The organism is Oceanisphaera psychrotolerans (genome assembly GCF_001870485.1).
Classification (GTDB): Bacteria; Pseudomonadota; Gammaproteobacteria; order Enterobacterales; family Aeromonadaceae; genus Oceanimonas; species Oceanimonas psychrotolerans.
The window spans coordinates 57112-172454 of the sequence record NZ_MDKE01000011.1; the positions used below are offsets into that span (position 1 = coordinate 57112).

Here is a 115343-nt window from a genome sequence, read left to right on the forward strand (position 1 = left end):
TGTCCGGCAATACCAATGCGCCCTCGATCATGATCGGCGAAAAATGCGCCGACATGATCAAGGCCGACCAGGGACATGGCTGAACGGGGGAATAGCGACCGTCACAGACAAAACCGGGGCCGCTATGCGGCCCCGGATGAAGAACAGGAAGAGGTGATTAATAGCTGCTCTGCACATCACGAGCGGCATCTTCCACCGCCTCGCCCCCCTGCTGAATATCCTTGCCGGCACCGGCAAGGGTATTGCAGCCAGCCAGACCGGCAGCCAGTCCCATCGCCATCAACATGGCCAGTAATCTCTTCGTCATCTTTGCTTTCCTCTTGCCGAGCCAATAACCATTCAGAGTATAGACTCAACAGGGTAAAAAATGACTCCCCCCGGTCTGGTTACTGCCCCGGCCAGATCCGACATGCTCACTGATTGATATTCAATGCCGCCGATATTTTTTTCATTATCGTTTGCCGATTAAAGGGCTTGAGTACAAAACTGCTGGCCCCCAGATTGATGCATTCCAGAATGACGTCTCTTTTGTTTTTACCGCTGATAATGATAATGGGTATGTTTTTGGTCCAGGAATTTGCCTTGATGAAGCGGGTGGTTTCAATGCCGCTGATACCCGGCATCATGATATCCATCAGGATCAGATCCGGCGTGGTTCGCTGCAGCAGGTTGATGGCTTCTTCGCCACTGACCGCAAAATCGACATCATAATCATCGGACCTCAGCAAGGCGAGCAGCAGGTTGCGCTGAAACGCATCGTCTTCCACCACCAGTATATGGTGCCTGGACCTGGGGGAGCGTTGAGACAACTGGTAGGACGATCGAGCATTATCAGATGAAAACCGGTCAAACTCACTGGCAACGCTTCTTATGCTTTCCATTCCCTTCCTGATCCTGTCGAGGCGGTAAACCGGCGCATTTTCTCTGTCATCCGGTTCGGCGTCATTATTAAACCAGGAGCCGGTGTCCGGCTCTTTTTTATGCTCGAAGTCTCCCATCGCCAGCCTGATGTTTTCCTCTACATGTTCAACCACATCATTAACCCTGACCGCAAAGGTTTGGCTGCCCTCCACCTGCCGGACAAAGAGTGCTTCAAACTCCGCCAGTGTTTTGTCCTGTCCGGAAGAAAACTGCATTTTCTCCCTGAGTTGATAGGTTTCATTGATCTCTGTTATCGCCTGATGCACAGACATCAACAACCGGAAAGGATCGTAAGACAAGGGCCAGAACACGATATAGTTATCAAACTTTCTGACGCGGCAGAGTTCGTAGGCCTGTTTGGCCTCGAACTTGTTGCATAACAGCAGACACTTGTATGGTTTCGAATGCAGCGTGCCGCTGCGCAGACAAAGCGTTCCGTAGACATCTTCTGCTTGTTCAATATTGCTGTAGGCCAGCAGGATCACACTGGCGTCGGACCGATCAAACTCTTCAACCACCCTGTCGGCAGCGGTGGGCACCACGAGCTGGCTGAACTCCACCGCCAGCATCTGACGGACAACCTCGGCCGTGCTATGGCTGTTGCTGGCAATAAAAACAACATCCTTGTTAATGACTGGCATGGCGTTTTCCGCTCCTTGAACTAAAGCCTTCCCTAGACACTCGCTTTCCACCCTGACAGCCATGCAGCAATATCATCGGCCGGTATGGGCCGGGAAATAAAATAACCCTGTGCCACGTCGCAGCCGGTACTTTTTAAAAACGCCCAGTCCTCACGGGTCTCCACCCCTTCGGCCACCACCGTCATGCCGTACTCCCGGGCCAGGGCGAGGCAGGCATGATAGAAAGTGGCTTTCGAGCGGCTGTCGGTAATGCCATGGATAAAGGATCTGTCTATCTTCAGCTCGCCGAATGGATAATCGCTCAACTTGCTCAAGTTCGAATAGGCCGTCCCGAAGTCGTCTATCGCCAGCTCGAATCCCTTCAATTTCAGCCGGGTCAGTATTTCGAGTGGCTGACGCCGGTCATCCAGCACCCGGCTTTCGGTGATTTCAAACACAAAATCCCCGGGTGACATGCCCTTGCTGTAGATCAACGGATACAGGCTGTCCATGAAGCCAAGCGAGGCGAGGCTGAGCATGGAGATGTTGATGGCGACCGTGAACGGATCGCCGGCCCCACGCCAGAGCCGGGCATCATCGAGGGCATTCTCCAGCACCAGCCGGGTTAACTCGTTGATATAGCCATAGTGTTCAACCAGGTGGATAAATTGATCGGGAAAGATGATGCCATGCTCGGGGTGCCGCCAGCGAACCAGCGCCTCGACGCCCTTGACCTCACCATCCGACAAGGAGACCTTGGGCTGGTAGTAATTGATGAACTCTCTGTTTTCGACGGCAGACAGGATGTCTTCCATCGTAAACGGATGTTTTTTTGGAGGTGGCTTCGGCTCATTAATTTCGAGTCTGCCGAGCATTAACGACAGCTGGGTCGAGCAAACCGGCTTTTCGAGGTGACCGAGCACATTGATATCATAGGAGCGGGACAGCTCTTCCGATGCACGGAGAATCCGCTTGCTCTGGCCGCTGACCAGGGCAAGCGCGCCCCCGTAACCAAAGTCCCCCAGCCGCCGGATCAGTTCAAGACCATCCATTTCCGGCATGTTCAAGTCCATGAGAATCAGATCCGGGTTCTGCTCCCGGGACAGGATTCGTTCCAGAGATCGCCGGGCACTTTCACAGGTATCAACCCGGTAATCGCCCTGTTGCCTGACCATGTGAGCCATCAATTTCAACGAAAACAGATCGTCATCAACGATCAATACCTTAATGTCATCATTCTTATTCATAACATCCCGTGCAATTATTATTTTATTGTTCTTTCAATAAAGTCGATGACGCGTTCGGCTTCAACTTCAAGCGCCCGCAGCAAGTCCGGCGTCATGGCCGACCGGCTGCCATGACAGGCCAACTCCACCTCGTCACAGCAATCTCCCAATACCATGGCCCCCACCGAGCGCGAAGAGGACTTCAGGGTATGGGCCATGTCACCCAGCCGTTTGATGTCTTGCTCCTGCCAGGCATCCGCCATCGATACCACATTGACCTTGAGGCTCTGCAGATAATCGGTCAGCAATTCATGGAAGATGGACTCGTCATCTCCGACCAGCGCTTTCAGTCTGCCGAGATCTACCGCCTCTCCCGTTGCCGAATCGGCTGCAGTCGCCGCCAGGGGCGCTGACGCGTCCTGCGGCTCCGGCAACCACCGTTCAAGCATGGATTTTAATTTTTCCAGCTCCATCGGCTTGCTCAGGTAGTCATTCATCCCCCGTTCGAGGCAACGGGCAATTTCCTCCTTGAAGGCGTTGGCACTCAAGGCCACGATGGGCATGGGAGAGGCGCCGTTCTCGTCTTCTTCTTCCCTGATCAGCCGGGTCAGCTGGTAACCGTCCATCACCGGCATGCTGAGATCGGTAATCAGCAGATCGTATGATTTTTTTCGCCATAGCCCGAGGGCCTCAACGCCGTTGTCGGCAATATCGGCGTTGTAACCCAACAACAGAAGCTGCTGGCGGATCACCTTCTGATTCACCAGGTTATCTTCGGCCACCAGGATCCGGGCCTCGTCGTCGACGGGTAACCGCTTGTTGTCCGAGCGGGATATTTTCTCTGTCGCATAGCGCCGCTCCGGCAACTGCACATATCCGGCGGCACCGGCCACGGCGTCGATAAAGGCGGCCCGCTTGAGCACATTGGCATCCATCATGACGTGATCGTCCGCCACCTGGCGGGCATGCCTGCGGGCGCCCCGCTCCAGAGTCACGAAGCGAACCTGCTGTTCTGACCATGACACCGCCGCCGCCCGCAGCTGTTCGATGGAAAACTGCTGCCGGGTGGCATCATAAATCCAGATGCACGGACCGGGTGGATACTGCTCGCTCATACGGGCGGCCGCCTCGATATCCGCCGCATACTGTACCCGGGCATGCTCGTGCTCAAGATAACAGAGCAGATCCTCGGCAATGCCGGCATTGCCGCCGATCACCAGGCAGGACAACCCATCGAGCACGGTGTTGCCGACCGTCGTTTCCGGGGCGGTCGAGTCCAGCTCGAACGGCAGCGATACCGTAAAGCGGGTGCCGGCTCCCGGCTCGCTTTGCAGGCTGATATCGCCCCCCAGCAGCTGCACCAGGTGATGGGTAATGGCCAGGCCCAGACCGGTGCCACCGAAACGCCGGGTGGTGGTGGAATCGGCCTGGGTAAAGGCATCGAACAAGGTCGATTGCGCCGCCATCTCGATGCCGATACCGTTATCGGCCACGTCGAACCGTACTGTGATGGACGACACCCCATCGGCGGACAGGGTGGCTCTGACCGACACCTTGCCCGGCTGCATGATGCTGGAAAACTTGATGGCATTACCCACCAGATTAATCAGTACCTGACGAATGCGCAGGCTGTCACCCAGCACCCGGCCGGGCAGCGCCGGATCGACGAACAGGGTCAGCTCGACCCCCTGCCCCCTCGCCTGCTGGTCAAGCATCTGGCAGGTCTGCTCCACCACGGCGGGGATCGACAGCGGCTGTGTTTCCAGATCCAGTTTTCCCGACTCTATCTTCGAGAACTCCAGAATCGCGTTGATCAGGTCAGTCAGGGAAATGGCCGAGTAATGGATCAATTCCAGCATGTCGTGCTGACTGCGGCTGAGCTCGGTCCGGGCCAGCACATCGAGCATGCCCACCACCCCGTTCAGGGGGGTGCGAATTTCATGACTCATGGTCGCCAGAAAATAGGACTTCGACTGGTTGGCCTGCTCGGCAGCCAGCCTGGCCTGCTGTAGCTCTTTGGTGCGTTCGGCAACCCGGTACTCGAGCTGCTCGGTCAGCAGCTGCAGCTCCCAGGTCCGGCTCTCAACCTGCCTCTCCAGCGACTGGTTCAGCGCCATCAGCTGAGCCTTGCTGTCGTGCAACTCGATTTCCATCAGCTTTTCCTGATGAATATCGACATGCACCCCCGAGATGATCATGGGGTTGCCGGCGGCGTCATATTGCACGACTTTGCCGCGCGAGCGGATCCAGTGCCAGTCGCCATCGGCGGACCACAGCCGGAACTCGGCCAGAAAGTAATCGCTCTGCCGGTGCATATACCGCTCAAGCAGCTGTTGCACCCTGGGTTGGTCTTCCGGATGCAGCAGCCGGAAAAACTCTTCGTAATCAGTAAACCGTTCGTTGTCATAGCCCAGCATGCCGCCATAGTAGCCCTTTACCACCTGCTGGTGGGTAACGAGGTTACAGTCCCAGTAGCCCAGCTCGCTGCCTTCAATCACCCGGTTCAGTAATTCCCGGTTGTTCTCCAGTTTTTCTTCGGCCGTCTTGCGCTCGGTGATATCGACCGCCGAGACGATCAGCTTGTCGACCGTCGAGTCGTTACCGACGATCGGAATGATATTGAGATCGAGTGCAACAGGTTCACCATTTTGCCGGCGCAACTGCACATCCCGCCGCACCCTTTTTCCCTGCAGTGCGGCTTTAAAGTCCTCGGACAATGCCTGTTGTTCGTGCGGCAGCTCGTCAAACCAGGGGCTCTGGGTAAAATGCCGCCCTGTCAGTTTGGCGGCAGAGTGGCCATAGACATCGAGCAGCGCCTTGTTCACCATGACGATGTATCCGCCGCGATCCAGCTCGATGATGTAGCTCGCCATGTTGTTCAGTATATCGGCGAACTCCTGCTTGGTTTTTTTCAGCGCCTGGGTCCGGCGCCTGACCCGCTGGGCAATACGCATGTTGTGGCCGGCGGTGATGATCACATAGGCCGTCAGCAGCAACATCAGCACCACGGCGGCGACAATAAACACCTTCATGATGAAGGATTGTGCCGGCTGCCAGGGATAGGTCGCCCAGCTGGCAATCTTGAACTCTTTGTCGGCCAGAAACTCCGGATGATTGCGCCACTCAGGCTCTTGCTGCAACTGGGTGGGCAGACGGGTATCCATCAGGATGATCGGCGGCACAGTCCCGTCGATATCTTCCAGGGTGACACAGAAGTTAATGCCGAGGCGATCGATTCTCTGCGTCAGCCCGGCCAGTAAATCACGAAAATAAATCACCCCCACCACAAAGCCGGTAAAGGCCCGCTCTCTTGCCGCCTCATTCGCGCCTGCCGGATCGAAGCCGGGGCGGTATACCGGCAACAGATAGCGCCAGTCATCGGGCCGGTCCGGATGTTTCTCGTAAAATGCATTGCGTTCGAGCAACACGGCGCGACCACTCCTGATGGCCGCGTTCAACTGGTCCCGATTTTCGCTGCCCAAATCGTACCCGGATGCAACAACATGCTGGTTGCGAAAGGAGATAAACAGAAAGGGGTAATAATCGGCTCGCTCGCCGGCCGGTATCAGCTTGCCCCGACCATCGTTTTCGGTGATGGCGAAAGCGATCAGCCCGAGACGTTCCGCTTCCGCTTCAAAGTCGTCCCGTTGCTCGTACAGCACCCGCGGAACCCAGGCCAGGCCTTCGACGCCCTGCGCTTGCAACGAATGTTGGGCAAAGCGCCTGAACTCCACCAGATCGACCTTTTCGCTGCTGTTGATGAAGGCGGCGGTGCCGTTGGCCACCTTGCTCATGGCAAACAGCCCCCGTTCAAATTGCTCGTGCAGCAGTTCGCTGTCCGAGGCAAATCGCTGCCGAAACTCCAGCTGCTCGGTCTTGCCCAGGGTATGAAAGGTGATGACCACCAGCGCGATCAACAACAGCGGCAGCAACTGCAGCTTTCTGGCATGACTCTTGAGCCCGCCATGCTGCCGATAGGCCAGCGGCAGCATGATGGGCGTGACCATCAACACCCCCAGACACTCGGACATCCACCAGCTCAGCCAGTTGCCGGCCAGAAATTCAACCGGTACATCTCGCCAGACATACATGCTGCCGATGCCGATGGTGGCCGTCAGGGTACAGGCGAGCGGGGCCGCCAGACACAGCGCCCGCAGCACCCGCCCTTCGGCGATGCTCCCCGGTTTGTCCGTCGCCAGCAGCGCCATGGCCCTGGCCCCGACCACGGCGGTGAGCACGACACCCACGCCGGTGAGCGCGGCTATCGCCAGGGTGGCGTTGTCCAGGGTATGACCGACGACGACGACTTTATGAAACAGAGCCGCCGCGAACGCCGCCAACCACACCACGAGCCCGTAGCGCAGCCCCCACATCAGCAGGCAGAACAGTGCCAGCCCGGTGGCCGGCCAGATGGGTGCCACGAAAAGGGGGGGCACCGCCAGCCACATGCCAAACTCGGCCAGCAGAAAATAGCCGATAAACAACAGACCGGCTCGTTGATAACATAACATCTGCGCTATACCACGATTTCAGGTTTCTGATTGCAGGCCGAGTCGAGGTGGCCCGCCGCTTAATTCTGTTCGGCTACCCACCATTGGCATCAGAAACAAAAAGGCAATGAGAATTCTTTATTGGAATGGCTAACCTGTAGAAAATACCATCATCCTTACTTATCAACCAGACAAGAATCCGCCTATTTATTCAGATAATACGACTTTCCATACCAGCTCTCGCTTTGTCGTACTGGCCATGAAATTGTCATTCCAGTCGGGTATTATGGCGAAAGAATTCTCATTTTCGACTTATTTTTATGCTGCAGGTATTCTGGCAATTCTTCAAACTCGGCTGGCTCAGCTTCGGCGGCCCCGCCGCTCATATCGGTTATTTTCAGCGTCATTTCGTGCAAAGGCTCGGCTGGATCCCGCAGGACCGCTTCGCCGCTACCCTGGCTCTGTGCCAGTTTCTGCCCGGCCCCGCCTCCAGCCAGCTCGGCTTTGCCATCGGCTACCAGCGCGCGGGCCTCGGCGGCGCCCTGGCCGCCTTTGTCGGCTTTACCCTGCCCTCTTTTGGACTGATGTTCGGCCTGGCGCTGGCCGGGCACCACTATGCCAGCCAGCCGGCGGCGCTGGCCATGGTGAGCGGGCTCAAGCTGTTCGCCCTGGTGGTGGTGGCCGATGCGGTGCTGACCATGGCCGGCCAGTTCTGCCGCCAGCGGCTGACCCTCACCATCGCCGTGCTCACCGCCGCCCTGCTGTGGCTGCAACCGGGGCTGGCCGCCCAGTTTGTCGCCCTGCTGGCGGCGGCGCTGCTCGGCGCCCTGTTGCTGCAAAAAACCGGCGGCGAGCCCGGCCAGCAGCTCTCGCCCAGCTGGCCCTTTCTGTTGCTGTTTGCCGGTTTGCTGCTGGTGCTGCCGCTGCTGTCGCTCACCGGCACCGCGGCGATATTCGCCGACTTCTATCAGGCCGGCAGCCTGGTATTCGGTGGCGGTCACGTGGTGCTGCCGCTGCTGCAGGAATTGCTGGCAGATAGTCTGCCTCAGGACGTCTTTCTCACCGGCTATGCGGCGGCCCAGGCCATGCCCGGCCCCATGTTTACCCTGGCGAGCTTTCTCGGTGCCGAACTGTGGCCGGCGACGCCGCTGCTGGGGGCGCTGGTGGCCACCTTCGGGGTCTTTCTGCCCGGCTTTTTGCTGGTGCTGGCCCTGCAGCACAGCTGGCAGGCACTGGCGGCCCGGCCGAAGATGACCGGCGCAATCACCGGCATCAACGCCGCCGTGGTGGGCCTGCTGCTGGCGGCCCTGTATCAGCCGGTGTTCGTCAGCAGCGTGACCGGCGCCCCGGCGCTGGCCGCCGCCGCCCTCGGCCTGCTGGCTCTGCGCGCCTTCAAGTGCCCGCTGCTGGTACTGATCCCCGCCTTTATGCTGCTGGGATTCTGGTTGTAACGCCCCCGGGCAAAGGTGCCGAACCGCCCGAATCTCACCGGGCGGTTCGGCACCGATCAGATAACGGCAACCCGCTTCCCCCGGACAGGAAACCGGATTTTCCTGCGCCAGTCCCTTTCCAGCTCACTGGTTAAAAAATGATTGACAACAGACAATACTCGGATAAAAATCAATCGTGTAACCGATTACAAGGACAGTAAACACACAATTTGTGCAACAAAAGGACTGGAGAACGCTATGGAGTGGTACATAGGATATACGGTGGTCTATTTCCTGATCATGTTTGCGATCGGCGGATATTACTTCTTCAAGGTAAAAACCTCGGATGCCTACCTCATTGCCGGCTGGAACATGGGGTACTGGAAAATAACGGGCACCCTGATCAGCACCTGGTGCGGGGCCGCGGCGTTCATTGGCTGGGTCGGCATGGGCTTTACCAAGGGCATATCGGGCTATTTCATGTTTGCCCTGCCCGGCATTCTGGTGAGCCTGCTGCTGGTCATCTTCTTCAGCAAGCCGCTGCGCAGGCTGAAGCTGTTCACCCTGGCCGATCTGTTCGGCAAGCGATTCGGCAGGAAAGCCGGCGTGGTGCCCTCGGTATTTTCGGCATTCGTCTACTCCGTGCCCGCCACCGCCCTGCAGATTGTCGGCATGAGCACGGTCTTCAATGTGATTTTCGGCATCGACCTGGATACCGGTCTCATACTGTCGTTCGCCCTGATCCTGGGCTTCACCATTCTCGGCGGCCTGGAGGCCACCATCGTCACCGATGCGCTGCAAAGTGTCATTGTCATTGCCGGCATCATCATCCTGGCCCTGTGCTCGGTCACCTATGCCGGAGGTCTGGAAAACGCGCTGTTCAACACCCCCACCGAATTTCTGACACCGATTCCAGACGGCAGGGCCCTGGAGGTAGTCACCTTTGCGCTGACCGTGGCCCCCTTCTACCTGGTATGGCAATCAACCTGGCAGCGGATCTTCGCCTCCAAGACAGAAGAGGTGGCCATCAAGGCCGGGGTCACCGGCTTCGGGCTGGTCATGCTGATCTCCTTCCTGCCCTACTGCATCGGGGTGCTGGCCAGGCAGTTCGTCCCCCTGGATACGCCAGCAGATCTGGTGTTTTCCTTCGTGGCCATGGAACTGCTTCATCCGGCTATCGGCGGCATCGTCATTATCGGCCTGCTCTCGGCCTTAATGACCGGTGCCGACTCCTTCATACTGCAAGGCAGCTCCAACCTGTCCCACGATCTGTACTGTGGCCTTGTCAACAAGCAGGCCACCGAAGCACAGAAGATGAAATCCGCCAGAGTAAGCGTGGTGATTATCTCTATTCTATCGCTGGGTGTGTCGTTCATGATGACCGATATCATCTCCATGTATCAGTGGGCCCTGAGGGTATCGGCCACTACGCTGATATTCCCGTTCCTGGCCGCCATGTTCTGGCAGAGGGTCACCGCCAGCGGCTGCATTGCCAGCATGATTGGCGCCATGAGCATCACCGTACTGTGGCCGCTGTTTGATACCGGTATCGATGCCGCCTACCCCGGCTTCCTGGTTTCCCTGTCGACACTGTGGCTCGTCAGCAAGCTGACCTCCCATAGTCATAATGAACAGGCCAAGGCGTTTTACTGGAATGGCATGAACCAGGCCGCGCCGCAAACCAGTGCACAGACAACCGGTAAAGCAGCGACCGGTTATCCCCTTGCCGCAAAGCAATAACTCTGGCTCAGGGTGCGGCCCCGCCTGCGGGGCAGCGCCGTTAACGACGGAAAACCCAAGATGACATTCAAGGTCACCAGCCCTTATACCGGAACCTCGTCCTGGCAGAAAGGCAACATTCATGTGCATACCAAGGCCAATCCGGACAAGCCGGGCAGCAAGATAGATTATGAATTCGGTGGCGACTGTGATGACGTTATCAAGCGATCCCTGAGTGCGCCGTTCAATTTCGATTTTATCTGCACCTCCATCCATCCGTACATTGACTCTATCGATACCTTCAGCCAGCCGATGGCGCACGAGGAGCTTGTGGTGATTCCCGGCCGGGAAATACAGAACAACAACATATATTATGGCGATTACAATGGGGGCTACTTCAAGGACGAGAAGGCAAAATACATACACGCCCTGACCATGGGCAGAGAGAACGGGGTATCCCTCTGCTGTCATCCCTGCTTCTTCGGAACCACCCGGCCGCGTGAAGGCGGCGAATGGCAGAACATCCTTGAAAGTCTGCTGTCCCCCTGCGACCGGCTGAAAGAACTCAACCTGGTCGGCATAGAGGTTTACAACGGCCTGTCGATGCTGGAGGAAGATCAGGGCAGCAAGCCTTACTACCCCCATTACAGTGAACCCTGCTGGGATGACCTGCTCACCCGGGGCTACCAATGCCTGGGGTTTGCCGGCAATGATGAGTTTTATCGCGCGCATTACATCTATGAAAACTACGCCCCCCTGGGCTATATCCAGGTAGCCGGCGACAAGAATGAAGCCAGCATACTGAGCAACATTCGGGCCGGTCACTTCTATGCCAGCACGGGGGTTGAGCTGACAACCCATCCGCTTCTGGTAAGCGAAACGGACGAGGGATACGACTTTCACCTGTCCTCCCCGGACCAGGTCATCTGGAAAGCCATCGTGTTCGAACAGCAGGGGGATGGCTACGCCTTGCGAAGCTACACCTCGGACATTGCCAGTGAGTGGACCTTCACCCAGACAAACAAATGGAAATATATCCGCTTTCAGGCCAGCTCCCCCCGGGACGATAAAAAAAGGGCCTGGTTACAGCCCGTCTATGGTCCCGACTGGGTGGATCACGGTTGCTGATATGGTTACCGGCAATGGAGGCTCAGCGAGCGTCGGTGCTGTCTTGCCGCAGATCGGCAACGCTGTCCCTGATCACCAGCTCGGCATCAAGCAGGCAGGACATCATGGGGGTGCCATGCTCCAGGTGATCGATCACGCATTCCGCGATTTTTCTGCCCATCTCGGTCACGGGCAGATCGACCGTGGTCAGGGCCGGATTGGTAAACTCGGAAATCTCCAGGTTATCAAACCCGACAACAGACATGTCCCGGGGGACAGTAATGCCCTTTTTTTCCATGGCCAGCAACGCGCCTATGGCAATCACATCACTCAAGCAAAGCAGGGCCGTGGCCCCGGAAAAGGCCGTTCCCTCACTACCTTCAAGCTGCCGGCACACATAATCATGGGCCGAGCGGGTGTCCAGGCCAAGTATCTGTAACGGCGGCTGGTAACCGTGAGCGAAATGCTGTTGCAGCTCATCCCTCACCCCCTTTAATCTCAGCTTGGTACGATCATTGCCCTCCAGTGGCCCGCTCAACAGCAGAATGTTCCTGTGCCCATGGCTTACCAGGTAACGGGCCACCTTGCGACCGAGGGCATAGTTGTCATAACCAATGGTCGGGTCTGCCACCCTGTCGTCGTAGACACTACTGAACACATAGGAAATATCGGATTTGCGCAGATATTCCAGTAACTCGGCATCATGGTTCAGGCCAGGCAAGATCAGGGCGTCGACCCCGATATTGACCAGCTCCCTGATCTTCAGGCTTTCGGGAATCGCTCCCTTCCTGGTGGTTGAGACCACCAGGTTGTAGTTTTTTTCGGCCAGTGACGACTCCAGCGCATCAAGAAACTTGGCATGCACCAGGTTCTCCAGCGTCGGCACGACAATACCAATCGAGCGGGTATTGCTGGTCGACAGCGCCCGGGCCGAACTGTTGGGAATAAAGTTGAGCTGCTCTGCGGCCAGCCTGACTTTTTCTGCCGTCTCGGGCGACACCTTGTCCGGCGTGTTCAGGACCCGGGACACGGTGGCCACCGACACCCCCGCCAGGCTGGCGACCTGCCGGACACCGGCCCGCTTCTGTTTACTCATATGAAAACATCCGTTACTGCCGCTGAGGGGAGGATCCCCGGGCTCCGGCTAACTGACTGGTTTTGCGAGAAATAACGCCGGGAGCCGACGGTCATGGTCCCGAGTTTATCGATCGATACCCGCCGCTTCAATGCTTTCAAAATCTCCCCCCTCTCCCGGCGTCAGGCTTTCTGCTCCACCCCGCGTCCCCTGAAGCGCTTCAACCGCAGGGCGTTGCCCACCACAAAGACACTGGACATGGCCATGGCGCCGGCGGCCAGCATGGGCGACAGCAAAATGCCGAATTGCGGATACAACACCCCCGCCGCCAGCGGGATCAGACAGACGTTGTAGGCGAAAGCCAGAACAGGTTCTGGCGGATGTTGCGCAGCGTGGCCTGGCTGATGGCCAGGGCGTCGGGCACCGCCCGCAGGTCACCGCTCATCAGCACCACCTCCGCCGATTCGATGGCGACATCGGTACCGGTACCGATGGCCAGACCCACATCCGCCTCGGCCAGCGCCGGCGCATCGTTGATGCCATCGCCGACGAAGGCAACGGCACCATAGCGCTCTCGCAAGTGCTTTAATGCCGCCACCTTGCCGTCCGGCATCACCTCGGCTTCCACCTCGTCGATCCCCAGTTGGCGGGCGATGGCGTTGGCGGTATGGCGATTGTCGCCGGTGATCATCGCCACCTTCAGGCCCAACTCGTGCAGTGCCTCGATTGCCGCCGGAGTCCCCTCCTTGATGGGATCGGCCACCGCAATGATCGCCGCCAGCCGGCCGTCGATGGCCGCATAAAGCGGGCTCTTGCCCTCATCGGCCAGCTTTTTCGCCGGCTCTGCCAGGGCATCCAGTTCATGGCCCAGCTGTGTCATATAGCGGTCGGCGCCGACGTCAAGCTGCCGGCCCTCAACGGTGGCGCTGACGCCCAGGCCCGACAATGCCTTGAAGTCCTCCGGTTCAAACAGGCCCAGCTTTCGCTCCGTCGCGGCCGCCACTATGGCCTCGGCGATGGGATGCTCCGAATGCTGCTCTACCGAGGCCACCAGCGCCAGCACCTCGTCTTCATCGAGGCCAGAAACCACCTGCAAATCGGTCAGCTCCGGCCGGCCCCTGGTCAGGGTGCCGGTCTTGTCCAGTGCTATCACCTTCACCTCACGCAGGCTCTGCAGGGCCTGTCCCTTGCGAAACAGCACCCCCAGCTCGGCGGCCCGGCCGGTGCCGACCATGATGGAGGTGGGCGTGGCCAGCCCCATGGCGCAGGGGCAGGCGATGATCAGCACCGCCACGCCGTTGATCAGCGCGAAGCTCAGCGCCGGACTGGGCCCCAGCCACAACCAGACCCCAAAGGTCAGCGCCGCCACCGTCATCACCACCGGCACGAACACCGCCGTCACCTTGTCGACCAGCGCCTGAATCGGCAGCTTGGCGCCCTGGGCCTGCTCCACCATGCGAATGATCTGGGCCAGCAGGGTATCGCCCCCCACCTTGGTCGTCTTGAAGGTCAGGGCACCGTTCTTGTTGATGGTGCCGCCGACCACCTCGTCACCCGCGGTCTTTTTCACCGGCACCGGCTCGCCGGTGAGCATGGACTCGTCCACCCAGGAGCGGCCGTCCTGCACTCTGCCGTCCACCGGTATCCGTTCGCCGGGCCGCACCAGCACCTCATCCCCCACCCGCACCTGGGCCAGCGGCAGCTCTTGGGTGTCGCCATTGCGTTTCACCCGGGCCTTGGTCACCTGCAGGCTCAGCAACCGCCGAATGGCCTCGCCGGTGCGGCCCTTGGCTCTGGCCTCCAGATAACGGCCGAGCAGGATCAGGGTGACGATCACCGCCGCCGCCTCGTAATACACCTGCCGGGTGCCTTCCGGCAGCAGAAAACCGGCGAAGGTGGCCACCACCGAAAAACCCCAGGCCGACAGGCTGCCCAGCGCCACCAGCGAGTTCATGTCCGGCGCCGCCCGCCACAGGGCCGGCAGGCCATGCCGGAGGAAGCGCAGACCGGGACCAAACAGCACCAGGGTGGTGAGCACGAACTGGATGCCCCAGTTCAGCGGCTGCCCCAGCGTTTCCTGAATCCATTGATGCATGCCCGGCACGAAATGCGCGCCCATTTCCAGCATGAAGACCGGGGCCGTGAGCAACGCCGCCAGCCACAAGGATCGCTTGAGCCCTTGCTGCTCTCGCTCCCGGCGGGCGTTGTCGTCCTCCCGCTCGGCAGACAGCGGCGCCGCCTCGTAACCGGCGTTCGCCACCGCGGCCATCAGCTGCTGTTCGTCCAGGTTGCCGGCCAGCGCCTCGACCCGTGCGGTTTCCGCCGCCAGGTTGACGCTGGCGACCAGACCCCGGGCAACTGTTGCAGGGCTTTTTCCACCCGCCCCACACAGGAGGCGCAACTCATGCCGATGATCGACAGCTCGAACTGTTCGCTGCGGGTCTGGTAACCCGCCTGCTGCACCGCCTCAGTCACGGCGCCAAGCGAGGCGTCATCCGCCAGCATCAGCTCGGCTTTTTCACTGTTCAGATTGACCGAGGCCTGTCGCACGCCGGGCACCTTGAGCAGCGCCTGCTCTACCCGTCGTACGCAGGAAGCACAGCTCATGCCCGAGATCGGCAGTTGCAGGCGCCGGCCGGCATTATCGCCGGTGGTGTCGCCGGTGATAGTGGAAGGACGTGAGTCGGTGGTGTTCGGTGAGGTCATGTGGTGGCTCCCCTGTTCGGTCTGATGGATACACCATAAGGCTTACCACCATGGCAAGGTCAAGCCTGCCCGGGTGGTCGGTCATACCCATCGCATTAAATATTCGATTTTTTTGACGGCCATGCCCATCTCGGACAAAGGGTCTACTCCGCCGACTCGCCGTAAATCCATCCTTGGAGGCTCAGCCGCACCATCCGTGGTGCGGATGGTCGGCTGAGCAGATCCCTTTGCCCTCCTTGATGCTGCAGAGTCACCTGCTGGCACTGCCTGCTGGCCACTCGGAGCTCAGGATGAGGCAACAGAGACGACCTCCCGCGACCGTGAAATGCCACGGATGGCATTTCCGAGCCCTCAGGGATGAGTGTATGGCGTGTCGTGGGAGGTGGCTGTGTTGCCTCTGAATTCGGACTTGAGAAAAATCAGATCTATATTCAGATTGGTATCAGATTATTTTCCGGGCTCGTCCGACGCCGACGCGGGAGAAGACAGTTGTTCGAGAATGGCGCAGGATGCCCCCTCGTCGCCCGGACAGGCGGTGATCATTTGCTGCAGCGTGGCCTGCATGGCCGCCAGCTCGCGCATCTTGTGTTCCACCTCCTGCAGGTGCTGTTGCGCCACCCGCTTTACCGCCCGGCTGGGCCGCTGCGGGTCCTGCCACAGGCTGAGCAGTTCCTCGATCTGACGGATCGAAAAGCCCAGCAGCCGTGCCTGACGAATGAACCTGAGCTGCTCTATGTTGCGCTCGTCATACTGCCGGTAACCGGCGGCGGTGCGCCCCACCGGCGGCAGCAGTTTGATCTGTTCGTAGTGGCGGATCATCTTGGCCGACACCCCGGCCCGTTTTGCCGCTTCGCCGATGTTCATCCGCAAACCTCCTGCCTGGGGGGCTGTTTTCTGGCCTTGCGACAGCCGTGACACTCCACCGCGATGGCGTCGATATGCCCCTTTGCCTGCTCGTAATACCACTTCTGATCCCGGGCCTTCCAGATTTCCCGCTTGCCGCAGACCCGGCAGATGAAGGGCTGGTCGATATAGTAATCCGGCAAGGCGCCGTAGGTATTGATATGGGCCAGCCGGGCATGATCGGCGGGTACCGCAGAGGGGTGCTGTTGCTGCTGTAACGGATGCAACTGCTGCACCCGCTCGGCTTCTCGCAGTGCCTTGGCGCTGGGGTTGCGCCCCTTGTCCGCGCTTCTGCTCATGATGGCGCTCCCGTCAGGCCCGGGGCCGGCCCGGGCCATGGCGACTTACGCCGGCTGGTAGCCGGCCTCGGTCAGGGCCTCGGCCAGCTGTTCGCGGGTACAGCTGCTCTCTACCTTGATGATGTGATTCAGCAGGTCGAATTCCAGCTCGCACTCGGGGTCCAGCTCGATCAGGGTCTGGTTGATCACGCCAACGCAGTGGCCGCAGGTCATCTCGGGCAGGGTAAAACTGATCATCGTGGTGTCCTCTTTGGGCTTTGTCATGGTGCCCAGTATCATGCTTACCACCATGGCAAGGTCAAGTTTTTTCAGCCCCCTTTGCCGTCATTGCAAAATTCGGATTACCGTCCATGGCAATCACGACGGCATCACAATAACGGTGGTCCATCCCCTCGGCCCCGTCAGAAAAAACAATATGGCGACCTGAATACATGGGGCTCAATTCAACCGAGAACCAGCTCCCGAGCTTCTTCTGATGCAAGGAAAAAAGGCCTTGCCATGACTGCAAGCAGTCACCGGCAAGGCCTGGCTGAACATCAGCGACAAACAAGATTAACCCGTTATTCCACTACCTCATGTGCGGCTTTCATTTTTCTGCGCAGCAGCGGGCCAATCACCACGGGTGCCAACAAGCCGATGACGGCGACACTCCAGATGGTGATGGTGATGCCACTGTTCCACAGGATGCCGACATCGCCACCGGACAGGATCATCGCGTTGCGCAGGTTAACCTCCATGGTGGGGCCCAGCAGAGTACCCAGCACAATCGGTACCAGCGGAATGTCCAGTTTGCGCAGCACATAGCCCAACACGCCGAATCCAATCATCATGTACAACTCGGTGGTCGAGTTGCTGATGGAATAGATCCCCACCACCGCCACCATGGTCACCATCGGCATCAGGTATCTGGACGGCACCGACAGTATCTTCACAAACACGCCAATCATGGGAATGTTCATGAACAACAGCAGTATGTTGCCGAACAACAGGGCTGCGATTACCCCCCAGACCACGTCTGCGTTCTGCTGGAACATCATTGGGCCCGGCTGGATATTGAGGGTAACCAGCATCGCAAGCAGCACGGCCGTGGTTCCACTACCGGGTACGCCCAGGGTCAGCATGGGCACAAGAGCACCGTTGGCTGCGGCGTTATTACCGGCCTCGGGCGCCGCCACTCCGCGCGCATCTCCTTCACCGAAGCAACCCTTCTTGCCCAGCATCTTCTTCTCGAGGGTGTAGCTGATAAAGCTACCCAGCGAGGCACCGGCACCGGGCAACACCCCGGCAATAAAGCCGAGCAGGCTGCCTCGCAGCGAGGTTGGCAGCACGTTGAGGATATCCCTGGCGGTGAGCTTGAGCTTTTCCACCTTTATCATCGCCTGTCCTTCCCGGGCATGGGACTCAATAAAGATGAACAGCTCCGACACCGCAAACAGGCCAACGATGATGACAATGAAGTCGATGCCCTCATAAAGATGAAGGTTGCCGTAGGTAAAACGCTCCACCCCGGTATTCATGTCGACGCCGATGGTCGACAACATCAATCCCAGGGCGGTCGCCAGCACCGTTTTCATCGGATTTTTGCCGGTAATGCCGCCCAGGGTGGCGAACGCCAGAATAAAGAGCGCGAAGTACTCCGCCGGACCGAAATGCAGGGCAAACCTGGCCAGCAACGGTGCCATGATGATCAAACCGATCACCGCCAGAAAACTGCCGATAAAGGAGGCAATGGCCGACAAGGCCAGTGCCTCGGCCGCCTTGCCCTTTCGGGCCATGGGGTAGCCATCCAGACAGGTCATCATGGCCGGTTCGTCGCCGGGAATATTCAGCAGTATGGAGGAAATCCGGCCGCCATACATGGTGCCCGCATAAACAGAGGTGAGCATGATCAGCGCGCTGTCTGCCCCCAGCCCCAGCGAGAAGCACAGCGGCATCAGTATGGCGATACCGTTGGCCGGCCCCAGGCCCGGCAGACAGCCGATCAGGGTACCCAGAAAGGCACCGATCATCGCATACATGATATTTTCCGGTGTCAGGGCCACCGCAAAGCCCTGCATCAACAACTGCAAGATATCCATCAGTTCATTCCCCACAAGGTGCCGCCAGGGAGGGCCAGATCCAGGCCATAGGTAAACAGTGCGAACATGAACACACTGCTGCTAAAACCGACCATGGCCGCCGGTTTGGGTTTGGCGCTCATGCGCCAGGCCAGCAGGCTTACCGCCAGACCTGCGGACAGGATAAAGCCAACCCATTCAAGGATGAGAACAAAGCCAATCAGCACACCGAGAATAATGGCCAGCTCTCCCAGGGTTTTAAGGGGGGGCCAGGATTCATCGGGATCGGGCTTCACCATCAGGTAGATGCTGGAAATAGCCAGCAACACAGCCAGCAGCGTTGGAAAAGCGGAGGGGCCAATGGCCCCGCCGCCGCCGAACGCCGGTTGAAACTCCTGGGCTCCAAGGCCGTAGAACACGGCCAAGATCAAGCCCACCAGTCCCAGGACGCGATCATTAATCATTACTTGATAATCCCCAGCTCTTGTGAAATCTGGCGCACTTCAGCGATCTGTGCGTTGACGTAATCGGTAAATTCGCCACCGACCTTGTGGAAAGGGATCAGGCCGTTCTGTTGCATGACCTTCTTCCATTCAGGTGTTTCATAAAGGTTGCTGAACGTCTGTTGCCACCAGTTGTACTGCTCATCACTGATGCCCGGCGCCACATAGACACCCCGGAAGTTCAACCAGGTCACGTCAACGCCCTGCTCCTTGGCGGTGGGTACATCAGCCAGCTTACCCTCCAGACGCTCATCCGCCAGCACCGCCAGGATACGAAGATCGCCTGAGTCGAAAAAGCCCATGGCTTCGGACACGTCGCCGGTAAAGACATCGGTATGGCCACCCACCACCTGCACCAGAGCATCACCACCGTTGTTGAACGACAGGTAACGCAGATCTTTGATGTTGCTGACGCCGCCCCGCTTGGCGGTCAGCAGCACTCGCAGGTTGTCGTCTCCGCCCAGCGGGCTGGCACCGGCGAAGGTCACGCTGCCCGCATCCTGCTTGATGGCGTCGAGCACATCATTCAGCGACTGGTAAGGTGAGTCCTTACGTACCGCGATAACACCCGGCTCGGCGCCCATGGCCGCCGCCCATTTCACCATGGAGGAATCCATGCCCGGGTAGGCATTCTGTGCCAGGCGGGTCACTGTGCCGGTACTGGAGGCAACGAACACGCCGGCATCGCCCTTGCGCTTGGACACGGTATGGGCAAACCCGACGCCATGGCCACCACCGGGCATGTTACTGACCTGAATGTTGCCCTTCACGACGCCCTGTTCGTTCAGCGCCTTGCCGATGCTGCGGCAGATAAAATCCAGGCCGCCGCCGGGACCGGCGGGAGCGATACACTCAACCCGCTTGGGAGCTTCGTTCGCCATCACCTGACTAGTGGAAAGCAGACAGGCTGCCGCGGCTATCATTTTCAGACTGTTTACACGCATAGGTTGGTCCTTCCTTGTTACACACGGTTTATTTCACGGGATAGTGGTCAAGCACAGTATCGGATAAACCACCAACAAACTGCACTTTAACAACTTAAAGTGCAATTTAATCATAATTTAACTTAATGTCAACATTGTGATTGCACTTTTGAATCTTAAAATACGATATTGAACATTGTTCATGCTTCGGCCCGGCAGTCGGTGTACCACCACCCTTGCGCCGATGCCAGATGGAGCAGCCCCTGCCTCCACAGCATGAGCTGACTGCGTCTTTGGCCATGGGGGCAGTCATGTCACTGCCGTCAGCGCCTCACTCGTCAGCTCCCTCGGGATCACCACCACGCCATTTTCGTCCGCCACCAGGTAATCGCCGGGATGACAGCGTACGCCCTGAATGTCGATGGCCAGCTCCGTCAGCCCCAGCCCACGCCGAGTCGAGCCCATGGGTACCACCCCCAGGGCCCGCATCCCCAGATCCATTTGTGCCAGGGGCTCGGCATCGCGGATATAGCCGTAGATGACGACCCCCTCCCAGCCATTTCGAATGGCGGTGGCCGCGCTCATGTCGCCAAACACAGCGCAGCGCTCGCTGCCACCGGCGTCCACCACCAGCACCTTCCCCTGCCCTGGAATGACGATCAGCTCCTTGATACGGGAGCTGTCCTCAAAGCATTTCACCGTCACCACCTCGCCGGCAAAGCGCGGTCGGCCACCCAGATCCCGCAGCAAGGGGGTAAGGACGCCAATTCTTTCGCCCAGCAGATCGCATAAGTCCGTTGTGTTCATGCTTGTGTCCTTTTTTACTCATCGATAGGGTCAGCTACGGGTGACGGCGATGACCTTGCGCACCATATAAGGCAGGATGCCTTCCTGGCTCAGGTAACACAGCTCCTGGCGGGAGTCGATCCTCAGCCTCAGCCTGACCCGCTCGAAGCGGCCATCGGCCCGGTCAATTTCAAGATCCACCGCATTACAGCCTACAGCCAGTGCATCCAGGCCTCCGAACGACAACCGTTCGTCCCCCTTCAACCCCAGCCGCGAGGCATCGATGCCGGGCTCGAACTCGATGGGGAACACGCCCATGCCGATCAGGTTGCTGCGGTGGATACGCTCGAAACTTTGCGCCACCACCGCCTTTACCCCCAGGGTAGCCTGCGCCTTGGCGGCCCAGTCGCGGCTGGAACCGGCACCGTAGTTGAAGCCGGCGAACACCACCAGAGGCACCGCCTCGGTCGCGTAGCTCAGCGCCGCCTCGTACACCGGCAGCAGCCGTCCGTCTGCCGCCCGGGCCCAGCCCCCCTCGCCAGGCGACGCCTGAAGCAGCCGGTTCCGCACCGCCCGGTTGACGAAGGCTCCGCGCATCATCACCTCGTGGTTACTGCGGCGGGTGGAATACTGGTTAAGGTCCCGTGACGATTCGCCCTGCGCCAGCAGCCAGCGGCCGGCCTGGCTGTCGGCCGGAATGGCACTTGCCGGAGATATATGATCGGTGGTGACATTGTCGCCCAGCACCAGCAGGGCACGGGCGTTGTCGATGGCCAGGCTGACCCTGGGTGCAGGGTCGATGGCCTGGGTATAAATGGGACGACGCAGGTAGGTTGAGCCGGGATCCCAGGGAAAGCGAACACTCCCCTCGGCTGACAGCGCTCGCCAGTGATGGGTGCCGTCCCACAGGGTGGCGTTGCGCCGGGCGAACTGCTCCGGGTGCAGGCTGGCGGCCACCTGTTGCTGGATCTCCTCCTCACCCGGCATCAGCTCGTGCAGGTAGACCTCCCGCCCCTCGCCGTCCACACCCAGGGGATCACTGGTCAGGTCACTGTCGATGGTGCCGGTAATGGCATAGGCCACCACCAGCGCAGGTGAGGCCAGATAGCCCGCCTGGACCCTGGGGTTGACCCGGCCTTCGAAATTACGGTTGCCTGACAGCACCACCACCGTCCTGAGTCCCCGATCTACCAGTTTGTCCAGACGAGGCTCCAGAGAGCCTGAATTGCCGATGCAGGTCATGCAGCCGAAACCGGCCAGAGAGAAGCCGAGGGCGGCAAAGTCCGCCAGAAGCCCGGCCTGCTCCAGATAATCCGCCACCACCCGGGAGCCCGGCGACAGCGAGGTCTTGACCCAGGGCTTGGGCCGCAGGCCGCGGCGGCGGGCGTTGCGGGCCAGCAGACCGGCCTGGATCATCAGCGCCGGGTTGGCAGTATTGGTGCAACTGGTGATGGCGGCGATGGAGATGGCGCCGTGCCCCAGCGTCTCGCCGAAGGCCGGCTCGCCAAAGCGGGCGTCCGGATCCAGGGTGCCAGCGATCACCCCCTCGCCCAGGCCCAGCACCTCACGCCGAAAGGAGCTGCCGGCCTCGGCCAGGGGCTGCCACTGGTGGGGGTGATGCGGGCCGGCTACCGCCGGGGTGATGTCCGCCAGATCCAGCTCGATCAGCTCGGCGAACTCAGGCTGTGGCAGCTCATCCCGCCGCCACAGTCCCTGAGCCTCGAAGTAGGCACGGATCTGCGCGCGCAGTTCTGGGCTTCGGCCGGTCAGCTCCATGTATGCCATGGTGACGTCGTCGAATGGGAAGAATACCACGGTGGCGCCGTATTCCGGCGCCATGTTGGACAGAGTGCCGCGCGCGGCCCAGCCCAGCTCCGACAGGCCCGGGCCGCAGAATTCGACAAACTTGCCCACTACTCCTTTGCGGCGCAGCAGCTCGGTGATCTTGAGTGCTAGATCGGTGGCAGTAACCCCCGGGCGCAGCCGGTTGTGCAGGCGGATGCCGATCACCTCGGGAAAGCGAATCGGCACCGGCTCGCCCAGCATGGCGGCCTGCCCTTCCAGCCCGCCCACGCCCCAGCCGAGGATGCCGATGGCATTGATCATCGGTGTATGGCTGTCGGTGGCTACCATGTTGTCGGGGTGCAGCAGCGGCGTACCGTCTTCGGTTCGGCTTTCCCACACCACAGTACCGAGGGATTCCATGTTCACCTGGTGAATGATGCCCGTGCCCGGCGGCACCACCCTGAAGTTATCCAGGCTCTGCTGGGCCCACTTGATGAAGCGGTAGCGCTCGCCGTTGCGCCGGTAGTCGATGTCCAGGTTGCGCTCCACCGCCGCATCCTCTGCATAGTGCTCGACGATGACCGAGTGATCGATGGTCAGCACCGCCGGTATCATGGGGTTCAAGGCTGCGGGATCGCCGCCCAGCTCCGCCACCCGATCGCGCATGCCGGCGAAGTCGGCCAGTGCCGGCAGGCAGGTGGTATCGTGGAACATCAGGCGATTGGGGTAGAACGGCACTTCGCCGGCGGCCCCCTGCCCCTGGGCGCAGGCGAGCACCTCATCCAGAAACTCCGGGGAGCAACGCGCCACATTTTCGAGCAGGATACGCAGGGAATATGGCAGACGGCACAACGCCGCCGGCTCGATCAGCTTGTGCAAATCCACGTAGGCGTAGCGCCGGCCGTCAATCTGCAGCTCACTGAGATGCTCAGGGCTCGGGTTTGTCAACATCATGGCAGTACCCTAGCGTTTGGCGAAACGGCGTTGCAGATCGGCCACCTGCTCAGACTTCAGGGTTCTGAATTTGTGCTGGAACAGCAGCAGAAACAGCTGGGCCGTGGCTTCCAGCTCCTCGGTCGCATCCACCGCAGCATGCAGATCCGAGCCGGCCACGACGGGGCCGTGGTGGGCCAGCAGCATGGCATGGTGCTGGCTGGAGAAGCGCCGTACCGCCTCGGCCAGTGCAGGATCTCCGGGCGCGTAGTAAGGGACCAGTGGTAGCTTGCCTACCCTCATGGCGTAGTAAGCGGTGATGGCCGGCAGCACATCCTCCGGGTCCAGATCGTCCAGCACCGACACCGCGACAGAGTGGGTCGAGTGCAGGTGCACCACGGCGCCACTGACCGGACGCTCCTGATACATGGCGAGGTGCAACATGGCCTCCTTGGACGGCAGATCGCCGCTGATATGGCGTCCCTGCCAGTCGAGCTTCGACAACCGGGCCGGATCCAGCCGGCCCAGAGACGAGCCCGTCGGCGTCAGCAGCCAGCCATCCTCCAGCCGGACGCTGATGTTTCCCGTGCCACCGTGAGTCAGTCCACGGTCGTACATTGATTTGCCTAACAGGACGATTTCTTCCCGCTGTTTGTTTTCGTTCATTCCTGCATCCCCAACGCTTTCTCAAAAAAGTCGACCGCCCCAAAATTGCCGGATTTCAACGCCAGCCACATGGGCCTGTCGTCCAGAGACCGGGTCCAGGGAACCCCGGGATCGATGAGGGTTCCGATCCGTAAGGCGCGCACGTCCAGCGCCTTGACCACGGCGCCGGAAGTTTCACCGCCGGCCAGTACCAGCTTGCTCACGCCCATTTCCCTCAAACCTACCGCGATGCGGGACAGCGCCTGCTCGACCAAGGCTCCGGCCCGTGTCGCCCCCAACTGTTCCTGGGCTGCCTTGACCTGTTCCGGCCGAGCGCTGCCGTATATCAATACCGGCCCGTGGGCGACGAGGGGCGCGGCCCAGGCCAGCGCCTCCGCAACCAGATCCCGTCCTTCGGCCAGTTGCAGGGGATCCAGCTGAAAGCTGGGCCTGTGCCGCTGCCAGTGTTCCACCTGGGCATTGGTCGCCAGCGAACAGCTGCCGGACAATACCGCCGACAGCCCCTCAACCCCGGGTAGCACACCGGCCTGCCGGTCCTCTTCCAGCAGGCCTGCGCGGCGAAAATTCTCCGCCAGGCCCAATGCGACACCCGAGCCGCCGGTGATCAGCCGGTGCCCGGCGGCGGCCTCGCCGATGGCCCGCAGATGCTGGTCGTCCAGGGCGTCGACAATGGCGTAACCGTGCCCCGTCTGTTCGAGCTTGTCGAAGGCGGAGCGGATGGCCGCTGCCCCACGGGAAACGGTGGGCCAGGGCACCAGCCCCACCGGCCTGGCGGTCTGTTGCTGAAGTACCCGGACCAGGTTGGCGTCGGTCATCGGCGTCAGGGGGTGGTGGCGCATGCCGGATTCATTCAGCAACACATCGCCGACAAAGAGGTATCCCTGATATACAGTCCGCTGGTTGGCAGGAAAGGCCGGACAGGCCAGGGCAAAGCGGCTATTCAATGATGCCAGCAGGGCATCCGCCACCGGGCCGATGTTGCCCTGGTCGGTGGAATCAAAGGTGGAGCAGTACTTGAAGAAAAACTGCCGGCATCCCGCGGCCTTGAGCCAGTCCAGAGCGGCCAGCGAACCATCTATCGCTTCGTCGACGGGCTGGGTACGGGTCTTCAGGGCAATGACAATGGCATCAATATCGGCGGGCACCGGCTCACGCGGCACGCCGATAACCTGTAGCGTGCGCATGCCGCTGGCGACCAGGGTGCTGGCCAGATCCGTTCCGCCGGTGAAATCGTCAGCAATGCAACCGAGCAAAGGTTTATTCACCGTATTCTCCTTTAATGGACGGGCCGGCCTGAAGCCGGGCCCGTCACGGGGTTCAATCCATGAGCAGAGCTCGTCAGCCGTTGATGACCTCGGCCACCGCCTCGCCGAAGGCGCGGCAACCCAATCGGCCGCCAAGATCGGCGGTACGGCGAGCAGGATCTTCCAGCACCTTGTCTACCGCCTGCTCCATAACCCGGGCCGCTTCCGACAAGGCCGGCTTGCCGTGGTGCTCGCCCATCCAGTCCAGCAGCATGGCCACCGACAATATCATCGACACCGGATTGGCCTTGTCCTGATCGGCTATATCCGGGGCCGAGCCATGCTGTGCCTGGGCACAGCAGTGTGTGTCGCTGGCCATGATGGAGCCGGCCAGGCCCAGGCTGCCGGACAGCTCGCTGGCCAGGTCACTGATGATGTCGCCATAGAAGTTGGTGGCCACCAGCACGTCGAAACGCTCGGGGTTGCGTACCAGGTGCGCGGTGGAGGCATCAACCAACAGATCGTCAAGCGCCACCTCAGGAAACTCTCTGGCCACGTTGCGCACGCACTCGAGGAAGAGGCCGTCCGTCATGTGGAAACTGTTGGACTTGTGGATGGCAGTAACCTTCTTGTTGCGCTTCATGGCCAGCTCGAACGCCCGGCGGGCGATGCGATCGCTGCAATGGCGGGTGATCTTGCGGGTAGACAGCGCCATATCGGGACTCGGCATCACCTCACCCCAGCCCCGGGTCATGTTGCGATCCGGGTAAAAGCCCTCGGTGGCCTCGCGCATGATCACCAGATCCATGCGCTTGCCTTCCTTCATGTTTGAGGCCAGGAAAGGGCGGGTACGGGCCGGGCGTACGTTGGCGTAGAGATCCAGCCCGATACGGAAGCCCGCCGACACATTGCGTCCACCTTTTTCCGGAGCAGGGTAGTCCGCATGGGACTGGGTACCGAGGATGATGCCGTCGTAGGTCTTGGCTTTTTCCAGTACCTCGTCGCGCAGTGTTGTGCCATGTAGTTCAAGGCTCTTGAAGCCCACATCGTCGTAATCGAACTGCAGGCCCAGGCTGAATTTGCCGTTCACTGCCTGCAGCACAGACATGGACGACTGAACAATCTCGGGACCGATACCATCACAGGGAAGAACCAGAATTCGCATCACACTCTCCTAATTTTTGTTTGTCTCTCAGGCTTTCCATAGCGGAGTCGAACGCAGTGGTGTCAAGCCCCGCGAATGACCCGTGTGACCATGGGATATCTGCCTTATTGAACGTAAAAATGAAATGCTCATCACTCAAAGGGGGTATACAGCCCGCTCATTGCCATGAACATATTGCATTTTATTGCATACAAAACCAATATGTGCAACTCTTTTAACAGTTCGTTCAACCTGAATAACCCGGGAGAGAAAATGACATTCAACACCACAGACCTCTGTGATGAGCATGGCGATCTGGCACGCGTAGTGGTTCAACCCCTTGTCGACTTCGGTGCCAGGGCCCACTGCAGCGGCCCCGCCGTCACGGTAAAGTGCTTCGAGGACAATTCGCACATCAAGACGCTGAGCATGCAGTCGGGCGAAGGCCGAGTGTTGGTGGTTGACGGAGGCGGTAGTCATCGCTGCGCCCTGCTGGGGGACATGATCGCCGAAGATCTGCTGAAAAACGGCTGGGCAGGCGTGATCATCAACGGATGCATTCGTGACAAGGCAGCACTCGCCCAGCTGGACATCGCCATCAAGGCGCTGGGCACGTCACCGCGCAAGTCGGTCAAGCGTGAGGAAGGTCAGGTTGGTCTGACCGTGAACATCGGTGGCCAGCTTATCGCCAACGGCGATCGGATCTACGCCGACGAAGACGGGGTTGTCGTTATCGATACCCTCACCAGCCAATAATCTCAAGGAGCACTAACGGTGACAGCACCCCGAATTTTTCTGATCCACGCCACCCCGGTCGCCGTGGATCCCATCAACCAGGCCTTCGCCCGTCTCTGGCCAGAGGCGGAGCTGGCCAACCTGCTGGAAGACTCCTTGTCTCGGGATCTGGCCGCCGAAGGCCGGCTGAGCGAGTCTCTCAGCGAGCGCTTTTTGGCCCTGGCCCGCTACGCCCAGGATGCCGGTGCAGCCGGCATATTGTTCACCTGTTCGGCCTTTGGCGAGGCCATAGAACAATGCCAGCAGCGCCTGACCATACCGGTACTCAAGCCCAACCATGCCATGATCGAGGAGGCCGTGGCCCGGACCCGGCGTATTGCCATCCTGGCAAGCTTCGAACCCGCCATCGACTCAATGACCGACGAGTTCCACAGCCATGCCGCCGCCGTTGGCAAGCCGCTGGAGCTGAGCGCCTTTGTTTGCCCCGAGGCCCTGCAGGCGCTGCATGCGGGGGACACCCAGCGGCACGATGACCTGCTGGCAGAAATGGCGGCCCACATCGAAGGCGTCGACATTATCTGTTTCGCCCAGTTTTCCATGGTGTCTGCGTTACCGGCCGTTCGCGCCGCGACCTCCCTGCCCGTGCTCGCTACTACAGACAGCGCCGTGATGGGGATGTACCAGGCCGTTACCGCATACAAGGGATAGCGCCATGCTCAACTTCAACGCCCATCTCGGCTTTCAATTCAACGATATGCCTTTTCTCGCACGCTTCAAGGCCGCGGCTGAGGCCGGCTACCGCGCCGTGGAGTTTCCCTCTCCCTATGAACAGGATGTGGGCGAGCTGGCGGAGCAGCTCGCCCGCCATGAGCTGCAACTGGTACAGTTCGCTACCCCCTTGGGTGACAGCAAAGGACTGGCTGCCCTGACCGGACACAAAGAAGCCTTTCGCGCCGGTCTGTACGACGCCCTGCACTACGCTCGTCACCTGGGTTGCCGGAGTCTGCACCTGATGTCCGGCTGTGAGGGACCGAATGACCCTACCGACGCCTACCACTACCTGGACAATATCCGATATGCCGTGGAGTTTTTTGCCGATCAGGGCATCCAGAGTCTGATCGAGGTGATCGGCGAAAACTCAGCCCCCGGCTATTTCATGAACCGGTTCGAACGAGCCGAGTGGCTGTTTGACGCCATCGACTCGCCCAACCTGGCGCTGATCTTCGACAGCTACCACGCCAGCAACTCTGGCAGCGATCTTCTCGCCCTGCTGGAGGCCTGGTGTCCACACCTGGGCCATGTACAGGTAGCAGATGCCCCGGGCCGGCACGAGCCGGGCACCGGCAGCCTGGACTTTCCCGCTCTGTTCGACCTGCTGCAACGGCGCGGCTACGCGGGCTGGATTGGCTGCGAATACCACCCGCTCGACGGCACGAATGCGGGGTTGGACTGGCTCGTCCCCTACGCCACGAGATGTTGATGATCTGGTTACTGGGCCGCCCCCCTCAAACCGCTACTGCATGGGCCACATGCTGCATTGCCTCTCCCCGCAAGAAGCAGGAACGGCATGGTACTAGGCTCATCGGCCAGCTGGGTGAGCCGGATACTGGGCCTGATGCCGGGCAAGCTGGTGTTTGGCCCCATTTTTGGCAATAATGACGGGCCGCGAAAATGGCCACAATCAAGCAGCACTGTTGAGGGGGCTATCCATAAACCCCTTCACCCCTTCACTCAACGCCAAGTAACCGGACTATGAGCTCAAGCACCCTAGTACAGCGCATCGTCGCCACCCTGAAACAGAGAATCCTGCTCGGCGAGCTGGGCATCGGCAGCCACCTCAGCGGACAAAAGGTGGCCGATGACTTCAAGGTATCTCGCTCCCCCGCCCGCGAGGCATTGATGGTACTGGCCGATCAGGGCTACCTGGAACAGTTGCCCAACCGGGGCTTTTTCGTCATCGATCCTCCCGCCGAACCTCAGGAAGACAGAGACAGGGTCATCTCCCTCGAAGAACCGGAGGAGTACTACCGACTGGCGGAAGACTGGCTCAATGACGCCATTCCCGAAGAGGTCACCGAGCAGTTCTTGCGGCAGCGCTACAACCTGACCAAGGTGCAGGTAATCGACATCCTGAACCTGGCGTCTCGGGTCGGCTGGGCAGAACAGAAGCCCGGGTATGGCTGGCGCTTCCTGAACGTCGCCAAAACGCCGGAAACCCTTGAGCAGATCTACAAGGTACGCTCATTGATCGAGCCCGGCGCCCTGCTGGAGCAGAGCTACCAGCACGATCTGGAAAAGTTACGAAAATTAAAGAAGGACCAGCAGGAACTGCTCGATGGCGGCATCGAAACTCTGCCCGCCGACGTGCTGCTGAAGACGGGGGTGCACTTTCACGAGGAGTTCATCAAGTTGTCCGGCAATCCCATCTATCACATGATTCTGGTGCAGCTCAACAAGATGCGCCGGCTGCTGGAATACCGGGCCATGGTCAACCGCCAGCGGATGTACCGGCAGTGCGAAGAGCACATACAGATGATCACTTTGGTGGAACAGGGTGACAACCTGGAAGCGGCCCACCTGATGCGCCGCCACCTTAGCGGCTCCTTTGCCGAAAAATCGCCGATCCTGCAACTGCGCGAAGAATATCTGGCGGAAATCGCCGAAAAGGGAAAATAACGCTCAACGCGACCCGATGACACCGGCGTCATCGGGTCGCGGCATGCTCACTTGCCAGCAACGCCCCCCTACAAACCACCGGCCAATATTGTGGTTAGTATCATAACAACCGAAAATTGAACTTATTTACACAAAAATACCCCCCCTGATTGCACTTAATAAATACAGAAGTGCTAAATACCGTTACCACATACCTCTACATGTAACCATTGAAGGGTGACGGTCATCAACGTGGCCATTCATCGCTTGCGCGCCACAATCATACCAATCTGCATAAAGAACAAAGAGCACTGCTCAGCCGACCATCCGCACCACAAATGGTGCGGAAGAGCCCCCAAGGATGGGTTCACGGCGAATCGGCAGAGCAGACCCTTGGTCCGAGAGGGCATGACCGTCAAACAGATCGAATGTTTAATGCGATGGGTATCAAAGACGGAATCGATGTCGGATTCGAGCCCATACAGATCCGTATCGTCAGGAGCATGGGCTACCCCCAGCTTGCTCCGGAATAAGCCATAAAAAAGGCGGGCCTCCAGGCCCGCCAAATATTGATGACATCGACGCTTCAGTAGCTTAAATCAAATCTGCCAGTACTTGCTCCAGCAGATCCAGGCCTTCACCAACCACTTCCAGCGGCGAGGTCAGGGGCGGCAGGAAGCGGATCACGTTGCCACGTACCCCACAAGACAACAGGATCACTCCCTTCTCGATCCCCTTGGCCACCACCGCCTTGGTCAGCTCGGCATTGGGTTGATCCACATCCCCATTGTGGACCAGCTCCATCGCCACCATGGCGCCCAGGTTGCGCACCTGGCCGATATGGTGAGGATACTTGGCCTGCAGCTCGCTCAGGCGCTTGTTCATCAGTTCACCGATGGCCAGCGCCTTGTCGCACAGCTGCTCTTCCTCGATGATGTTCAGTACTTCCAGACCGGCGGCACAGGCCAGCGGGAAGGCGGCGTAGGTACCGCCCAGGCCACCCGGGTTGGCGGCGTCCATGATGTCGGCCTTGCCCACCACCGCAGACAGCGGGAAGCCACCGGCGATGCCTTTGGCCATGGTCATCAGATCCGGCTCAATGCCGGCGTATTCGGTGGCAAACAGCTTGCCGGTACGGGCGAAACCGGTCTGGATTTCGTCACAGATCAGGACGATGCCGTGCTGGTCACAGATGGCACGCAGCTGCTGCATGAAGGCCGGCGGTGCCTGATAAAAACCACCCTCACCCTGTACCGGCTCGATGATCAGCGCCGCGACCCGGCCCGGTTCGATATCGCAATGGAACAGCTCGTCCAGCGCCTTCAGTGACTGCTCGGCGGTCACACCGTGATACTCGTTCGGGAAAGGCAGGTGATAGATTTCGCTCGGGAAAGGACCGAAACCGGCCTTGTAGGGCGCTACCTTGCCGGTCAGGCCCATGGCCATGTTGGTACGACCGTGGAAACCGCCGTTGAAGGCGATGACGCCGCTGCGCTTGGTGTGGGCGCGGGCAATCTTGACCGCGTTTTCCACCGCTTCGGCACCGGTGGTTACGAACATGGCTTTCTTGCGGGTATCACCCGGCGCCAGCTCGACCAGTTTCTCGGCCAGGGCCACGATGCTCTCGTAAGGCGTCACCATGGCGCAGGTGTGGCTGAAGCGGCTCAGCTGCTCGGCCACGGCGGCCTGAATGCGCGGATGGCTGTGGCCGGTGTTGACCACGGCGATACCGGCGGCGAAGTCGATGAAACGGCGGCCTTCCACGTCCCAGATTTCACTGTTCTTGGCATGATCGACATAAACGGCGGCCATGTTGCCCATGCCGCGGGCGAAGACGGCATCTTTACGTTGTTGCAGTTCCTGATTCTTGCTCATTGTCTTGTCTCCTGAAAAACTTGCTCAGCGGATGCCGCCCATGCACAGATATTTGGTTTCCATGTAATCTTCCAGCCCCTGAGAGGAGCCTTCCCGGCCCAGGCCGGATTCCTTTACGCCACCGAAGGGGGCAATTTCGTTGGACAGAATGCCCTCGTTGATGCCAACCATGCCGTATTCCAGTGCCTCGGCCACTTTCCAGATGCGGCTGTGGCTCTCGGTAAAGAAATAGGCGGCCAGACCATAGGGCGTGTCGTTGGCGATAGCGATGGCTTCGGCGTCATCCTTGAAACGAATGACCGGCGCCACCGGGCCGAAAATTTCCTGCCGGGCAATCTCCATCTGCTGGGTCACACCGGTCAGAATGGTCGGGGCAAAGAACAGCTCGCCCGCCGGGTGACGCTGGCCACCGGTGACCAGGCTGGCGCCCTCGCTCTGGGCCTTGTCCACCATGCCGGCAATCTTGTCGATGGCCGCCTGGTTGATCACCGGGCCCAGGGTGGAACTGTCATCCAGACCGTTGCCGACCACCAGCTGTTCGACCGCTTGCTTGAAACGGGCGACGAAGGCATCGTGAATACCGTCCTGCACCAGAATGCGGTTGGCGCACACGCAGGTCTGGCCCGCATTGCGGAACTTGGAGATCACGGCGCCGGCCACGGCGGCATCCAGATCCGCATCGTCGAACACGATGAAGGGCGCGTTGCCGCCCAGCTCCAGGCTGAGCTTCTTCACGGTGTCGGCACTCTGACCATAGAGCAGCTTGCCAACCCGGGTAGAGCCGGTGAACGACAGCTTGCGTACCCGGCTGTCGTCGGTCAGCACCTTGCCCACGGCGGCGGCCTGGCTGGAGGTGATCATGTTGATCACGCCGGCGGGAATACCGGCCTGCTCGGCCAGCGCCATCAGCGCCAGGGCGGAAAACGGCGTTTCTTCCGACGGCTTGAGCACCACGGTGCAACCGGCAGCCAGCGCCGGGGCAACCTTGCGGGTGATCATCGCATTGGGGAAGTTCCAGGGGGTAATGGCCGCCACCACGCCGATGGGCTGCTGAATGCTCAGCGCCCGCTTGTCGGCGGTGGGGGCGGCAAACACCTTGCCGTAGGCCCGTTTGCCTTCTTCGGCATACCATTCGACATAGGAGGCACCGTACAGCACCTCACCACGGGTTTCGAACAGCGGCTTGCCCTGTTCCAGGGTCATCAGCCGGGCCAGATCTTCCTTGTGCTCGATGATAAGATCAAACCAGCAGCGCAGCAGACGGGCCCGCTCCTTGGGTGCCACGGCAGACCAGTTGGCCAGGGCCTTGCTGGCCGCATCGATGGCAGCCCGGGTTTCGTTAATGCCCATGTCGGGCACCTGGCCCAGTTGCTCGCCGGTCGCCGGGTTATAAACGGCAATGGTGGCGCCGCTGTCGGCCTGACACCATTCACCGGCAATATGACCGGCATCCTTCACCAGCTTGCTGTTGACTGAATTCATGCTCATAAGAAACTGTGCCTCTCGAAACTGTGCTCGGTGTTGATTCCATGCAGGCCCCTGAAGATGGGCCGACCACCGGCCACTGGACCGGCACCGCCATCACCAAAACCGCCTGAACACGCCGGTTATCGTGACGGCCCCTGCGCCGGCATTGGCCATATTTTGATTGCATGGTAGCCTTGCGTTTAAAGTCGCATAAATGATCACGTATCAACATTCACATTGAAGAGTTTCAAACTATGAGTCAGGCAAGCCGCCCCGTACTGGGCCAAATCGGTGATTATGAAATACGTCTGCTGAAGCTGTTCAAGACGGTCGTCGAATGCGGCGGCTTTTCGGCGGCCGAAACCGAACTCAACATCAGTCGCTCCACTATCAGTGTGCACATGGCCAACCTGGAAAACCGGCTCAAGCTCAAGCTCTGCCGCCGGGGGCGTTCGGGCTTTTCCCTCACCGACGACGGCATGGTGATCTACGAGTCTGCCAAGCGACTGTTTTCCCGGCTGGAAGAGTTTCGCTACACCGTCAACGAGCTGCACGAGCAACTCACCGGCGAGCTGAAAATCGTCTCCAGCGACAACATCTGGCTGGAAGACGAATTTCCCATGACCGATGTGTTCGCGGCACTGGGCAAACAGGCACCCGACGTCAATGTCAGCGTGGATGTCGCTCACATGGGTGAAATAGAACGACGGGTGCTGAATGAAGATGCGGATATCGGCTTTATTCACTACCACCGGGATCTGGAAGGGCTGGAGTACCATCACCTTTACAAGGTGCGTTGCTTTTTATACTGCAGCGATCGTCACCCGCTGTTTACCCTTGAAGACGACCAGGAAATAGAACGACGACTGGGAGAAAGCAAGCTGATCCATCCCGGTATCTACACCAATCCCGAGTCCAGTGCCCAGCTGGCCGACATGCGCCTGGCGGGCCGGGCCTATCATTACGAGCCCAGGGCGGCCTTGATCCTGTCCGGCCAGTACATCGGCTTTCTGCCGGAAAGCGTCGCCCGCCGCTGGGTCGAGAGTGGTCGGCTCAAGGCCCTGCTGCCAGAACAGAAGAATCATGATCTCGGTATTTCCGCCATCACTCGCCTGCACGGCCGCCAGAGCCGATTGAAATCGCTGTTTCTGCAGCTACTGCTCGACCACCTGAAGGTCGAGCCCTGAAGCCGGCCCCCAACTAGTTCTGCCGCGTGACTCGCCTCAGATGACAGCAAACCAATCTGCTTCATTTACGCACCATAATGGTGCTTACTGCTGCTCATCGCGTACTTTACCGTGGTTTGTTTGACTGGGCTCAAACCAAACATGAATGATTATGTATTTAACCCCTTTTGAGGCTGGCGCAGACTTACGCCACCCAAGAGGGTAACCGACACAAAATACCGACTTTGAGCCCGACTCAAGGCAGATGGAATGTGACAACACAAGGGACTACAACATGACTCGTATCTGGAGCTCCGCTCGTACCAAAATCGCCGCCTCCCTGATTGCCGTTGCCGGCATGGGCGCCACCATGGAAGCCATGGCCGCCGATGTGACCTGGCGCTTTACCAATCTCTACTCCCGCGGCACCGCCTTCGGTGATGTCTATCAGTCCTTTGCCGACAAGATAGAAGCCGACTCCAACGGCCGCATGAAAATCAACATGCTCTACGCCGGTGAAGGTGTCGATACCAACGGTATCATCGGCGCCACCAAGTCCGGTCTACTCGACATGGCCGCCCCCTTCCAGCCCATGCACGCCGGTGAAATTCCCTTTGGCGTGGTTGAAGTCGGCCTGCCCGGCACCAGCGGCACCCTGGAAGAACTGAATGCCCAGTTCTATGAAAAAGGCTGGTCCGAAGTACTGACCGAAGCCTATGACCGCCACGGCCTGGTGTGGCTGGATCCCTACTTCCAGCCTGGCGTCTACGTCATCACCAAGACCAAAATCGAGTCCATCGAAGACTTCAAGGGCCTGAAAATTCGCGCTCCGGGTGCCTACGGCCGCTTCTTCCGCGAGCTGGGCGCCTCTCCGGTCAACCTGGCCTGGGGCGAAGTCTATACCAGCCTGGCGACCGGCGTGATCGACGGTACCATCGGCTCCAACCTGATCGACCACCGCGACGGCAACTTCGCCGAAGTGGCCAAGTTCATGTACCCGCTGCCGGTATCCAGCGCCCAGGCCCTGCCCGTGCTGGTGAACAAGAACGCCTGGAACAAGCTGCCGGATGACCTGAAGCAGATCGTGCGTGATGCCGCCAAGTGGCACGCCAAGGAACAGGCAGAGAAATCCGCCCTGTGGGAACAGGAAGCCGTAGCCGACATGGAAAAAATCGGCATGGTCTGGAGCCCCGAGGCGTCCGACGCCGACAAGGCCCAGTGGCAGCAGGCGGCCGAAGCCGTGTGGGCCCACTACGGCAAAACCGACAAATACAGCTCTCGTCTCGTAGAACTGATGAAGTAACCCCTTTCCGATGATATAGCCCCGCTACGGCGGGGCTGCTGTTTTCATGCCATGGATGCATAATGAAAAAACTACTTTGTTTATGGTGCAAAGGGACTGGACTGCTGGTTTCGACCGTCGGTAATACCATCGCCCTGGCCCTTCCCCTGCTGGCGGCAACCCTTGCCTTTGAAGTGTTTTCCCGTTACGTACTCAACAGCCCGACCATGTGGGCCTACGACGTATCTTTGTTTCTGTTCGGTTATATCGGCGCCCTGTGCGGTGCCAGTGGCCAGCTGAAAAAAGCGCATATCAACGTCGATATCCTCTACCTGTCGGTATCCCAGCGCACCAAGAACATCTTCGATCTGGTGTCCAATACCCTGGGCGGATTCTTTTTAATCATAGTGGCGAGTAAAAGCTGGGAAAAGGCGCTGGAAGCCATCGATTTCGGTTATACCCGCCAGTCCGAATGGGGCCCCTCCATCGGCCATTTCTGGGTGATGGTTACCGCCGCCGCCCTGCTGTTTTTACTGCAATTGTCCAGTGACATGCTGAAAGACATCTGGCAATTGATCACCGGTGAGCCCCTGCTGTCTGAGGACGAAGAATAATGAGTATCGAGTTATTGACCGGCCTGCTGTTGCTGGGCGTACTGATTTCCTTTGCGCTGGGTGCCCAGGTGGGCCTGGCGCTGGGTGGCGTGGCCATGCTGATTGGCTATGCCACCTGGGGCGAAGGTATTTTCAACATAGTGCCGACGACCATAGAGAGCACCCTGTTCAGCTTCGTGCTGCTGGCGATCCCGCTCTATATCTACATGGGCCAGCTGCTGACCCGCTCCGGCATCGGCGATGCCATGTTCAAGGCCAGCCAGCTGGTGATCGGCCGCATTCGCGGCTCGCTGGCCATCAGTGTCATCGGCGTTTGCTCCATGATCGGCGCCATGGTCGGCATTATCGGCGCCGGCATCATGACCTCCGGCAGCATCGCCCTGCGCCCGATGCTGGAACGCGGCTACGACAAGAAGCTGGCGCTCGGTGTCATCATGGCCGGCGGTGGCCTGGGCATCCTGATCCCGCCCAGCATCCCGATGATACTGTTCAGCTCCACCACCCAGACCTCGGTTGGCAAGATGTTCGTTGCCGCCCTGGTGCCGGCGCTGATCTCCATCACCGTGATGGTGCTCTATGTGGTGATTTCCTGCAAACTGAACCCCAGCCGGGCGCCGTGGGCCATGCGCTGGACGTGCCCAAAAATGCCCGCGAGCGCTTCATTACCCTGCGCGACGGCTTCATGGCGCTGGGCCTGATCGTGCTGGTACTCGGCAGCATCATCACCGGTATTGCCACCCCCACCGAATCAGGGGCCATCGGCGTGGTCGGCGCCCTGTTGCTGGCCATCATGTACAAACGCTTCAAGCTCAAGATGATGAAGCGCTCCGGTATCGAAACCGCTCTGCTGGTCAGCGTGGCCATCTGGATAGTGCTCGGCGCCTCGGTGTTCAGCAACTTTCATCTGCTGATGGGGGTGCAGGGCATGGTGGCCGATTTTGCCGCCGGCCTGGATCTGCCGCCCATCATGATCATCCTGATGATGCAGGTGATCATGCTGCTGCTCGGCTTTATCATCGATGAAATGATCATCGTGCTGATCTGTGCGCCGCTGTTCACGCCTATCGCCATCGGCCTGGGCTACGATCCCATCTGGTTCGGTATCCTGATGATCCTGAACATCGAGATCGCGGTGCAGACCCCACCCTACGGCTTCGCCCTGTTCTATCTCAAGGGCATTGCCCCTCCCGGGGTGACCATGATGGATATCTACAAGTCGGTCTTGCCCTTCGTCATGCTCAAGCTGGGCGTACTGGTGCTCTGCATGCTGGTGCCGGAACTCGTCACCTGGCTGCCTAACAAACTGATGGGATAACGCACTTATGTTCAAGCAAATACTGTTACCGCTGGATTTCGAGCATCAGGAGCTCTACCCACAGGTAGTGGCGTCGGCCCTGAAACTGTGTCACCCGCAGGGACAGATTCACCTGTTGTACGTCAATTCGGCCCGCGTCCACCATGCCGCCGCGCCACTGTATTCCAGTGAGCTGATCGGCAACCTGGACAAGGTGGTCGAACAGCAGCTCGGCGACTTCATGCAGGCCCATATTCCGGCGCAGCATCAGGGACGAATCAAAATCAAGCACGGGGTGGTGTACGACACCATCCTCGCCCAGGCCAGAAAGCATGACATCGAGCTTATCGTGATGCCGGCTTCGCGCCCGGGTGCCAAGACCTATCTGCTTGGTTCCAATGCCTCCAAGGTGGTCCGTCACGCCGACTGTGCCGTGCTGGTGATCCGCTAGCGCCGGCCCGGCCAGAGCCGGGCGGGCGGGCACAGCGGGAAAGAGGGCGGCGCATGCTGCCCTTGAAGGGCCGCTAGCGGGCGTTGTTTTCGGCGGTGAGCCGCTTGCCGTCCAGCGCTTCCAGAATGGAGCAATGCTCGGCGCTTTCCAGGCCGCCACAGCAGGCGTCGGACAGCTGTTGCAGGGAGTCACGAAACCGCTCCAGTTCGGCAATCCGCTCTTCCACATCCGCGATCTTGGTATCGGCCACCGCCTTCACCTCGCGACAGCTCACCTGGCAGCTGCTGACCCTGAGCGACAGTAATTCTTCCACTTCTTTCAGGGAAAAGCCCACCCGCTTGCAGCGCAGAATGAAATGCAGCCGCCGCTTGTCTTCCTCGCTGTACAGTCGGTATCCCGCCGGTGAGCGCAGGCTGGGCGTGAGCAGACCCTCTTTTTCATAAAAACGCAGGGTATCGGCCTTTACCCCGAAGTGTTTGGCCAGTTCACCAATCCGAAACATGCGTTACTCCCCTGAAAATGGGCCCCGAAAACCGGGTTTTGTTACACGTGAAATCTCTTGACACCAAAGCAAATAGTCAAACAAGCAGCCACAAAATGCAGTAGAATATGCCGCCCCGTTCTGGCGTACCAGGCGGTTTGGTAAAGTCGACAGCCTTGTCGCTTTTACCAAACCCCCCGATTGATCGTTAAAGGAACGAGAACCCATGGAAACTGCTCGACCCATTCGCCGTGCTCTGCTGAGTGTGTCCGACAAACACGGCATCGTCGCCTTCGCTCAGGGCCTGCATGCCCGCGGCGTGGAACTGTTGTCCACCGGTGGCACCGCCCGCCTGCTGGCCGAACAGGGCCTGCCCGTTACCGAAGTGTCCGATTATACCGGCTTCCCGGAAATGATGGACGGCCGGGTCAAGACCCTGCACCCCAAGGTACACGGCGGTATTCTTGGCCGTCGCGGTCAGGACGATGCCATCATGGCCGAGCATGCCATCCAGCCCATCGATATGGTGGTGGTTAACCTCTACCCGTTCGCCAATACCGTTGCCAACGCCGATTGCACCCTCGAGGATGCCATCGAAAACATCGACATCGGTGGTCCCACCATGGTACGCGCCGCCGCCAAGAACCACAACGACGTGGCCATCGTGGTCAATGCCGGCGATTACGACCGCCTGCTGGCCGAGATGGATGCCGGCAACAACAGCCTGACCCAGGCCACCCGCTTCAGCCTGGCCATTGCCGCCTTCGAGCACACCGCCCAGTACGACGGCATGATTGCCAACTACTTCGGCACCATGGTCCCGGCCTACCATGAAGCCAGCGAAGACTCCGTCTTCCCGCGGACCATCAACTACCAGTTCACCAAAAAGCAGGATCTGCGCTACGGCGAAAACAGCCACCAGAGCGCCGCTTTCTACGTGGAAAACGATATCGACGAAGCGTCCGTTTCCACCGCCGTGCAGCTGCAGGGCAAGGAACTGTCGTTCAACAACATCGCCGACACCGACGCCGCTCTCGAGTGCGTGAAGGAATTCGACGCCCCGGCCTGTGTGATCGTCAAGCACGCCAACCCCTGCGGTGTGGCCCTGGGTGAAGATCTGCTGCAAGCCTACGATCGCGCCTACCAGACCGACCCGACTTCCGCCTTCGGCGGCATCATCGCCTTTAACCGCGAGCTGGACGAAGCCACCGCCCGCGCCATTATCGAGCGCCAGTTCGTGGAAGTGATCATCGCGCCCAGCATCTCCAACGCCGCCAAGGCCGCCGTGGCCGACAAGAAAAACGTACGCCTGCTGGAATGCGGTCAGTGGACCGAGAAGACCAAGGGCCGTGACATCAAGCGGGTCAACGGCGGCATCCTGGTGCAGGACCGCGATCAGGGCATGATCGGTCTGGACGATATCAAGGTCGTCAGCAAGCGCCAGCCCTCCGAGGAAGAACTGCAGGACCTGCTGTTCTGCTGGAAAGTGGCCAAGTACGTCAAGTCCAACGCCATCGTCTACGCCAAGGGCGGTCAGACCATCGGCGTCGGCGCCGGCCAGATGAGCCGCGTCTACTCCGCCAAGATTGCCGGCATCAAGGCCGCCGACGAAGGCCTGCAGGTGGAAGGTTCGGTGATGGCATCCGACGCCTTCTTCCCGTTCCGTGACGGCATCGACGCCGCCGCCGCCGCCGGCATCAGCTGCGTGATCCAGCCCGGTGGTTCCATGCGTGACGAAGAAATCATTCAGGCCGCCGACGAGCATGGCATGACCATGATCTTCACCGGCATGCGTCACTTCCGCCACTGATAGGAATCTACGAGCGGTGTTGCCGAACGCTGGGTAATATCGGGACAGGGGGAATCTCACGCCGACACGCCGTGAACCCATCCATGGGGGCTCGGAAATGCCATCCATGGCATTTCACAGTCGGCTTAGAGATTTCCCCCTGTCCCTCTCTAACCGGCCGAGTTGCACTTTAAAGACTCGTAGCTTCCTTCGTTTGCTTTGATAATTTAGAGGAACAGACCATGAAGGTATTGGTAATCGGCGGTGGCGGTCGTGAACACGCCCTGGCCTGGAAAGCCGCCCAGTCTCCCAACGTCAGCCAGGTATTCGTGGCTCCCGGCAACGCCGGCACCGAGCTCGAACCCAGCCTGACCAACGTGGCCATCTCTGCCACCGACATTCAGGACCTGCTGGCTTTCGCCAAAAAAGAGCAGGTAGCGCTCACCATCGTCGGCCCCGAAGCCCCGCTGGTGGCCGGTGTGGTCGACGCCTTCGAAGCCGAAGGCATGACCATCTTCGGCCCGAGTGCGGCCGCCGCCCAGCTGGAGGGCTCCAAGGCCTTCACCAAGGATTTTCTGGCTCGCCACAAGATCCCCAGCGCCGACTATCAGAACTTCACCCAGGTGGAACCGGCGCTGGAATACCTGCGTGAAAAAGGTGCTCCCATCGTGGTCAAGGCCGACGGTCTGGCTGCCGGCAAGGGCGTAATCGTGGCCATGACGCTGGCAGAAGCCGAAGCCGCGGTACGCGACATGCTGGCCGGTAACGCCTTCGGTGACGCCGGCAGCCGGGTGGTGATCGAGGAGTTCCTCGACGGCGAAGAAGCCTCTTTCATCGTCATGGTGGACGGCGAGCATGTGCTGCCGATGGCCACCAGCCAGGATCACAAGCGCGTCGGTGACGGCGACACCGGCCCCAACACCGGCGGCATGGGCGCCTACAGCCCGGCCCCCGTGGTGACGCAGGAAATCCATGATCGCATCATGGAACAGGTGATCATGCCGACCGTACGCGGCATGGCGGAAGAAGGCCATGTCTACAAGGGCTTCCTCTACGCCGGCCTGATGATCGATGCCGCGGGCCAGCCTAAGGTAATCGAATTCAACTGCCGCTTCGGCGATCCGGAAACCCAGCCGATCATGCTGCGTCTGCAGTCCGATCTGGTGGAACTGTGTCTGGCCGGCTGCAAGGGTGAGCTGGACAAGGTCACCGCCGACTTCGATCCCCGCGCCTCCGTCGGCGTGGTACTGGCCGCCGGTGGCTATCCCGGTCACTATCGTCAGGGCGATGTCATTACCGGCATTCCCGCCGGCACCGACACCGCCAAGGTGTTCCACGCCGGCACCAAGTTCAAGGACGGCGAACTGGTGACTTCCGGCGGTCGGGTACTGTGCGCCACCGCCCTGGGCAACACCGTGACCGAGGCACAGGCCAACGCCTACGCCGCCGCGCGCCAGATCAAGTGGGAAGGCGTGTTCAGCCGCAGCGACATCGCCTACCGCGCCATCGCCCGCGAACAGCAGCAATAAGCGCCATTCGCCTGCAAACCAGAGCGGCCCTTTCGGGCCGCTTTTTTTATCACCATTCCCTGAGCCGCTGGCAGACCCTCTGAAACCCCACCCCAACAGCTGATCGCATAAAAACCGCCTACTATCTAATCAGGTGCCGTCGACGATCTGGTGCAGGCATCTACCCAGAAGCCTCCATTTACCCAGACCCCCATTGAGGAGAGTAGCGGATGTTCAACAAAGTATTGCTCGGTTTCCCCCTGATCTTCAGCCTGCAGGCGCTGGCGGCGCCGGTGCAGATGGCCGATAGCCCGGAGGGAGAAATACTGACTAACACCGTCGGCATGAGCCTGTATGTGTTTGATAAAGACAAGGCGGGTATCAGCAACTGTAACGGCACCTGCGCGGATAACTGGCCACCGCTGGCCGCCACCAGCGATGACGAAACCGATGGCGACTACGGCATCGTGATCCGGGCCGATGGCAGTTTGCAATGGAGCTACAAGGATCAGCCGTTGTATCTGTGGAAAGAAGACAAGCTGCCAGGCGACATATCGGGCGATGGCAAGTTCGATGTCTGGCATCTGGCCAAGCCTTGAGAGCCATTGGCACTCTAATAAACGCGCAATGAAAAAGAGCCCTGACGGGCTCTTTGTTACAACTGTTGTCCCAGCCAGTCGGCAAAGCCCGGCAGGGCGCCGAGGTGGGGCAACAGGGTCAGGTTGACGTCGGGATACTGTTCCCGCTTCTGCACCAGCACCGAAGGCAGGTCCTTGACCACATGCTTGCCCTCGGCCAGAAAGTAAGGAAACAGCTTGATGTCACTGGCGCCGGCGGCCACCTGCTGATCGATAGCCTGCTCCAGGGTCGGTTCGGCCAGTTCCCAGAAACCATGCCCCATCAGCTCGAAGTTTCCCGCCATGCCCGTGGTCAGGCTCCGGGCAAAGGCCGCAATTTCTTCGTTGGCCTCGGCCCGGCGACTACCGTGAGCCACCAGAATAAATCCGTTCATACTACTCCTGCTTTACGCTGTACCCGCGGCGCCTGCGCCGCCAGCACGTCCACACAATAATCCCAACTGGCAATACGGTAATGCTGAATATCCTCATCGAGATGGGTACCCTGGCTCTGCTGGTGAAACCAGGTCAGAAAGCGCGAGGGAGTGATCAGCTGGATCTGACTGTCGAGATCGGTTTCATCGTCATCCATAAAATCCAGCACATCGGCCCCTTCCAGCACCCGGTAGCCAAACAGATGATCGAACACCAGCCGATAGATAACCCTCGGTGGCGTGTCGATATCGGTGGGCATCCCCATCGACAGCACCAGTTGGCCGTTCCATACATTCTGATGCAAATCGGTCAGCATCAGCCCCGTGGCCAGGCCGCGGGCACCAGCCCACCGCGTTGCCACCTGTCGAATCGCGTTCACTGCCATCATAGCCTCCCTGAGTCGGGAACAGACTGGGTTTGCTTATAAACAGACTGGGTTTGCTTATAACCTGTGTCAGTTATAACAACCTAAGGATCAAAGGAGCAAGTACAACAGAGGAAAAAAAACCCGGCGGGGCCGGGTTTGGAAGCGGTTACTTGATGGCGTCTTTCAACGCCTTGCCGGCCACGAAGGCTGGCACATTGGCCGCTGCAATTTCAATTTCCTTGCCGGTCTGAGGGTTACGACCGGTACGGGCGGCGCGGTGATTTACCTTGAAAGTACCGAAACCAACCAGCTGAACAGGGTCACCTTCTTTCAGACTTTGGGTGATACCGTTGAGTATTTCTTCCAGGGCTGCCTTGGCCTGAGCCTTGCTCAGATCTGCTTTGGCAGCAATTGCATCGACAAGCTGAGTCTTATTCATAGGGGATCCTTTCTCACTGGGCATTAAGCGGTTACCCACTGTATTCAAATTTCAGGCTCAAGCAAAGCCTTTGTCCTGAAGCCAAATATCAAGTGCCGTTGTTTTGTGCGGAAACTGCGGAAAACTTCACATAACCGCAAGGGAAAGTGCCTGTAGCCACGGGCCACCGACGAGACAGCATAGCCGACCACCATCAGGGTCGCCAGCATTGTCGGCGCCCCTGACGACAAAATAATGGGCGCCTCGCCGTGCGGTTCGGTGCGACGACGACAGACCGTCGATGTTTCGGCCCTGGTTTCCGTTCTGGTTCAGGATTCCAGGTCCTTGATCACCACGGTGGAGTCGCAACGCCCGAAACCGTCGGCCAGCAGCCGCTCATACACCTTGTGCACATGCTCGGTCAGCGGCAGGGTCAGCCCCTGCTGTTCGGCCTCATCCAGACAGATGCCCAGATCCTTGTGCATCCACTGGGCGGCAAAGCCGAAGTCGAACTTGCCTTCGGCCATGGTCTGGGCCCGGTTCTGCAATTGCCAGCTCTGGGCGGCACCACCCGCCAGCACCTCGACCAGAGTAGGAATGTCCAGCCCGGCCTTTTTGGCGATCATCAGGCCTTCGGCAATGCCCTGTACCGCGCCGATCACGCAGATCTGGTTCACCATCTTGCAGCGCTGGCCGGCACCGACCGGGCCCAGCCGGGTCACTTTTTTGCCGTAGGGCGCCAGTACCGGGGCCGACTCGGCCACGTCCGCCTCGCTGCCCCCCACCATCACCGTCAGGGCACCATTTTCGGCACCCAGCTGGCCACCGGACACCGGCGCATCGATGAAGCGCACCCCGGCGGCATTCGCCGCCACCGCCAGCTCTTCGGCCAGTTGTGCCGAGGTGGTGGTGTGATCCACCAAAAGAGCGCCCTTCTTCATCCCGGCCAGGGCACCGTCGTCGCCGTAGACCACGGCACGCACATCGTCGTCGTTGCCCACACACAACATCACCATGTCGGCGTCGTTGGCTGCCAGGGCCGGGGTGGCTGCGCTGGTGCCGCCATGACGGGACACCCAGTCGGCCGCCTTGTCCGCATTGCGGTTATAAACACAAACCTGATGGCCGGCCTGCTGCAAATGGCCGGCTATGGGAAAGCCCATCACCCCCAGTCCGATAAATGCCAGTTTCATTATCCTTGCTCCCTATTCGCTTGAGGCTGGTTCTCGATACCGATCGCGTTTTTTCGTATTATTTTGCATTATTTTTATCGCATTATTTGTACCAATAATCGAGACCAACTGCACCCCTATCCTCCAGACGTAAAAAAGGGAACGCCACGGCGTTCCCTTCTTGTCTTGCCGGACCCGGTTATCGTCAGAACGTCAGACCAGGTGACAATGTTGCCGGCATGCTGACCTTGTCATCTTCCACCGAGGCCACGGGATAGGCGCAGTAATCGGCGGCGTAGTAGGCACTGGCACGATGGTTGCCGCTTTCCCCGATGCCACCGAAGGGCGCCGCGCTGGAGGCGCCGGTGATCGGCTTGTTCCAGTTGACGATGCCGGCCCGGATGCGACGGTAGAAATAGTCCCAGTCATCGGCACTGTCGGACAGCAAACCGGCCGAGAGTCCGTAACGGGTGTTGTTGGCGATGGCCAGCGCCTCGGACAGCTCACCATAACGGATCACCTGCAGCAGCGGGCCGAAGTATTCTTCGTCTGGCAGTTCGGCAATGGCGGTCACGTCGATGATGCCCGGCGATACCAGACCGGTGCCGGCCTGCAGGGATTTAAGCATCAGTAACGACTTGCCACCCAGCGCCAGCAGATGTGCCTGGGCGGCCACCATCGACTTGGCTGCCTGCGCCGAGATCATCGAGCCCATGAAGGGCTGGGGGTCGGCGTCGTACTGGCCGACCTTGATGACCCTGGTCACTTCCAGCAGCCGTGCCAGAATACGATCGCCGGCTTCGCCTGTCGGCAGCAGCAAACGGCGGGAACAGGTGCAACGCTGACCGGAGGTAATGAAGGCAGACTGCACTATGGTGTGCACCGCCGCATCCACGTCTTCCACCTCGGTCACTACCAGCGGGTTGTTGCCGCCCATTTCCAGCGCCAGGATCTTGCCGGGCTGGCCGGAGAACTGGTTGTGCAGCAGGTTGCCGGTGCGCGACGAGCCGGTGAAGAAAAGGCCATCGATGCCCGGATGTGCCGCCAGCGCCTTGCCGGTCGTCACCTCTCCCTGCACCAGGTTCAGCACCCCGGCAGGCAGGCCGGCCTGTTCCCACAATCTGACCATTTCCTGGGCCACCATGGGGGTCAGCTCGGACGGCTTGAACACCACGGTATTGCCGGCGATCAGCGCCGGTACTATGTGGCCGTTAGGCAGATGGCCGGGGAAGTTGTAGGGACCGAACACCGCCACCACGCCATGAGGCTTGTGGCGGACGAAGGCGCGGGCACCGGGCATCGGGTTCTCTACGGTGCCGGTACGCTCGAAATAGGCCTTTTCGGAAATGCCGACCTTGCCGACCATGGCCGCCGCCTCGGTCAGGGTTTCCCACTGGGGCTTGCCGGTTTCCCGGGCGATAATGCGGGCCAGAGTGTCCTTGTGCTCGGTCAGCAGCTCGGCATAACGCTTGGCAATGGCCAGCCGTTCCTCAACCCGGGTGTCGGCCCAGGCTACCGCCGCTGCACGCGCCGCGCCAATGGCAGCGTCCACCTGCTCGGCACTTGCCGCCGCCCCGCGCCAGATTTCTTCATTTCTGGCCGGATCCAGTGATACGAAGACGTCGCCTTCCCCTGCCAGCCACTGGCCATTAATGTATTGAACTGCTTCTGAATATTGCACTGCTTCAGTCATCGCCTTACATCTCCACTAGCCGGACGCTATCGCCGTCTTCTACCTTGAGCAAGCGGGCGACCTCTTCGGTCATCACCGCCTGGGCTTTTTCTTCATTAACTGCCACATTGCCGATCAGGGCACGAAAGCCATCGAATCGGGTATTACTGATCAGGTGCTTGCCGGCGTCCACCGGCTCACCAATATGTACCTTGAGCTGACGGCTGTTACGCACGGTGCGGATCTGCTTGATATCGCATTCCACGCTGGGGCCGGCGTCAAAGATGTCGACATAACCACGCCAGGAAAACCCCTCTTCTTCCAGCAGGCGCAGCGCAGGCCGGGTCTTGTCGTGAGTCTTGCCGATCACGGCTCTCGCTTCTTTCGACAGCAGATTGACGTAGATCGGGTATTTTGGCATCAGATCGGCGATAAAGCCTTCTGGCCGATACCGGTCAGGTAATCCACCGTCGGGAAGTCCATGGAGAAAAAGTGCTCTTGCAACCAGCTCCAGAAAGGGCTGCTGCCACTGTCGTCGGACACGCCGCGCATTTCCGCCAGGATCCGGTTATCGAACAGCTCGGAAAACTCGGCCAGAAACAGGAAGCGGCACTTGGACAGCAACCGGCCATTCAGGCCTTTACGCGCCGACTCCCGCAAAAACAGGGTGCAGAGCTCGCTGACACCGGTGTAGTCGTTGGTCAGGGTCAGGGTCTCGACCACGTTGTAGATACCCAGTTTGGGTGAGCTATGTACCTGCTTGCCCAGTAAATAGGTATAGAAGGGAGAAGACAGGCCCACGGCTGCATCCAGGGCGGTGGTGCCCAGCACCTCGCCGGTATCGCTGTCTTCTGCCACAAAGAAATACAGGCACTCTCCCTTGCCTGCCGGTTTGCTGGCAAAAGAGGCAATGGAGTGATCAATCTTGTTTTGCAACAGTTCATCGTTAACCGGCAGCGAGGTAAAACCGTGCCCGGACTCAATGGCGATCTGCTTGAGGGTGGGGAAATCTCTCTGCTCGATGGGGCGAATCACCAACATGCAGAACTCCTTATTACAAAATTGGCGACCAGAGCGAGGCAACCCTGCCCCGCTCTGAATTCCTGTCGCCGGAATAATTTATCCGTTAACAACCCGGGCCACGGCGCGCTCGAAGCGAGCCAGACCTTCAGCCACTTCTTCCTTGGTGATGACCAGAGAAGGAGCGAAACGAACCACATTGGCACCGGCTACCAGTACCATCAGCTGCTCTTCCATCGAAGCCAGCAGGAAGTCACGGGCACGACCGTTGAATTTCTCGTTCAGCACACAGCCCAGCAACAACCCCTTGCCCCGAATTTGCTCGAAGCAGTGGTATTTGGCGTTGATGGCTTCCAGTCCTTCCCGGTACCAGGCTTCACGCTCTTTCACCCCGTTCAACACCGCATCGGTGTTGACGGTGTCGAACGCCGCCTCGGCCACCGCACAGGCCAGCGGGTTGCCGCCATAGGTTGAACCATGGGTACCCACCTTGAGCGAAGCGGCAATCTTGTCGGTAGTGAGCATGGCCCCGATGGGGAAACCGCCGCCCAGCGCCTTGGCACTGGTCAGAATATCGGGGGTCACGCCCAGATCCATGTAGGCATAGAGGCGCCGGTGCGGCCCACGCCGGTCTGTACTTCGTCGAATACCAGCAGCGCATTGTGCTGATCGCACAGCTCGCGCACGGCCTTCACAAAATCCGGCTCCGGACTGATGATGCCGCCTTCACCCTGCAGTGGCTCCATCACCACGGCACAGGTACGGTCGGACATCATGGCCTTGAGCGCGTCCAGATCGTTGTATTCCACATGGTCTACATCGGCCGGCTTGGGACCGAAACCGTCGGAATAGGCGGCCTGGCCACCGACGGTGACGGTAAAGAAGGTACGACCGTGAAAGCCCTGCTTAAAGGCGATGATCTGGGTCTTGTCCGCGCCAAAATGATCGATGGCATAACGACGGGCCAGCTTCAGCGCGGCTTCGTTGGCTTCGGCGCCAGAGTTACAGAAGTACACCTTGTCGGCGAAGGTGGCGTCGACCAGCTTCTTGGCCAGACGCAGCGCCGGCTCGTTGGTCAGAACGTTGCTCAGATGCCAGAGCTTTTCACCCTGTTCTTTCAGTGCGGAAACCAGAGCCGGATGGCAATGGCCCAGACAGTTGACCGCAATGCCGCCGGCAAAATCGATGTATTCGCGGTTCTGCTGATCCCATACCCGGGCGCCCTGACCCCGTACCGGGATCACCTCGGCGGGGGCATAGTTGGGGACCATGACCTGGTCGAATAATTCGCGGGTGACTGCCATATCAGACATGCTTTGCTCCTCCAGATACCGCAGCTTGCTCTGCGGCAAAAGTTAAATCCATGTAAATTCACAAGCATTATTGCAAACCATTGGTGACTTGTCTCTACAAAACGCGAACATATTAGTCATTTATTCGGTTAATAAGAAAAATATAGTCATTGATATTGCATAAGCTCGCACCAAGAACGTCAATCCCGGTGGTAAAGACCGACCGGAGATGCATAAAAGGGCATCCGAAAAAAAATTTCGAAGACTGCCCGGAACAGCGAAAAAAACCATTATTCCCGGGATTCAACACGCTGACGAACGAAAAACACTGATACCCCAGATAAGTAAAACTAATACCTGGGGTGACCAGTAGAATTTCTAATACGCCGGTCAGAGTATAAAAGGAAGGCTTAAATCAATTCGAGAAAGTTTTGCAGCAGGCGGTGGCCACCTTCGGTAAGAATGCTTTCGGGATGGAACTGCACGCTGTGCAAGGGCAGGGTTCGATGGCACATACCCATGATCTCGTCCCGTGCACCGTTGTCGAGTTCGGTCCAGGCGGTGAGTTCGAAACAATCCGGCAGGCTCTGTGCCTCGACCACCAGCGAATGATAGCGGGTCACGGTAAGCGGGTCCGGCAGCCCGGTAAACAGGCCCTGTCCGGTATGGCGAATGGCCGAGGTCTTGCCGTGCATCACCTGCCGTGCCCGCACCACCTGGCCACCGAAGGCCTGGGCGATGGCCTGATGACCGAGACAAACCCCGAGGATCGGCAACCGCCCGGCAAAATGGTTGATCGCCGCCAGCGAGATCCCCGCCTCATTGGGGGTGCAGGGGCCGGGGGAAATCACCAGCCCGGCCGGCTGTAACAGGTCGATCTCATCCAGGGTGATGTCATCGTTACGGCGCACCACCACCTCCTGCCCCAGCTCACCAAAATACTGCACCAGGTTGTAGGTAAAGGAGTCGTAGTTATCGATCATAAGTAGCATGTTTGGCTATCCACTTGATGTTATTGCTGATGAATTACTGGTTACTGTCTGGATACCCGCACCGATACTCCCGTTTTATTCCGATTCCCAGGCTCATGACCCGAACAGCTCATGCGGAGCCGCATTTTCGCATGTAACGCGTTGACGTTAAACCTTGGGACCGCTGCCCATGGCAAGCACGGTGTCGAGCATGGTTTCCCTGTGATCGGGCCGACACGGTATCGATGAGCGCGCCGGTGTATGGCAAGTCCCGAATTCACCTCGCCCGCTGAAATGACAATAAGCTCGCAAGCCTCCAAACGGTACTTTTACCTGCAGGTTCAAGCCCGGAGTCGCTGAACAACGCCCCCGGTATGGCACTGGCACCCCGACCGCAGTGCGTATAAACCGAGATTATACATAGCATTAAATATATAAAATTGACGCATAATTGAAATTAAATGAAGCTGGAGTTCAAGGGAATGCAAGCACGATATATTCAGGGATTTTGACATGATGTCACTCCAGAACCTCATACCATTGTTGACCACCACTCGACGACAATCTGAATCGCTCGATTTATTGGTCGCCGCAATAGCGTCTGCCGACGTCTGGCCAGAAATCCGCCACGAAGACCAGGCAGGGAAAGACACCGCTGGCATCGTGCATATCGCGATCAAAGCCAGTAAATCATCAAGGCCTTCCGCCCAGGCTATCTTCACCGGTAACAACATTCCGGCCATTCAAGAATGCGCATGGCCATCATTCTTTCCTCGCCATGACTTGAAATTCGGCAAACCATTTTTCTGACCAGAGGCACCTGAACTCCATCGACCCGAATAAGGGTAAAAAGAACGCTTAAACGGACGTAACGACGCCCGTCGGGCAACTGCGTCTGTGACCTCTGCAAACATAGCGATATCAAATAGACCCGAGCCCCGCTCCACACCGCGAAGGATTTTTAACCATGACCACAAAAGCCATGACCGCCGAGTTACTTAATATGTTGCTGCAGGTGGAAACCGCCACCCTTGGCCATGTGATTAGCGAGGGTTTTATGACCCCGGCGATGCAGTGCGCCACTTCCGAACAACGTTGCTGTGGCCCGGCACTGACCGTATCGCTGCCGGAGGATGACGGCTACAGCCTGCCGCTGGCACTGCAACAGGCCAGTCCCGGGGACGTACTGGTGATCGAGCGGCTGAACGATGCTCGCCACGCCTGCTGGGGGGCAGTAATGACCGAAGCCGCCCTGCAAGCCGGGATCAGCGCCGTCGTTCTGGACGGCTACATCACCGATATCGGTGCCATTCGCGCAGCCGGACTGCCGGTATGGTGTAAGGGCCGCTCCCCGCTCACCACCAAGTCAGGCAAAACCGGCGGCAACGTCAACCAGGCGGTGACCTGCGACGGGGTACGGGTAACGCCGGGCGATATCGTACTGGCCGATGAGAACGGCGTGATGATCCTGCCAGCCTGGCAGGCCGAAGCGCTGGCCCGCCAAGCCTTGGCGATCCAGGCGCAGGAGCCCTTGATTATCGAAAGAATACACAACGGCGAGTCTCTCGCCACGATTTACTACAGCCAACACTGAGTTGCCGGCAACCTGATCTCAGGGTGATCGCCACCTGTCGACCTACAAACGGAGTGTAAACATGAAACTGGAACGTTCGATTCTGTCTACAGTATTGGGAGCCACACTGGCTTGTTCATCCCTCTATGCCTTGCCCGCCTTGGCCGACAAGGCTAATGACACCCTTAATGTAGCTTTCGCCGCTGAGCCGGAAGCGCTGGATACCTACAAAATTGCGGGCCGCGAAGGGCTGATCCTGGCGCGGCATATCTACGACGGTCTGCTTTACAAGGATCTGGATAGCGGAGAATTCAAGCCTGCCCTGGCCGAGTCCTGGCAATTCATCGACCCGATGACCATCGAGTTCAAGCTGCGCCATGGTGTCAAGTTTCACAACGGCGCGGACTTCTCCGCCGATGACGTGGTCACCACCCTCAATACCGTCATCAAACCCGATTACGGTACCCGTTACCAGATTTCGGTTGACTGGATCGACCATGTGGAAAAGCTCGACGACTATAGCGTACGTATTCATATGGCCAAGCCCTTTGCCGGCGCCGTAGAGATGCTGGCCGATGCTCTGCCCATTTATCCCCACGCATATTTTGTCGAAAAAGGCTCGGCCGGCATGTCGGCGATGCCGGTTGGCACCGGCCCTTACCGACTGGTAGAACAAACACCCGGTGTGCGGTACGTACTGGAGCGCTTCGAGCAGCATTACTCTGACAGCCCCAAGGGTCAGCCGGCCATCAAGCACATCGTGGCCCGCACCATCCCGGAAATGAATACCCAGTACGCCGAGCTGATGTCCGGCAAACTGGACTGGATCTGGCGCATTCCGCCGGATCAGGCTGCGCAGCTGGAACGCCGGGTGAAGGTCGTCAATGCACCCATTATGCGCATCTCTTATGTGAACTTCGCCAGTTCGGCCAACAACAGCGCTTCCCCCATCAGCAACCCGCTGGTGCGCAAAGCCATTATTCATGCGGTCAACCGCGAGCAGATTGCCAGGGTATTTGGTGGTGAGGCCTCGGCCGTACTCAACTCTGCCTGCAACCCCGTCCAATTCGGTTGCGAACAGGACGTGGCCCGCTATGAATACGATCCCGAACAGGCCAGAGCCTTGCTGAAAGAGGCTGGATACCCCGAAGGCTTCGAGCTGGATATGACCTTTGCCGCCATGCCTCGCCCGGTGGCTGAAGTCATCGCCGCCGAGCTGGACAAGGTGGGGATCCGACTCAAACTGAACGAAAACCAGTACGCCGCGGCAGTGCAGAAATGGCGCGAAGGCTCGGTTCCTGCACTGTTCTCCAACTGGGGCAGCTACGGTATTGGCGATGTGGCGTTCATCCTGTCCAACTTCTTCGGTGGAGGCGAGGATGATCAGATTAACGATCCGGAAGTCGCCGCCCTGCTGCAAGCGGCCGATACCGCCAACGACCGTGAACTGCGCCAGTCCAACTACAGCCAGGCGCTGAAGAAGATCGCCGACGAAGCCTACTGGATGCCAATGTACAACTTCAATATCAACTACGGCTTGTCTGCCGATCTGAACTTTACCCCTCACCCCGACGAGTTTGCCCGCTGGTGGTTAGCCAGCTGGAAGTAAGGAAATAGGAGTGCGGTCGGCTGCGGCCGTACTCCCTGCGTCAGTCCAAAGTGAGTACATCCTATGTTGAGATTTCTACTGAGACGGCTGCTGGTCGCCCTGCTGGTCGCCCTGGCCGTTTCCTCCATCAGCTTTTCGCTGGCGTACCTGTCCGGCGATCCGGCCATTGCCATTGCCGGTGCCGGCGGCAGTGCCAAGGATGCCGCACTGATCCGCGAACTCTACGGTTTTGATCGTCCCATTGTTGTGCAATATGCCGACTGGATAGTACAGGCCCTGCAAGGCAATCTGGGAACCAGCTACTACTTCAGCATGCCGGTCAGCCAGATTATCGCCGAACGCATTCCGGTCACCCTACTGCTCGGCACCGCCTCCTTCATCGTGGCGATGCTGCTCGCTCTGCCGCTGGGAATTATCGCGGCCCTGAAACCCAATGGCCTGCTCGATCGCATTGCCCTGTTGATCGCCGTGTCCGGCCAGGCCATACCCAGTTTCTGGCTGGGGCTGATCCTGATTGTGGTGTTCGGTGTCTGGCTGGATCTGGTGCCCATTTCCGGCGCCGACAGCTGGACCGGCTTTATCCTGCCGGTCGTGGTGCTGAGTTACTATGCACTGCCGGCGCTGATGCGACTGATGCGCGCCAGCATGATCGACGTGCTTCAGGCCAATTATATCCGCACTGCCCGCTCCAAGGGGCTGGGCACAACGACGGTTATTCTGGGTCATGCGCTACGCAACGCCGTGCTGCCTCTGGTATCGGTCGCGGCGGTACAACTGGGGATATTGCTGTCCGGATCCATCGTGATTGAAAGCGTATTTGCCCTCAACGGCCTGGGACGGCTGGCCTGGGAATCCCTGCTGCGCAGTGATCTGGCTGTGGTCCAGGGCATCATCCTGATCCTGTCACTGGTCTATGTGCTGCTCACCACTCTGGCCGATCTGATCAATGCCTGGCTCGACCCACGAATTCGGGAGGCCTGATGATGACAACTCCGAAAATGCTTACTCTGAATACATCCGTTGACACCCCGTCACAACGCCGGCACTGGCTGACACGCTGGAAACAAAGCAGCATCCTGATCGGCGGCGGTATTCTGCTGTTGCTGGTACTGATCGCCCTGTTTGCACCCTTGCTGGCACCCTATGAGCCGACGCTGCAGAATCTGGAGCACCGTTTCTCCCTGCCGTTCTGGATGGAAGGGGCTGATCCGGCTCATCTGCTCGGTACCGATCATCTGGGACGCGACTATCTGTCACGGCTGATTTACGGCGCCCGGATTTCGCTGGGCATCGGTTGCAGCGTGGTGGTGGTGGCTGCGGTCATCGGTACCAGCCTGGGGCTGCTGGCCGGCTACTTCGGCGGCCGGGTGGATATGCTGATCAGTTTCCTGATCACCACCCGGTTATCACTGCCCATCGTACTGGTTGCGTTGGCGGCGGTAGCTCTCAAGGGGGCCTCGCTCACCACCCTGGTCACGGTGCTGAGTCTGCTGGTCTGGGATCAATTTGCCATTGTCGCCCGCACCGGCAGCCAGACAATTCGCGAACAGGAATATATCCGGGCGGCCCGGGCAACCGGCGCCTCGCACCTGCGCATCATGCTGCGTGAAATCCTGCCCAATCTGCGCAGCACCCTGATAGTGATCGCCACCCTGGAAATGGCCAATGTCATTCTATTGGAGTCGGCACTGTCATTTCTGGGCCTGGGTGTCCGCCCACCCACTCCCTCCTGGGGCCTGATGATTGCCGAGGGTCGCGACAGCATACTGTTTGATTCCTGGCTGATCGCCCTGCCCGGCGGCGCACTCTGCCTGCTGGTGCTGGCGGTCAATCTGTTTGGCGACGGTTTGAGAGATATTACCGGTAAGGAGGCTAAACGATGAAAACCGTGCTTGAGGTCGAGGAGCTGACCGTCGATATTCCCACCGAGCAGGGCGAGGTACACGCCGTGAAAGGGGTCAGCTTCAATCTGAACGAGGGAGAAACCCTCTGCCTGGTCGGCGAATCCGGCAGCGGCAAGTCGATGACCGCCCTGTCGATAATCGGGCTGCAAACGCCCAAGGCCAGGATTGGGGCCAAGCGGCTGACTTTGCTGGGCAAACCGTTGCATACCCTGTCTCAGCGCCAGCTCGATCAGATCCGCGGCAAGGACATCGCCATTATCTTTCAGGATCCGATGACGGCCCTGAACCCGACCCTGACCATTGAACGGCAAATGATCGAAGGCATGATGCGTCATGAAGGCGTCAACCGGCGTACCGCCCGGGAGCGGGCCATAGACCTGCTCAACAAGGTCGGCATCCCCCAAGCGGCGGAACGGCTGTACCAGTATCCCCACCAGTTTTCCGGGGGCCAGCGCCAGCGCATCATGATCGCCATGGCACTGATGGGTAAACCATCGCTGCTCATCGCCGACGAGCCTACCACCGCCCTCGATGTGACCATACAGGCACAAATCCTGGAACTGATCCGCTCGCTGAGCCAGCAGCTTAATTTTTCGCTGCTGATGATTACCCATGACTTCGGCGTGGTGTCGGCGATGGCCGACAAGGTCTGCGTCATGTATCAGGGTGAAATCGTTGAGTCGGGAACGGCCCGGGAAGTACTTGAACACCCCCGACATCCCTATACCCAGGGGCTGATTGCCTGCATTCCGGTCCCCGGCCGTACAGCACCGGGCTCCCGGCTGCCGGTGATTGAGCACCCCCTGTTATTGAAGGAGCAGCCATGATGTCCCGGCAAACCCCGGATCCGATACTCGACATCCGCCATGTCAGCCGTACCTACACGATTTCTGGCGGACTGCTGAAACCGGCCCGCCGCGTACGGGCACTGCAGGATGTTTCCATCCGCCTCGAACGCGGACAAACCCTCGGGCTGGTCGGTGAGTCCGGCTGCGGCAAAAGTACTCTGGCCAGCATCATGCTCGGCCTGAACCGGCCCGACAACGGCGAGGTGCTGATCAATGACCAGCCGGTGCTGTCCCTGGGCAGGCTTGAACGATCACGGTTGATACAGCCGGTTTTTCAGGATCCCTATTCCTCCCTGAATCCTTCGTTCAGCGTGTTTGATACCCTGATGCAGCCACTGTGCATTCACCATCTCCATGCCGGCGAGCGTGCTCAAAAGGTATTGAGCATGCTCGACAAGGTCGGCTTTCCCCGACGTCTGGCCAATGCCTATCCCGGTGAATTATCGGGCGGACAATGCCAGCGCGTCGCCATTGCCCGGGCCCTGATCCTGAATCCACCGCTGCTGATCTGCGATGAACCAACCAGTGCCCTCGACGTCTCTGTGCAGGCTCAGGTGATCAATCTGCTGCTGGAACTGAAGCAGGAGTTCCGGCTGTCGATGGTGTTTATCAGCCACAACCTTGCGGTGGTCGAGCACCTTGCCGACAAGGTGTGTGTGATGTATCAGGGGCAGGTCGTCGAGCAGGCCTCCCGCCAGGCACTGTTCGCCGCTCCCGGACATGAGTACACCCGAAAGCTATTGTCCGCCACCCTGCTGCCGGTATCCGGAGCCAGGGTGTAGTACCGAGTATTGTCATGATCGTGCCGGCCGCTGCATCGGGCCGGTCACTTCCCTCCGCCCGGCACTGGTTGCCGGGCGGGTATTTGGCGCGCCCGGTATCGCACCACGACCGAGGCCCGCCCCTCCCTCCTCCCTGGCAAAAAATGATATAACCCTTGGCAATGACAACAAAAACAGAGCGCCCGTAAACCAGGTCGTCTTTGCGGGACGGGCTCCGAACGGCCGCGTGACCCTGGCGGTATATTCGTCGGTTATTTGAAATACCCGGCATCATTCAGACCATTGAGGCCAAACAGCATGCGCCCCATACACGATACCCTCGACTGGAACCTGCTCCGCAGTTTCATGACCATAGTGCAGGAACGAAGCGTCAGCCGCGCTGCCGCACGCCTTCACCTGTCCCAGCCGGCGGTCAGCCTGGCGCTCAAACGCCTTGAAGAGCGTCTGGGTCAGAGCCTGATAGAGCGCGGCAGCCGCAGCTTCCGGGTGACCAAGGCAGGCGAGCTGGTCTATCGTGAGGCTGTGGAGATTTATGCCAATGTGGCCAGACTCAGTGTGGCCGTCAACGAGTCCCGTCCGGAGGTCGCCGGTAATATCCATCTGCTGGCGGTCAGCGGAATCCAGATCCCGTTTCTGGATCGGGTACTCAAGGACTTCCATCAACAGCACCCCTATATCACCTGCAACATCGATGTCATGTCCAGCATCGAGGTGCAGCAGGCCTTACTGCAGAAAAGCGGCACCGTCGGCATCTGCCTGATGAACCATGATGTGGACGGGCTTCAGTCCCAGGTGTTGGCTCGTCAGCTTTACCGTTTCTATTGCGGCCACACCCACAGGTTCTTCGGCAAGGACAACCTGAGCCTGGAAGAAATGCAGCACGAGCCGCTGGTATCATTCAGCAGCGCCCAGCTGGATGGCGTCTTGTCGGCACTGGCGGTATTTTGTGCCAATCACCACCTGTCGGGCGAGGTAATGGCCCAGTCAAGCAGCCTTGATGACATAAAAAGAATGGTCAGGGCGGGCTGGGGGATAGGCTGCCTGCCAGAACATACCGTCACCGCCGATGTGGAGCAGGGAAAGCTGTGGCCCCTTCCCCCTTATGACGGGGTCGCCGACATCGATATGCACCTGATCTGGCACCAGGATGCCCGCTTTGGTCTTGCCGAACAGACCTTTTTCGATTTTTTTCAGAATGCCCTGGCACGCGTTCCTCTGGAGAAACGCCTGGAGGAACAGAATGATATCCGTTGATTGACGGCTCCACTGCTCCCTTGCCCCTTCAGCCCTCCCGTTAGCTCTCCCCCACATTTCCCGCCGCACACCACCAGACACCGTCTTCCCGGTGGTCTGGCGGTGGCCGGCTCTATGCCTGTAACCCGAAACTGGCTCCGTCGCCTCGCTCATCCGGAAGCCATCAACCATAAACCAGATAAATACATGGTATTAAAAATGGCAAATTGTTTTATGTTTCGTAAATGTCAAAGATGAGTGTGCTGCTCATTGAAGAACAGCAGGACACTGATTCAACCAGACCTAGGTGACATGACATGGAAAAGAAACGTTTATCACTCTGCATCGGCGCAGCCTTATTAACTGCGGCCACCTCAACGCAAGCCCTGGATATCAAACTGGGCCATGTACTGCCCACCACCCACAGCTGGAACATCGCAGCAGAAGGGTTTGCCAAAGACGTTACTGAAGCAACCGAAGGTCGTGTCAACATCACGGTGTTCCCCAGTGGCCAGCTGGGAAATGAAAAAACCATGATTGAGGGCATGCAAATCGGTAGCGTACACGCCGCTGTCATTGGCTGTGGTTCCTTCCAGTCCATCGAACCCAGATTCGGCATCGCGGAACTGCCCTATTCCTGGGAACAACGAGAAGATGCCTATGCCGCCTATGATGGCGAGCTGGGCGATGCGCTCGAAGAGATGGCGATCCAGAAAAACCTGCGGATTATCTCATGGTGGGAAAACGGCTTCCGTCATGTCACCAACAATCGCGGCCCCATCACCAGCCCGCAAGACCTGAGCAACCTCAAGATCCGGGTCACCCCCGATAAAATGCGTCTGGACACCTTCTCGGCCCTGGGAGCCAGCCCCGCACCACTGGCCTTTGGCGAGCTCTATTCGGCCCTGCAGCAAGGGGTGTTTGATGCTCAGGAAAACCCGCTGTCCATCATCTATTCCTCGTCATTCAACGAAGTTCAGGACTATGTCTCCCTCACAGGACATGTCTGGGCCCCCGCCTGTCTGACCGTTACCAACTTCACCTGGAAGCAGATTTCTCCGGAAGATCAGCTGATCGTGCAGGAGATGGCGTCCCGCTGGAGAGATACGCAACGCGAAATGACCCGGCAGGACGATGAAGCACTTATCGGCAAACTGGAAGAGAAAGGCATGAAAGTCAACGATGTCGATCGTGCCCCTTTCCAGAATGCCGTCAGCGGCATCTGGCAGCAATATGCCTCCGTATTCGGGCAAGATCTGATGGACATTGTCGAGCGCTATCGTAGTGCCAAGTGAGGTCAACATGCTTACCAGACTAGCCTCAGCGATCAACGATGCCGGTCATTGCGGTAAGACCAGAATGCTGACCCGGATTGCCGCCGTGATCGGCTGCGTCTGTCACGGGTTGGCTGCCGCCGGCGTCGCCACGCTGGCGGCGCTGGTCAGCTATGTGGTCTTCATGCGCTGGGTGATCGGCCAGCCGCCTCACTGGGCTGAAGAACTACCGCAGCTGATCCTGCTCTGGTCCACGCTGCTGGGCGCCGTGGCCTGCTCTTATCACCGCTCGCATCTCAGTGCCGGCCTGTTACCTCTGGTTGTTCGATCGGCTCGATGGCTGAAGGTATTTACCCACATCGGCGACGTTCTGGTGCTGATCATGCTGCTGATGATCACCAAGGCGGGGTGGGCGCTGGCCATGCTGACCATGAGCCAGACCACCACGGCCCTGCAAATCCCGGCCGGGATCAGTTACCTCGCGGTACCCGTAGGCTGTGCCGCCATGGCACTGGTCCAATTCATCCACTTGTTTACTCGGGGAGACTCACAATGACGGCCGGCGCCTTAACCATGCTCGGGGTCTTCGGTCTGGGCATCCTGATCGATATTCCTATCGCCTTTGCCCTGCTGATCGCCGCAGTTGTTTACCTGACGGCCTTTGCGGCAGCTCCCATGCTGGTTTCTGCCCAACAATTCGCCGCGGGTATGGAAAGCTTCACCCTGCTCGCCATTCCCTTGTTCATCCTCGCCGCCCAGTTGATGAACAGCGCCGGGCTGACCCAGAAAATAGTACGGCTGTGCATGACTCTGGTGGGCGATATCCGGGGCGGACTGGCAGTGGTTGCCGTGCTGGCCTGCATGATGTTCGGCGCCCTTTCGGGCTCCGGCGTGGCCGACGTCATTGCCATCGGCAGCATGCTGCTGCCGGCCATGCAGCGTAGTGGCTATAAAAAGGGGTTCAGCTGTGCGCTGGTGGGCACCGCCAGTTCCATCGGCACCGTGATCCCGCCCAGTATCGTGATGATTGTCTACGGCACTACCTCCAATACCTCGGTCGGTAAGCTGTTCATGGGCGGTGTCATTCCCGGCCTGATGCTGACCTGTGCCCTGGTAGGGGTCGCCCTGTACGTCTCGCGCAAGAATGGCTGGGGCGGAGGCACGCCCAGCACCTCCCGCGAAAAGTTCCGCGCCTTCATCGACGCCCTGCCCGCACTGATGGTACCGGTACTGATCATCGGCGGTATCCGTTTCGGGGTCTTTACCCCGACCGAAGCGGCCGCCTCAGCCTGTCTTTATGCCCTGATCGTTGGCATGGGCCTGTATAAAAACCTGCGCCTGAACGACATCTTCGATTGCGTCAAGGCAACGGCGGAAACCAGTGCCGCCATTCTGGTGATCATCGGTGCTGCCGGTCTCTTTGCCTGGGGTCTGACCTATGAGCAGGTGCCTCAGGCGATAGCATCACTGATCGGTGAGCTGACCGACAGTCGCAACAGCGTGCTGCTGTTGCTGACGCTGGTGTTGCTGATACTCGGCTCTTTCATGGAGAGCATCGCCATCATCATCATCATCACCCCCATCGTCATGCCGCTGCTGAGCCAGTATGGCATCGATCCGGTTCACTTCGGGGTGCTGCTGACGGTCAACCTGGCCATCGGCGCCAATACGCCGCCGCTGGGTGTCGACCTGATGGCCGCCTGCCGAATTGGCGGGATCAGTGTGATGGAATCGCTGCGCCCCCTGGTGATGATGCTGGTTGCCATGATCTCGGTATTGATGCTGCTGACCTTCATTCCCGAGCTGGTGCTGTTTTTACCAAACCTGATGGACTCATAAGGGCTGATCATGAACAAGCACGTTATTACACCATTGATGGACAGGCAGCTCGAACTCATGGCACAGGCCGCTAGCTGGCTGTTTCTGCCCGGGCACCTGCCACAGCGGCTCGAACAGGCCCAGGCCTGTGGGGCTCACGCACTGGTGGTTGATCTGGAGGAGTTTACTCCCAAAGACCAACAGCGCCAGGCCTGCCAGGCCTTCTACGATTTTGCCGATGCCTGTCGGGCCCGGCATCGCCTGCCCATGGTGCGTATCAACCGGCTCGAAGACAGCGGCGCACACGAATTGAAGCTGTTAATGGCGGCACGCCCAGCCGCCGTGTTCCTGCCCCGGGTCGAACAACCGGCCCAGTTGCAGGCACTCGCCGCGTTGCTGGATGCCTGTGAGGCAGAACTCGACATGACGCCAGGCAGTACCGTCATCGTGCCCACCCTGGAAAGCAGGACCGGCCTCGAGCGTGCCGGCGAGTTGCTGGTTGTCAGCCCGCGCTTGCGCGCAGCACTGATCGGCACCGGCGACCTGGCCACCGACCTGCAATTGCCACCAGAGATGCCTTTTGAAACCCGCATCGAGACCATCAGGCCGTACCGAGAACGCTTTCTGGCCGACTGCCAGGCGGCGGGCGTGCAGGCCATCGACGGCCCCTGGTCTGCGCCACTGCCGTTTGAGCAAGACCAGAACTGGTCAGTGGCACTAGGGTTCAGGGCTCGCTGCGTGGTCAATACCGAACAATTACCGGCATTGCACCTCAGTCTGAATAACAAACAAAAAGATTCATCCGATTCTCATCATACTCCTGAGAGGAATAACCCATGAATAACGCGAAACGCCGTAACGGCGGTCAAATTCTGATCCAGCAGCTCCGCGACCTCGGCGCTCGTCGTATTTTTCTGGTTCCCGGCGAAAGCTATCTGCCCTGTATTGATGCTCTGAACGAACATCGTGATGCCATCGAACCCGTTGTCTGCCGCCAGGAAAGCGGGGCCGCCTACATGGCCGAAGCCTACGGCAAGATGACCGGCGACCCCGGCATCTGCTTCGTCACTCGGGGGCCCGGTGCCACCAATGCATCCATCGGCGTACATACCGCCTTTCAGGATTCGACCCCGATGATCCTGTTCATCGGCCAGGTCGGCAACGACTTCGTCGAGCGCGAGGCATTCCAGGAAATCGACTACCGTCGGATGTTCGGTCCCATGGCCAAGTGGGTGGCCCAGATTGACCGTACCGACCGCATCCCGGAGTATATCGCCCGCGCCTGGACCGTCGCCACCACCGGCCGCCCCGGTCCTGTGGTGCTGGCCCTGCCCGAAGATACCCTGTGGGGCGAAGCCGAAGTAGAACAGCTCAAGCCCGCACCACGCCGGCACAGCTACCCGGGTGCCGGTGACATGACCGAACTCGGTGAATGCCTGGCCGCTGCCAAGCGCCCCTTTCTGCTGGTGGGCGGTAGCGGCTGGACCGAATTATCCCAGAGCAGCATCACCGAGTTTGCCCGGCGCTTCAACCTGCCGGTCGGCGTTGCCTGGCGGCGACTGGAGTGCTTCGACCAGCGCCAGCCCCAGTTTGCCGGCCATGTGGGCTGGAGCATGCACTCAGCGCTGCGGCAGCAACTGGAGGAAGCGGACCTGATCATCGCCGTAGGTACCCGCATGGGCGAAGCCACCAGCGAAGGATACAGCTGGATCAGCTCGCCCCGCCCCAAGCAGAAGCTGGTGCATGTGTATGCCGATCCGGAAGAACTGGGCCGCGTCTACCAGGCCGATCTCGCCATTCACGCCGACGTCAACGGCTTCAGCGCCATGCTGGATCAGGTGCCCGATCTGGCAGACGACCCCGTCTGGTCGCCCCTGACCGCTCAGGCCAGAAACGCCTACCTGGCGTCGCTTGAGTGCCAGCCGTCACCCGGCCCGCTCAGCCTGGACCGGATTGCCCTGCATGTGGACCAGGTGCTGGGCGATCAGGGCTGTATTACTGTCGGTGCAGGCAACTATGCCCTGTACCCGCACCGTTACCGCCGCTACCCCGGGCTCGGCAGCTCGCTGACCCCCACCGTCGGGTCCATGGGCTACGGCCTGCCGGCGGCCATTTCGTTCAAGATGGAACATCCGGACCAGCCAGCGGTGTGCTTCGCCGGCGATGGCTGCTTCCAGATGAACATGCAGGAACTGGGCGTAGCGCTGCAATACCGGGTCGGTATTATCGTGCTGGTATTCAACAACGGCATGTACGGTACCATCCGCGCGCACCAGGAAAACGGCTTCCCCGGCCGCGAAATCGCCCTCTCCTTCACCAACCCCGAGTTCAGTGAAATGATCAGGTCCTACGGTGGTCACGGGGAAATCGTGGCGGAAGACAGCCAGTTTGCTGCCGCCTTCGACCGCGCCATGGCGTTCACCGCCAGTGAAAAGCTGCCGGCCCTGATTGAACTGCGTTACGACCCGGACGGTATCGCCCCCGGCACCCTGCTGAGCAAGCTCCGTGAAGATGCGCTGGCGCGCCAGCAAATCCCGGCCTGAGGAACTGAATCATGACAGCAACAATGAACAAACAATTACAGACCGAGACCCTTCGTGTTGACGGCGGCCGCTTGTGGGACTCGTTGATGGACCTGGCTCGCATCGGTGCGACCCCCAAGGGGGGCAACTGCCGCCTGGCACTGACGGAAGAAGACCGCCAGGGCCGAGACCTGGTGAGTGGCTGGTTGCGTGATGCGGGACTCGAGATCCGGGTTGACCAACTCGGCAATATCTTTGCCCGTCGTCCCGGCCGCAACAATACGTTGCCGCCGGTGGTGACCGGCAGTCATATCGATACCCAGCCGACCGGCGGTCGCTTCGACGGCAACTACGGCGTGCTGGCCGGCCTGGAAGTGATGCGAGTGCTGGACGAACAAAACATCACCACCGACGCACCGCTGGAAGTCGTCATCTGGACCAACGAGGAAGGCAGCCGCTTCGTCCCGGTGATGATGGGTTCCGGCGCCTTTGCCGGCATGTTCTCTACCGAGTCGGCGCTGGCCGCCCGGGATCACGATGGCATCAGCGTCGCCGACTCACTGGCCCGTATCGGCTACGACGGTGATATGCCGGTCGGCGGGCGCCAGCTCGGCGCCTACTTCGAGGCCCATATCGAGCAGGGCCCGGTATTGGAGCAGGAAGGGCTGCCCGTTGGCGTCGTGACCGGCTCACTCGGCCTCAGCTGGTTTGATGTGGTGGTCACCGGTCAGGAAGCCCATGCCGGCCCGACCCCGATGGAATATCGCCGGGACGCACTGCAGACCGCCTGTGCCCTGGTCGGCGACATCCTGACCCTCGCCCGGCCTCATGCGCCTCACGGTCGGGTCACCTGCGGTGAGTTCCGGGTGTTCCCCAACTCGCGCAACGTCATTCCCGGCCGAGTGAATTTCAGCGTCGACCTGCGCCATCTGGAGCCGGCAGTGCTGACTCAGATGGAGCAGCGTCTGCAGGAACTGTGCGAAAAACATGGCGGCCAAACCGGCATCGAAGTGCAGTTGATCGAGGTGCAACGCATTCCGCCGACCCCCTTTGCGCAGGAGCTGGTCGAGCGGGTACGGACCTGTACCCAGGCACTGGGTATTCCTCACCGAGACATGGTGACCGGTGCAGGCCATGACGCCGTCTATATCAGCCGTATCGCCCCCACCGCCATGATCTTCGTTCCCTGTGTTGATGGTATCAGCCACAACGAATGCGAAGACGCCAAGCCCGAGGATCTCGAGGCCGGCGCCAATGTGCTGCTGCACGCCATGCTGCACACGGCCGGCATCAGCCCCGTTACCGACACGCTGTAGGAGCGCTCAATGACCTTGCATGACCTCAAATACTGGGAACAGCTGGCTACCCGGCTGGATATTCCCACCGGCGCCTTTATCGACGGCGCCTACGTCACCGCCGAAGACGGTGCCACCTTCACCGCACGCAACCCGGCCACCGGTGAAGTATTGGCCGACGTCGCCGCCTGCGGCACTCAGGATATCGATCGGGCCGTCGCCGCCGCTCGCCGCAGTTTCAACTCCGGTTGCTGGTCCCGCCTGTCGCCCCGAGAGCGCAAAACAACCCTGTTGCGCTTTGCCGGGTTGATCGAGCAACACGCGGAAGAGCTGGCCCTGCTGCAGACCCTGGAAATGGGCAAGCCCATTGCCGACAGTCTGAGCTTCGATCTCGCGGAAACCGCACGCTGCGTGGCCTGGTACGCCGAAGCCATCGACAAGCATTATGATGAAATCGCACCGACCGCGGACAACGTTCATGCCACCCTGACCCATGAAGCCCTGGGCGTGGTGGCAGCCGTTACCCCATGGAATTTTCCGCTGATGATCAGCGCCTGGAAATTTGCCCCGGCGCTGGCGGTAGGCAACAGTGTCGTCCTCAAACCCGCCGAGCAATCCAGTCTCAGCGCCTTGCGGCTGGCGGCGCTGGCCAGTGAGGCGGGACTGCCCGACGGCGTATTCAATGTCACCCCGGGGCTCGGTGCCGTGGCCGGCCAGGCCCTGGGCCTGCATATGGATGTCGACTGTATTGCCTTCACCGGCTCCACCGCGACCGGCAAGCGCTTTATGCGCTACTCCGGAGATTCCAACCTCAAGCGGGTCTGGCTCGAATGTGGCGGCAAGTCCCCCCATATCGTGTTCGATGACTGCAAGGATCTGGAAGCCGCAGCCCGCGCCGCGGCGGCCGGCATCTTCACCAACCAGGGTGAGGTCTGTATCGCCGGTTCACGACTCTATGTGCAGGATTCCATCTATGACGAGTTCATGCCCCTGTTAACCGCAGCGGCAGCGAACATGCAGCCGGGCAACCCGCTGGATCCCGCCACCCGTATGGGCGCCATGGTCGATGCCAGCCAGTACCAGCGCGTACAGGACTACATCACCCTGGCCCGGAAAGAAGGCATGAAGCTGCTGACCGGTGAGAGTTCCGCATCGCCGGTCGCCGGCGGCTGGTTCCTGCCCCCGACCATACTGGAAGGCCAACATGACCAGACCCTGATGCGAGAGGAAGTGTTTGGCCCCGTGCTGGGGGTAACCCGTTTTACCAGCGAGCAGGAAGTGATCGCCATGGCCAATGACTCCGTTTATGGCCTGGGTGCCGGGTTATGGACCCGGGACCTCGGACGGGCACACCGGGTGTCGAAGCTGCTGCGGGCCGGGCTGGTCTGGGTCAATTGCTATGCCGATGGCGATATCAGTGTGCCGTTCGGCGGCGTCAAACAGTCGGGATTCGGTCGCGATAAATCGCTCCATGCCCTGAGCAAATATGCCGACCTCAAAACCACCTGGATGAACCTGGATTAGTCATCGGGGGAAACCCGGTATACCATCTCGTTACTACCCGAATCCGGCCTGGCCGGCCGGATTGTCGGGGCCAGCTTTAACCAACATGGATCGTGCTGTAATGTTCTCTGCTGCAGATACTTTAATTCTTTCAATCGTCGTGGTGGTCTGTGCCCTGTGTCTGATTGGCTTGTCCTACTACTTCTACCGCCATATCAAGACCTATGACGACTTCAATATGGCAGGCCGCGCCACCGGAACCTTTCCCCTGATCTGTACCCTGGTGGGAACGGCGGTCGGCGGCTCAACCCTGCTCGGCTTCATGTCAAAAGGATTCCAGCATGGCCTCGGCCAGATGTGGCTGCCCGGCGCCATTACCATTGCCGGTGTACTGCTGCTGTTCCTGGTGCGCCGTATCCGCGCCTATGGCGAACGCTTTAACATGGTCACCCTCGCCGACTTCATGGTGAACCGTTATGGTGACGGTGCCCGCCTGCCGACAGTGATCAGCATGGTCTGTGCCTATTCGGCCATCACCGGCATGCAGTTTGTCGCCATTGCCACCGTGCTCAATCTGATATTCGACCTCGATATAGCCCACGGCATCATCCTGACCTGGGTTGTGCTGACACTGAAAACCTATCTGGGCGGCCTGAAGGCGGTCATCTGGTCCGATGCGATTCTGGGCACCTTGCAAACGCTGGGTATTTTCCTGTTGCTGACCATCGTCTATCAGGTGTCGGGGGGCTGGGAAGGCATCGCCACCAGCGAAAAACTGATTGGTCAGGAAGATTTCCTCGACATCAACGGTATCGGCAGCGACGATCTGTTTATCTATCTGCTGACCATTGGCGGCTACCAGTTTGTGCGCCAGGATCTGTGGCAACGTTTCTGGGCCGCCAAAAGCGCCCAGGTAGCCTATACCAGTTACAGTGTGGCCGTGGCCTTCAACCTGCTGGTGGCGGGGGCGGCCGTGCTTATCGGTTGCTTCGCCTATCTGGGCATGAATCTGAGCGTCGCCAATCCCGATCTCACCTTCTATGCGGTACTGGAAGCCACCCTGCCCTTGCCCATGATTGCGCTGATGATAGTGGTATTGCTGGCGACCGTGGTCTCCTGTGCGGACTCGTTCTTCATTGCCGGTGCATCGTCCATTGCCAACGACATCATCAAGCCACGGTTAAAGGTATAGGACGACCGGAAGCTGCTGCGCATGAGCCGTTATTCGGTGGTGATCATGTCACTGATTTCCGCCGGACTGGCCTTGTATGCGCCCGAACTGGTTTCCATATGGATTCTTGGTAGTGCCATGCTGGTCTGCGGCGTGCTGGTCCCGGCCATCGCCGCCCTGCTGGGCAAGGAACTGAACCGCGGCGCCGGCATTCTGGCCATGTGGATAGGCCTGGGCTCAGCCGTTGGCTGGCAGTTGCTTGGCCAGCCGTTTGGCATACACCCCATCTTTGTCGGTCTGCCCATCGCGCTGCTGATGCTGCCCGTCATCCTTTCCCCACAGCGTGTGAAAGCGCGAGCCTGATCCTTCGTCTGGCGCCATTGCCCCTATTCAAAAGGGCAATGGCGCCTCTTTTTACAGCTCCAGCCTCGGCCCGATGTAATCCAGAAAGGCCGATATACGTGATGACAATGCGGTATTGCGATAGTACACCGCCTGTACCTGCTCGCGCGGGCTGGGAGTGAGGATTTCGGTGTTTAGAAGGCTGATCAGTCGCTGCTGGCTGAGATCGTCATGCACCATGAAACGGGACAACAGGGCGATGCCCTGCCCGGCCAGACAGAGCTGACGTATGGTTTCACCACTGCTGGAACCGATGGCCGGGCGGATCTCCACCGGCTCCACCAGAGGCCAGCGATTAAGGTGGGCCGCATCGGTAAAGCCGATGACGCTGTGATCCTGCAAGGCGGCAATGCTTTCCGGTATGCCGGCCTGCTCGAGGTATGCCGGACTGGCCACGATATGCAGCGGGCTCCGGCCCAGCAGGCGCGCATGCAGGTTGGAGTCTTCCAGCCGGCCTATCCTGATCGCCACATCGGTGCGCTTCTCGAGCAGATCGATGATGTTCTCGTTGGCAACCAGCTCCAGCTGTATCTGCGGGTAAGCCTGGCGAAAGCCACCGATGAGCGGCACCAGCTGATGCAGGATAAAGGGCGTGGCCGCATCGACCCGCAGCCGCCCGGCTGGAGCCCCTTTCAGCGCCCGGAGCTGCTCTTCCGCCTCGGCGAGCTGGTTCAAGCCTTCCCTTGCCTGTTCCACAAACAACCGGCCTTCCTCGGTCAGTTCCACCCGACGGGTGGTGCGGTTGAGCAAGGTGCAATCCAGCTCGGTTTCCAGCCTGGTCACCGCCCGCGAGACCCGGGCGACCTGGATATCCAGCACCCGGGCCGCCGCCGAAAAACCGCCGCTGTCGATAATGGCCAGCAGAATTTCGAGATCTTCGGTACGCGATACTATTGCCATAATTGAGATAATCTTTATTTGGTTGGCACTGTTTTTGTAAAAAGTATCAGCCGGTATACTGCGCCGCAACTACTGCCGAACCGTCGCGTAGGGATACACACCGGCGTGATCTCAGCCTCTGGCTGCCCCCGGCGCGTGCAGGGCGGCAAAGCCCTGACGGATATACCGGGCCAGTTCATTGGCGATCAGGGTGCCTCCCGAGTCAGGCATCCGCAGGTTGATATAATAGGGGGGCAACGCAGGCAACCCGATGTCGGCAGGAATCGTGTTCAGGTTCTCGGGCACCAAGGTCGACAGGTAGGGCGACACCGCCAAATCTGCCTCTATGGTGGCCAGGATAGATTCCAGATTACCCACATCGCAGGTCGTCAGCCAGTCGATTTCGGCCTTGCTCAGGGCATCGAGGGTCGCGGCCCTGAACGCACAGACTTCCGAACCCAATGACACCGGCAGCGGCGTCTTGTGGCAGGCTTCGCCATTCTGCGCCCCCATCCAGACCAGTTGATCCCTGAGCAGCAGCGCGTCTCCCCTGCCCGCCTGGCTCTCGGTGGTCAGGGTCAGATCAATCTCGCCATTTCTCAACGCGGCCAGCAAGGTTTCGGTCATGTCACAGACCAGAGTAAGACGGATCTTGGGGTGCTCCCGGCTGAAGCGCCGCATGATGGGCGGCATCATCGGCCGGATGATATCGGCAGGTACTCCCAGCCTGATTTCGCCGGCAAAGTCCGGCTTTCTCATCATCTGCCAGGTTTCATCATTGAGGGAAACAAGGCGATGAGCCCGTGCCAGCAAGCGCTCTCCCTCCGGGGTCAGACGGATGACCTTGTGGTTACGCTCAAACAGTTGCGCCGCAAACAGGGACTCCAGTCGCCGGATTTTCTGACTGACCGCGCCCTGGGTGAGATTCAGCGCATGGGCGGCCGAGGTCATGCCGCCGGTTTCGGCGACGGCCAGGAAGGCACGGATAAGGCTGATATCGATATCGCGACTCATGATTTTCCATTAGGCTTTGTAATTGTTGTCATAACAATTATTCGTTTTGATAATACATTTACGCTGGGTATAACAGCAACAGCTGAGGACAACACCACAAGGTTACCCGCACATGCTGATGCACACGACCACACTCTACCTGTCTACGGTCTTTATCTGGGGATCGACCTTTTTCGCAATCAGGTTACAACTGGGAGAGGTCGCGCCCGAGGTGTCGATTGCCTACCGGTTTGCACTGGCCGCGCTTATCCTGATGGTCTGGTGCCGGCTGATGAAACTGCCGATGCGATTCGGGACGAAACAGCACCTGTGGATGCTGGCGCAGGGGCTGACGCTGTTCGGATTCAACTATGTGCTGGTCTACTGGGCAACCGCAGACCTCACCAGCGGCCTGATTGCCGTGATCTTTTCCACCATTGTATTGATGAATATCGCCAATGGTGCCCTGTTCTTCGGTAAGCGCCCCGTGTCTTCGGTGCTGGCGGGGGCCCTCGTCGGGCTGCTTGGTATCGGCCTGGTCTTCCTGCCCGAGTTTGCCCATCTCGATGTGGACGGTGTCGCCCTGAAAGCCATGCTGCTGAGCCTGCTGGGTACCTTTATCGCCTCACTGGGCAACATGATCTCGGCCCGCAATCAACAGGCGAAGCTGCCCGTAGTGCAGACCAATGCCTATGGCATGGCATACGGGGCGGTGGCGCTCGGTGTGCTTGCCCTGGTGCAGGGTGCCTCCTTTACCTATGAGCCGACCTGGAGCTATACCGGCTCCTTGATCTACCTGGCGTTGTTTGGTTCCGTGTTTGCCTTCGGCAGCTTCCTGACTTTGCTGGGGCGCATCGGTGCCGAGAAAGCCGCCTATGCCATGGTGCTGTTTCCCATCGTCGCCCTGGGCATTTCCACCCTATTCGAAGGCTATCGGTGGACTCCCGAGGCCCTGCTGGGGGTCACCCTGGTGTTTTCCGGCAACGTGCTGATGGTGATGTCCCGCGCGCAACGGGATCGACTGAGTCAGTGGCTTCGCCCCACCCGCAGGAAAGCCCTGTAGCACCCACCTCTGCATCGTTTGACGGCAGCAATACCGGCCGTCCAGTTGTTGCTAGATATTGGCCTTCAACCAGGGCAGCAGCACCCGCTCCGCCTCTTGCCGTCGGGCCTCAGGGCAGAGAGGTAAAAGCCGCGGGGGTCATTGGTGAACTGCCGAAGCATGATCAAGGTGCCTTCCCGGATGCCCCGGGACACCAGGATACCGGGAGCCAGCGCCAGGCCCTGGCCGGCGCTGGCGGCATCGATGGCCAGACTGGTATGGCTAACGCGCAGCGTCGTCGCCCTGGCCTGGCCCGGCATACGCCGGGGCAGAGCCGCCCAGTGGTCATGCGCATCGCTGATCAGCGTATGGGCCGCCAGCTCGTCAGAGTCTATCTCTCCCCCATGCCCGGCCAGATAGTCCGGACTGCACACCAGACACAGGTTCAACCCGGTCAGCAGCTCCCAGTGAAGTCCGTTGCCGAAAGGTGGAACTCCCAGACGGACCGCAAAATCCACATCATCGGTCTGAAAATCGGCCAGCCGTTCACTGGCTTCCAGTTGGAGATCGAGGTGGGGATAGGCCTGACGGAAGTCGTGCAGCCGGGGCACCAGCCACTTGGCGGCGAAGGAAGGCGGCACGCTGAGGGTCAAACGGGTGCCCTCGGAGGAGAGCGCCCGGGTGGCCTCGTCGATCATCGACAGGGCCTGGCTGATGGTGGCGTGATAGTGCCGCCCCCGGGCGGTGAGCGCCAGCCCCCTCGGTTCGCGCACGAACAGGGCGACGCCGAGATCTTGCTCCAGTTGACGCACGCGCTGGGCCACGGCGCTTTGAGTCAGTGCCAGCTCCTCGGCGACGAGACGGAAATTCAGCCGTCTGGCTGCCACCTCGAACATGCGCAGCGATTCCAGTTTGGGTTTACGTGTCATGCTGAATAAGCCTGTAGATTTTCTACACCCTGGTGCCATGAGATAACGTTTTTACAATCTGGTCAACCCCTGCATGCTCGAGCAATAACGTCAGCCTGAACAAGCTCGGGAGTGGAATATGGATAAGCACGAGGTAGCCAGCGAATGATGAGCCTGATACAAAGAAATGCCGCCTACATGGCGTTCGTACTGCTCGGCGTGATCTGGGGCAGCAACTTCATCTTCATGAAATGGGCGGCCGACTGGATCTCCCCGTCTCAGGTGGCCCTGCTGCGGGTGCTGTTCGGATTCATCCCCATACTGCTGGTTGGCCTGTTCACCCGCTCCCTGAGCTGGTCTCACCTGCGTCATGCCCACCATTTTATGGTCATGGCCCTGCTGGCCACAGCCCTGTACTACTTCGCCTTCGCCAAGGGCACCGCCCTGCTGCTGTCGAGCCTGGCCGGAATGCTCAGTGGCGCCATTCCGCTGTTTACCTTTCTGGCGGCGCTGGCATTTCTGCGCAGCGAACCGGTGAATCGCCGCTCCATCGGAGGCACCCTGCTGGGCTTTGTGGGTGTATTGCTGATTGCCCGCCCCTGGCAGGGTGCCGTGGCAGACATCGATCCTGTTGGGGTACTCTATATGGTACTGGGCTCATTGAGTGTGGGGTTGTCGTTCGTCTACGCACGCAAGTTTGTCAGCCCGCTGCGGCTGCCGGCACTGGCGCTGGCGACCTACCAGACCGGCTTCGCGCTGCTGTTACTGCTGCTGGTCAGCGACCTCCAGGGCACCCAACGACTGTTCGCGCACCCCGGAGCCGCCCTGGCCATGGTGGTCGGGCTGGGACTGCTGGGCACCGGTATCGCCTACATTCTTTATTACTTCATCGTCGACCGGCTCGGTGCCATCGTGGCCTCGGGCGTCACCTACATACCGCCCGTGGTGGCCTTGCTGATTGGTGTGTTCCTCATTGGCGAACCGGTCACTCCCATCGATATGGTCGCCATGGTCACCATTCTGGCGGGGGTCGGCCTGCTGCAATCGGGCAGAAAAGCCTGACCGGGGTACCCCGCACGGCTGCTGTCCCCGTCATGCTTGCCTCATGTTAACCACAGTTGAACGCGCCTGACGGCAGAGGCTCGGGGCCGGTGGCCATCCCCGCACCGACTCAGCACTGGTTTTCGAGGAAAGCCTTCAGGGTCATCGGTGGATGGCCGGTGAAACGCTCGACTGTATCGCTCAGCACCTCGAACTCGCCGGCCGCGATGCCGCTGTAGCTGCTGACCCAGCCATCCAGCTCGAATTGCGGGGCCTTGAACCCGGCGCGTGAGGCGTAGGCCTCCGCCTGGGTTTCTTCCATATAGGTCACCTGCTGGCCGGAGATCTCAGACAACAGCGCGGCGGCCTCGGACATGGTCACCAGCTCCGGCCCCGTCACATCGAACCGCCCGGTGGGTCTGGTTGGATCGGTCAGCATGGCGACGGCGACATCGGCAACATCGGTGCGTGCGACCGGGGCAAAGCGGCCGTTGCCGGCCGGGCCGCGGATGGCACCATAGGTCACCAGACGCGGCACCATGTCGGCATAGAAGTTGTCACGCAGGGCGGCGAAAGGCAAACCTGCAGCCTCCATATATTGCTCGGTATGATAGTGGTCACGAGCGAAGGTAAAGATGGAGTCCGCGGCGCAATTCACAAAAGACGTGTAGACCACATACTGTACCCCCGCGGCAGCAAAGGCGTCGATGGCGGCCTTGTGCTGATCGAGCCGATCTGCCGCCTCGAAGCCGGAGACGAAGAACAGGATGTCGATGCCCTCGAGCGCCGCCATCATCGCCGCCTGGTCGACATAGCTGGCAACGGCCACCTCGGTATGGTTCAGCCTGGGTGCGCGAGTCGGGTCGCGCACGATCAGGCGGGTCGGTACGCCGCGCGCGTCGAGCTGGCGGGCGACTCGACCACCCAGCACACCCGTAGCGCCGGTGATGGCAATGCGTGGTTTAGCCATGGTATCTACTCCTGTCTTGCTGGGCATTTGAAGGCTCAGAACTTGCCGTTGTCATGAGCCATTTCTGCGGGGATGGGCGAAACCACATCCCAGTGTTCCACTATCTTGCCATCCTCGACCCGGAAAAGGTCGAAAAAACGCGGTGGATGTCTCACCCAGCGTGCCTTCGGACGCCGTAAAGATCAGACTCCCTTCGGCCACAACCAGGTGAAGCTCATCATAGGCCATGGTAATGCCCTGTTCCGCCATGGCCGCCAGTGCCGCGCCAAGGCCGTCCAGGCCGTCGGCAATGCCGCTGTTATGCTGCAGATAGGTCTCGGTCGAAATAAAATCGGTGATCCTGTCGACCTCGCCCCGCATCAGAATGGTCTCGACAAAACCGGTAACCAGTGCCTTGTTTTCCGCCGTTTTGTCGAGGTCTTCGGCCTCGGTCGGGCCGTCCAGCTGAGTCCGCCCTGAGGGATTCGGCCTGGTCAGAGGGGCAAGATTGTCCCAATGCTCGGCCAGCCGGCCGTTATCGATGCGAAAAACATCGAAGGCGATCAGGGTTTCACCGCCAAGGGCCTGAGCGTTCTCATACAGATTGTGGGCGACGACAAAGTCACCTTCGGAAATCAACCGCCGGGTAGTCAGCTTCAGGCCACTGTCCTTCAGCGCAGGCAAAAAGCCGATGAGTGGCGCGGCACCGGTGGGCACAGCCGGATTGTGCTGAATGTAGTCCTCAGCCAGTAGCTCGCTCGCCGAGGTGGCATCGAAATCGACAAACAACGCCTGCATGCCCCGGGATGCAATCGCCTTCGGGCTCTCATCGGCAAAAACCGCCGGGGTAGCAAAAGAGGCTGTAAGGATGGCGCCAAGGACCAGTGAAGCCAGTTTCATCGGTGTATCTCCGTTCATTCCAGTTAAACAACCTTCGAGCAGACCGAAGGCGCATGATGAAGTCATGTTATTGGTTGACTGTTTTGGGATAAATAACGAAAATTTATCTATATTGTATCTATATGAGTTACCAATAATTCAACATGGATCGGATAACGGCAATCCGCAGCTTTATTGAAGTCGCTCGCACTGGCAGCTTCACCAAGGCGGCAGGCCACCTGAACCTCAGCCGGCTACAGGTATCACGTCATGTGCAGGAGGTGGAAAGCTGGCTGGAACAGCGGCTGCTGCACAGGACAACACGCAGGGTAAGCCTGACCGACGCCGGCGCAGACGCCCTGGCGCGTTGCGATCAGATACTGCTGCAGATCTCCGAACTGGAAGCGAGGGCACAGGAGCGCTCCTGTTCACTGGTTGGCGTGATCAGAATTTCGTCTCCCATCGGGTTTGCCCAGCATCTGTTGCTCGAAGCGGTCGAGCTATTTACCACTCAACACCCCCGGGTACGGATTGAAATTGAAGCATCGGATCGCCTGTCCGAGCTGGTTGACGAGCGTCTGGATATTGCCCTGCGTTTCGTGAAGCAACCAGACGAAACCCTGATCGGCCGTCCGCTGATACAAATCGACTCGGTGGTATGTGCAACACCGGAATATCTGGGCCAGCACCCACCCATTCGGACGCCACAGGATCTCTCCGAACATAATTGCCTGGTGCACCTGGACCACGACCGCTGGACCTTCGTACATGACAACCGTGCCGAAACCGTCAGGGTAGATGGCACCATCAGGGCCAACGACATGAATATTATCCGTCTGGCGACGCTGCATCACCAGGGCGTATCAAGACTGCCCTGTGATCTGGCCAACCCCCTGCTGAAACAGGGGGTGCTGGTGCCACTGTTGGCGGAGTACCACCTGCCGGGCAATGCGCTCTGGGCGGTCTATCTGTCCCGTAGCTACCAGACGCCAGTAGTCCGCTCTTTCATCGATTTTCTGGCCGAGAAATGGCAGCCGGAATACTGTGATACCACGGCACCGCATCAGGACATCACCAACAACGGCGGGACAATATGACCGCAAGTCGCGGTACAGGTCCGCCGGTGACGAACTCTCTTCCCCCGGGAGCAGGCTTCGTCAGACGAGACCGGCCTTTCAGAATAGTCTCGTCTGGAGACAATGATTATATGGTTACTTGTCTGGCCGATCTGGTATAACCCGAATCGACCCGAATGCAGTATTTTTTATACATATTCCAGCTCATGAAACTGGCCAGAAAGTTCCCCGACATGGCCCCGAAAAACAGTCCGTTCAGGCCATACAGCTCGGAGCCAGCCCAGAGCAGAGGGAGATAGCACCCCAGCAGGCGTAATGCCGAAATAGCCAGTGCCAGCCTGGGCATGCCCATGGCGCTGCAAACGGACACCATGATCATGCAGACTCCCAGTGCGCCGTAGCTGACAGGCACGATCCACAGATATTCACCGAGAATAGCCGCCGTCATCTCGTCACTGGTCAACAGCCCACTCAGTGGTGCTGAAATGGAGGCGACAATGACGGCCAGCGTCAGCTGCCAGACAACCACAAACCCGACCGCTTTCCTGACCAGTTGCCGGACCTGCTCGATATCATTGCTGCCGCGCAGCCTGCCAATCATCGGGGGCATCGCCATGGTCAGCGACAAGGCAGCAATGATGGAAAGCAGTTCGATACGGCTACCCAGGCCCCAGGCGGCCACGGCATGCTCTCCATTCACCGCCACGATGACGGTCGCGACCATGGCTGAAACGGGAGGAATAAACTGACTCAGCATGGACGGCGCCATGAATGACATCAGGCATCTTAATCCTGCGACCATACCGGCGGTATTGTCCGGCCAGCCGATCAGACGCTTTCTCGGCATACTGGCGAAGATGATGATACACCCCACCCCAAAGGCACAGATGGTTGCCCAGGCCGCACCGGCCAGGCCCATATCGAGGACAAAAATAAACACCGGATCCAGCACCACATTGAGCAGGCTGGTCAGTACCATCACCATACCCGGCAGCCATGTTTCGCCATGAGCCCGAAAAAGGCTGTAGCCGAAATACAGCATGGCGCCCAGCCAGCAACTAACCAGCCAGGGTAACCAGTATTCACGTACCAGAGGATAGAGTTCCTCACTTGCGCCCAGGGTGAAAATGATGGACTGCTGAGCAGCCCAGATCAGCAGACAAAGCAGGGCAACAAGCACAAAACCGCTGGCAAGCACCAGGGTACCGAGTTGTCTGGCATAGCGGTTTCTTCCGGCCCCCAGGGCGGTGGAAATCACCGTCGTGGTGGCGATGCCCAAGCCGACCTGTATACCGATGATGAGCTGATACACCGGAATGGTGAAGCCGACCGCCGCCAGGGGCTGAGTGCCCAGCTGGCCGATGTAGGCACTGTCCACCAGCTGGCTGCTCATTAGTGCCAGCACGCCAATCAGCATTGGCCATGTCTTTCGGAATAACTGTCTGCCGAGAGACTCGCTATGTTGACTCATTGATTACCTATCGTACGGGTTCAGGGAACGTGATATCTGGTTCAGATTGTGGGTGAGAAGTGGCTGAATTCTTAAAGACCGCCGGCCCCCTCACTGGCCTTGCCGATCACCGGTGCCATCGACTGCCATTCATTAAAAATGCACCTGTTCAGGTGCATTTTGTGTTTCTGCTGGCTCGTTGCCGGCACCCGGCCGGTATCAGCCCCGAGCCTCGCGCAGCTCTCTCATTCGCTTCTCGAGACGGTCGATGCCATCGCTGTCACTCTGCAGGGTCATGCGGGCAGGATTTTGGCTGGACTGCAGCTCGGCAGCTTGTACGCCGCCGACGGCGAACAGGGACAGCAGGGCAATGGCGGGAAGAAATTTAGTAGTCATGGTCATTCTCTCTCAATGTTGTTAACAGTCATTGTTGCTACCCCGTCATGATATTCGGGGCTTCATCATTTTTTAATCAACAATACCTGACTAATACTGTCAGTTATTTTGAATGTTATTTCCGGGTCAGGCGTCTTGCAGTACCTGGACCGACAACTGCACCTCGTCGGCGCCGAAGGCGGTGATGAATGCCTGGAAATGGTCCGACTCAACGTGCGCCTGGTGGCCCGCCTGGTCGCGCCAGCCTTCAATCACCACGAAGTCGCCGCCGGTGTTGGCCACACCGCCGGCAGCCTCGGGATCAATCTCGTAGAAGTCGTACTGCAGGCAGCCCGCTTCGGCCCGGGTTGGCGGCACCAGTTGTTGCATCGCGGCCCTGACGTTGTCTTTGGCCTCTGGCGAGGCCTTCAGGGTCACGATCATGCGAATGGGGGATCCCATCTGTCTTCTCCTCAATGGTTGACGGCGGTCTTGCCGATGATATGGCCGCGCTCACTGCGGCGATGTGAAGCTTTATTGGGCCCCCGGCCTGGATGCCGGGAGCGAGGTGTCAGCGTCGGGCCGAAATCAGGCCCAGGTCACCAGCTGATCCAGCCCGCGGCGGGTCTTGGGGAACGCGGGCGCATCGGCACGGTAACCAAAGGCGACCATCACTGCCGGCTGATAGATGGCCGGATCAATACCGAAATGCTGCTCCAGCACCGCGCTGGTCTTGTCCATCTCGAACCCTTCGATCGGGCAGGAATCGATGCCCATGAAGGCGGCGGCGGTCATCATGTTGGCCAGCGCAATGTAGGCCTGGCGTGCAGACCAGTCGGCGATCTGACGGTCGCCTTCGATGCCGAAGTCCTGTTCCTGAAACTTCTGGTAGGCGCTGTTGATAAACGCAATCACCTCATCCGGAAGCTGCTTCACCTCTTTCATGTGCTTCTGCAGGTAGTCCGAATGATGGGTCATGGTGGCGCCGGTATGGGCGAGGAAAATGGCAAAATGACTGGCGGTACCCAGCTGGCCGGCGGTGCCGTTGAAGACGCCGTTGGCTCCCCAGGTGAAATCGCGGAACAGCTCGCGTTTTTCCGGGCTTTGCACGATCAGCAGCTGCCAGGCTCCATGCCGAACGAGCTCGGCGACAGGCGGGCCGACTCGAGGATGGTATTGAACTCGCCGTCATCTATCTTGCGATCGGGGTCGAAAACCTTGGTGGCGTGACGGAAATTGAAGGCCTGAAGGATCTGCTCCTGGATATCGGCAGTGGCGACAGCGGTGTCTGTTTGGTTGGTCATGGTGTGGGCTCCTCGTTTGATGGGCCACACCATACCAAGCTCCGTTTCCCGGAACTATCGGGCAAATACTAAAAACATTATTCCGTTTTTCAGGATAATGGTGATATTCGCACCGCTTGTGCCCGGTACAGAGCCAGGGCTTATTGGCGTTGCAGGCGGAGGGTACCGCTCTCGTCGAGCAGACTGCCGTCACGTTCTACCTTGGGGGCCATACCCTATTCAGCGGCCACCGAATCGCTGTAGCTGCATTTCCTGCAACCGGCTCAGGGTGCGCCGAAAGGGAAAGGCCAGCGCGCCTTGGGAATATAGTTCGTTCAGCGGTACCGCCGCTTCAAGATAAAGCGGTATCCCTCTGTCATAACACTCATCGACCAAGGCAATAAAACGGCGAACACCGTCGTCCTGACGCGACAGCACCGGTAGCTGGCGCTCCCCGGCCACCACCTGCTTGACGCCGTCCTCGGTGCCTCGGGCAATGGGGGCTTGCTGCGACGTGCCCGCCAGCATGGGCACTTCACTCAACAGAACATGACGGACGCCATCACACAGCTCGATAAAGTCCGGCGCCGCCAGAGGCTGCTCGCACAGGTCCTGATAACGGCACCAGAGCACATTCTGACTGCGTCGCATCACCCTTATCCGGCGATGTCCCAGCCGCAGCGGCTCGGCATGATCTTCCCCCGTCGACAGCCCGGCAAACACCGCCGCCAGCGCCTGCGGCTGGTTCACCCAATAGCGTTGCCGACATTGCCCCGGATGCAGCCGGTGATCCTCACCACCATCCACCCTCACCACCTGCATATGGCGATTCATCGCCGCCACAGCGGGCAGAAAACGTTCGCGATTAAAGCCTTCCGCATAGAGTGCGCCGGGCGGCTGGTTGGAAGTGGTGACCAGCACCAGCCCCTGACCGAACAACTGCTGCAACAGGCGGCCCAGCAGCATGGCATCGCCGATATCGCTGACAAACAGCTCGTCCAGGCACAGCACCCTGATCTCGGCGGACAGTTCCCGGGCCAGCAGAGCCAGCGGATCTTCCTGTCCGGTGAGCTGAAACAGCCGCTTGTGTACCCAGCGCATGAAGTGATGAAAGTGCAACCGCCGCGCCGGCACCGTCAGACTCTGATAGAAGTGGTCCATCAGCCAGGTCTTGCCCCGCCCCACCGGCCCCCACAGATAAACGCCCTCGACAGACGGCTCACCGGCGTGCAGGCACCGATAACAACGCTCCAGCCATTCGCAGGCCTGGCGCTGGGCAGCATCATCTTTAAAACCGGATTCAATCGCCTGCTGGTAAGCGGCATAAGGAGACGGGGGTGACATGAACTCGTCTATCAACAAGGGCGCATAGGATCATTAGGCCATGTACCACAGCGAAGTAACACCGCAGAACAGGCAATCTGTGATGATGAAAATAAAAAAGCCTGTCCGGCCAGAGGCGGACAGGCTTTTAATGACAGATAAATTCAGTTACGCCAGCGCTTTCACCAGCTCCAGCACGTCCAGTTCGATGCCGTCCAGCTCCGCATCCCAGTTGGGGCCGATGCGCACGCCGTCTTCGGACATGTCTTCCACCCAGATTTCGAGAAACTCGGCCAGGGTGATTTCGAAGGGTTCGTACTCTGCCCATTCGTCCACGCACTGTACCTTGGCTTCCTGCTCGGTAGACCACACCGGCATGACTTCGGTATCTTCGAACTCGGAAGAGTCACAAACAACCCACTCATCGCCGAAGCGCAGCCCCCACATCACCCGGTTGGCTTTTACTTCATCGAGAAAACGCTGGTAACTTTGCTGGTGGCTATCGCTCATGTTGTTCACCTTTGGGCTGATAATGGGGAAGTTACCCCTGATGGGGCGATACTGAACCAAATCCCCCCTAGACTCAATCAAAAACAGCACTAAAACAGTGTCATTCCCGGGCTCAGGGTTCACACTTGAAACAGGAGGTGGCGTATGAAATTACCAGCCAAAAACCGGGTTGCCAGCCTGGATGTCGATGCGCAATATACCTTTACCCCGACCTGTTCGGACGAGCTGCCGGTGCCCGACGGCGAAGCCATTGCCGAGGAGCTCAACCGCCAGGCGGCCTTTGCCGCCTACCGTCTCGGCTCCAAGGATGCCCACTCGCCACAGGCCCTGTGGGTCAGCAACGAGCAGCAGCCACCGTTCACCCCGATCGCCGGCGCCAACATGGATCTCCGCTGGCCCCGCCATGCGGTGCCCGGCACCAAAGGCTTCGAACTGCTGCAGGGCCTGCCCCACCCGGCCGACTATGACTTTTTCGTGTGGAAAGGGGTGGAGCCAGACATGCACCCCTACGGGGCCTGCTATCACGATCTGACCCAACGCCAGAGCACCGGCATCATCGAATACCTGCGCAGCCAGCAAGTCGGCACCGTGCTGGTCGGCGGCCTGTCCACCGACTACAGCGTACACCACACCGTGCTGCAATTGCTGGATGCCGGCTTCGAGGTGGTGGTCAATCGCTCCGCCACCCGCGGCGTGGCCGATGAAAGCAGCCGCCATGCCATAGCCGAGATGATACAGCGCGGTGCCCACTTCGTGCACGACAGTGCCCAGCTGGAGCAGAATGATGACTGAACCCCTGAGCCGGTGCGGGTGTTCAAGCCTGACCTGAGCGCGGTGCCATCGCCTCGCGCTGTAAAGTTATGGTTACAACCACTGTAAAGTCGGTGCCGGCATCGTCCTTCTCAATCATCGGCCATCTCTCTACATTAGAGACTGAGACTGATTGAGAGGTGGGAACGCCAGATGAACGCGACCCGATATGTGGCCCGCAAACCGGACTCGGACGGCATTATCCGTTACAGCGATGAAGAAAATGCCATATGGCAGACCCTGATCGAGCGCCAGCTGGCGTGCGTGAAAGGCCGGGCCTGTGACGAATACATGGCGGGGCTGACCCGGCTGACACTGCCACAGGACCGTATTCCCCAGCTCGGTGACATCAACCGGGTACTGGAACCCGCCACCGGCTGGCAGGTCGGTCGGGTACCGGCACTGATTTCCTTCGACCGCTTCTTCGAATTGCTGGCCAACCGGCGCTTTCCGGTGGCCACCTTTATTCGCAGCCGGGAAGAGCTCGACTACCTGCAGGAGCCGGATATCTTTCACGAGCTGTTCGGCCACTGTGCCCTGCTCACCAACCCGGCCTTCGCCCGCTTTACCCATACCTACGGCCAGCTTGGCCGCGACGCCAGCCCCAAAGATCGGGGGTTTCTGGCCCGGTTATACTGGTTTACCGTGGAGTTTGGTTTGCTCAACACCCCGCACGGGCGCCGTATCTACGGCGGCGGCATCCTGTCGTCACCGGGAGAGACCCGTCATGTGTTCGAGTCGGGCCAGCCCGAGTTTCGTCCCTTCGATATTCTGGATGTGCTGCGTACTCCCTATCGCATCGATATCATGCAACCCATCTATTATGTACTCGACTCCATCGACGATCTCTTTGCCATCGCCGAAATGGACATCATGGCCGCGGTGCAGAAAGCCCGCCGCCTGGGGCTCTTTGCCCCGACTTTCCCCGCCAAACAACAGGCCGGTTAAATGAATAAACATGATCGAACTGCCCAGCAACACCGAGAACCCTGAATGCATGAACGTGATCGAACTAGCCCAATAACACTGCAAGACCTGAAGGAGTGAACATGACCGAACTTGCCCAACAACACTGCGAGGCCTGCCGGGCCGATGCCCCCAGGGTCAGCGACGCCGAGCTGGCCGAGCTGATGAAGGTACTGCCGGACTGGACGCCGATGGCCCGGGACGGGGTACTGCAGCTGGAACGGGAATACACCTTCAGGAACTTCAAGCTGGCCTGGGCCTTCGCCGACAAGGTGGCCGAGCTGGCGGAAAGCGAGTTTCATCACCCCACCATCACCCTGGAATGGGGCAAGGTCACCGTCACCTGGTGGACCCACGCCATCCATGGCCTGCACCGCAACGACTTCATCATGGCGGCACGCACCGACTTGTTGCTGCACGAGTGACGAGGAGGCGTGAGGCGAGTGAGCTCGCTTCACGCCTTGCATGAGCGTCGCCGGGGCTTAAACCCCCAGCTTATCGCGCAGGCTGTAGTAAACCGCTCCCATGGCGCTGAACGGTACCTGGAAGCGACGCCCCCCCAGGAAGGGCAGATGAGGCAGCTTGGCGAAGGCGTCAAACCGCTCGGCCTGGCCCTTGAGCACTTCCGACAGCAGCCGACCCGCCAGATGCGTACAGGTCACCCCATGACCGCTGTAACCCTGCATGTAATAGACGTTGGGCTCCAGCCGCCCGAACTGGGGCAGGCGCGACAGGGTCAGCAGGAAATTGCCGCTCCAGCGGTAATCGATTTTCACGCCCTTCAGCTGCGGGAAGGTTTTCAGCAGCTTGGGCACCACCAGCCGCTCGATGTCATCCGGATCCCGGGCTCCATAGACCACACCACCGCCGTAAATCAGCCGACGATCGCCGGTGAGGCGGAAGTAATCCAGCAGATAGTTGCAGTCTTCCACACAGTAATTGTTGGGGATCAGCCGCGACGCCTGCGCCTCGCTCAGGGGTTCGGTGGTGATCACCTGGGTGCCGCAGGGCATGGCCTTGGCCGCCAGCCGGGGCTCCAGATTACCGAGGTAGGCATTACCCGCCATCACCACGAAATTGGCTTCCACCCGGCCCTTGTCGGTCACCACCGTCGCCGGATCCCCATGCTGGATGTCGGTGACCGCCGACTGCTCGAAGATACGCCCGCCGAGCTTGCGAATGGCTCGGCTTCGCCCAGCGCCAGATTGAGCGGATGAATATGGCCGCCTCGGTGGTCGAGCAGCGCGCCGACATAGGCCTCGGTCTCGACCTCCTGGCGGATCTGACCGGCATCGAGCTCCTCCAGCTGCTGGTGACCGTAACGTTCCCAGTCGGCCTTCTGCGCGCGCAGCTCAGCCAGCTGTCGCTTGTTGAGGGCGGCAAAGATACCGCCGGGACGATAGTCGCAGTCAATCTGGTACTGCTCGATGCGGCTGCGAATGATGTCGCCCCCCTCGAACATCATGCTGCCCAGCATGCGGGCGGTGTCCTGACCGTAGCGGGACTCGATCACCCCGATGTCCCGGCTGTAGGAATTGACGATTTGGCCCCCGTTGCGGCCGCTGGCGCCGAAACCGATGCGGCTGGCCTCCAGCAGCACCACGTCGAAGCCGGCTTCCACCAGAAACAGGGCGGTGGACAGCCCGGTATAGCCACCACCGACCACGCAGACATCGCAGCGGATATTGTCGTTCAGTTGCGGCCAGGGCGCATGCTCGTTGGCCGAGGCGGCGTAATAGCTGTTCACATGTTGCATCGTCGTCTCCTTAATCCAGCGCCAGCCAGGTGGTTTTGAGTTCGGTGAATTTTTCCAGCGCATGCAATGACTTGTCCCGGCCGTTGCCACTCTGCTTGACGCCGCCGAAGGGCACCGTCATGTCGCCGTCGTTGTAGTTGTTGATGAACACCGAGCCGGCCTTGAGCCTGCGCGCCAGCCGGTGGGCCCGGCGCAGATCCGAGGTCCAGACCCCGGCACCCAGGCCATACTGGCTGTCGTTGGCCAGACGCACCGCTTCTTCCTCGTCGGTAAAGCTGGTCACCGCCAGCACCGGGCCGAAAATTTCTTCCTTCGCCACCGTCATGTGCGGGTTCACCTGCTCCAGAACCGTCGGTCCCATGAAGTTGCCGCTCTGGTCGCGACCGTCGAGGGTCAGCACCGCCCCCTCCTCCAGCCCTTCGGTGATGTAACGGCATACGCTGCCGTGATGATCGTTGTCGATCAGGGTGCCCATGGTGGACTCCGGATCGAGCGGATCCATCGGCTTGAACGCCTCGGCGGCCTTCTTCAGTTCCGCCATGAAGGCATCCTTGATGCTCTCTTCCACCAGCAGCCGGGTACCGGCGATGCACACCTGCCCCTGGTTGTAGAAGATGCCGGCGGCGGATGCCTGGGCAGCCTTGACCAGATCCGGGCAGTCCGCGAACACCAGGTTGGCACTCTTGCCGCCGGCTTCGAGCCAGATGCGTTTCATGTTGGAGCGACCGGCGTATTCCATCAGCAGCCGCCCCACCCCGGTGGATCCGGTAAAGGTCAGGCAGTCCACATCCTGATGCAGTGCCAGTGCCTTTCCCGCCTCGTGTCCCAGGCCGGGCAGCACATTCAGCACCCCGTCGGGCAGGCCGGCTTCCCTGGCCAGGGCGGCGAGCCGAATGGCGGTGAGCGGCGATTTTTCGGAAGGCTTGAGGATAACCGAGTTACCCGCCGCCAGCGCCGGGCCCAGCTTCCAGCAAGCCAGCAACAGCGGGAAGTTCCAGGGCACGATGGCCGCCACCACGCCAATGGGCTCGCGGCTGATCAGCGCCAGGGCGCTGGCGTCGGTCGGTGCGATTTCGCCGTAGACCTTGTCCACCGCCTCCGCATACCAGCGAATGGCGCGGGCGGCACCGGGAATATCATCGCGCAGGCTGTGGCGAATCGGCTTGCCGGTGTCCAGGGTTTCGAGCAGCGCCAGCTCTTCCCGGTGTTGCTCCATCAGCTCGGCCAGACGCAGCAGCACCGCCTTGCGCCGGCTCGGCGCCGCCTCGGACCAGATACCGGACTCGAAGCTGCTGCGGGCCACCGCCACGGCGGCGTCCACATCCGCCTCCTGAGCACGGCTGACCTCGGCCAGCGACTGCTCGGTCGCCGGATTGATGCGGCTGAAGGTCTCTCCGCCCAGGGCGTCCCGATATTCTCCGGCAATAAACAACCGATGCTCTATGACCAACGCTTGTGCCTGTGCCTGCCAGTGTTCCTTGCTTCTGTATTCCATGTTGCTCTCCGTGTTCTGTTTACAGGTTGGCCGGGGTATGAGCGCTGATGATGCGGCACTCCCGGTCAGAGATATTGGTAAAGGTATGGGGCAGCCCGGTATCAATCACGTAGCTCTGCCCGGCCCGCAACGAATAACATTCTCCATCCACCGTCAGCTCGATTTCTCCCTCCAGCACGGTGCCGACCTCTTCGCCCTGATGCTTGAGGTTACCGCCGGTACTGGTGCCGGGGGCGTAGCTTTCAATCAAAAAGCCCAGCGCCCGCTTGCGGTTGCCGTTGTGCACCAGCTTGAATGACACCCCCTGGCTGCCGATTTCAAGCAGCTCTTCCGGGTTGATCACCACCTTGTTGCGTTTGGGAGGCACCGGCTCGGCAAAAAATTCCGACAGGGACAGCCCATACACTTTCAGCAGTTTCTGCAGGGTGCTGACCGCCGGGCTGACCTTGTTCTGCTCTATGGTGCTGATGGCGCTGTGAGTCAGGCCCGACAACTCGGCGACCTTGCGCTGGCTCAGCCCCTGCGTCTGCCGCAGCTGGGCCAGCCGTTGCCCCGGGGCCAGATCCGCGTCGAATGCCGCGCTCATATTTCACCCTGGCTGGCGCGATAGTGACGACAGGCCTGGATAAAACCGTCGAACAGGGCGCGCGACAGATGATTGTCGCGACTCTGCCATTCCGGGTGCCATTGCACTCCCAGTGCGAAAGGATGGTCGAGCAGGCTGATGGCTTCCACCAGACCGTCGGGCGCCGTGGCTTCGATCCGGGCGCCGTCACCCACCGCTCGGGTGCCCTGCATATGCAGCGAATTCACGCGCTGTACTTCGGTTCCGACCAGCCGGCTCAGCAGGCCACCCGCCTGCGGCACCAGGTTGTGGGCGGGAGCATACTGCTCGGCCAGGGTCAGGTTCTTGTCTTCCCGGTGCTCCTCGAACAGACCGGTTTCATGCAGCCGGCGATGCAGGCTGCCGCCGCTGGCCACCACCATTTCCTGAAAACCGCGACAGATACCCAGCAGCGGCAACTGGCGTGCTCGGGCCACCGCAATCAATTGCAGGCTGAGCCGATCCCGGCCCGGATCGGTATGAGGCTCCTCGCCGGTTTCCCCGTAATGATGGGGTTCCATGTTGCTGTAGCTGCCGGTCAGCAGCAGGCCGTCGCACAGATCCAGAGCCTGGGTCAGGCATTGCTCGTCCTCGACCAGTCCATGGGCCAGCGGAAACGGCAGCGCTCCCGCCTCCAGCAGCGCCTTGAGGTATTTTTCCTGCAAGGTCATCGCCGGATGAGGTCCCAGCTGCTGTCGGCACATGATGACGCCGACTACCGGTTTGTTAAAAATATCAACCATCCCATTTACCTCGCCCTGTGTTCTAAATTTTGAACATTCATCGTAAACAGACCGTTAAACGTCAAATATATGCCAAAAAGCTAGCACACGTTAATTTAATGCTCAATAATATTTAACACTTGCAAAAGAAATTAAACGAACATATGTTTTTGATGGTAAGTATTATTAACGGTCACATGGCGGTGCAATCATGCAAGCAGAAATATTGAAACCTTTGTCCCCGGTCCCGGCTTCCACGCCGAGCACCTTTGAACAGGAAGTGGCCGACTATCTGGCCCAGTATCCGGATACCCAGTATGTAGACGTGCTGCTCACCGATTTGAACGGCATCTTCCGCGGCAAGCGGCTGCCGGTGAGCGCCCTCGACAAGCTGGAGGCGGGCTGCTTCTTCCCCGGCTCGGTTTTTGCGATGGATTTTCGCGGCAATGTGGTGGAAGAAACCGGTGTTGGCCAGGACATCGGCGAGCCGGATCTGCCCTGCTTCCCCATTGATGACACCCTGGTCCCCTCGGCCAGCGATCCCCAGACCGTGGCCCAGCTGCTGCTGACCATGGAGACGGAAGACGAACAACCCTTCCCGCTCGAACCCCGCAACGTGCTGGCCCGGGTATGGGAGCAGGTCAAGGCCCGCGGCCTGACGCCGGTGGTGGCACTGGAGGTGGAGTTTTATCTGGTGGACAGGGAGCGGGACGAAGCCGGCCAGCTGCAACCGCCCTGCTCCCCCCTGACCCACAAGCGGGATACCTACAGCCAGGTCTATTCGGTGGACAACCTCAACAATTTCGCCGACATCCTGGCCGACATCGACAGCCTGGCGATACAGCAGGGACTGCCCGCCGACGGCGCCGTGGCCGAAGCGGCACCGGGCCAGTTCGAGATCAACCTCAATCATACCGACAATGTGCTGGCCGCCTGCGATCAGGCCCTGGCGCTGAAGCGGCTGATCAAGCTGGTGGCCGAACAGCATGAAATGGACGCCACCTTCATGGCCAAACCCTATGAGGAACACGCCGGCAGCGGCCTGCACGTTCATATCAGCGTGGTCGATGATGAAGGCAACAATCTCTTTGCCGATGCCAAGGGCGATGATTCACCGCTGCTGCACCGGGCACTGTCCGGCATGCTGCAACTGATGCCGGACAGCATCGCCCTGCTGGCTCCCAACATGAACTCCTTCCGCCGTTTTCAGCCGGGCATGTATGTGCCGACCCAGGCTTCCTGGGGGCATAACAACAGAACCGTCGCACTGCGCATTCCCTGCGGGGACGAAGACGCCCGCCGCATCGAATACCGGGTAGCCGGCGCCGACGCCAATCCCTATCTGGTGATGGCAACTATTCTTGCCGGCCTGCTGCACGGTCTGGATAACGAACTGCCGCTGCCCGAGCCGGTGGTGGGCAATGGTCTGGAGCAGGACGGGCTGCCTTTCCCGACCCGCCAGAGCGAGGCGCTGCAGGCACTGGCCGAGAGCGAGCCGCTCAAGCGTTATCTGGGCGAGGACTTTCTCGAGGTCTACCGCATCTGCAAATACGATGAACTGCTGGCGTTCGAACGCCAGATCTCCGATATCGAGCTGGAATGGATGCTGAAGAATGCCTGAACCGGCATTGGCACCGATTTCCGGCGTCGTGATCCTGTCTATCTGGAGCTGAATCACGACGCCGGGATACCGAGAGGCGGCCCGGGCCGCCCGAGGCAAACCATAGGGACATGACCGGCGCCACAGCCGGACCCTCGACCAAGGAAACTATCCATGCAACAAGACAATACTCTGGTACTCGAACCCACTGGCAAATGGCCGCCGCTGTGGCGCGGCCTGGCGGTGACCCTGATAGCGGCGCTCGGCTTCGCCTGGCTGGGCTTTACCGTTGATACCAGCAACGGTTACGGCGCCCTCAGCCTGTTGCCGGCGGCGCTGGTGATCACCATGGCGGTACTCACCCGCAAGACGGTGGAATCGCTGCTGGCGGGCAGCCTGCTGGGCCTGCTGCTGATCGACCCCACCGATCTGGTGACCCCGCTGGCGGATGTGACCCTGGCGGTGATGATGGATGAAACCATCGCCTGGCTGATCCTGGTGTGCGGCATCATGGGCGGGCTCATCAACCTGCTGGCCCGGGGTGGCGGCGTATTCAGCTTCGGCAACTTCATGACCCGTATCATCAAATCGCCCAGGGGCGCCATGCTCGGCACCGTGGGCCTGGGGCTGGTGGTCTTTATCGACGACTACCTCAACTCCCTCGCCGTCTCCTCTTCGATGAAGAAGATCACCGACACCTATAAAATCTCGCGGGAAAAGCTGGCCTATATCGTCGACTCCACCGCCGCCCCCATCTGTATTCTGGTGCCGGTATCCACCTGGGCGGTGTTCTTCGCCTCGCTGCTGGAAGACGCCGGAGCCACCGAAGGCGGCAAGGGCATGTCACTCTATATCGACAGTATTCCCTACATGCTTTATGGCTGGGCCGCCCTGCTGGTGGTGGCTCTGGTGGCGGCCAACCGCCTGCCCGATCTCGGCGCCATGAAAAAAGCCGAAGCCCGTGCCCGGGCCGGTCAGCCGGTACCCGATGGCTGGGAAGACCCCCAGGAGCAGGTTTCCGACAAGGCCGTTCCCGCCTGGCTGGGACTGCTGAATTTCCTGCTGCCGATGCTGGTACTGGTGTTCGCCAGCGTCTATTACGAGATTGACCTGCTCAAGGGCGTGCTGGTGGCGCTGGGCTTTACCATGCTGCTGTATTCGGTACAGCAACTGCTGTCGTTCAAGGATCAGGTAGACGCCACCCTCGATGGCTTCAAGGTGATGCTGTATCCGCTGGCCACCGTCTGCGCCGGCTTCATTCTGAAGGAAGTGAACGATCAGCTGGGCATGACCGGCTACATCATCGATACCGTCACCCCCATCCTCACCCCGGCGCTGCTGCCTGCGGTGGTGTTTCTGGTGATGGCCGTCGTGGTGTTCAGCACCGCCTCCAGCTGGGGCGTGTTCGTGATTTCGCTGCCGATAGTGGTGCCCCTGGCCCAGTCCATGGATGTGCCCATGCCGCTGGTGGTGGGTGCCCTGCTGTCGGCCTCGGCCTTCGGCAGCCACGCCTGCTTCTTCAGTGACTCGACGGTGCTGTCCGCTCAGGGCGCCGGCTGCGACACCATGGATCACGCCATGACCCAGCTGCCCTATGCGCTGATTGGTGGGGTACTGACCCTGGCCGCCCTGCTGGCCGCCGGCTTCTGGCTGGTGTAATCCGGTACCACCCTGCCTCAGGTTCCCACGCGCGGCGTGGGAACCTGCTCCGGTTATCCCTTCCGGCCCGTGTCACCGGCATTATGCTGCCGGTAATAATCGATAAAGACGTCCGGTTTCAGCGGCGGTGAATACCAGTATCCCTGCACCATCATGCAGCCCATCTCCCGCAACAACTCAATATGTTCGAGCCGCTCCACCCCTTCGGCCACCGTCACGCAGCCCAGATTACGGGCCATGTTGATCACCGTTTCCGCCAGTCGTCGATCCTGGCTGTCGGTGTCCATCTCGTTTACGAAGGCCCGGTCTATTTTCAGCACCGACACCGGCAGCGACTTGAGATAGGACAACGATGAATAACCGGTACCGAAGTCATCGATGGCGATATCGACCCCCTGCTCCGCCAGCAGGCTGAGCTGGGACAGCGCCAGTTCGACATTCTGCATCAGCCCCGATTCGGTCACTTCCACTTCCAGTGCGCCACGCGGCAACCGGCTTCGCTGCAGGCGCGTCACCAGCTTATCGGCAAAGCCGGGCTGCATCAGCTGCAGCGCCGCCACATTGACGGCCACCTTGAAGCCCGGTGTCACCTGTTCCCGCTCCAGCCATTGCTCGAGCTGGCCGATGGCGGTATCGATGACCCAGTCTCCCATACGCAGGATTTCACCACTGGCTTCCGCAACGGGAATAAAGTCCACCGGCGAGACGAAGCCAAGCTCGGGGTTGCTCCAGCGCAGCAACGCCTCGGCCCCAACCACCCGACCGCTGCCGAGATCCACCTTGGCTGATAGACCAGAAACAGTTCGTTGTTATCGATGGCCAGGCGCAGCGCCTGACGGTAGCGATTCTGCAACAGCAGCCGCTGCTCCAGCTCCGGCTGATAACATTGCCAGTGATTGTTTTCTGCCGGCAGCGCCATGGAAGCCAGTCTGATCAGGTGTTCGGCCGACTGATGAGGAAAACCGGTATGGCTGACGCCGACCCGGGCTCCCAGATGCAGCAGCAGTTGCTCGACCTCGAAAGTCCGGCTCACCAGTGCCACCAGCTCGGTCGCTCGCGGATCGAGGGTGACCTGCGCCGGATCGACCAGATCCAGCAACAGCCATTCATTGCTGCCCCAGACACCAGACACTCGTAGCTCATCGCCCAGCTGTTGCTGCAAGCGCTCGCCCAGCGCCCGGCTCAGGGCTTCGGCCACACCATAGCCATGCAGCCGGGCAATATCGTCCATGCCTTCCAGAGCAATAAAGTACACCACGGCCCCGGCCTGCTGCTGAACACGGTGCTGCAGTCGCTCCATCAGGCCACGACGATTGGGTCGTTCGGTAATGGGATCGGTCAGTGACAGACGGTGCAATTCGGCGGTGCGCTGCTCGACCAGCTCTTCCAGCAACTCGGCCCGGCTGCTGCGTTGACGCAGCAGAAAATGCAGTTCCAGCGTATTGTGAATGCGTTGCAGCACCTCAAACTGATCGAAGGGTTTGGGCAGAAAATCCCGCGCCCCCAGGCCAAGTGCCTTCAGGCGGGTATCGGCATCGGTCTGGGCGCTCAGTACGATCACCGGCGGCGCCAGGGTTCCCCACCGGGTTTTCAGCCGCTCCAGCACCTGATGACCGTCCAGATAGGGCATGCGAATATCGAGCAGCAGCAGGTCGGGCATCCGAGCCTGCAGCAGGGTATCGAGCCGGCGCGGATCGGTCTCGCCGCGCAGGCAATGATAGCCATGGTCTTCCAGCATGCTGAGCAGCAGCTCAATATTCACCGGGTTGTCGTCCAGCACCAGAATGTCGGCATCGGTATAGGTCAGGGCAATATCCGGCATCAGTGGGGCGATTCCTGCAGCGAGTCCAGCAGCGCCAGCAAGCGGGGAATATCGATCGGCTTGGTCAGGTAATCCCTGAACCCCGCCCGCATGGCATTCTTGATGTCTTCCGGCATGGCATTGGCCGACAGCGCCACCACCGGAATGGCGCAGGTCTGCGGGTGACGAGCGAGCAGGCGAACCGCATCGAACCCGCTCATGCCGGGCAGGTTGATATCCATCAGGATCAGATCCGGGGGCGTCGAACAGGCCATTTCAAAGGCCAGCTCCGCCGAATGAACACAGTCGAGGTGGATCCATTTTCGCTCCTCGAATACCTCCAGCATCAGCCGCTGGTTGGCGGGGTTGTCTTCGACATACAGCACCGAGCAGGGCTGGCCTTCAACCGGCTCGGGCCCGGCTTGCTCCGTCAATTCCTCTGCCGCCTTTCCCTTCAGGGAAGGAGCGGCCAGCGGCAGGCTGAACCAGAATTCACAGCCGTCTCCCGGGTGATTTTCCAGTCCGATGCTGCCGCCCATCTGCTCGACGATACTCTTGGTCAGGGCCAGCCCCACTCCGGTCCCTTCAATGGTTCCGTTTTCGGCCCCCAGCCGGTTGAAGGGCTGAAACAGTTGTTCCAGATACTGGGGATCGATACCGAAGCCGGTGTCGCGCACCAGCACCCGCAATGCATCGGGCTCACGGCGACACCCGATTTCCACCCGGCCCCGAGGCCGATTGTATTTGATGGCATTGGAAATCAGATTGATCAGCACCTGTTTCAGCCGGGTGTAGTCGGCAGACACCGCCGGGGCATCGGCCACCGAGCTCGTGATTTCAAGATCGAGGCCCTGTTGCTGGGCGATGGGAGCCAGGGTGTCACAGGCGTCGTCGATCACCTCTTTCAGCAGGATGGACTCGAGCGACATGTTGATCCGCCCGGCCTCGATCCGGGCCAGATCCAGCACCTCGTTGATCAGGTTGAGCAGATGAGTCCCGCTCTTGTAAATCTGTTCCACCTGCCGCTGCTGCCGCTCATTAAGCGGCGTCCGTCGGTTGCTCTGCAGCAGTTGGGCAAAGCCCATGATGGCATTGAGCGGCGTGCGCAGCTCGTGGCTCATGGACGACAAAAATTCGCTCTTGGCCCGGCTGGCCCGTTCGGCCTCGTCCCGAGCCTGACGCAGCTGCTCGGTAAACTGCTCGCGCTCGTTCAACTGTCGATACAGGTTGATCAACAGGGCACAGGTCGAGGTAAACGGCTCCAGCCAGGCCACCAGTTCGTCGTCATAGTCTTCCCGGCCATTGGCGATGGCATACATGCCGATAACGGTGCCATCGTCGAGAATGGGGACGCCAAGATAATTGTGCAGTGGCGGATGCCCGGGCGGAAAGCCACCGCGCCGCTCATCCTCGCCCATCCGATTGCTGAGCACGATGTTGCCCTGGGCAAAACACTGTCCCAGCATGCTGTCCGGGTTGGTCAGCAGCATGTTGCCTTCCTGCAAGCGATGCATCAGCTGACGCGACTCCTCGTTCCAGGACAAATCGCTGATGGCATGAATTTTCAGTGCCGGCTGGCCGTTGGTCGGCAGCACTTCGCCGATCAGCGAATAGTCACTGCCGGTCAGTTCACGCAGGGCTTCCTGCAGAAAAGGCCACAACCGGTTGCCGGACATCAAGGCAGAGTAATCGGTCAGCCCCCTGTGCAGCACGCTCAGCAACTGCTGCTGTTTTTCCAGCAGACTGGTGGCCTGCCACAACTCGCTGACGTTATGCGCCACACTCACCACGCCCCGGATCTGCCCCTCCGCATCCTTCAACGGCGACTTGGTCACATCGAATCGTACCTTGGGAGAGAGGGATAACAGCAGGCTTTCGGACTGCCCCGTCGCCATGACCCGCCGGTCGCATTCCCGCGCCTGCCGCATCAGTTCTTCGCCAAAGAAATGTTCGGCCCTGAGCTCCCTGACGTCCGCACCATGCGCCTGAATCACATCATGACTGGCCTGGTTCGCAATCAGGTATTCCCCTTCGAGACTCCGGGCAAAAATCGGGTCCCGACTGGCATCGATGATGGAACGCAGCAGGGCCCGCTCTTCCCGTTCGCGCTGTTCGGCCTGATGCATCTCGGTCAGGTCCGTCAGTATGCCGATAAACTCCATGCGTCCGGGATGATGCGGATCCATCACCTGCCCCACCGCCAGATGTACCGGCACCTGACGACCGTCCTTGTGTAGAGCCGCCACCTTGCGTCCCTTGCCGATGACCTTGGCCTCGCCACTGTCGATGTAATTTCGCAGGTAGTGATCGTGATGCACCGACCACTGTTCCGGCATCAGGCAACTGACGTTCTTCCCCAGCAACTCGTCCCGCCGGTACCCGAGCAGCGTGAGTGCATAATCGTTGATCTCCCGGATCAGACCGCCGCCGTCGATGCGGACGATGCCGGCGGCCGCGCCCTTGGTGATGGCTTCGTAGCGCGCCAGCCGGTGACTGCTGATCCTGTCCTGCTCGCTCAACAGTCGCTGCTGCTGCGTCATGCGCAACAACTCTGTGGCCTGTGACGCCAGCAACTTAAGCTGCCGCAGCTCGGCGGCAGAAAAGCAACGCGGCTGAGTATCGGCCACGCAAAAACTGCCCAGTATCTCCCCCGGCTCCAGGCTCAGCGGACAACCCGCATAGGCGCGGATCCCCGGCTCGCCGGTCACCAGGGGATTATCCGCAAACCTCGGATCCTGCAGGGCATCGTTCACCACCAGCAACTCATCGCTGACCATCATATGACCACAAAACGAGATATCTCGTCCGATTTCACAACGGCCGATGCCGATGCTGGCCTTGAACCACTGACGATCCTTATCGACCAGCGAGATCAGCGCCATCGGCACCCGTAGCAACTGCGCGGCCAGCTCAACCAGCTGGTCGAACGCCGGCTCCCGCGAGGTGTCGAGTAAATGCAGCTCTTGGAGCCGGGCCAGTCTTGCGACTTCATTTTCGGGGAACTGGGGACTAATCATAAAATTCCGGCAGTGTGGAGTCTGGGGGTACAAACCATTAAGGGTACTTCGGCGGTCATCACGGGGACTTTAACGTTTTCTCGTGCTCATGTGGAGCATGTCACCCGGTTTTCTCGTTTTCATGGCGACCTGGCCGCTTCCCACAAAAAAGGCTCCCGAAGGAGCCTCGCTGTCACATGCCGAGCGCCAGCTTGATGGCCATGCCCGCCAGGGTCACGGCCAGCACACCGGCCAGATAAAGAGCGGCAAACCACAGCCAGCCCTTATTGTTGCTTGCCATCATCAGTAGCCCTCTTCGAAGTCCTCGACCTTGCCGGAAAAAATGCGGTAGCCCCACAGGGTGTAGGCGCAGATCAAGGGCAGGAAAATGAAGATGCCCGGCAGCAGGAACCTGAGGCTGGAGTCCGGGGCACTGGCCTGCCACAGGGTCAGCTGATGCGGGATCAGGTAGGGAAACAGCCCCACCACCAGGCCGGCAAAACCGAGCACGAACAGGCCGACCGCCAGCCAGAAGGGGCGGGTCTCGTGGGGCTTGCCATCCAGATCCCGATACAGCAGCCAGCCGAACAGGCCGCTCAGCAACGGCAGCGGCAACAGCAGCAGGAAGTTGATACCGTCAAACCAGCGCACCCGTACCTCGGTGTTGGCGTACAGGGTCCACAGGCTCACCACCACCATGACCGCCATGATGATCAGCACCAGCTGGCGGCCCAGATGAGCGGCCCGCGCCATGATCTGCCCCCGGCTTTTCATCACCAGATAGCAGCAGGCCAGCAGGGCATAGGCCACCATCAACGCAAAACCGGTGAACACGCTGAAGGGGGTCAACCAGTCCAGCGCACCCTGCTCCCCTGCCTCCACGCCCTGTACCACGGCGCCGAGGATGGCGCCCTGACAGAAGGTGGCCACGGTGGAACCGAGAAAGAAGGAGGTGTCCCACCAGGGCTTGGAGCGGTGCGACTTGAAGCGGTACTCGAAGGCGACACCACGAAAGATAAGCCCGATCAGCATGATGATGATCGGCGTATACATGGTCGAGAGAATGCCCGCGTAAGCGGCGGGAAAGGCCGCAAACAACACCACGCCACCAAACACCAGCCAGGTTTCGTTGCCGTCCCACACGTGGGAGATGGAGCGCATCATGTGATCCCGCTCGTCTTCGCTCCTGAACCAGGGATAGAGGATGCCGAGGCCGAGGTCGAAACCGTCCAGCACCACGTACATCAGCACCGCAAAGCCCAGTAACAAGTAATAAAACAGCGCCAGATCCATGTTAATCCTCCACCACGTCGTGTTGCAGTTTCTTCACCCAGGCCAGGGCGTAACCGGGCGCATTGACGCCAATCATGTGCTGTTCCAGATGCACCATATCGGGCGGCCCCTTGCGAACCAGCTTGGCCATGAAATAGAGGTAGACACAAAACAGCAGGCTGTAGGTCAGCACGAACAGGGTCAGGGAAAACAGCACCCGTTCCGCCGGCAATGGCGTCACCACTTCCATGGTGCGTACCAGCCCGTGCACCAGCCAGGGCTGGCGACCGACTTCCGCCACATACCAGCCGGCCAGGGTCGAAATCACTCCCGAGGGGATCAGCAGCGTCATCAGCAGCAGGAAGGGTCGGCTTTCGAAACCGCCGCCACGGCGACGCAGCCACAGCCCCCACAGGGCGGCGCCGATCATCAGCACGCCCAGGCCGACCATCACCCGAAAGGAATAGAACACCAGCGGTACATAGGGACGCTCGTCGGCGGGCACCGATTTCAGCCCCTGCAGCTCGCCATCCAGCTCGTGGGTGAGGATCAACGAGGCCAGCTTGGGGATCCGGATCTCGAAATGGTTGGTCTCGGCCTCCATGTCGGGTACCGCAAACAGCAGCAGCGGGGCGCCGGCTTCTTTTTCGGGCCAGATGCCTTCCATCGCCGCCACCTTGATCGGCTGATGCTCCTTGACGTTGAGGCCGTGAAAGTCACCCACCACCGCCTGCAGCGGCGCCAGCACCAGTGCCGCCCACAACGCCATCGACAGCCCCTTGCGGGCAAAGGCAACATCGCGGTTTTTACGCAGATACCAGGCACTGACACCCCCGATCACGAAGGTGGCACTGAGCATGGCCGCCAGCAGCATGTGCACCAGGCGATAGGGCATGGAGGGATTGAAGACCACCTCCATCCAGCTGGCTACTTCGAAACGGCCGTCCACGATTTCATAACCGGCCGGGGTCTGCATCCAGGAATTGGCGGCAATAATCCAGAACGCCGAAATCCAGGTTCCCAGCGCCACCACGCAGGTGGCGAAATAGTGCAGCTTTTCCCCTACCCGCTGCCAGCCGAACAGCATGACACCGAGAAAACCGGCCTCCAGGAAGAAGGCGGTCAATACCTCATAGGCCAGCAAGGGCCCCAGCACGGCGCCGGTGATCTCGGAAAAACGAGAGAAATTGGTACCAAACTCGTACGACAGCACGATGCCGCTGACCACCCCCATGCCGAAGGTGATGGCGAAGGGCTTGATCCAGAATTTGGCCAGTTGAAAGTAAACCGGATTACGGGTTTTCAGCCAGAGTCCTTCCCAGATGGCGATGGCCGTCGCCAGGCCGATGGTGATGGCCGGAAAAATGATATGAAAACTGACCGTAAAGGCGAACTGGATTCGCGACAGTATGGCGGCATCTAATTCCATCTTGTCTCCTTAACGACGTTGAAAACGGTTAACGGCCGCAGGCAGGGTGGCCAGGATCAGAACGATGAAAACGGCGGAAAATTCCAGTGCCAGGGTGGTCATATCCATGATGAGTGCTCTCCTGTTGAGTGAAATACGATCTTGACTGAATCACAGCTGAGCACATACAAAGCACAAACCATGCCATAAACAAAATCACCTGCACCCGCCTTGTCCTGAATCAAAAAACGACCAAAACTTGCCCCGACTGACAACAGGGTTTACAGTCATTGCCCGCTAAAGTGTCAACGACGTTTACATACGGGAGCCTGTATGGCGCTGGATCTTGCTTTCGAACTGATGATGCTGCTCACCGGCGGCTGTGCCCTGCTGGTGTCGGCCTGGCTGTTCTGGCGTGCCCGCCGCCGGCGCAGCATGAAGGCGCTGGCCGGTTTCGGCATCATGATGGCGCTGTGGTGCAGCGGTCATGTGTCGGTGTTTTATGGCTGGGAACGGCTGGGCAAGATGCTGATCCTCGCCAACCCGCTGATGCCCACCTTCTTCCTCGATTTTGCCATCGGCTTCGTCAATCAGGGGGCGGGACACCGGCCCTGGCTGGACCACCTGGCCCGCCGACGCGGCCTGTTTTATCTGGCGGCATTGCTGGTGCTCGTGGTCAGCCTGGCCATGGGCGGCGGCGACATCATCGCCTTCGGTCCCTTCAGCCATTACTTTGTGTTCAGCGGCGCCGGCTGGTTCAACATCGCCTACACCATCGGCATCGGGGTGCTGGCCCACGCCCTCTTGCTGTGGGGCTGGCGAGTGCATCGTGGCAACCGACGCCGCTCCATCGCCGCCATGTTCGCCGCCGGCGCCTGGGGGCTCTGGCTGGCCACCAGCTTTATCTTCCCCTCCCTCGGCCTGTACTGGTATCCCTGGCCCATGCTGCTGCTGCCGAGTTATGTGGTGTTGCTGGTCTATGGCGTGGTGCGTTATCAGATGCTGGAGGTCAACGCCTGGGCCAACCGGGCGCTGCTGTGGATACTGATGACGGCACTGGTGATGGGGCTGATTGCCCTGCTCAGCTCCATGGCCGCCCAGTTCGGCATGCAGGCGCTGGCCAACGTGCCCAAGTGGCAGCTGTGGCTCTATTCCATGCTGCTGCTGATGCTGGCGCTGGTACTGTATCAGCCGGTCAGCAAGCTGGTGGAACGGCTGATTTATCCCGGCAGCCGGCTTAACGAACGGCTGCTGGACACCTGGCTCAACCGCCTGGCCGAGGCCAGGCACTGGAACGAACTGAGCGCGGCGGCAGAGCAACTACTGGTCCGCCAGATGGGCCAGCCGGTGCGGGTACTGCTGCTGTTGGATGGCGATCGTCCTTCCCATACCGAAGAGATCGAAGGCCCCTGCGTTCTCTGCCGCCATCAGCACCTGGGCTGGCAATCCCGGCTGCAGGGCTTTGAAGACGTTACCCCCGGGCTTCGACTGGCGGCAGAGGTGTTCGCTTCGCTGCTGACCACCCGCTGCAGCCTGCTGGAGCGTTCGCTGCAATTGGCGGAAGCCGAGCGCAAACGGCTGTCGGAGCAACATCTGGTGGAGCTGGGGGGGCTGTCGGCGGCCATGGCTCACGAGCTGCGCAACCCGCTCAATATCATTTCCATGGCCTCCGCCGGGCTGGAGCCCGAGCGCAAGGTCATGATCCAGACCCAGCTCAAGCGCGCCGACCGGCTGATCTCGGACATGCTCGCCTACTCGGGCAACATCGGTGTACAGCGCCAGTCCATACCGTTGAAGGCCATGCTGGAGAGCCTGCGGCCCCAGTTCGACTGGCAGCATACCCGCTTCGAGTGCGCGCTGCCCGAGCACACCCGGATCTGTGCCGATGCCTACCGGCTACAACAGGTACTGGTCAACCTGATCGACAATGCCCTCGCTTTCGTGCGCAACAGACCCGACGGGGTGATCCGCATCGAAAACGGCGCCCGGCCCGGTGTGGTGCTGGTGCACAATAACGGGCCCGAGGTGGCCCAGGACATGCTTGACCACCTGTTTCGCCCCTTCGTCGGCAAGCGCAGCGGCGGCAGCGGCCTGGGGCTGTCTATCGTACGCCGGATCATGGATGCCCACGGCGGCCGTATCCGTCACCGCAGCGACCTGGGCTGGCCGGTGACCTTCGAACTCTTTTTTCCCGAGGACAGCTCATGTTGAACCCACCCCGCATCCTGCTGATTGACGACGAGCCCGCCTTTCGCACCCTGAGCGCCCAGTGGCTGGAGGCCGAAGGCCACGAGGTCAGTACCGGCGCCAGCCTGGACGAGCTGAGCGAGAAACTGACCCACTTCGATGCAGACCTGATCCTGCTCGACCTGTCGCTGCCGCCCCACTTCGATCCGCAACACACCCTGGCGGCGCTGCCCCGTTTCATCGACCGGCCGGTGATCATCCTCACCGGTCACGGCGAGCGGGAACTGGCGCTGGAAGCCCTGCGCCAGGGCGCCTGGGACTTTCTGGCCAAACCCATCGATCCGGACATGCTGGCGGTGGTGGTCAAACGCGCCCTGACCAAACATCAGCTGGTGCGCGAACTCAACAGCCTCAAGCACCAACAAGGCAGCCAGCAGGGGCTCGAGACCCTGATTGGCGCCTCGCCGTCGATGAACAACATCCGCGCCCTGGTCAGCCGCATCGCCCCCACCGACGTGCGGGTGCTGGTCACCGGCCCGTCGGGCACCGGCAAGGAGGTGATCTCGAAGGCGGTGCACGCACTCAGCAGTCGTGCCGCCGGCCCCTTTATCTCGGTGCACTGCGGTGCCATTCCCGCCGAGCTGCTGGAAAGCGAGCTGTTCGGCCACACCAGGGGCGCCTTTACCGGCGCCGACAAGGCCCGCGACGGCCTGCTCAAGCTGGCCGATGGCGGCACCCTGTTTCTGGATGAAATCGGTGAAATGCCGCTGGCGATGCAGGTCAAGCTGTTGCGGGTGCTGCAGGAAGGCAGTTTCTACCCGGTGGGCGGCCGCAGCCTGGAAACCATCGACGTGCGGCTGGTGTCGGCCACCAACGCGGATCTGCCCGAAAAAGTAAAAACGGGGGAATTTCGGGAAGACCTGTACTACCGCATCAAGGGCGTGAACATCGAAACCCGCCCGCTGGACGAACGCCCCGAGGACATTCCGCTGCTGATCGGTCATTTTCTGGAGCTGCAGGCCCGGGGCGGCAGTCAGGCGCCCCTGCACCCGGATACCGCCGCCTTCCACTGGTTCATTCAACGCCGCTGGCCGGGTAATGTGCGCGAACTGAAAAGCGCCCTCGACAGCGTGGCCGCCATCGCCAGAAACGGCATCATCACCCTGGAAGACATCGCCCTGCTCTACCCGGATGCCCAGCCATCAACCGGCGATTCCCTCGCCCATCCCGGCGACAGCCTGGAAGCCCAGGTACGGGCGCTGGAAATTTCGCTGATAAGCCAGGCTCTGGCCAAATTCGACCACAACCGCACCCACGCCGCCCAGGCACTGGGCCTGTCGCGCCAGGGACTGCTGAAGAAGATAGAGCGGTATGGACTTTAAGCCCCCTTCGGGGAGCCGACGGTATCCCGACACCTGCCCGCTCGGAGAGGGGTTACGGCATGATGGATATTGCTGCTATATTGCACCATCCTCAGACTTTTGTGAGACCTACCAATGGCACTGGACACCTGGTTTATCTTTCTGGCGGCGATGATTGGCCTGTCGCTCACTCCCGGCCCCAACACCTTGCTGGCGCTGACCCACGGCGCCCTCTACGGTCGGCGCAGAACCCTGTTTACCGTGGCCGGCGGCGTCCTCGGCTTTACCATCGTCATCGCCCTGTCGCTGTTCGGCATCGGTGCCTTGCTGCAGGCTTCCGCCACCCTGTTTACCGCCCTGAAAGTCATCGGCGGGGCCTACCTGATCTGGCTCGGTATTCAGCTGTGGCGGGCGCCTGCCCCCAGTGCCGATCCTCATGAGCAGGGCAGCTATCGCAGCGGCGGCTCCCTGTTTCGTCAGGGCCTGCTGTCGGCCCTGACCAACCCCAAGGCGGTGCTGTTTTTCGCCGCCTTTCTGCCCCAGTTCATCGATCCGGAGCGCGAGCTGTTTCTCCAGTTTGTGATGATGGCGGCGACCTTCGCGCTGACCGAATTCGTGACCGAAGTCTTTATTGCCAGCTTCGCCCAGCGCACCCGTGCCTGGCTGGTCCGGAGCGGACGTCGCTTCAACCGCATTTGCGCCGGATTGTTCGTGCTGCTCGGCGGCTGGCTGCCGCTGGCGCGCTGAGTCCCGGCCCCCTATCCTGCCCATAAAAAAACCGACCGGCTCAACAGAACCGGTCGGTTTTTTTGCATCATGAAGCGGCGTTATTTCAGGTTGAAATAGAACACCACCAACAGGGCGATGGGTGAGATATAACGCACCACCGGGTACCAGATCCGGTGCCAGCCGCCCAGCTCGGCGGCCGAGTGCGCCGGCTTCATCTTCCAGCCCACGAAGATGGCGGTAAACAATGCGCCGAGCGGCATCATGATGTTGGCCGTCAGGTAGTCGTAGAGGTCGAACAGAGTCTTGCCTTCGAAGCGCGCGAACATGTCGAGTGGGGTAAAACCGGACCATTCGTTGAGCGACAGCACGGTGGTGATACCCACCAGCCAGGCCACCAGGCCGCCAGTCACCGCCGCCTTCACCCGGTTTACGCCTTTTTCGTTCAGGTAGCTGACCAGCGACTCCAGCATGGAGATGGACGAGGTCCAGGCAGCAAACAGCAGCAGCACGAAGAACAGGGTGGCGAAGAAACTGCCGCCGGGCATCTGGCCGAAGGCCACCGGCAGGGTCACGAAAATCAGCCCCGGGCCGCGCCCGGCTCCAGCCCATTGGCGAAGACGATGGGGAAGATCGCCAGTCCCGCCAGCAGCGCCACGCCGGTGTCCATGACCGCAACCACCACCGAGGTACGGGCGATGGACACGTCTTTTTTCAGGTAGGCGCCGTAGGCCATCATGGCACCGCTGGCCAGGCTCAGGGTAAAGAAGGCATGGCCCAGGGCCACCAGTACCGCCTCGGCGGTAAGCGCGGAGAAGTCGGGTTTGAACAGGAAGCCGACCGCCTCACCGAAATGACCCGAGGTCATGGCATAGCCGACCAGGATCAGCAGCAGCACAAACAGCGCCGGCATCAGTTTGGTCACCGCCCGCTCAAGGCCATGACGTACACCGCCGGCCGAAACCAGCACCGTCAGGCCCATGAAGACCGAATGCCACAGCAGCAGTTCACCCGGCGAGGCCAGTAGACCGCCGAACAGGGCGCCGGATTCTTCCGCCGCGATGCCGCTGAATTCACCGCTGACCGCCGACAAGATATAGGGCATGGTCCAGCCGGCGATGACGCTGTAAAAGGAGAGGATCAGGAACGCCGCCAGGGTCGCCATGATACCGATGCCGGCCCAGCTCCTGCTGCGCCTTTCGGAGGCCGCCACCGAGGTCATGGTGCCGATGGGGCTCTTGGCGCCGCGCCGCCCCAGCATCACTTCGGCCATCATCAGCGGCAGGCCGATCACGGCGATACAGGCCAGATACACCAGCACGAAGGCGCCACCGCCGTTTTCACCGGTAATATAGGGAAACTTCCAGATGTTCCCCAACCCAACTGCCGACCCCACCGCCGCCATGATAAAGGCGAAACGGCTGGACCACTGGGCCGGGTTGCCAGCCTGCTGATTGTTCTCCGCCACGGGTACTGCCACTCCTGTTACTGGACACAAAAAATGCCAGCCACGCCTCACAACAGGTGTAAAGATTAGCTGACAACATGTCCTGCTAGTCTGCCATTAATGACTAAGATAAAAAATGGTCAGAAGTGGAAAATTCAGTTTTATGATAACTCCATCACTCTCGGATACGGGGATCATTCCCGTTTCAACACCCCCCGACGGATCTGATCCTCTTCTATGGACTCGAAGAGCGCCTGAAAATTTCCCTCACCGAAGCCTTCATTGCCCTTGCGCTGGATAATTTCGAAGAAAATCGGCCCTATCACCGTATCGGTGAAGATCTGTAACAACAGGCCCTGTCCCTCGGTAGGGGCGCCGTCCATCAGAATGTGATTTTTCTGCAGGCGGGCCAGATCCTCTCCGTGCCCCGGCAGCCGGGCGTCGAGCTGCTCGTAATAGGTGTCGGGGGTGACCATGAAGCTCATGCCGCCGTCACGTAACATTTCCACCGTGCGGTAGATATCATCGGTGCCCAGGGCGATATGCTGGATCCCTTCCCCCTTGTATTGCTGCAGAAACTCCTCGATCTGGCTCTTCTCGTCGGCGGATTCATTGATCGGAATGCGAATCTTGCCGCAGGGGCTGGTCATGGCCCGGGAACGCAGCCCGGTAAGCTTGCCCTCGATGTCGAAGTAGCGGATTTCACGAAAGTTGAAGTGTTTTTCATAGAAACCGGCCCACTGATCCATATGCCCCATGGCCACATTGTGGGTGAGGTGGTCGATATAGGTCAGCCCCACGCCTTTGGGGTGCGGATCGACGCCTTCCATGGGCCTGAAGTCCACGTCGTAGATGCTCTGATCGCCATAGCGATCCACCAGATAGATAAGGGAGCCGCCGATGCCCTCGATAGCCGGGATCTGCAACTCCATGGGGCCGGCACCGGACTCCACCACAGTGGCGCCCTGGGCCGCCAGCTCTTTGATGGCGGCGGCCGCGTCTTTCACCCGAAAGGCCATGGCGTTGGCGCCGGGGCCGTGAAGGCGGGAAAATTCCGCCGCCCGGCTGTTGGGTTCGGCATTGAGAATGAAGTTGATATCGCCCTGGCGATACAGGGTCACGTCTTTGCTGCGATGGCGGGCGATGGCCACGAAGCCCAGCCGCTCGAACAGCTCTGCCAGCTGCCGGGGCTGGTGCGAGGCGTATTCCACAAACTCGAAGCCATCGGTACCCATGGGATTCTCCCAGATGGCCGGTGTGTCGGTATGAACGGCTTTAGATACCATGATGATTCTCCTTCACCGTGGTGGTGGCACTGCTGTGTGCTGCCATATGCAAAGGGCGGCATAGCCAGCGCGGTCGGCTCCCGCCCGTACTCTCATATTCTGAAGTCTAGTTGAGGGCCGGGTCGGGAGGCGCGGCGAATACCGGGAGAAAGAAGGAGAAAGGCCCATCGGCCGACTCGCTACGAATTGCCCCAGCGGCTGACACCCGGGTAGCCGCCTTCGAGCAGTTCCTTGATGAAGACCGAAGGGATTTGCCGGTCGGCCAGCAGAAACACCTGCTGTCGGGCGCGGGTCAGGCCAACGTAGAACAGCCGGCGCTCTTCCGCATGGGGAAAGGCTTCGGCGTCCGGCAGCAGCAATTCCAGCAGGGCGGCGCCGTTCTGCTCGGATGGAAAGCCATACTTGCCCCGACTCAACCCCAGCATGATCACATGATCCGCCTCCTTGCCCTTGGCCCCGTGCAGGGTCTGGCTCTCCAGCCTGAGCTCGGGAAAGCGCCGCCGCCAGCCGGTCAGCTGTGACTCGTCCGGCAGGCTGAAACGAAAACGGGCCAGCAGATACACGGACGCATCGGCCCGGTCGGCGGCAATCTGGCTCAGCAGGCGGGTCACCGCATCCATCTGGCTGTCGTTGTCGACCGGCAACACATGCACACAGGGCGAGTCGCTGCGATGATGGGTACCGAGCGTCTTCGGCAGTTGCGCCGGATTGCGGGTGACGAAGCGGCTGGCCACCTTTTCGATCTGATTGTTGAAACGGAAGGTCTTGTCGAGCCGGGTGATCCGGCTGGCACCGAAGTACTCGGCAAAGCGGGTAGTCAGCGACACATCGGCACCGCTGAAACGATAGATGGCCTGCCAGTCGTCGCCCACACAAAACAGCGACAGCCCGGGGGCCGCATCGCGCAGGGCTTGCAGCAAGGCGGCACGAGGGCTGGAGATATCCTGAAATTCATCCACCAGTATATGGCGCCAGGGCACCTCGAAGTGGCCCTTGCGCACCAGCTCGGTGGCCTGCTCGATCATGTCGTCGAAATCGATTTCGCCCTGTTCTGCCAGATGTTGCTGGTAACGGTCCAGCAACGGGCGCACCAGGCTTAACTGCTCGGCCAGCGCCGGCGACAGCTCGTCCGGCTCGGGTTCGCCATACAACTTGAGCGCCGCCACCAGCGGTGCCCACTCCCGCGCCAGCCGCCGGTAATCCGGTTGCGGCACGACCTGAAAACGATGCCGCCGCAACCAGTCATGCAATGTGGCCCCGTAGTCTTCGTCCTGCTGGCAGTCTTGCTCCAGCCAGCGGGCAAAGGTATTGATACGGGTGCTTTCCTGCTGCGCCAGGGGGCTGAGCGACGGGCTCTTGCCCGCTACCCGCGCCAGTATCATCAACCCCAGGGCATGGAAGGTGCTGGTCTTGACGGTGGCGGTATGAGGCTGGCGCGCCAGCCGCTCACTCATTTCCGCCGCCGCCTCGTTACCGAAGGCCAGCAACAGCAAATCGCTGGCCCGGGCCTGGTTTGATGCCAGCAAAAAGGCCGCCCGCGCCACCATCACGCTGGTTTTGCCGCAGCCGGCCCCGGCCAGCACCAGGTTATGATCTTCGTCCACCACGCAGGCCAGCCGCTGGGCCTCGGTCAACGGATGGGCTTCCAGTCCGTCAAATAAGGCGCCGTACTCGGCCAGCGCCTGCTCGCAGTAATCCTGACAGCATTGTTCGCGCCAGCGCTCATCCGCCGCCGTCAGGGTTGCCACCAGTTCGAAAGCGGCCCGTTCCCGGTCGGTCAGTGCAGCAGGCGGTGAATGCAGACCCCATTCAATCGACTCCTGCTGCAACAGCTGCTTCAGCCGTTGCCAGCGGGAATGGCGCAGATAGCCCTGCTCCAGCAACGTCAGGCAGGATCCGGCCAGCGGCACCACCCGTACGGCATGATGCCGAAACCAGCCCAGGGTGATGGCTTCGCACAGCGGCTCGGCCACCGCTTTGGGCAACCAGCCCAGCTCGATATCACCCTGGGTGCAGGGCAGGTGCAGCCGATAGAGCCGCCTCCCCTGCGCCAACAGCGGTGGCGCCTTCAGCTCATGCCAGCCCAGGGCATGGCGTTCTCGTTTGAGGTGCAGTACCAGGCCCTCACCGGTCGGCTCGGTGGCCAGAAAGGGATGATTGAACCAGGGGGCCAGCCAGTGCGCCCGGAAGATCTGCATGTGCCACCTCAGGAAAGGGTATTGATCAGCTCGCCCAGTATCATGTGCGTGCGCACGGTTTTGATATGGGGGGTCTGTTCGATGATATGGCGGATGGCGTCCAGCCGCTCCATGGAGACGGCCTCCACATAAACCAGCATGTCGGTTTCGCCGCTGATGGTGTAACAGAGCTTCACCTCGGGCACGGCGCGCAACGCCTCGGCATATTGTTCGCACTGGCGAACATGATAGCAGAGGGCGAAATAGGCGCGCACCAGGGGCTGCGGGTTGCCGAGCCGGGCATGGTAGCCGCGGATCACGCCGCGCTCTTCCAGGCTCTTGATGCGTTCGGATACCGCCGAGCGGGACAGGTTGACCTCACGGGCAATACTGGCCACCGCCAGGCGGGCGTTTTCCGTCAGTAAGGACACGATTTTTTGATCGAACTTATCCACCCCTGCCTCTCTTGCCGAACACCCGACAAACGCCGGTAAAAAACGACGAAACGTCGTGCTCAAGCGCCATTGTGTCACGCCTCATTGGTATTGTTTGGCGCTAATATACCAGAATTCTCGGACATGGAATTGAAACACGATGACACGCTTGAACAAGCAACTGGGGTTACTGCAGGGCACCGGCATGATGGCCACTTCCCTGCTGGGGTCGGGGATCTTCGTGGTCCCGGCGGTGGCGGCCAGCCTGGCCGGGGCCAGCTCTCTATGGGCCTGGCTGGGGCTGATGCTGCTGGTGCTGCCGGTGGCTTTTACCTTCGCCCGCCTGGGCCGGAACTACCCCCATGCCGGCGGAGCCCCGCACCTGATCGGTCGTGCGCTCGGTGTCCCCATGGAAAAACTGGCCGCCTTCCTGTTTCTGGCGGTGCTGCCGGTAGGCCTGCCGGCGCTGCTGACCCTGACCGCCGGTTTCTGGCATGCCTTGTTTGCCCTGTCCGACCGCGGTGATCTGCTTATCCAGCTGGGTGCCCTGGGGCTTATCCTGTTGCTCGGCAGCCGCAACGCCGGTGCTTCCGGCCTGATCCAGCTGCTGATTGCCCTGAGTATTATCGGGCTGCTGACCGCCATCTGGATCAGCGGCGATCTGCTTGCCGCCCCCCTGGCCACCTTGCCGCCAGTCGGGCAACTGCAGTGGGGTGCCATGCCGGCGGCACTGGCGGTGATGTTCTGGTGCTATGTGGGACTGGAAGCCTTCACCCATATGGGCGAGGAATTCAAGAATCCGCAACGAGACTTTCCGCTGGCACTGTTGTTCGGCGTGCTGCTGGCCGGCTTCATCTATCTGGCCTACGCCATGGCAGTGGTGAAGTTCGGGGTGTTCGGCGACGAGCTGACCAATACCACCTCTTTCCCGGTGCTGGCCGCCATGCTGTTCGGCGAGCCGGGCCGCTGGGCCGCCGCCCTGGTGGGATACCTGGCCTGTTTTGCCAGCCTCAATCTCTATGTGCAGGGCTTCGCCCGCCTGCTGTGGAGCATGGCCGATGAAGGCAAGCTGCCCGCCTCCCTGTCCCGGCTGAACCATAACGGTGCCCCCTTTACCGCCCTCGCCTGGATAGTGGCGGCCAGCACGCTCTGTACCCTGGTGGCCTGGCTGTTCCAGTTACCGCTCGAGGTGCTGATCCGTTACGCCAACGGCAACTTCATCCTGGTCTACCTGCTGGCGATGGTGGCGGGCGTCAGGCTGCTGCAGGGCGGTTACCGCTGGCTGGCACTGCTCGGCTGTCTGCTGTGCCTGGGGGTATTCCTGTCCCTGGGGCTGGAAGCCGCCTATGCGCTGGTACTGGGTGCGGCCTTTGTCGGCTGGCGCCAGTGGCGCAGACGTAAAATAGAGCGCAAAGCTAGTCCAGCCGCTTCCTGAAACGCCGGGCCGCCAGCAGCAGTCCCAACAGGGTAAAGCCTCCCAGCCACAGCGCATCAGGCGCCAGTGACAGCAGGTCGGCATCGCGCAGCAATATGCCCCGGGCCAGGCGCATGTAATGGGTGGCGGGCAGCCCCTCGGCCAGCCACTGGGCTGCCACCGGCATGCCCTCATAGGGAAACATGAAGCCGGACAACAGAATCGAAGGGATCAGCACAAACACCGTCATCTGCATGGCCTGCAACTGGCTCTGGGCCAAGGTGGAGATCACCAGCCCCAGCACCAGGCTGGCGGCGATAAACAGCAGGGTGGCCAGCAGCAACTGCAGCGGGCTACCGTTGAACGGCACCGCGAAGATAAAGAACCCCAGAGTCAGGATGATCACCAGCTGCACCAGGCCGGCGAACACATAGGGCACTATCTTGCCGATCATCAGTTCCATCGGCGTCACCGGCGTGGTGATCAACAGCTCCAGATTGCCCCGCTCCCGCTCGCGCACGATGGCCGAGGCGGTAAACAGCACCATGGTCATGGTGAGGATCACCCCGATCAGGCCCGGGATGATATTTACCGCCGCCCGCCGCTCCGGATTGAAAAACAGCGTCACCTCGAAGTTGCCCTGAGGCCGGCTCAGTCCGGGATCGTCCGGCAGGCTGGCCAGCTGCAGTATGGCGCTGGCAATCAGGGTATCGGTGCCGTCCACCAGCCACTGGCCCCGGTGCCGGCCGTCCTGCCGGCGGCGTTCGAGATCGGCGGGCAGGATCAGCGCCGCCCGCACCCGACCGGCAATAATGGCGGTTTCGGCATCATGAGGGTGAGTGAAACGCTCGGTAAAGACCACCAACTGGCTGGCTCCCATCCGGGCCACCAGCGCCCGACTCTGACTGGTCGCCGCCTGATCCACCAGCGCCACCGGAATATCGCGCACCTTGGTGTTGATGGCATAGCCGAACAGCAGCAGCTGGATCAGCGGCACCATCACCACCATGGCGAAGGTGAGCCGGTCCCGGGACAACTGGCGAAATTCCTTGAGGGTAATGGCCCTGATCCGCCGCAGGCTGCTCATGGCTTTCTCCACCTGCTCATGGCTTTCTCCACCTGCTCATGGCAGCTCCTTCCCGCCGGTGCAGCTGACAAATACATCTTCCAGGTTGGGGCGCACCCGGTTGATCTCGGCCCCGGTCGCCAACTCCGGCAGCCGCTGACGCAACCAGCCGACCGGGTCGGCGAGCTTACCGTCCACCAGTACCCGCAACCGCAGGCCCAGCTGGGCGACGGAGCGCACGTGCTCCAGCGCCAGCAAACGGGTTTTCAGCTCGCGCAGACCGGGGGCCGCTACCTCCAGCACGGTCACGCCCATGCCGTTCATCAATTGTTCCGGCGAGCCGTCGGCGCGCTTGATGCCGTTCTCCAGGATGGCCAGGCCGTGGCAGCGCTCGGCCTCGTCCATGTAGTGGGTGCTCACCAGTATGCTGGTGCCTGCCTCGCACAGATCGAACAACTTCTCCCAGAAGTCCCGCCGGTTTTCCGGATCCACCGCCGAGGTCGGCTCGTCGAGAAACAACAGATCCGGTTGGTGCAGGGTGGCGGCGGCCAGCGCCAGCCGCTGTTTCTGGCCGCCGCTCAGGGTGCCGGCGAAACGACCGGCAAAAGATGCCAGCTCATAGGTGCCCAGCAGCTCACGCAGACGATCCCGGCTGTCTTTCGCATTCAGGCCGTAGATCTGGGCGATAAACTCCAGGTTTTCACGCACCGACAGATCGTCATAGAGCGAGAATTTCTGGGTCATGTAACCGACCCGTCGGCGCAGGGTCTCGGCCTGTTCAGGGATGGCCAGCCCCAGCACCGTCATGTCGCCGGCGCAGGGCAGCAAGAGGCCGGTGAGCATGCGGATGCAGGTGGACTTGCCGCTGCCGTTGGGGCCGAGAAAGCCATATATGGTGCCGGCGGGAATGGCCAAGTCCAGCCGGTTGACGGCCACCAGCTCGCCGAACTTTCGCGTCAGCCCGCGGGTATGGATGGCCAGCTCAGTCATGGCCCGCCTCCGGCAACACCTGGGCGGGTATGCCGGACGGCAGCGCACTGGCTGCCTCGGGCAATTGCACCTTGGCCAGATACATCAGCCGGCTGCGTTCCCCCTCGGTCAGGGCGTAATAGGGTGTAAAGGCCGGCTCGGTGGCAATCCAGCTCAGGCGGCCCGGATACGGCTCCTCTATACCATCGACCCAGACCCGCAACGAGTCACCAACGTGCAGCCCGAGTCGGCCGCTGGCCGGGACATAAATCCGGGCATAAGGGGCGCCCTGGGCCTGCAATACCGCCACCACGGCACCGGGTGCAACCCGGTCCCCCACCTGGTAGGGCAAGGTTTCCAGGATACCGGCGCGGCTGGCATGAATGGTCAGCTCGGCCAGTTGATAACGGGCCTGCGCCAGCTCGGCCTGTTGTGCATCCCGGGCCGCATAGGCGGCCTCGATATCTTCGACCCGGCTGCCCGACACCTGTCTGGCGAGTCGCTGACGGGCCGCATCTATCTGAGCCCTCAGCTGATCATGGTCGGTACGAACACGGTCCAGTTCGGCCTGACTGGCCAGTTGCCGGGACGCCAGGGTACGAATGCGACCCAGGTTACGCGCCACCTCCGGCAGCCGGGCCTGCAACTGTGCCAGTTCGGCCCGGGCGGCACTGATGTCTTCCTCCCTGGCGCCCGTCAGCAGCAGTGCCAGCCCCGCCTCGGCCTGACGCAATCGGGCCTGCTGGCGGCCGACCTCCAGCTGTTGCCGGGTAACATCCAGCCGCACCAACAGAGTGCCTTCCGCTACCCGCTCCCCCTCCGCCACCGGTTGTTCCATTACCAGCTCGGCGGCGGTGGTGGTCAACTCGATGCGGTCCCGCTCCAGGGTACCGAGCCAACGATCATCCGGTGACGGCTCGCAGGCAGTCAGCAACAGGCAGCAGAGCAACAGGCCCGGGCGGGAAAATTTCGGCATGGCAGTGTCCATTGAGGCTTATGACCTTAGCTTAGCCGAAGCGCGGGAGGGGTTCGTTGCGATGGATCAGGGTAGAAGAAGATGGGCATGACTTGAAACCCAGGCTGCCGCTCGCCTGAGACCGATTTTTCCGCCGGTTCGGCCCCGCCAGGGCAACGGCGGACATGTTCCGTTATTAAAAACAGATCATCATCACAGCGAATGTCCCCTCGGGGACATATCCGTCCGGCTGCTGCGCCACCTAACATCAAGCTTCTATGGAAAGAAAAGGATAAACAGGATGGAAAAAATACTGACACCAAGGGCAGAGAAGCTGCCCATCGGCTGGCGCAAACTGGTCCTGCTGGGCGGCGCTCTGCTGTTGCTGGTCGCGCTGGGCATCGGGAAGAGTGGCGCCGAGAGCGGCTTCGGCCTGTTCGCACTGCTGCCAACCCTGGTGGTGCTGGGGCTGGCGCTGCTCACCCGTCGTACCCTGGAGCCGCTGCTGGCCGGCGCCTGGTGGGGTTTGCCATGGTGGATCCCGGCCGTACCCTGCATGGCTTTGTTGCCAGCTCGCTGACCATCATGCAGGGGCCCATCATGGGCTGGCTGATCCTGGTCTGCGGCCTGCTTGGCAGCCTCATTGCGCTATTGCAGTTCTCCGGTTCTACCCTCGCCTTCAGCGATACTCTGGGCCGTTACATCAAACGCCGCTCCCATGCGCTGATGGCCAGCTGGCTGCTCGGCATCGCCATCTTTATCGATGACTACCTCAACGCCCTTACCGTAAGCACCGCCATGCGCAAACTGTCGGACAAACTCAGAATTTCACGCGACATGCTAGCTTATGTGGTGGACTCCACCTCGGCACCGGTGTGCCTGATCATCCCCTTTTCAACCTGGGTGATTTATCTGGCCGGACTGATTGAAGCCAACGGCCTGGTGGCGGAAGGCGAAGGGTTCGCCTACTACCTTAACCTGCTGCCCTATCTGATCTACCCCTGGGTCGCCTTGCTGCTGGTGCCGCTGGTGGCCTATGGGGTGGTGCCCCTGTTCGGCACCATGAAGCAGGCCGAACAGGACTCAGCCGAGGGGAAAAACCTGCCACCGGAACAGGATGAACCCGGTCACGGGCATCCGCCTCGCCTGCTCAACTTCGTGCTGCCGGTGCTGACCCTGCTGCTGGCTACCTGGTATTTCGACATCGATGCCTTGATGGGCGTGGGCTGCGCCCTGATGGTTTGCCTGGTGCTCTACCGGTTACAGGGGCTCGCCAGCCTGCCTCGACTGTTCGACGAAATCATTCAGGGCGTCGCCACCATGTTGCTGCCGCTCGGTATCGTGTTCGCCGCCTTCGTGCTGCAGGACGTGAACGAACAGCTGGGTCTGTCCAGTTACCTGATCGATGCCATCACCCCCTACATGAATGCCCGCTGGCTGCCTGCCCTGAGTTTTCTGGTACTGGCCGGGCTGACCTTTGCCACCGGATCTTTCTGGGGAGTCTACGCCATCGCCTTTCCCATCATGGTACCGCTGGCTCAGGCCCTCGACGCCAGCATGCCGCTGACCCTGGGCGCGCTGATCTCGGCCGGCGCCTTTGGCAGCCACGCCTGTTTCTTTGGCGACTCGACGGTAATTTCTGCCAGAGGCTGCGGCATTCCCCCCATGCAGCACGCCCTGAGTCAATTGCCCTACACCCTGATTGCCGCCACCGTCACCACCCTGCTGCTGTGGCTGCTGGCCTGATGTTATTCAAGGAGAAAAAGATGAAACGTACCGGATTTGCCTTTCACGAACACTGCATGTGGCACGACGCCGGTCCCTGCTCGGTTTTCGATCGTCCCGGCGGTTTTATTCAGCCGGCGCCGGCGGCCGAGAACCCGGAAACCAAGCGACGGCTGCGTAACCTGCTGGCGGTCAGCGGCCTGCTCGAACAACTGGTACCGGTCCGGGCCGATCCCGCCGGCCGGGAAGACCTGCTGCGCTTTCATACCCGTCGCTATATCGACGAACTGTCGGCCATGAGCGAACGCGGCTTCGGCGATGCCGGCCAGTATGCTCCCTTTCGTCAGGATGCCTTTCCCATCGCCTGTCGTTCGGCAGGCCTGGCCATTGCCACCCTCGACGCGGTACTCAGGGGAGAGCTGGACAATGGCTATTGCCTGTCGCGACCGCCGGGACACCATGCCGAAGCCGACAGAGGTATGGGCTTCTGCCTGCTCGGTAATATTCCCATCGCCATCAAGGCCGCCCAAGCCAGGGGGCTGGTGCGCAAGGTGGCGGTGATCGACTGGGACGTTCATCACGGCAACGGTACCCAGCAGGCCTTTTACGACGACAGGGAAGTACTCACCATTTCGTTGCACCATGACAACAACTATCCCATTGATTCGGGTCACGTAGAGCAACGGGGCCAGGGTGACGGCCTGGGCTACAACCTCAACATTCCGCTGCCGGCGGGCGCGGGTATCGGCGCCTACCTGGCCGCCATGGATCAACTGGTGCTGCCGGCGCTGACCCGCTTCGAGCCGGAGCTTATCGTGGTCGCCTGCGGCTATGATGCGGGCGCCATGGATCCGCTGGGCTGTATGCTGCTCAACGCCGACTGTTTCGGTTTGCTCACCGAAAAAGTGATGGCGGCGGCCGATGCGCTGTGTCAGGGGCGGCTGGTCATGGTGCACGAAGGCGGTTATTCGGAAGGTTATGTGCCCTTCTGCGGGCACCGGGTGCTGGAGACCCTGAGTCAAAGCACCATTCGGGTACCAGACACGGCAGGAGACGATATTGCCCGCTGGGGGCAACAAAGCCTGCAACCGCACCAGGCGGCCTTGCTGGAAAGCCTGCGGCCACTGCTGCAGGATATTCACCCATAACCCACGGATACTGACCATTCCTGACCAGCGGGCAAAACTGGTCAGGATCCCATATCGATGTTACTTTTTATTCACCACCCAAACCCAAAATCATCCACTTCATGCAAACGGATATTGCTCCCCCCTCACTGGCGCCCCTGGCCCGGCTGCTGCCGACCCTTGACGGTAGCGACTTCTTACCCGAACTGCGAAAGTGTCTGGAACACTACTTTCCGGATATCGACCTGGTGCTGTGTCGCCTGCACCGACAGGGCCGGCCCGAAATCCTGTTGCATAACCTGAGTCCCGAACAGTACGCCGCCACGCTGGTCCCCTACTGCACCGGCATGTACCTGCTTGACCCTTTCTATCAATACTGGCTGAATCATCCGGCGCCAAGCCTGGTCAGCTTGGATCAAATCGCTCCCGAAGGCTTTCGCCGCTCGGAATATTTTCTCACCTACTACACAGGGCTGGGCTTGCATGACGAACTGATGTGCTTCTTCTGCGGAGATAGCGAGTGGGTGCTGGCCTTTTCCTTCGGTTTTTACCGACGGCCACCCTACTTGGACAGCCGACTGCTGGCCGCGCAGATGCATTACCTGTTTCCGCTGCTGCAAGCATTACTGGAAAAACACCGCTGGCAATGGCAGCAACAACAGCAAGACGAACGGCGCCAGGGGCTGGCGACCTTTGAAACCGGGCGTTTGAGCGAAAGAGAGCAGGAAGTGGCCCAGCTGTTTCTGCAGGGTTACAGCGCCAAAGCCATCGCCGACCATCTCTGTATCAGCCCGGGCACGGTCAAGAACCACCGCAAACACATTTACGGCAAGCTCGGCATCAACAGCCAGGCAGATTTGTTTCAGCTGTTTCTGCGCCATCAGGGGCTGGACTGAAGGCCGGTCACGCCGGCCTCAGAC

Annotated in this window: 104 protein-coding genes and 5 pseudogenes (1 of these 109 running past the window's edge); 50 read left to right on the plus strand and 59 right to left on the minus strand. The window is 60.2% G+C overall.

What is annotated here, in order from left to right; all coding sequences use genetic code 11:
• A protein-coding gene (locus BFR47_RS04465; protein ID WP_071471952.1) for a GMC family oxidoreductase crosses the window boundary here: on the plus strand, positions 1 to 83 show its 3' end. 1540 nt of this gene lie to the left of the window's left edge; the window shows 83 of its 1623 coding nt (coding positions 1541-1623); the start codon falls outside the window, past its left edge; its stop codon occupies positions 81 to 83.
• 74 nt (positions 84 to 157) lie between these two features.
• On the opposite strand, the gene BFR47_RS04470 is transcribed toward BFR47_RS04465, so the two are convergent.
• From BFR47_RS04470 to BFR47_RS04485, 4 genes are all read right to left on the minus strand, one after another.
• Complete coding sequence (locus BFR47_RS04470) at positions 158 to 307, minus strand: entericidin A/B family lipoprotein (protein WP_071471953.1); 150 nt, start codon at positions 305 to 307, stop codon at positions 158 to 160.
• Between the two features lie 106 nt (positions 308 to 413).
• Positions 414 to 1625 (minus strand): response regulator, encoded by a 1212-nt coding sequence (locus tag BFR47_RS04475; RefSeq protein ID WP_083399006.1) that lies wholly within the window; start codon positions 1623 to 1625, stop codon positions 414 to 416.
• On the minus strand, positions 1595 to 2788 hold the full coding sequence (locus tag BFR47_RS04480; RefSeq protein WP_071471955.1) for an EAL domain-containing response regulator: 1194 nt from the start codon (positions 2786 to 2788) through the stop codon (positions 1595 to 1597). The genes BFR47_RS04475 and BFR47_RS04480 overlap by 31 nt, the downstream gene beginning before the upstream one ends.
• Before the next feature lie 17 nt (positions 2789 to 2805).
• Positions 2806 to 7278 carry an ATP-binding protein gene (locus BFR47_RS04485; RefSeq protein WP_071471956.1) on the minus strand — a complete coding sequence of 1491 codons (4473 nt, stop codon included), beginning with the start codon at positions 7276 to 7278 and terminating at the stop codon, positions 2806 to 2808.
• Between the two features lie 299 nt (positions 7279 to 7577).
• On the opposite strand from BFR47_RS04485, the gene chrA reads away from it, so the two are divergent.
• From chrA to BFR47_RS04500, 3 genes are all read left to right on the plus strand, one after another.
• Complete coding sequence (chrA, locus tag BFR47_RS04490; RefSeq protein WP_071471957.1) at positions 7578 to 8708, plus strand: chromate efflux transporter; 1131 nt, start codon at positions 7578 to 7580, stop codon at positions 8706 to 8708.
• Positions 8709 to 8945: 237 nt separating this feature from the next.
• Complete coding sequence (locus tag BFR47_RS04495) at positions 8946 to 10427, plus strand: sodium:solute symporter family protein (protein ID WP_071471958.1); 1482 nt, start codon at positions 8946 to 8948, stop codon at positions 10425 to 10427.
• A gap of 60 nt (positions 10428 to 10487) precedes the next feature.
• Positions 10488 to 11534 (plus strand): CehA/McbA family metallohydrolase domain-containing protein, encoded by a 1047-nt coding sequence (locus BFR47_RS04500; protein ID WP_071471959.1) that lies wholly within the window; start codon positions 10488 to 10490, stop codon positions 11532 to 11534.
• 22 nt (positions 11535 to 11556) lie between these two features.
• Here the strand turns inward: BFR47_RS04500 and BFR47_RS04505 are convergent, their stop codons facing one another.
• The 16 genes from BFR47_RS04505 to BFR47_RS04570 all read right to left on the minus strand — a co-directional run bounded on the left by BFR47_RS04505 (position 11557) and on the right by BFR47_RS04570 (position 26558).
• Complete coding sequence (locus tag BFR47_RS04505) at positions 11557 to 12609, minus strand: LacI family DNA-binding transcriptional regulator (protein ID WP_071471960.1); 1053 nt, start codon at positions 12607 to 12609, stop codon at positions 11557 to 11559.
• 161 nt (positions 12610 to 12770) lie between these two features.
• Entirely contained in the window at positions 12771 to 12908 is a 138-nt protein-coding gene (locus BFR47_RS19010; RefSeq protein WP_281245937.1) for a hypothetical protein, read from the minus strand.
• 17 nt (positions 12909 to 12925) lie between these two features.
• Positions 12926 to 14857 carry a copper-translocating P-type ATPase gene (locus tag BFR47_RS04510; protein ID WP_425433987.1) on the minus strand — a complete coding sequence of 644 codons (1932 nt, stop codon included), beginning with the start codon at positions 14855 to 14857 and terminating at the stop codon, positions 12926 to 12928.
• Positions 14857 to 15294 (minus strand): heavy-metal-associated domain-containing protein, encoded by a 438-nt coding sequence (locus tag BFR47_RS19405; RefSeq protein ID WP_281245938.1) that lies wholly within the window; start codon positions 15292 to 15294, stop codon positions 14857 to 14859. Before BFR47_RS19405 ends, BFR47_RS04510 begins: the two co-directional genes overlap by 1 nt.
• Positions 15295 to 15741: 447 nt before the next feature.
• The gene (cueR, locus tag BFR47_RS04515; protein WP_071471961.1) at positions 15742 to 16158 is read right to left on the minus strand and encodes a Cu(I)-responsive transcriptional regulator; all 417 of its coding nucleotides are present in this window, start codon (positions 16156 to 16158) and stop codon (positions 15742 to 15744) included.
• Entirely contained in the window at positions 16155 to 16496 is a 342-nt protein-coding gene (locus tag BFR47_RS04520) for a zinc-ribbon domain containing protein (RefSeq protein ID WP_083399007.1), read from the minus strand. The genes cueR and BFR47_RS04520 overlap by 4 nt, the downstream gene beginning before the upstream one ends.
• Before the next feature lie 45 nt (positions 16497 to 16541).
• Entirely contained in the window at positions 16542 to 16760 is a 219-nt protein-coding gene (locus BFR47_RS04525) for a heavy-metal-associated domain-containing protein (protein WP_245748796.1), read from the minus strand.
• A gap of 34 nt (positions 16761 to 16794) precedes the next feature.
• On the minus strand, positions 16795 to 17046 hold the full coding sequence (locus tag BFR47_RS04530; RefSeq protein WP_071471963.1) for a hypothetical protein: 252 nt from the start codon (positions 17044 to 17046) through the stop codon (positions 16795 to 16797).
• 10 nt (positions 17047 to 17056) lie between these two features.
• Complete coding sequence (locus BFR47_RS04535) at positions 17057 to 18574, minus strand: tripartite tricarboxylate transporter permease (protein WP_071471964.1); 1518 nt, start codon at positions 18572 to 18574, stop codon at positions 17057 to 17059.
• Positions 18574 to 19017 (minus strand): tripartite tricarboxylate transporter TctB family protein, encoded by a 444-nt coding sequence (locus BFR47_RS04540; RefSeq protein WP_071471965.1) that lies wholly within the window; start codon positions 19015 to 19017, stop codon positions 18574 to 18576. The genes BFR47_RS04535 and BFR47_RS04540 overlap by 1 nt, the downstream gene beginning before the upstream one ends.
• Entirely contained in the window at positions 19017 to 20000 is a 984-nt protein-coding gene (locus tag BFR47_RS04545; protein WP_071471966.1) for a Bug family tripartite tricarboxylate transporter substrate binding protein, read from the minus strand. The genes BFR47_RS04540 and BFR47_RS04545 overlap by 1 nt, the downstream gene beginning before the upstream one ends.
• A gap of 288 nt (positions 20001 to 20288) precedes the next feature.
• Entirely contained in the window at positions 20289 to 20786 is a 498-nt protein-coding gene (rraA, locus tag BFR47_RS04550) for a ribonuclease E activity regulator RraA (RefSeq protein WP_071471967.1), read from the minus strand.
• A 30-nt stretch (positions 20787 to 20816) separates the two neighbouring features.
• Entirely contained in the window at positions 20817 to 23504 is a 2688-nt protein-coding gene (gene acnA / locus BFR47_RS04555) for an aconitate hydratase AcnA (protein ID WP_217645444.1), read from the minus strand.
• A gap of 9 nt (positions 23505 to 23513) precedes the next feature.
• Complete coding sequence (otnC, locus tag BFR47_RS04560) at positions 23514 to 24149, minus strand: 3-oxo-tetronate 4-phosphate decarboxylase (protein ID WP_071471968.1); 636 nt, start codon at positions 24147 to 24149, stop codon at positions 23514 to 23516.
• Positions 24146 to 25414: a 3-oxo-tetronate kinase gene (otnK, locus tag BFR47_RS04565; protein ID WP_071471969.1), complete on the minus strand. Its 1269-nt coding sequence runs from the start codon at positions 25412 to 25414 to the stop codon at positions 24146 to 24148. The genes otnC and otnK overlap by 4 nt, the downstream gene beginning before the upstream one ends.
• Before the next feature lie 73 nt (positions 25415 to 25487).
• Positions 25488 to 26558, minus strand: coding sequence for an isocitrate/isopropylmalate dehydrogenase family protein (locus BFR47_RS04570; RefSeq protein WP_071471970.1), 1071 nt, complete (start codon positions 26556 to 26558; stop codon positions 25488 to 25490).
• 252 nt (positions 26559 to 26810) lie between these two features.
• Here BFR47_RS04570 and rraA (BFR47_RS04575) point away from each other — a divergent pair, with 252 nt between their 5' ends.
• From rraA (BFR47_RS04575) to BFR47_RS04590, 4 genes are all read left to right on the plus strand, one after another.
• Positions 26811 to 27293, plus strand: a complete 483-nt coding sequence (gene rraA, locus BFR47_RS04575) for a ribonuclease E activity regulator RraA (RefSeq protein ID WP_071472215.1) — start codon at positions 26811 to 26813, stop codon at positions 27291 to 27293.
• A gap of 18 nt (positions 27294 to 27311) precedes the next feature.
• Entirely contained in the window at positions 27312 to 27980 is a 669-nt protein-coding gene (locus BFR47_RS04580; protein ID WP_071471971.1) for an aspartate/glutamate racemase family protein, read from the plus strand.
• 4 nt (positions 27981 to 27984) lie between these two features.
• Positions 27985 to 28752 carry a hydroxypyruvate isomerase family protein gene (locus BFR47_RS04585; protein ID WP_071471972.1) on the plus strand — a complete coding sequence of 256 codons (768 nt, stop codon included), beginning with the start codon at positions 27985 to 27987 and terminating at the stop codon, positions 28750 to 28752.
• Positions 28753 to 29024: 272 nt separating this feature from the next.
• Positions 29025 to 29948: a GntR family transcriptional regulator gene (locus tag BFR47_RS04590; protein WP_071471973.1), complete on the plus strand. Its 924-nt coding sequence runs from the start codon at positions 29025 to 29027 to the stop codon at positions 29946 to 29948.
• A 573-nt stretch (positions 29949 to 30521) separates the two neighbouring features.
• Here the strand turns inward: BFR47_RS04590 and gabT are convergent.
• Complete coding sequence (gabT, locus tag BFR47_RS04600; RefSeq protein WP_071471975.1) at positions 30522 to 31802, minus strand: 4-aminobutyrate--2-oxoglutarate transaminase; 1281 nt, start codon at positions 31800 to 31802, stop codon at positions 30522 to 30524.
• A 24-nt stretch (positions 31803 to 31826) separates the two neighbouring features.
• A complete protein-coding gene (locus BFR47_RS04605) occupies positions 31827 to 33290 on the minus strand; it encodes an NAD-dependent succinate-semialdehyde dehydrogenase (RefSeq protein ID WP_071471976.1) in 1464 nt (487 codons plus the stop codon).
• A 233-nt stretch (positions 33291 to 33523) separates the two neighbouring features.
• Here BFR47_RS04605 and BFR47_RS04610 point away from each other — a divergent pair, with 233 nt between their 5' ends.
• The 6 genes from BFR47_RS04610 to BFR47_RS04630 all read left to right on the plus strand — a co-directional run bounded on the left by BFR47_RS04610 (position 33524) and on the right by BFR47_RS04630 (position 38076).
• Complete coding sequence (locus BFR47_RS04610) at positions 33524 to 34456, plus strand: LysR family transcriptional regulator (protein WP_071471977.1); 933 nt, start codon at positions 33524 to 33526, stop codon at positions 34454 to 34456.
• Between the two features lie 274 nt (positions 34457 to 34730).
• Positions 34731 to 35738, plus strand: a complete 1008-nt coding sequence (gene dctP, locus BFR47_RS04615; protein ID WP_071471978.1) for a TRAP transporter substrate-binding protein DctP — start codon at positions 34731 to 34733, stop codon at positions 35736 to 35738.
• Positions 35739 to 35800: 62 nt separating this feature from the next.
• Positions 35801 to 36331, plus strand: coding sequence for a TRAP transporter small permease subunit (locus BFR47_RS04620; protein WP_071471979.1), 531 nt, complete (start codon positions 35801 to 35803; stop codon positions 36329 to 36331).
• A complete protein-coding gene (locus BFR47_RS19020; protein ID WP_281245939.1) occupies positions 36331 to 37029 on the plus strand; it encodes a TRAP transporter large permease subunit in 699 nt (232 codons plus the stop codon). The genes BFR47_RS04620 and BFR47_RS19020 overlap by 1 nt, the downstream gene beginning before the upstream one ends.
• A complete protein-coding gene (locus BFR47_RS19025) occupies positions 36966 to 37646 on the plus strand; it encodes a TRAP transporter large permease subunit (protein ID WP_281245940.1) in 681 nt (226 codons plus the stop codon). The genes BFR47_RS19020 and BFR47_RS19025 overlap by 64 nt, the downstream gene beginning before the upstream one ends.
• A gap of 7 nt (positions 37647 to 37653) precedes the next feature.
• The gene (locus BFR47_RS04630) at positions 37654 to 38076 is read left to right on the plus strand and encodes a universal stress protein (RefSeq protein WP_071471980.1); all 423 of its coding nucleotides are present in this window, start codon (positions 37654 to 37656) and stop codon (positions 38074 to 38076) included.
• Between the two features lie 73 nt (positions 38077 to 38149).
• Here BFR47_RS04630 and zntR read toward each other — a convergent pair whose 3' ends face one another.
• A complete protein-coding gene (gene zntR / locus BFR47_RS04635; RefSeq protein ID WP_071471981.1) occupies positions 38150 to 38578 on the minus strand; it encodes a Zn(2+)-responsive transcriptional regulator in 429 nt (142 codons plus the stop codon).
• Between the two features lie 205 nt (positions 38579 to 38783).
• Between zntR and purH the strand changes: the two genes are divergently transcribed.
• The 3 genes from purH to BFR47_RS04650 all read left to right on the plus strand — a co-directional run bounded on the left by purH (position 38784) and on the right by BFR47_RS04650 (position 42453).
• Complete coding sequence (gene purH, locus BFR47_RS04640; protein ID WP_071471982.1) at positions 38784 to 40367, plus strand: bifunctional phosphoribosylaminoimidazolecarboxamide formyltransferase/IMP cyclohydrolase; 1584 nt, start codon at positions 38784 to 38786, stop codon at positions 40365 to 40367.
• Positions 40368 to 40588: 221 nt separating this feature from the next.
• Positions 40589 to 41875 (plus strand): phosphoribosylamine--glycine ligase, encoded by a 1287-nt coding sequence (gene purD, locus BFR47_RS04645; protein WP_071471983.1) that lies wholly within the window; start codon positions 40589 to 40591, stop codon positions 41873 to 41875.
• Positions 41876 to 42084: 209 nt separating this feature from the next.
• The gene (locus BFR47_RS04650; protein WP_071471984.1) at positions 42085 to 42453 is read left to right on the plus strand and encodes a COG4315 family predicted lipoprotein; all 369 of its coding nucleotides are present in this window, start codon (positions 42085 to 42087) and stop codon (positions 42451 to 42453) included.
• Between the two features lie 56 nt (positions 42454 to 42509).
• Here BFR47_RS04650 and BFR47_RS04655 read toward each other — a convergent pair whose 3' ends face one another.
• From BFR47_RS04655 to BFR47_RS04690, 8 genes and pseudogenes are all read right to left on the minus strand, one after another.
• On the minus strand, positions 42510 to 42866 hold the full coding sequence (locus BFR47_RS04655; RefSeq protein WP_071471985.1) for a sirohydrochlorin chelatase: 357 nt from the start codon (positions 42864 to 42866) through the stop codon (positions 42510 to 42512).
• The gene (locus tag BFR47_RS04660; protein ID WP_139215108.1) at positions 42863 to 43291 is read right to left on the minus strand and encodes a hypothetical protein; all 429 of its coding nucleotides are present in this window, start codon (positions 43289 to 43291) and stop codon (positions 42863 to 42865) included. The genes BFR47_RS04655 and BFR47_RS04660 overlap by 4 nt, the downstream gene beginning before the upstream one ends.
• 148 nt (positions 43292 to 43439) lie before the next feature.
• A complete protein-coding gene (hupA, locus tag BFR47_RS04665) occupies positions 43440 to 43712 on the minus strand; it encodes a nucleoid-associated protein HU-alpha (protein WP_071471987.1) in 273 nt (90 codons plus the stop codon).
• Positions 43713 to 44020: 308 nt separating this feature from the next.
• Positions 44021 to 44884 (minus strand): NAD(P)-dependent oxidoreductase, encoded by an 864-nt coding sequence (locus BFR47_RS04670; RefSeq protein ID WP_071471988.1) that lies wholly within the window; start codon positions 44882 to 44884, stop codon positions 44021 to 44023.
• Positions 44885 to 45068: 184 nt separating this feature from the next.
• Positions 45069 to 46556: a succinylglutamate-semialdehyde dehydrogenase gene (astD, locus tag BFR47_RS04675; protein WP_071471989.1), complete on the minus strand. Its 1488-nt coding sequence runs from the start codon at positions 46554 to 46556 to the stop codon at positions 45069 to 45071.
• 4 nt (positions 46557 to 46560) lie between these two features.
• Positions 46561 to 47576: pseudogene (gene astA / locus BFR47_RS19280) on the minus strand (arginine N-succinyltransferase).
• A 78-nt stretch (positions 47577 to 47654) separates the two neighbouring features.
• Positions 47655 to 48868, minus strand: a pseudogene (locus tag BFR47_RS04685) (aspartate aminotransferase family protein).
• A 389-nt stretch (positions 48869 to 49257) separates the two neighbouring features.
• The gene (locus tag BFR47_RS04690; RefSeq protein ID WP_071471990.1) at positions 49258 to 49839 is read right to left on the minus strand and encodes an aminodeoxychorismate/anthranilate synthase component II; all 582 of its coding nucleotides are present in this window, start codon (positions 49837 to 49839) and stop codon (positions 49258 to 49260) included.
• A 492-nt stretch (positions 49840 to 50331) separates the two neighbouring features.
• Here BFR47_RS04690 and BFR47_RS04695 point away from each other — a divergent pair, with 492 nt between their 5' ends.
• The 17 genes from BFR47_RS04695 (at position 50332) to BFR47_RS17400 (ending at position 67713) form a co-directional block, all read left to right on the plus strand.
• Positions 50332 to 50628, plus strand: a complete 297-nt coding sequence (locus BFR47_RS04695) for a hypothetical protein (RefSeq protein WP_071471991.1) — start codon at positions 50332 to 50334, stop codon at positions 50626 to 50628.
• A 157-nt stretch (positions 50629 to 50785) separates the two neighbouring features.
• Entirely contained in the window at positions 50786 to 51412 is a 627-nt protein-coding gene (locus tag BFR47_RS04700; RefSeq protein WP_071471992.1) for an RraA family protein, read from the plus strand.
• Between the two features lie 61 nt (positions 51413 to 51473).
• Entirely contained in the window at positions 51474 to 53000 is a 1527-nt protein-coding gene (locus BFR47_RS04705) for an ABC transporter substrate-binding protein (protein WP_071471993.1), read from the plus strand.
• Between the two features lie 63 nt (positions 53001 to 53063).
• Complete coding sequence (locus tag BFR47_RS04710) at positions 53064 to 53981, plus strand: ABC transporter permease (RefSeq protein WP_071471994.1); 918 nt, start codon at positions 53064 to 53066, stop codon at positions 53979 to 53981.
• Positions 53981 to 54883, plus strand: coding sequence for an ABC transporter permease (locus BFR47_RS04715; RefSeq protein WP_217645445.1), 903 nt, complete (start codon positions 53981 to 53983; stop codon positions 54881 to 54883). Before BFR47_RS04710 ends, BFR47_RS04715 begins: the two co-directional genes overlap by 1 nt.
• Positions 54880 to 55731, plus strand: coding sequence for an ABC transporter ATP-binding protein (locus BFR47_RS04720; protein ID WP_071471995.1), 852 nt, complete (start codon positions 54880 to 54882; stop codon positions 55729 to 55731). The genes BFR47_RS04715 and BFR47_RS04720 overlap by 4 nt, the downstream gene beginning before the upstream one ends.
• Entirely contained in the window at positions 55728 to 56534 is an 807-nt protein-coding gene (locus tag BFR47_RS04725; protein ID WP_217645446.1) for an ABC transporter ATP-binding protein, read from the plus strand. The genes BFR47_RS04720 and BFR47_RS04725 overlap by 4 nt, the downstream gene beginning before the upstream one ends.
• A 297-nt stretch (positions 56535 to 56831) precedes the next feature.
• Positions 56832 to 57788 (plus strand): LysR family transcriptional regulator, encoded by a 957-nt coding sequence (locus BFR47_RS04730; RefSeq protein ID WP_071471996.1) that lies wholly within the window; start codon positions 56832 to 56834, stop codon positions 57786 to 57788.
• Positions 57789 to 58084: 296 nt separating this feature from the next.
• Entirely contained in the window at positions 58085 to 59062 is a 978-nt protein-coding gene (locus tag BFR47_RS04735; RefSeq protein WP_071471997.1) for a TRAP transporter substrate-binding protein, read from the plus strand.
• A gap of 7 nt (positions 59063 to 59069) precedes the next feature.
• Complete coding sequence (locus BFR47_RS04740; RefSeq protein ID WP_217645447.1) at positions 59070 to 59597, plus strand: TRAP transporter small permease; 528 nt, start codon at positions 59070 to 59072, stop codon at positions 59595 to 59597.
• Positions 59594 to 60880, plus strand: coding sequence for a TRAP transporter large permease (locus BFR47_RS04745; protein ID WP_071471999.1), 1287 nt, complete (start codon positions 59594 to 59596; stop codon positions 60878 to 60880). Before BFR47_RS04740 ends, BFR47_RS04745 begins: the two co-directional genes overlap by 4 nt.
• Before the next feature lie 9 nt (positions 60881 to 60889).
• Positions 60890 to 61699, plus strand: a complete 810-nt coding sequence (locus BFR47_RS04750) for an aldolase/citrate lyase family protein (protein WP_083399008.1) — start codon at positions 60890 to 60892, stop codon at positions 61697 to 61699.
• Positions 61696 to 63402: a thiamine pyrophosphate-binding protein gene (locus BFR47_RS04755; RefSeq protein ID WP_071472001.1), complete on the plus strand. Its 1707-nt coding sequence runs from the start codon at positions 61696 to 61698 to the stop codon at positions 63400 to 63402. The genes BFR47_RS04750 and BFR47_RS04755 overlap by 4 nt, the downstream gene beginning before the upstream one ends.
• An 11-nt stretch (positions 63403 to 63413) precedes the next feature.
• A complete protein-coding gene (locus BFR47_RS04760; protein WP_217645448.1) occupies positions 63414 to 64697 on the plus strand; it encodes a Zn-dependent hydrolase in 1284 nt (427 codons plus the stop codon).
• A gap of 9 nt (positions 64698 to 64706) precedes the next feature.
• The gene (locus BFR47_RS04765) at positions 64707 to 66200 is read left to right on the plus strand and encodes an aldehyde dehydrogenase (RefSeq protein WP_071472002.1); all 1494 of its coding nucleotides are present in this window, start codon (positions 64707 to 64709) and stop codon (positions 66198 to 66200) included.
• A gap of 100 nt (positions 66201 to 66300) precedes the next feature.
• Positions 66301 to 67371 (plus strand): sodium:solute symporter family protein, encoded by a 1071-nt coding sequence (locus tag BFR47_RS04770; RefSeq protein ID WP_175514060.1) that lies wholly within the window; start codon positions 66301 to 66303, stop codon positions 67369 to 67371.
• Between the two features lie 21 nt (positions 67372 to 67392).
• The gene (locus BFR47_RS17400; protein WP_083399011.1) at positions 67393 to 67713 is read left to right on the plus strand and encodes an SLC5/6 family protein; all 321 of its coding nucleotides are present in this window, start codon (positions 67393 to 67395) and stop codon (positions 67711 to 67713) included.
• Positions 67714 to 67764: 51 nt separating this feature from the next.
• On the opposite strand, the gene BFR47_RS04775 is transcribed toward BFR47_RS17400, so the two are convergent.
• Both BFR47_RS04775 and BFR47_RS04780 read right to left on the minus strand, forming a co-directional pair.
• Complete coding sequence (locus BFR47_RS04775) at positions 67765 to 68652, minus strand: LysR family transcriptional regulator (protein WP_071472003.1); 888 nt, start codon at positions 68650 to 68652, stop codon at positions 67765 to 67767.
• A 111-nt stretch (positions 68653 to 68763) separates the two neighbouring features.
• Positions 68764 to 69645 (minus strand): LysR family transcriptional regulator, encoded by an 882-nt coding sequence (locus BFR47_RS04780; RefSeq protein WP_071472004.1) that lies wholly within the window; start codon positions 69643 to 69645, stop codon positions 68764 to 68766.
• 112 nt (positions 69646 to 69757) lie between these two features.
• Here BFR47_RS04780 and BFR47_RS04785 point away from each other — a divergent pair, with 112 nt between their 5' ends.
• Positions 69758 to 70687: a DMT family transporter gene (locus BFR47_RS04785; RefSeq protein WP_071472005.1), complete on the plus strand. Its 930-nt coding sequence runs from the start codon at positions 69758 to 69760 to the stop codon at positions 70685 to 70687.
• A gap of 65 nt (positions 70688 to 70752) precedes the next feature.
• Here the strand turns inward: BFR47_RS04785 and BFR47_RS04790 are convergent, their stop codons facing one another.
• The gene (locus tag BFR47_RS04790) at positions 70753 to 71595 is read right to left on the minus strand and encodes a LysR substrate-binding domain-containing protein (RefSeq protein WP_071472006.1); all 843 of its coding nucleotides are present in this window, start codon (positions 71593 to 71595) and stop codon (positions 70753 to 70755) included.
• A gap of 144 nt (positions 71596 to 71739) precedes the next feature.
• Here BFR47_RS04790 and BFR47_RS04795 point away from each other — a divergent pair, with 144 nt between their 5' ends.
• A complete protein-coding gene (locus tag BFR47_RS04795) occupies positions 71740 to 72636 on the plus strand; it encodes a DMT family transporter (protein ID WP_217645449.1) in 897 nt (298 codons plus the stop codon).
• A 109-nt stretch (positions 72637 to 72745) separates the two neighbouring features.
• Here BFR47_RS04795 and BFR47_RS04800 read toward each other — a convergent pair whose 3' ends face one another.
• Entirely contained in the window at positions 72746 to 73585 is an 840-nt protein-coding gene (locus BFR47_RS04800) for an SDR family oxidoreductase (RefSeq protein ID WP_217645450.1), read from the minus strand.
• Positions 73586 to 73636: 51 nt separating this feature from the next.
• Entirely contained in the window at positions 73637 to 74464 is an 828-nt protein-coding gene (locus BFR47_RS04805) for a nuclear transport factor 2 family protein (RefSeq protein WP_217645451.1), read from the minus strand.
• A 143-nt stretch (positions 74465 to 74607) separates the two neighbouring features.
• On the opposite strand from BFR47_RS04805, the gene BFR47_RS04810 reads away from it, so the two are divergent.
• The gene (locus tag BFR47_RS04810) at positions 74608 to 75540 is read left to right on the plus strand and encodes a LysR family transcriptional regulator (RefSeq protein WP_071472008.1); all 933 of its coding nucleotides are present in this window, start codon (positions 74608 to 74610) and stop codon (positions 75538 to 75540) included.
• Between the two features lie 106 nt (positions 75541 to 75646).
• Here the strand turns inward: BFR47_RS04810 and BFR47_RS04815 are convergent, their stop codons facing one another.
• The 6 genes and pseudogenes from BFR47_RS04815 to BFR47_RS04840 form a co-directional block, all read right to left on the minus strand.
• Complete coding sequence (locus BFR47_RS04815) at positions 75647 to 76936, minus strand: MATE family efflux transporter (RefSeq protein WP_245748799.1); 1290 nt, start codon at positions 76934 to 76936, stop codon at positions 75647 to 75649.
• A 252-nt stretch (positions 76937 to 77188) separates the two neighbouring features.
• Positions 77189 to 77365 carry a hypothetical protein gene (locus BFR47_RS17945; protein WP_175514061.1) on the minus strand — a complete coding sequence of 59 codons (177 nt, stop codon included), beginning with the start codon at positions 77363 to 77365 and terminating at the stop codon, positions 77189 to 77191.
• Between the two features lie 126 nt (positions 77366 to 77491).
• A complete protein-coding gene (locus BFR47_RS04825) occupies positions 77492 to 77806 on the minus strand; it encodes a putative quinol monooxygenase (RefSeq protein ID WP_071472011.1) in 315 nt (104 codons plus the stop codon).
• 126 nt (positions 77807 to 77932) lie between these two features.
• Positions 77933 to 78681, minus strand: a pseudogene (locus BFR47_RS04830) (NAD(P)H-dependent oxidoreductase).
• 186 nt (positions 78682 to 78867) lie between these two features.
• The gene (zapE, locus tag BFR47_RS04835; protein WP_071472012.1) at positions 78868 to 79971 is read right to left on the minus strand and encodes a cell division protein ZapE; all 1104 of its coding nucleotides are present in this window, start codon (positions 79969 to 79971) and stop codon (positions 78868 to 78870) included.
• A gap of 147 nt (positions 79972 to 80118) precedes the next feature.
• The gene (locus BFR47_RS04840; RefSeq protein WP_071472013.1) at positions 80119 to 80460 is read right to left on the minus strand and encodes a DUF2750 domain-containing protein; all 342 of its coding nucleotides are present in this window, start codon (positions 80458 to 80460) and stop codon (positions 80119 to 80121) included.
• A 144-nt stretch (positions 80461 to 80604) separates the two neighbouring features.
• Between BFR47_RS04840 and BFR47_RS04845 the strand changes: the two genes are divergently transcribed.
• The 3 genes from BFR47_RS04845 to BFR47_RS04855 all read left to right on the plus strand — a co-directional run bounded on the left by BFR47_RS04845 (position 80605) and on the right by BFR47_RS04855 (position 82661).
• Positions 80605 to 81252, plus strand: a complete 648-nt coding sequence (locus tag BFR47_RS04845) for an isochorismatase family protein (protein ID WP_071472014.1) — start codon at positions 80605 to 80607, stop codon at positions 81250 to 81252.
• A gap of 171 nt (positions 81253 to 81423) precedes the next feature.
• Entirely contained in the window at positions 81424 to 82218 is a 795-nt protein-coding gene (gene phhA, locus BFR47_RS04850) for a phenylalanine 4-monooxygenase (protein ID WP_071472015.1), read from the plus strand.
• A 101-nt stretch (positions 82219 to 82319) separates the two neighbouring features.
• Positions 82320 to 82661: a 4a-hydroxytetrahydrobiopterin dehydratase gene (locus BFR47_RS04855; RefSeq protein WP_071472016.1), complete on the plus strand. Its 342-nt coding sequence runs from the start codon at positions 82320 to 82322 to the stop codon at positions 82659 to 82661.
• 57 nt (positions 82662 to 82718) lie between these two features.
• Here BFR47_RS04855 and BFR47_RS19285 read toward each other — a convergent pair.
• The 4 genes and pseudogenes from BFR47_RS19285 to puuD all read right to left on the minus strand — a co-directional run bounded on the left by BFR47_RS19285 (position 82719) and on the right by puuD (position 86834).
• Positions 82719 to 83992: pseudogene (locus tag BFR47_RS19285) on the minus strand (NAD(P)/FAD-dependent oxidoreductase).
• Between the two features lie 10 nt (positions 83993 to 84002).
• Positions 84003 to 85487: an aldehyde dehydrogenase PuuC gene (gene puuC, locus BFR47_RS04865; RefSeq protein WP_071472017.1), complete on the minus strand. Its 1485-nt coding sequence runs from the start codon at positions 85485 to 85487 to the stop codon at positions 84003 to 84005.
• A 19-nt stretch (positions 85488 to 85506) separates the two neighbouring features.
• Positions 85507 to 86073: an HTH-type transcriptional regulator PuuR gene (gene puuR / locus BFR47_RS04870; protein ID WP_071472018.1), complete on the minus strand. Its 567-nt coding sequence runs from the start codon at positions 86071 to 86073 to the stop codon at positions 85507 to 85509.
• Positions 86070 to 86834: a gamma-glutamyl-gamma-aminobutyrate hydrolase gene (gene puuD / locus BFR47_RS04875; RefSeq protein ID WP_071472019.1), complete on the minus strand. Its 765-nt coding sequence runs from the start codon at positions 86832 to 86834 to the stop codon at positions 86070 to 86072. Before puuD ends, puuR begins: the two co-directional genes overlap by 4 nt.
• A gap of 205 nt (positions 86835 to 87039) precedes the next feature.
• On the opposite strand from puuD, the gene BFR47_RS04880 reads away from it, so the two are divergent.
• Positions 87040 to 88434, plus strand: coding sequence for a glutamine synthetase family protein (locus BFR47_RS04880; protein WP_245748800.1), 1395 nt, complete (start codon positions 87040 to 87042; stop codon positions 88432 to 88434).
• A gap of 153 nt (positions 88435 to 88587) precedes the next feature.
• A complete protein-coding gene (locus BFR47_RS04885; protein WP_071472021.1) occupies positions 88588 to 90072 on the plus strand; it encodes a Na+/H+ antiporter NhaC family protein in 1485 nt (494 codons plus the stop codon).
• Between the two features lie 53 nt (positions 90073 to 90125).
• Here BFR47_RS04885 and BFR47_RS18520 read toward each other — a convergent pair whose 3' ends face one another.
• The 5 genes and pseudogenes from BFR47_RS18520 to BFR47_RS04905 all read right to left on the minus strand — a co-directional run bounded on the left by BFR47_RS18520 (position 90126) and on the right by BFR47_RS04905 (position 97570).
• Positions 90126 to 90851: a putative bifunctional diguanylate cyclase/phosphodiesterase gene (locus BFR47_RS18520; protein WP_342713621.1), complete on the minus strand. Its 726-nt coding sequence runs from the start codon at positions 90849 to 90851 to the stop codon at positions 90126 to 90128.
• A 185-nt stretch (positions 90852 to 91036) separates the two neighbouring features.
• A pseudogene (locus tag BFR47_RS18525) lies at positions 91037 to 91894 on the minus strand (response regulator); the annotation flags it as partial.
• Positions 91894 to 94890, minus strand: coding sequence for a GAF domain-containing protein (locus BFR47_RS04895; protein WP_139215100.1), 2997 nt, complete (start codon positions 94888 to 94890; stop codon positions 91894 to 91896). The pseudogene BFR47_RS18525 and the gene BFR47_RS04895, both read right to left, overlap by 1 nt.
• 282 nt (positions 94891 to 95172) lie before the next feature.
• Positions 95173 to 96162 carry a cytochrome d ubiquinol oxidase subunit II gene (gene cydB / locus BFR47_RS04900; protein WP_071472022.1) on the minus strand — a complete coding sequence of 330 codons (990 nt, stop codon included), beginning with the start codon at positions 96160 to 96162 and terminating at the stop codon, positions 95173 to 95175.
• A 1-nt stretch (position 96163) separates the two neighbouring features.
• Positions 96164 to 97570, minus strand: coding sequence for a cytochrome ubiquinol oxidase subunit I (locus BFR47_RS04905; protein WP_071472023.1), 1407 nt, complete (start codon positions 97568 to 97570; stop codon positions 96164 to 96166).
• A 312-nt stretch (positions 97571 to 97882) separates the two neighbouring features.
• On the opposite strand from BFR47_RS04905, the gene BFR47_RS04910 reads away from it, so the two are divergent.
• The 3 genes from BFR47_RS04910 to BFR47_RS04920 all read left to right on the plus strand — a co-directional run bounded on the left by BFR47_RS04910 (position 97883) and on the right by BFR47_RS04920 (position 101844).
• A complete protein-coding gene (locus BFR47_RS04910; protein ID WP_071472024.1) occupies positions 97883 to 99760 on the plus strand; it encodes a sensor histidine kinase in 1878 nt (625 codons plus the stop codon).
• Positions 99754 to 101118, plus strand: coding sequence for a sigma-54-dependent transcriptional regulator (locus tag BFR47_RS04915; protein ID WP_071472025.1), 1365 nt, complete (start codon positions 99754 to 99756; stop codon positions 101116 to 101118). Before BFR47_RS04910 ends, BFR47_RS04915 begins: the two co-directional genes overlap by 7 nt.
• 114 nt (positions 101119 to 101232) lie before the next feature.
• On the plus strand, positions 101233 to 101844 hold the full coding sequence (locus tag BFR47_RS04920; RefSeq protein WP_071472026.1) for a LysE family translocator: 612 nt from the start codon (positions 101233 to 101235) through the stop codon (positions 101842 to 101844).
• Between the two features lie 80 nt (positions 101845 to 101924).
• Here the strand turns inward: BFR47_RS04920 and BFR47_RS19045 are convergent, their stop codons facing one another.
• From BFR47_RS19045 to BFR47_RS04940, 5 genes are all read right to left on the minus strand, one after another.
• Positions 101925 to 102398, minus strand: coding sequence for an SLC5/6 family protein (locus BFR47_RS19045; RefSeq protein ID WP_281245942.1), 474 nt, complete (start codon positions 102396 to 102398; stop codon positions 101925 to 101927).
• Between the two features lie 5 nt (positions 102399 to 102403).
• Positions 102404 to 103291, minus strand: coding sequence for a sodium-dependent transporter (locus BFR47_RS19050; protein ID WP_281245943.1), 888 nt, complete (start codon positions 103289 to 103291; stop codon positions 102404 to 102406).
• A 173-nt stretch (positions 103292 to 103464) separates the two neighbouring features.
• Positions 103465 to 104556 carry a 4-hydroxyphenylpyruvate dioxygenase gene (gene hppD, locus BFR47_RS04930; protein WP_071472027.1) on the minus strand — a complete coding sequence of 364 codons (1092 nt, stop codon included), beginning with the start codon at positions 104554 to 104556 and terminating at the stop codon, positions 103465 to 103467.
• 179 nt (positions 104557 to 104735) lie between these two features.
• Positions 104736 to 106754, minus strand: a complete 2019-nt coding sequence (locus tag BFR47_RS04935; protein ID WP_071472028.1) for a UvrD-helicase domain-containing protein — start codon at positions 106752 to 106754, stop codon at positions 104736 to 104738.
• 8 nt (positions 106755 to 106762) lie between these two features.
• Positions 106763 to 107188, minus strand: a complete 426-nt coding sequence (locus BFR47_RS04940; protein WP_071472029.1) for an Lrp/AsnC family transcriptional regulator — start codon at positions 107186 to 107188, stop codon at positions 106763 to 106765.
• Positions 107189 to 107327: 139 nt separating this feature from the next.
• Between BFR47_RS04940 and yjeH the strand changes: the two genes are divergently transcribed.
• Positions 107328 to 108602, plus strand: coding sequence for an L-methionine/branched-chain amino acid transporter (yjeH, locus tag BFR47_RS04945; protein ID WP_071472030.1), 1275 nt, complete (start codon positions 107328 to 107330; stop codon positions 108600 to 108602).
• On the opposite strand, the gene BFR47_RS04950 is transcribed toward yjeH, so the two are convergent.
• Genes BFR47_RS04950 through BFR47_RS04960 form a run of 3 tightly spaced genes read right to left on the minus strand, consistent with a single transcriptional unit; the run spans position 108583 to position 111592 of the window.
• On the minus strand, positions 108583 to 109668 hold the full coding sequence (locus BFR47_RS04950) for an ABC transporter permease (protein WP_071472220.1): 1086 nt from the start codon (positions 109666 to 109668) through the stop codon (positions 108583 to 108585). The genes yjeH and BFR47_RS04950 overlap by 20 nt on opposite strands.
• Positions 109669 to 109704: 36 nt before the next feature.
• Positions 109705 to 110637, minus strand: coding sequence for an ABC transporter ATP-binding protein (locus BFR47_RS04955; RefSeq protein WP_071472031.1), 933 nt, complete (start codon positions 110635 to 110637; stop codon positions 109705 to 109707).
• Entirely contained in the window at positions 110630 to 111592 is a 963-nt protein-coding gene (locus BFR47_RS04960; RefSeq protein WP_139215101.1) for an HlyD family secretion protein, read from the minus strand. The genes BFR47_RS04955 and BFR47_RS04960 overlap by 8 nt, the downstream gene beginning before the upstream one ends.
• A gap of 280 nt (positions 111593 to 111872) precedes the next feature.
• Here BFR47_RS04960 and BFR47_RS18530 point away from each other — a divergent pair, with 280 nt between their 5' ends.
• From BFR47_RS18530 to BFR47_RS04975, 4 genes are all read left to right on the plus strand, one after another.
• A complete protein-coding gene (locus tag BFR47_RS18530) occupies positions 111873 to 112151 on the plus strand; it encodes a hypothetical protein (protein WP_245748802.1) in 279 nt (92 codons plus the stop codon).
• Positions 112103 to 113317, plus strand: a complete 1215-nt coding sequence (locus BFR47_RS04965) for a Na+/H+ antiporter NhaC family protein (RefSeq protein ID WP_245748803.1) — start codon at positions 112103 to 112105, stop codon at positions 113315 to 113317. The genes BFR47_RS18530 and BFR47_RS04965 overlap by 49 nt, the downstream gene beginning before the upstream one ends.
• Before the next feature lie 20 nt (positions 113318 to 113337).
• Entirely contained in the window at positions 113338 to 114444 is a 1107-nt protein-coding gene (locus BFR47_RS04970) for a class II histone deacetylase (RefSeq protein WP_071472033.1), read from the plus strand.
• Positions 114445 to 114545: 101 nt separating this feature from the next.
• Positions 114546 to 115319: a response regulator transcription factor gene (locus BFR47_RS04975; RefSeq protein WP_245748804.1), complete on the plus strand. Its 774-nt coding sequence runs from the start codon at positions 114546 to 114548 to the stop codon at positions 115317 to 115319.
• The last annotated feature ends 24 nt before the right edge of the window (positions 115320 to 115343 follow it).

Excerpts from the sequence above, each read along its gene's own strand:
- BFR47_RS04705 (WP_071471993.1), top strand. The coding sequence starts at position 51,474 with ATGAAACTGGAACGTTCGATTCTGTCTACAGTATTGGGAGCCACACTG.
- BFR47_RS04500 (WP_071471959.1), top strand. The coding sequence starts at position 10,488 with ATGACATTCAAGGTCACCAGCCCTTATACCGGAACCTCGTCCTGGCAG.
- BFR47_RS04915 (WP_071472025.1), top strand. The coding sequence starts at position 99,754 with ATGTTGAACCCACCCCGCATCCTGCTGATTGACGACGAGCCCGCCTTT.
- BFR47_RS04475 (WP_083399006.1), bottom strand. The coding sequence starts at position 1,625 with ATGGCTGTCAGGGTGGAAAGCGAGTGTCTAGGGAAGGCTTTAGTTCAA.
- BFR47_RS04755 (WP_071472001.1), top strand. The coding sequence starts at position 61,696 with ATGAATAACGCGAAACGCCGTAACGGCGGTCAAATTCTGATCCAGCAG.
- BFR47_RS04910 (WP_071472024.1), top strand. The coding sequence starts at position 97,883 with ATGGCGCTGGATCTTGCTTTCGAACTGATGATGCTGCTCACCGGCGGC.
- yjeH (WP_071472030.1), top strand. The coding sequence starts at position 107,328 with ATGACACGCTTGAACAAGCAACTGGGGTTACTGCAGGGCACCGGCATG.
- BFR47_RS04510 (WP_425433987.1), bottom strand. The coding sequence starts at position 14,857 with ATGGCCGCGGTGGCGAACGCCGGTTACGAGGCGGCGCCGCTGTCTGCC.
- BFR47_RS04485 (WP_071471956.1), bottom strand. The coding sequence starts at position 7,278 with ATGTTATGTTATCAACGAGCCGGTCTGTTGTTTATCGGCTATTTTCTG.
- phhA (WP_071472015.1), top strand. The coding sequence starts at position 81,424 with ATGAACGCGACCCGATATGTGGCCCGCAAACCGGACTCGGACGGCATT.
- BFR47_RS04815 (WP_245748799.1), bottom strand. The coding sequence starts at position 76,936 with ATGCTGATTGGCGTGCTGGCACTAATGAGCAGCCAGCTGGTGGACAGT.
- BFR47_RS04965 (WP_245748803.1), top strand. The coding sequence starts at position 112,103 with ATGGTGGATCCCGGCCGTACCCTGCATGGCTTTGTTGCCAGCTCGCTG.
- BFR47_RS04920 (WP_071472026.1), top strand. The coding sequence starts at position 101,233 with ATGGCACTGGACACCTGGTTTATCTTTCTGGCGGCGATGATTGGCCTG.
- BFR47_RS04800 (WP_217645450.1), bottom strand. The coding sequence starts at position 73,585 with ATGGCTAAACCACGCATTGCCATCACCGGCGCTACGGGTGTGCTGGGT.
- BFR47_RS04690 (WP_071471990.1), bottom strand. The coding sequence starts at position 49,839 with ATGCTACTTATGATCGATAACTACGACTCCTTTACCTACAACCTGGTG.
- hppD (WP_071472027.1), bottom strand. The coding sequence starts at position 104,556 with ATGGTATCTAAAGCCGTTCATACCGACACACCGGCCATCTGGGAGAAT.
- BFR47_RS04895 (WP_139215100.1), bottom strand. The coding sequence starts at position 94,890 with ATGATTAGTCCCCAGTTCCCCGAAAATGAAGTCGCAAGACTGGCCCGG.
- puuR (WP_071472018.1), bottom strand. The coding sequence starts at position 86,073 with ATGAGCGCGGCATTCGACGCGGATCTGGCCCCGGGGCAACGGCTGGCC.
- astD (WP_071471989.1), bottom strand. The coding sequence starts at position 46,556 with ATGACTGAAGCAGTGCAATATTCAGAAGCAGTTCAATACATTAATGGC.
- BFR47_RS04750 (WP_083399008.1), top strand. The coding sequence starts at position 60,890 with ATGAACAAGCACGTTATTACACCATTGATGGACAGGCAGCTCGAACTC.
- otnC (WP_071471968.1), bottom strand. The coding sequence starts at position 24,149 with ATGAACGAAAACAAACAGCGGGAAGAAATCGTCCTGTTAGGCAAATCA.
- BFR47_RS04520 (WP_083399007.1), bottom strand. The coding sequence starts at position 16,496 with ATGAGCAGAAGCGCGGACAAGGGGCGCAACCCCAGCGCCAAGGCACTG.
- BFR47_RS04660 (WP_139215108.1), bottom strand. The coding sequence starts at position 43,291 with ATGGCAGTGAACGCGATTCGACAGGTGGCAACGCGGTGGGCTGGTGCC.
- puuC (WP_071472017.1), bottom strand. The coding sequence starts at position 85,487 with ATGGAATACAGAAGCAAGGAACACTGGCAGGCACAGGCACAAGCGTTG.
- BFR47_RS04620 (WP_071471979.1), top strand. The coding sequence starts at position 35,801 with ATGAAAAAACTACTTTGTTTATGGTGCAAAGGGACTGGACTGCTGGTT.
- BFR47_RS04840 (WP_071472013.1), bottom strand. The coding sequence starts at position 80,460 with ATGAGCGATAGCCACCAGCAAAGTTACCAGCGTTTTCTCGATGAAGTA.
- zapE (WP_071472012.1), bottom strand. The coding sequence starts at position 79,971 with ATGTCACCCCCGTCTCCTTATGCCGCTTACCAGCAGGCGATTGAATCC.
- hupA (WP_071471987.1), bottom strand. The coding sequence starts at position 43,712 with ATGAATAAGACTCAGCTTGTCGATGCAATTGCTGCCAAAGCAGATCTG.
- BFR47_RS04495 (WP_071471958.1), top strand. The coding sequence starts at position 8,946 with ATGGAGTGGTACATAGGATATACGGTGGTCTATTTCCTGATCATGTTT.
- BFR47_RS04590 (WP_071471973.1), top strand. The coding sequence starts at position 29,025 with ATGAGCTCAAGCACCCTAGTACAGCGCATCGTCGCCACCCTGAAACAG.
- BFR47_RS04610 (WP_071471977.1), top strand. The coding sequence starts at position 33,524 with ATGAGTCAGGCAAGCCGCCCCGTACTGGGCCAAATCGGTGATTATGAA.
- BFR47_RS04585 (WP_071471972.1), top strand. The coding sequence starts at position 27,985 with ATGCTCAACTTCAACGCCCATCTCGGCTTTCAATTCAACGATATGCCT.
- BFR47_RS04760 (WP_217645448.1), top strand. The coding sequence starts at position 63,414 with ATGACAGCAACAATGAACAAACAATTACAGACCGAGACCCTTCGTGTT.
- BFR47_RS04570 (WP_071471970.1), bottom strand. The coding sequence starts at position 26,558 with ATGCGAATTCTGGTTCTTCCCTGTGATGGTATCGGTCCCGAGATTGTT.
- BFR47_RS04720 (WP_071471995.1), top strand. The coding sequence starts at position 54,880 with ATGAAAACCGTGCTTGAGGTCGAGGAGCTGACCGTCGATATTCCCACC.
- BFR47_RS19405 (WP_281245938.1), bottom strand. The coding sequence starts at position 15,294 with ATGACCTCACCGAACACCACCGACTCACGTCCTTCCACTATCACCGGC.
- BFR47_RS04790 (WP_071472006.1), bottom strand. The coding sequence starts at position 71,595 with ATGACACGTAAACCCAAACTGGAATCGCTGCGCATGTTCGAGGTGGCA.
- gabT (WP_071471975.1), bottom strand. The coding sequence starts at position 31,802 with ATGAGCAAGAATCAGGAACTGCAACAACGTAAAGATGCCGTCTTCGCC.
- BFR47_RS19020 (WP_281245939.1), top strand. The coding sequence starts at position 36,331 with ATGAGTATCGAGTTATTGACCGGCCTGCTGTTGCTGGGCGTACTGATT.
- BFR47_RS04630 (WP_071471980.1), top strand. The coding sequence starts at position 37,654 with ATGTTCAAGCAAATACTGTTACCGCTGGATTTCGAGCATCAGGAGCTC.
- BFR47_RS04845 (WP_071472014.1), top strand. The coding sequence starts at position 80,605 with ATGAAATTACCAGCCAAAAACCGGGTTGCCAGCCTGGATGTCGATGCG.
- BFR47_RS04740 (WP_217645447.1), top strand. The coding sequence starts at position 59,070 with ATGCTTACCAGACTAGCCTCAGCGATCAACGATGCCGGTCATTGCGGT.
- BFR47_RS04765 (WP_071472002.1), top strand. The coding sequence starts at position 64,707 with ATGACCTTGCATGACCTCAAATACTGGGAACAGCTGGCTACCCGGCTG.
- rraA (WP_071471967.1), bottom strand. The coding sequence starts at position 20,786 with ATGAACACAACGGACTTATGCGATCTGCTGGGCGAAAGAATTGGCGTC.
- BFR47_RS04525 (WP_245748796.1), bottom strand. The coding sequence starts at position 16,760 with ATGACAAAGCCCAAAGAGGACACCACGATGATCAGTTTTACCCTGCCC.
- BFR47_RS04540 (WP_071471965.1), bottom strand. The coding sequence starts at position 19,017 with ATGATTAATGATCGCGTCCTGGGACTGGTGGGCTTGATCTTGGCCGTG.
- BFR47_RS04950 (WP_071472220.1), bottom strand. The coding sequence starts at position 109,668 with ATGAGCAGCCTGCGGCGGATCAGGGCCATTACCCTCAAGGAATTTCGC.
- puuD (WP_071472019.1), bottom strand. The coding sequence starts at position 86,834 with ATGGTTGATATTTTTAACAAACCGGTAGTCGGCGTCATCATGTGCCGA.
- BFR47_RS04810 (WP_071472008.1), top strand. The coding sequence starts at position 74,608 with ATGGATCGGATAACGGCAATCCGCAGCTTTATTGAAGTCGCTCGCACT.
- BFR47_RS04795 (WP_217645449.1), top strand. The coding sequence starts at position 71,740 with ATGATGAGCCTGATACAAAGAAATGCCGCCTACATGGCGTTCGTACTG.
- purH (WP_071471982.1), top strand. The coding sequence starts at position 38,784 with ATGGAAACTGCTCGACCCATTCGCCGTGCTCTGCTGAGTGTGTCCGAC.
- BFR47_RS04700 (WP_071471992.1), top strand. The coding sequence starts at position 50,786 with ATGACCACAAAAGCCATGACCGCCGAGTTACTTAATATGTTGCTGCAG.
- cydB (WP_071472022.1), bottom strand. The coding sequence starts at position 96,162 with ATGGATCTGGCGCTGTTTTATTACTTGTTACTGGGCTTTGCGGTGCTG.
- BFR47_RS04710 (WP_071471994.1), top strand. The coding sequence starts at position 53,064 with ATGTTGAGATTTCTACTGAGACGGCTGCTGGTCGCCCTGCTGGTCGCC.
- BFR47_RS17945 (WP_175514061.1), bottom strand. The coding sequence starts at position 77,365 with ATGACTACTAAATTTCTTCCCGCCATTGCCCTGCTGTCCCTGTTCGCC.
- BFR47_RS04805 (WP_217645451.1), bottom strand. The coding sequence starts at position 74,464 with ATGAAACTGGCTTCACTGGTCCTTGGCGCCATCCTTACAGCCTCTTTT.
- rraA (WP_071472215.1), top strand. The coding sequence starts at position 26,811 with ATGACATTCAACACCACAGACCTCTGTGATGAGCATGGCGATCTGGCA.
- BFR47_RS04650 (WP_071471984.1), top strand. The coding sequence starts at position 42,085 with ATGTTCAACAAAGTATTGCTCGGTTTCCCCCTGATCTTCAGCCTGCAG.
- BFR47_RS04855 (WP_071472016.1), top strand. The coding sequence starts at position 82,320 with ATGACCGAACTTGCCCAACAACACTGCGAGGCCTGCCGGGCCGATGCC.
- BFR47_RS04905 (WP_071472023.1), bottom strand. The coding sequence starts at position 97,570 with ATGGAATTAGATGCCGCCATACTGTCGCGAATCCAGTTCGCCTTTACG.
- BFR47_RS04780 (WP_071472004.1), bottom strand. The coding sequence starts at position 69,645 with ATGAGTCGCGATATCGATATCAGCCTTATCCGTGCCTTCCTGGCCGTC.
- BFR47_RS04735 (WP_071471997.1), top strand. The coding sequence starts at position 58,085 with ATGGAAAAGAAACGTTTATCACTCTGCATCGGCGCAGCCTTATTAACT.
- BFR47_RS04970 (WP_071472033.1), top strand. The coding sequence starts at position 113,338 with ATGAAACGTACCGGATTTGCCTTTCACGAACACTGCATGTGGCACGAC.
- BFR47_RS04955 (WP_071472031.1), bottom strand. The coding sequence starts at position 110,637 with ATGACTGAGCTGGCCATCCATACCCGCGGGCTGACGCGAAAGTTCGGC.
- chrA (WP_071471957.1), top strand. The coding sequence starts at position 7,578 with ATGCTGCAGGTATTCTGGCAATTCTTCAAACTCGGCTGGCTCAGCTTC.
- BFR47_RS04605 (WP_071471976.1), bottom strand. The coding sequence starts at position 33,290 with ATGAGCATGAATTCAGTCAACAGCAAGCTGGTGAAGGATGCCGGTCAT.
- BFR47_RS04480 (WP_071471955.1), bottom strand. The coding sequence starts at position 2,788 with ATGAATAAGAATGATGACATTAAGGTATTGATCGTTGATGACGATCTG.
- purD (WP_071471983.1), top strand. The coding sequence starts at position 40,589 with ATGAAGGTATTGGTAATCGGCGGTGGCGGTCGTGAACACGCCCTGGCC.
- BFR47_RS04535 (WP_071471964.1), bottom strand. The coding sequence starts at position 18,574 with ATGGATATCTTGCAGTTGTTGATGCAGGGCTTTGCGGTGGCCCTGACA.
- BFR47_RS04825 (WP_071472011.1), bottom strand. The coding sequence starts at position 77,806 with ATGGGATCCCCCATTCGCATGATCGTGACCCTGAAGGCCTCGCCAGAG.
- zntR (WP_071471981.1), bottom strand. The coding sequence starts at position 38,578 with ATGTTTCGGATTGGTGAACTGGCCAAACACTTCGGGGTAAAGGCCGAT.
- BFR47_RS18530 (WP_245748802.1), top strand. The coding sequence starts at position 111,873 with ATGGAAAAAATACTGACACCAAGGGCAGAGAAGCTGCCCATCGGCTGG.
- cueR (WP_071471961.1), bottom strand. The coding sequence starts at position 16,158 with ATGAACATCGGCGAAGCGGCAAAACGGGCCGGGGTGTCGGCCAAGATG.
- BFR47_RS04695 (WP_071471991.1), top strand. The coding sequence starts at position 50,332 with ATGATGTCACTCCAGAACCTCATACCATTGTTGACCACCACTCGACGA.
- BFR47_RS04770 (WP_175514060.1), top strand. The coding sequence starts at position 66,301 with ATGTTCTCTGCTGCAGATACTTTAATTCTTTCAATCGTCGTGGTGGTC.
- BFR47_RS04785 (WP_071472005.1), top strand. The coding sequence starts at position 69,758 with ATGCTGATGCACACGACCACACTCTACCTGTCTACGGTCTTTATCTGG.
- BFR47_RS04745 (WP_071471999.1), top strand. The coding sequence starts at position 59,594 with ATGACGGCCGGCGCCTTAACCATGCTCGGGGTCTTCGGTCTGGGCATC.
- BFR47_RS04885 (WP_071472021.1), top strand. The coding sequence starts at position 88,588 with ATGCAACAAGACAATACTCTGGTACTCGAACCCACTGGCAAATGGCCG.
- BFR47_RS04505 (WP_071471960.1), bottom strand. The coding sequence starts at position 12,609 with ATGAGTAAACAGAAGCGGGCCGGTGTCCGGCAGGTCGCCAGCCTGGCG.
- BFR47_RS17400 (WP_083399011.1), top strand. The coding sequence starts at position 67,393 with ATGAGCCGTTATTCGGTGGTGATCATGTCACTGATTTCCGCCGGACTG.
- BFR47_RS04725 (WP_217645446.1), top strand. The coding sequence starts at position 55,728 with ATGATGTCCCGGCAAACCCCGGATCCGATACTCGACATCCGCCATGTC.
- BFR47_RS04545 (WP_071471966.1), bottom strand. The coding sequence starts at position 20,000 with ATGCGTGTAAACAGTCTGAAAATGATAGCCGCGGCAGCCTGTCTGCTT.
- BFR47_RS04960 (WP_139215101.1), bottom strand. The coding sequence starts at position 111,592 with ATGCCGAAATTTTCCCGCCCGGGCCTGTTGCTCTGCTGCCTGTTGCTG.
- BFR47_RS04730 (WP_071471996.1), top strand. The coding sequence starts at position 56,832 with ATGCGCCCCATACACGATACCCTCGACTGGAACCTGCTCCGCAGTTTC.
- BFR47_RS04935 (WP_071472028.1), bottom strand. The coding sequence starts at position 106,754 with ATGCAGATCTTCCGGGCGCACTGGCTGGCCCCCTGGTTCAATCATCCC.
- BFR47_RS04975 (WP_245748804.1), top strand. The coding sequence starts at position 114,546 with ATGCAAACGGATATTGCTCCCCCCTCACTGGCGCCCCTGGCCCGGCTG.
- BFR47_RS04470 (WP_071471953.1), bottom strand. The coding sequence starts at position 307 with ATGACGAAGAGATTACTGGCCATGTTGATGGCGATGGGACTGGCTGCC.
- dctP (WP_071471978.1), top strand. The coding sequence starts at position 34,731 with ATGACTCGTATCTGGAGCTCCGCTCGTACCAAAATCGCCGCCTCCCTG.
- BFR47_RS04715 (WP_217645445.1), top strand. The coding sequence starts at position 53,981 with ATGATGACAACTCCGAAAATGCTTACTCTGAATACATCCGTTGACACC.
- BFR47_RS04775 (WP_071472003.1), bottom strand. The coding sequence starts at position 68,652 with ATGGCAATAGTATCGCGTACCGAAGATCTCGAAATTCTGCTGGCCATT.
- BFR47_RS04670 (WP_071471988.1), bottom strand. The coding sequence starts at position 44,884 with ATGAAACTGGCATTTATCGGACTGGGGGTGATGGGCTTTCCCATAGCC.
- BFR47_RS04655 (WP_071471985.1), bottom strand. The coding sequence starts at position 42,866 with ATGAACGGATTTATTCTGGTGGCTCACGGTAGTCGCCGGGCCGAGGCC.
- acnA (WP_217645444.1), bottom strand. The coding sequence starts at position 23,504 with ATGATGTTGACAAACCCGAGCCCTGAGCATCTCAGTGAGCTGCAGATT.